Source organism: Pseudomonas rhodesiae (assembly GCF_007858255.1).
In the GTDB taxonomy this organism is placed as follows: Bacteria; Pseudomonadota; Gammaproteobacteria; order Pseudomonadales; family Pseudomonadaceae; genus Aquipseudomonas; species Aquipseudomonas rhodesiae.
In genome coordinates, this window is the sequence record NZ_VFEU01000009.1 from 57672 (window position 1) to 172076 (window position 114405).

The 114405-nt window shown below is 61.0% G+C and carries 112 protein-coding genes and 1 pseudogene (2 of these 113 running past the window's edge); 60 read left to right on the plus strand and 53 right to left on the minus strand.

Translation table 11 applies throughout. The features are described 5' to 3' along the window. The 5 genes from FIV35_RS15310 to FIV35_RS15330 all read right to left on the minus strand — a co-directional run. Positions 1–640 carry the 5' portion of an EAL domain-containing response regulator gene (locus FIV35_RS15310; protein WP_034138111.1) on the minus strand. Its footprint begins 608 nt before the window's first position, so 640 of the gene's 1248 nt are visible here — the first part of the coding sequence; it begins with the start codon at positions 638–640; the stop codon falls past the left edge of the window. 9 nt (positions 641–649) lie between these two features. Further along, on the minus strand, positions 650–1033 hold the full coding sequence (locus FIV35_RS15315) for a response regulator (RefSeq protein ID WP_034113684.1): 384 nt from the start codon (positions 1031–1033) through the stop codon (positions 650–652). Then, a complete protein-coding gene (locus FIV35_RS15320; RefSeq protein ID WP_034138110.1) occupies positions 1018–2367 on the minus strand; it encodes a sensor histidine kinase in 1350 nt (449 codons plus the stop codon). Before FIV35_RS15320 ends, FIV35_RS15315 begins: the two co-directional genes overlap by 16 nt. A gap of 236 nt (positions 2368–2603) precedes the next feature. Next, a complete protein-coding gene (locus tag FIV35_RS15325) occupies positions 2604–3167 on the minus strand; it encodes a GNAT family N-acetyltransferase (RefSeq protein WP_034138109.1) in 564 nt (187 codons plus the stop codon). Between the two features lie 31 nt (positions 3168–3198). Further along, the gene (locus FIV35_RS15330) at positions 3199–4122 is read right to left on the minus strand and encodes a universal stress protein (protein WP_034113688.1); all 924 of its coding nucleotides are present in this window, start codon (positions 4120–4122) and stop codon (positions 3199–3201) included. 248 nt (positions 4123–4370) lie between these two features. Here FIV35_RS15330 and FIV35_RS15335 point away from each other — a divergent pair, with 248 nt between their 5' ends. Further along, complete coding sequence (locus FIV35_RS15335) at positions 4371–5609, plus strand: MgtC/SapB family protein (RefSeq protein ID WP_034138108.1); 1239 nt, start codon at positions 4371–4373, stop codon at positions 5607–5609. A gap of 6 nt (positions 5610–5615) precedes the next feature. On the opposite strand, the gene FIV35_RS15340 is transcribed toward FIV35_RS15335, so the two are convergent. Genes FIV35_RS15340 through FIV35_RS15370 form a run of 7 tightly spaced genes read right to left on the minus strand, consistent with a single transcriptional unit; the run spans position 5616 to position 11903 of the window. Beyond that, positions 5616–6980 carry a sensor histidine kinase gene (locus FIV35_RS15340; protein ID WP_034138107.1) on the minus strand — a complete coding sequence of 455 codons (1365 nt, stop codon included), beginning with the start codon at positions 6978–6980 and terminating at the stop codon, positions 5616–5618. Beyond that, positions 6977–7639: a response regulator gene (locus FIV35_RS15345; protein ID WP_034138106.1), complete on the minus strand. Its 663-nt coding sequence runs from the start codon at positions 7637–7639 to the stop codon at positions 6977–6979. The genes FIV35_RS15340 and FIV35_RS15345 overlap by 4 nt, the downstream gene beginning before the upstream one ends. A gap of 11 nt (positions 7640–7650) precedes the next feature. Continuing rightward, positions 7651–8295, minus strand: a complete 645-nt coding sequence (locus FIV35_RS15350) for a tetratricopeptide repeat protein (RefSeq protein WP_034138105.1) — start codon at positions 8293–8295, stop codon at positions 7651–7653. Positions 8296–8299: 4 nt separating this feature from the next. Continuing rightward, complete coding sequence (locus tag FIV35_RS15355) at positions 8300–9100, minus strand: SDR family oxidoreductase (protein WP_034138104.1); 801 nt, start codon at positions 9098–9100, stop codon at positions 8300–8302. Then, the gene (locus FIV35_RS15360) at positions 9087–9761 is read right to left on the minus strand and encodes an iron-containing redox enzyme family protein (protein ID WP_034138103.1); all 675 of its coding nucleotides are present in this window, start codon (positions 9759–9761) and stop codon (positions 9087–9089) included. Before FIV35_RS15360 ends, FIV35_RS15355 begins: the two co-directional genes overlap by 14 nt. Further along, complete coding sequence (locus tag FIV35_RS15365) at positions 9758–11236, minus strand: AMP-binding protein (protein WP_034138102.1); 1479 nt, start codon at positions 11234–11236, stop codon at positions 9758–9760. The genes FIV35_RS15360 and FIV35_RS15365 overlap by 4 nt, the downstream gene beginning before the upstream one ends. Next, positions 11226–11903, minus strand: coding sequence for a thermostable hemolysin (locus FIV35_RS15370; RefSeq protein WP_034138101.1), 678 nt, complete (start codon positions 11901–11903; stop codon positions 11226–11228). The genes FIV35_RS15365 and FIV35_RS15370 overlap by 11 nt, the downstream gene beginning before the upstream one ends. A gap of 180 nt (positions 11904–12083) precedes the next feature. On the opposite strand from FIV35_RS15370, the gene FIV35_RS15375 reads away from it, so the two are divergent. The 6 genes from FIV35_RS15375 to xylB all read left to right on the plus strand — a co-directional run bounded on the left by FIV35_RS15375 (position 12084) and on the right by xylB (position 18764). Further along, on the plus strand, positions 12084–12635 hold the full coding sequence (locus tag FIV35_RS15375) for a cytochrome b (protein ID WP_034138100.1): 552 nt from the start codon (positions 12084–12086) through the stop codon (positions 12633–12635). 156 nt (positions 12636–12791) lie between these two features. Beyond that, positions 12792–14324 carry a sugar ABC transporter ATP-binding protein gene (locus FIV35_RS15380; protein ID WP_034138099.1) on the plus strand — a complete coding sequence of 511 codons (1533 nt, stop codon included), beginning with the start codon at positions 12792–12794 and terminating at the stop codon, positions 14322–14324. A 13-nt stretch (positions 14325–14337) separates the two neighbouring features. Further along, on the plus strand, positions 14338–15306 hold the full coding sequence (locus FIV35_RS15385) for an ABC transporter permease subunit (RefSeq protein WP_094065826.1): 969 nt from the start codon (positions 14338–14340) through the stop codon (positions 15304–15306). Positions 15307–15340: 34 nt separating this feature from the next. Beyond that, positions 15341–16273 carry an ABC transporter substrate-binding protein gene (locus FIV35_RS15390; protein WP_034138098.1) on the plus strand — a complete coding sequence of 311 codons (933 nt, stop codon included), beginning with the start codon at positions 15341–15343 and terminating at the stop codon, positions 16271–16273. A gap of 6 nt (positions 16274–16279) precedes the next feature. Beyond that, positions 16280–17287 carry a LacI family DNA-binding transcriptional regulator gene (locus FIV35_RS15395; RefSeq protein ID WP_269458211.1) on the plus strand — a complete coding sequence of 336 codons (1008 nt, stop codon included), beginning with the start codon at positions 16280–16282 and terminating at the stop codon, positions 17285–17287. Positions 17288–17303: 16 nt separating this feature from the next. Next, positions 17304–18764 (plus strand): xylulokinase, encoded by a 1461-nt coding sequence (xylB, locus tag FIV35_RS15400; RefSeq protein ID WP_034138096.1) that lies wholly within the window; start codon positions 17304–17306, stop codon positions 18762–18764. 4 nt (positions 18765–18768) lie between these two features. Here the strand turns inward: xylB and trxA are convergent, their stop codons facing one another. The 4 genes from trxA to FIV35_RS15420 all read right to left on the minus strand — a co-directional run bounded on the left by trxA (position 18769) and on the right by FIV35_RS15420 (position 22056). Then, positions 18769–19092, minus strand: coding sequence for a thioredoxin (gene trxA / locus FIV35_RS15405; RefSeq protein ID WP_034138095.1), 324 nt, complete (start codon positions 19090–19092; stop codon positions 18769–18771). Further along, positions 19089–19349, minus strand: coding sequence for a thioredoxin family protein (locus FIV35_RS15410; protein WP_047882203.1), 261 nt, complete (start codon positions 19347–19349; stop codon positions 19089–19091). Before FIV35_RS15410 ends, trxA begins: the two co-directional genes overlap by 4 nt. A gap of 276 nt (positions 19350–19625) precedes the next feature. Continuing rightward, a complete protein-coding gene (locus tag FIV35_RS15415) occupies positions 19626–21605 on the minus strand; it encodes a peptidase U32 family protein (protein ID WP_034138094.1) in 1980 nt (659 codons plus the stop codon). Positions 21606–21675: 70 nt separating this feature from the next. After that, on the minus strand, positions 21676–22056 hold the full coding sequence (locus FIV35_RS15420; protein WP_034138093.1) for a RidA family protein: 381 nt from the start codon (positions 22054–22056) through the stop codon (positions 21676–21678). 189 nt (positions 22057–22245) lie between these two features. Here FIV35_RS15420 and FIV35_RS15425 point away from each other — a divergent pair, with 189 nt between their 5' ends. Continuing rightward, on the plus strand, positions 22246–23601 hold the full coding sequence (locus FIV35_RS15425) for a methyl-accepting chemotaxis protein (protein WP_034138092.1): 1356 nt from the start codon (positions 22246–22248) through the stop codon (positions 23599–23601). A gap of 56 nt (positions 23602–23657) precedes the next feature. On the opposite strand, the gene FIV35_RS15430 is transcribed toward FIV35_RS15425, so the two are convergent. Beyond that, positions 23658–24527 carry an isocitrate lyase/PEP mutase family protein gene (locus tag FIV35_RS15430; RefSeq protein ID WP_034138091.1) on the minus strand — a complete coding sequence of 290 codons (870 nt, stop codon included), beginning with the start codon at positions 24525–24527 and terminating at the stop codon, positions 23658–23660. A 253-nt stretch (positions 24528–24780) separates the two neighbouring features. Further along, positions 24781–25530 (minus strand): SDR family NAD(P)-dependent oxidoreductase, encoded by a 750-nt coding sequence (locus FIV35_RS15435; protein ID WP_034138090.1) that lies wholly within the window; start codon positions 25528–25530, stop codon positions 24781–24783. A gap of 98 nt (positions 25531–25628) precedes the next feature. Between FIV35_RS15435 and FIV35_RS15440 the strand changes: the two genes are divergently transcribed. Further along, positions 25629–25988, plus strand: a complete 360-nt coding sequence (locus FIV35_RS15440; RefSeq protein WP_034138089.1) for a winged helix-turn-helix transcriptional regulator — start codon at positions 25629–25631, stop codon at positions 25986–25988. Between the two features lie 68 nt (positions 25989–26056). Here the strand turns inward: FIV35_RS15440 and FIV35_RS30320 are convergent, their stop codons facing one another. Together FIV35_RS30320 and FIV35_RS30325 are read right to left on the minus strand one after the other, a co-directional pair. Next, positions 26057–26920, minus strand: coding sequence for a methyl-accepting chemotaxis protein (locus FIV35_RS30320; protein WP_371919190.1), 864 nt, complete (start codon positions 26918–26920; stop codon positions 26057–26059). Further along, positions 26915–27670 (minus strand): annotated as a pseudogene (locus FIV35_RS30325) (HAMP domain-containing protein); the annotation flags it as partial. The pseudogene FIV35_RS30325 and the gene FIV35_RS30320, both read right to left, overlap by 6 nt. Before the next feature lie 158 nt (positions 27671–27828). Here FIV35_RS30325 and FIV35_RS15450 point away from each other — a divergent pair. Both FIV35_RS15450 and FIV35_RS15455 read left to right on the plus strand, forming a co-directional pair. Beyond that, positions 27829–29037, plus strand: coding sequence for a multidrug effflux MFS transporter (locus tag FIV35_RS15450; protein ID WP_034138087.1), 1209 nt, complete (start codon positions 27829–27831; stop codon positions 29035–29037). A gap of 100 nt (positions 29038–29137) precedes the next feature. After that, a complete protein-coding gene (locus FIV35_RS15455; protein WP_034138086.1) occupies positions 29138–29995 on the plus strand; it encodes an SDR family oxidoreductase in 858 nt (285 codons plus the stop codon). Between the two features lie 5 nt (positions 29996–30000). Here the strand turns inward: FIV35_RS15455 and FIV35_RS15460 are convergent, their stop codons facing one another. Both FIV35_RS15460 and FIV35_RS15465 read right to left on the minus strand, forming a co-directional pair. Next, complete coding sequence (locus tag FIV35_RS15460) at positions 30001–30915, minus strand: site-specific integrase (RefSeq protein ID WP_034138085.1); 915 nt, start codon at positions 30913–30915, stop codon at positions 30001–30003. A 108-nt stretch (positions 30916–31023) separates the two neighbouring features. Next, positions 31024–31836: a M949_RS01915 family surface polysaccharide biosynthesis protein gene (locus FIV35_RS15465; RefSeq protein WP_034138084.1), complete on the minus strand. Its 813-nt coding sequence runs from the start codon at positions 31834–31836 to the stop codon at positions 31024–31026. A gap of 403 nt (positions 31837–32239) precedes the next feature. Between FIV35_RS15465 and arnC the strand changes: the two genes are divergently transcribed. The 12 genes from arnC to FIV35_RS15525 all read left to right on the plus strand — a co-directional run bounded on the left by arnC (position 32240) and on the right by FIV35_RS15525 (position 45266). Next, complete coding sequence (arnC, locus tag FIV35_RS15470) at positions 32240–33271, plus strand: undecaprenyl-phosphate 4-deoxy-4-formamido-L-arabinose transferase (RefSeq protein WP_083377871.1); 1032 nt, start codon at positions 32240–32242, stop codon at positions 33269–33271. Then, positions 33268–35259 carry a bifunctional UDP-4-amino-4-deoxy-L-arabinose formyltransferase/UDP-glucuronic acid oxidase ArnA gene (gene arnA, locus FIV35_RS15475; RefSeq protein ID WP_034097907.1) on the plus strand — a complete coding sequence of 664 codons (1992 nt, stop codon included), beginning with the start codon at positions 33268–33270 and terminating at the stop codon, positions 35257–35259. The genes arnC and arnA overlap by 4 nt, the downstream gene beginning before the upstream one ends. Continuing rightward, positions 35259–36143 carry a 4-deoxy-4-formamido-L-arabinose-phosphoundecaprenol deformylase gene (gene arnD / locus FIV35_RS15480; RefSeq protein ID WP_034097909.1) on the plus strand — a complete coding sequence of 295 codons (885 nt, stop codon included), beginning with the start codon at positions 35259–35261 and terminating at the stop codon, positions 36141–36143. The genes arnA and arnD overlap by 1 nt, the downstream gene beginning before the upstream one ends. Beyond that, the gene (arnT, locus tag FIV35_RS15485; protein ID WP_034138082.1) at positions 36140–37795 is read left to right on the plus strand and encodes a lipid IV(A) 4-amino-4-deoxy-L-arabinosyltransferase; all 1656 of its coding nucleotides are present in this window, start codon (positions 36140–36142) and stop codon (positions 37793–37795) included. The genes arnD and arnT overlap by 4 nt, the downstream gene beginning before the upstream one ends. Next, positions 37792–38139 carry a 4-amino-4-deoxy-L-arabinose-phosphoundecaprenol flippase subunit ArnE gene (gene arnE / locus FIV35_RS15490; protein WP_034138081.1) on the plus strand — a complete coding sequence of 116 codons (348 nt, stop codon included), beginning with the start codon at positions 37792–37794 and terminating at the stop codon, positions 38137–38139. The genes arnT and arnE overlap by 4 nt, the downstream gene beginning before the upstream one ends. Beyond that, positions 38136–38537, plus strand: a complete 402-nt coding sequence (arnF, locus tag FIV35_RS15495; protein WP_034097914.1) for a 4-amino-4-deoxy-L-arabinose-phosphoundecaprenol flippase subunit ArnF — start codon at positions 38136–38138, stop codon at positions 38535–38537. The genes arnE and arnF overlap by 4 nt, the downstream gene beginning before the upstream one ends. Then, positions 38534–39928, plus strand: a complete 1395-nt coding sequence (locus tag FIV35_RS15500) for a UDP-glucose dehydrogenase family protein (protein WP_034097916.1) — start codon at positions 38534–38536, stop codon at positions 39926–39928. The genes arnF and FIV35_RS15500 overlap by 4 nt, the downstream gene beginning before the upstream one ends. A 3-nt stretch (positions 39929–39931) precedes the next feature. Further along, positions 39932–41554, plus strand: coding sequence for an ArnT family glycosyltransferase (locus FIV35_RS15505; protein WP_034138080.1), 1623 nt, complete (start codon positions 39932–39934; stop codon positions 41552–41554). Between the two features lie 203 nt (positions 41555–41757). Further along, positions 41758–41991, plus strand: coding sequence for a type VI secretion system contractile sheath small subunit (locus tag FIV35_RS15510; RefSeq protein ID WP_034138079.1), 234 nt, complete (start codon positions 41758–41760; stop codon positions 41989–41991). 172 nt (positions 41992–42163) lie between these two features. Further along, positions 42164–42874: an HPP family protein gene (locus tag FIV35_RS15515; protein WP_034138078.1), complete on the plus strand. Its 711-nt coding sequence runs from the start codon at positions 42164–42166 to the stop codon at positions 42872–42874. Between the two features lie 133 nt (positions 42875–43007). After that, positions 43008–44111: an enoyl-CoA hydratase/isomerase family protein gene (locus FIV35_RS15520; RefSeq protein WP_034138077.1), complete on the plus strand. Its 1104-nt coding sequence runs from the start codon at positions 43008–43010 to the stop codon at positions 44109–44111. 3 nt (positions 44112–44114) lie between these two features. After that, positions 44115–45266: an acyl-CoA dehydrogenase family protein gene (locus FIV35_RS15525; protein WP_034138076.1), complete on the plus strand. Its 1152-nt coding sequence runs from the start codon at positions 44115–44117 to the stop codon at positions 45264–45266. A gap of 102 nt (positions 45267–45368) precedes the next feature. Here FIV35_RS15525 and FIV35_RS15530 read toward each other — a convergent pair whose 3' ends face one another. From FIV35_RS15530 to FIV35_RS15550, 5 genes are read right to left on the minus strand one after another with little or no spacing between them, the layout of a single operon-like run. Next, positions 45369–46142, minus strand: a complete 774-nt coding sequence (locus tag FIV35_RS15530; RefSeq protein ID WP_034097928.1) for an enoyl-CoA hydratase — start codon at positions 46140–46142, stop codon at positions 45369–45371. Positions 46143–46153: 11 nt separating this feature from the next. Beyond that, complete coding sequence (locus FIV35_RS15535) at positions 46154–47281, minus strand: acyl-CoA dehydrogenase (RefSeq protein WP_034138075.1); 1128 nt, start codon at positions 47279–47281, stop codon at positions 46154–46156. Positions 47282–47293: 12 nt separating this feature from the next. Beyond that, positions 47294–48478, minus strand: coding sequence for an acetyl-CoA C-acyltransferase (locus FIV35_RS15540; protein ID WP_034138074.1), 1185 nt, complete (start codon positions 48476–48478; stop codon positions 47294–47296). A 12-nt stretch (positions 48479–48490) separates the two neighbouring features. Then, the gene (locus FIV35_RS15545) at positions 48491–49258 is read right to left on the minus strand and encodes an SDR family NAD(P)-dependent oxidoreductase (RefSeq protein ID WP_034097934.1); all 768 of its coding nucleotides are present in this window, start codon (positions 49256–49258) and stop codon (positions 48491–48493) included. A gap of 21 nt (positions 49259–49279) precedes the next feature. Further along, positions 49280–50929: an AMP-binding protein gene (locus FIV35_RS15550; RefSeq protein WP_034138073.1), complete on the minus strand. Its 1650-nt coding sequence runs from the start codon at positions 50927–50929 to the stop codon at positions 49280–49282. Between the two features lie 270 nt (positions 50930–51199). On the opposite strand from FIV35_RS15550, the gene FIV35_RS15555 reads away from it, so the two are divergent. From FIV35_RS15555 to FIV35_RS15570, 4 genes are all read left to right on the plus strand, one after another. Next, the gene (locus tag FIV35_RS15555) at positions 51200–52093 is read left to right on the plus strand and encodes a bestrophin family protein (protein ID WP_034138072.1); all 894 of its coding nucleotides are present in this window, start codon (positions 51200–51202) and stop codon (positions 52091–52093) included. Between the two features lie 76 nt (positions 52094–52169). Next, a complete protein-coding gene (locus tag FIV35_RS15560; protein WP_034138071.1) occupies positions 52170–53228 on the plus strand; it encodes a HEAT repeat domain-containing protein in 1059 nt (352 codons plus the stop codon). Positions 53229–53372: 144 nt separating this feature from the next. Next, positions 53373–54875 carry an ATPase domain-containing protein gene (locus tag FIV35_RS15565; RefSeq protein WP_034097943.1) on the plus strand — a complete coding sequence of 501 codons (1503 nt, stop codon included), beginning with the start codon at positions 53373–53375 and terminating at the stop codon, positions 54873–54875. Then, positions 54872–56551 carry a response regulator gene (locus FIV35_RS15570; protein WP_034138070.1) on the plus strand — a complete coding sequence of 560 codons (1680 nt, stop codon included), beginning with the start codon at positions 54872–54874 and terminating at the stop codon, positions 56549–56551. The genes FIV35_RS15565 and FIV35_RS15570 overlap by 4 nt, the downstream gene beginning before the upstream one ends. Positions 56552–56832: 281 nt before the next feature. On the opposite strand, the gene FIV35_RS15575 is transcribed toward FIV35_RS15570, so the two are convergent. From FIV35_RS15575 to FIV35_RS15595, 5 genes are all read right to left on the minus strand, one after another. Beyond that, positions 56833–57210 (minus strand): response regulator, encoded by a 378-nt coding sequence (locus tag FIV35_RS15575; RefSeq protein WP_034097949.1) that lies wholly within the window; start codon positions 57208–57210, stop codon positions 56833–56835. Positions 57211–57289: 79 nt separating this feature from the next. Next, positions 57290–58483: a hybrid sensor histidine kinase/response regulator gene (locus tag FIV35_RS15580; protein WP_034138069.1), complete on the minus strand. Its 1194-nt coding sequence runs from the start codon at positions 58481–58483 to the stop codon at positions 57290–57292. Then, entirely contained in the window at positions 58477–59076 is a 600-nt protein-coding gene (locus tag FIV35_RS15585) for a chemotaxis protein CheB (RefSeq protein ID WP_034113756.1), read from the minus strand. The genes FIV35_RS15580 and FIV35_RS15585 overlap by 7 nt, the downstream gene beginning before the upstream one ends. Continuing rightward, entirely contained in the window at positions 59073–59903 is an 831-nt protein-coding gene (locus FIV35_RS15590; protein WP_371263992.1) for a CheR family methyltransferase, read from the minus strand. The genes FIV35_RS15585 and FIV35_RS15590 overlap by 4 nt, the downstream gene beginning before the upstream one ends. Further along, positions 59904–63401 (minus strand): response regulator, encoded by a 3498-nt coding sequence (locus FIV35_RS15595; RefSeq protein WP_034138068.1) that lies wholly within the window; start codon positions 63399–63401, stop codon positions 59904–59906. Positions 63402–63683: 282 nt separating this feature from the next. On the opposite strand from FIV35_RS15595, the gene FIV35_RS15600 reads away from it, so the two are divergent. The 5 genes from FIV35_RS15600 to FIV35_RS15620 all read left to right on the plus strand — a co-directional run bounded on the left by FIV35_RS15600 (position 63684) and on the right by FIV35_RS15620 (position 72222). Beyond that, a complete protein-coding gene (locus tag FIV35_RS15600; protein WP_146375009.1) occupies positions 63684–67286 on the plus strand; it encodes a hypothetical protein in 3603 nt (1200 codons plus the stop codon). 200 nt (positions 67287–67486) lie between these two features. Next, positions 67487–67846 (plus strand): response regulator, encoded by a 360-nt coding sequence (locus FIV35_RS15605; protein ID WP_034097955.1) that lies wholly within the window; start codon positions 67487–67489, stop codon positions 67844–67846. Positions 67847–68095: 249 nt separating this feature from the next. After that, on the plus strand, positions 68096–69496 hold the full coding sequence (locus FIV35_RS15610) for a DUF1254 domain-containing protein (RefSeq protein ID WP_034138067.1): 1401 nt from the start codon (positions 68096–68098) through the stop codon (positions 69494–69496). Positions 69497–69640: 144 nt separating this feature from the next. After that, on the plus strand, positions 69641–71209 hold the full coding sequence (locus tag FIV35_RS15615; protein ID WP_034138066.1) for a J domain-containing protein: 1569 nt from the start codon (positions 69641–69643) through the stop codon (positions 71207–71209). Beyond that, a complete protein-coding gene (locus tag FIV35_RS15620; RefSeq protein ID WP_034138065.1) occupies positions 71209–72222 on the plus strand; it encodes a DUF3829 domain-containing protein in 1014 nt (337 codons plus the stop codon). The genes FIV35_RS15615 and FIV35_RS15620 overlap by 1 nt, the downstream gene beginning before the upstream one ends. Here FIV35_RS15620 and FIV35_RS15625 read toward each other — a convergent pair. Next, complete coding sequence (locus FIV35_RS15625; protein WP_034138064.1) at positions 72219–72890, minus strand: DUF3313 domain-containing protein; 672 nt, start codon at positions 72888–72890, stop codon at positions 72219–72221. The two genes, FIV35_RS15620 and FIV35_RS15625, sit on opposite strands and share 4 nt — an antisense overlap. A 190-nt stretch (positions 72891–73080) precedes the next feature. Here FIV35_RS15625 and FIV35_RS15630 point away from each other — a divergent pair, with 190 nt between their 5' ends. Further along, positions 73081–73773, plus strand: coding sequence for an aspartate/glutamate racemase family protein (locus FIV35_RS15630; protein ID WP_034138063.1), 693 nt, complete (start codon positions 73081–73083; stop codon positions 73771–73773). Here FIV35_RS15630 and FIV35_RS15635 read toward each other — a convergent pair. From FIV35_RS15635 to FIV35_RS15650, 4 genes are all read right to left on the minus strand, one after another. Beyond that, the gene (locus tag FIV35_RS15635; protein ID WP_034138062.1) at positions 73770–74282 is read right to left on the minus strand and encodes a GNAT family N-acetyltransferase; all 513 of its coding nucleotides are present in this window, start codon (positions 74280–74282) and stop codon (positions 73770–73772) included. The two genes, FIV35_RS15630 and FIV35_RS15635, sit on opposite strands and share 4 nt — an antisense overlap. Positions 74283–74342: 60 nt before the next feature. Beyond that, the gene (locus FIV35_RS15640) at positions 74343–75410 is read right to left on the minus strand and encodes a DUF1176 domain-containing protein (protein ID WP_034138061.1); all 1068 of its coding nucleotides are present in this window, start codon (positions 75408–75410) and stop codon (positions 74343–74345) included. 55 nt (positions 75411–75465) lie between these two features. Continuing rightward, positions 75466–76605, minus strand: a complete 1140-nt coding sequence (locus FIV35_RS15645; protein ID WP_034138060.1) for a glycerate kinase — start codon at positions 76603–76605, stop codon at positions 75466–75468. A 91-nt stretch (positions 76606–76696) separates the two neighbouring features. Beyond that, complete coding sequence (locus FIV35_RS15650) at positions 76697–77803, minus strand: sugar diacid recognition domain-containing protein (protein WP_034138059.1); 1107 nt, start codon at positions 77801–77803, stop codon at positions 76697–76699. 160 nt (positions 77804–77963) lie between these two features. Here FIV35_RS15650 and FIV35_RS15655 point away from each other — a divergent pair, with 160 nt between their 5' ends. Then, complete coding sequence (locus FIV35_RS15655) at positions 77964–79274, plus strand: MFS transporter (RefSeq protein ID WP_034138058.1); 1311 nt, start codon at positions 77964–77966, stop codon at positions 79272–79274. Positions 79275–79428: 154 nt separating this feature from the next. After that, positions 79429–80277 carry a hypothetical protein gene (locus tag FIV35_RS15660; RefSeq protein ID WP_034138057.1) on the plus strand — a complete coding sequence of 283 codons (849 nt, stop codon included), beginning with the start codon at positions 79429–79431 and terminating at the stop codon, positions 80275–80277. A gap of 52 nt (positions 80278–80329) precedes the next feature. On the opposite strand, the gene FIV35_RS15665 is transcribed toward FIV35_RS15660, so the two are convergent. Next, the gene (locus tag FIV35_RS15665) at positions 80330–81247 is read right to left on the minus strand and encodes a LysR family transcriptional regulator (RefSeq protein ID WP_034138056.1); all 918 of its coding nucleotides are present in this window, start codon (positions 81245–81247) and stop codon (positions 80330–80332) included. Between the two features lie 100 nt (positions 81248–81347). Between FIV35_RS15665 and FIV35_RS15670 the strand changes: the two genes are divergently transcribed. The 3 genes from FIV35_RS15670 to rarD all read left to right on the plus strand — a co-directional run bounded on the left by FIV35_RS15670 (position 81348) and on the right by rarD (position 84166). Next, the gene (locus FIV35_RS15670) at positions 81348–82052 is read left to right on the plus strand and encodes an SDR family oxidoreductase (protein ID WP_034138055.1); all 705 of its coding nucleotides are present in this window, start codon (positions 81348–81350) and stop codon (positions 82050–82052) included. Between the two features lie 101 nt (positions 82053–82153). Beyond that, positions 82154–83161 carry an aldo/keto reductase gene (locus FIV35_RS15675; RefSeq protein ID WP_034138054.1) on the plus strand — a complete coding sequence of 336 codons (1008 nt, stop codon included), beginning with the start codon at positions 82154–82156 and terminating at the stop codon, positions 83159–83161. Between the two features lie 123 nt (positions 83162–83284). After that, positions 83285–84166, plus strand: a complete 882-nt coding sequence (rarD, locus tag FIV35_RS15680) for an EamA family transporter RarD (protein ID WP_034138053.1) — start codon at positions 83285–83287, stop codon at positions 84164–84166. 63 nt (positions 84167–84229) lie between these two features. On the opposite strand, the gene hppD is transcribed toward rarD, so the two are convergent. After that, a complete protein-coding gene (gene hppD, locus FIV35_RS15685; RefSeq protein ID WP_034097982.1) occupies positions 84230–85306 on the minus strand; it encodes a 4-hydroxyphenylpyruvate dioxygenase in 1077 nt (358 codons plus the stop codon). A 460-nt stretch (positions 85307–85766) separates the two neighbouring features. Here hppD and FIV35_RS15690 point away from each other — a divergent pair, with 460 nt between their 5' ends. Together FIV35_RS15690 and FIV35_RS15695 are read left to right on the plus strand one after the other, a co-directional pair. Further along, on the plus strand, positions 85767–87308 hold the full coding sequence (locus FIV35_RS15690) for an EAL domain-containing protein (RefSeq protein WP_034138051.1): 1542 nt from the start codon (positions 85767–85769) through the stop codon (positions 87306–87308). 196 nt (positions 87309–87504) lie between these two features. After that, positions 87505–87867 (plus strand): histone-like nucleoid-structuring protein, MvaT/MvaU family, encoded by a 363-nt coding sequence (locus FIV35_RS15695; RefSeq protein ID WP_034097985.1) that lies wholly within the window; start codon positions 87505–87507, stop codon positions 87865–87867. Between the two features lie 112 nt (positions 87868–87979). Here the strand turns inward: FIV35_RS15695 and FIV35_RS15700 are convergent, their stop codons facing one another. Continuing rightward, a complete protein-coding gene (locus FIV35_RS15700; protein WP_034138050.1) occupies positions 87980–88516 on the minus strand; it encodes a DUF4946 domain-containing protein in 537 nt (178 codons plus the stop codon). Between the two features lie 196 nt (positions 88517–88712). Here FIV35_RS15700 and gloA point away from each other — a divergent pair, with 196 nt between their 5' ends. After that, the gene (gloA, locus tag FIV35_RS15705) at positions 88713–89234 is read left to right on the plus strand and encodes a lactoylglutathione lyase (RefSeq protein WP_034097989.1); all 522 of its coding nucleotides are present in this window, start codon (positions 88713–88715) and stop codon (positions 89232–89234) included. A gap of 53 nt (positions 89235–89287) precedes the next feature. Here gloA and ahpF read toward each other — a convergent pair whose 3' ends face one another. The 3 genes from ahpF to FIV35_RS15720 all read right to left on the minus strand — a co-directional run bounded on the left by ahpF (position 89288) and on the right by FIV35_RS15720 (position 92615). Next, positions 89288–90853, minus strand: coding sequence for an alkyl hydroperoxide reductase subunit F (ahpF, locus tag FIV35_RS15710; protein ID WP_034097991.1), 1566 nt, complete (start codon positions 90851–90853; stop codon positions 89288–89290). Positions 90854–90985: 132 nt separating this feature from the next. Further along, positions 90986–91549, minus strand: a complete 564-nt coding sequence (gene ahpC / locus FIV35_RS15715; protein ID WP_003191303.1) for an alkyl hydroperoxide reductase subunit C — start codon at positions 91547–91549, stop codon at positions 90986–90988. Positions 91550–91682: 133 nt separating this feature from the next. Beyond that, complete coding sequence (locus tag FIV35_RS15720) at positions 91683–92615, minus strand: site-specific integrase (protein ID WP_034138049.1); 933 nt, start codon at positions 92613–92615, stop codon at positions 91683–91685. A gap of 170 nt (positions 92616–92785) precedes the next feature. Here FIV35_RS15720 and FIV35_RS15725 point away from each other — a divergent pair, with 170 nt between their 5' ends. Next, entirely contained in the window at positions 92786–93793 is a 1008-nt protein-coding gene (locus tag FIV35_RS15725) for a DNA-binding protein (RefSeq protein WP_034138048.1), read from the plus strand. Here the strand turns inward: FIV35_RS15725 and gorA are convergent, their stop codons facing one another. Further along, positions 93794–95152: a glutathione-disulfide reductase gene (gene gorA, locus FIV35_RS15730; protein ID WP_034138047.1), complete on the minus strand. Its 1359-nt coding sequence runs from the start codon at positions 95150–95152 to the stop codon at positions 93794–93796. Between the two features lie 105 nt (positions 95153–95257). Continuing rightward, positions 95258–96097 (minus strand): UTP--glucose-1-phosphate uridylyltransferase GalU, encoded by an 840-nt coding sequence (gene galU, locus FIV35_RS15735; RefSeq protein ID WP_003173830.1) that lies wholly within the window; start codon positions 96095–96097, stop codon positions 95258–95260. Positions 96098–96405: 308 nt separating this feature from the next. Between galU and FIV35_RS15740 the strand changes: the two genes are divergently transcribed. Both FIV35_RS15740 and FIV35_RS15745 read left to right on the plus strand, forming a co-directional pair. Next, complete coding sequence (locus tag FIV35_RS15740) at positions 96406–96591, plus strand: hypothetical protein (RefSeq protein ID WP_016969599.1); 186 nt, start codon at positions 96406–96408, stop codon at positions 96589–96591. Between the two features lie 143 nt (positions 96592–96734). Continuing rightward, positions 96735–97016 carry a hypothetical protein gene (locus tag FIV35_RS15745; protein ID WP_034098001.1) on the plus strand — a complete coding sequence of 94 codons (282 nt, stop codon included), beginning with the start codon at positions 96735–96737 and terminating at the stop codon, positions 97014–97016. 10 nt (positions 97017–97026) lie between these two features. On the opposite strand, the gene FIV35_RS15750 is transcribed toward FIV35_RS15745, so the two are convergent. The 4 genes from FIV35_RS15750 to FIV35_RS15765 all read right to left on the minus strand — a co-directional run bounded on the left by FIV35_RS15750 (position 97027) and on the right by FIV35_RS15765 (position 99424). Further along, positions 97027–97257: a hypothetical protein gene (locus FIV35_RS15750; RefSeq protein WP_034098003.1), complete on the minus strand. Its 231-nt coding sequence runs from the start codon at positions 97255–97257 to the stop codon at positions 97027–97029. A 75-nt stretch (positions 97258–97332) separates the two neighbouring features. Continuing rightward, positions 97333–98256 carry a c-type cytochrome gene (locus tag FIV35_RS15755; RefSeq protein ID WP_034138046.1) on the minus strand — a complete coding sequence of 308 codons (924 nt, stop codon included), beginning with the start codon at positions 98254–98256 and terminating at the stop codon, positions 97333–97335. Continuing rightward, entirely contained in the window at positions 98253–98900 is a 648-nt protein-coding gene (locus tag FIV35_RS15760; protein ID WP_034138045.1) for a c-type cytochrome, read from the minus strand. The genes FIV35_RS15755 and FIV35_RS15760 overlap by 4 nt, the downstream gene beginning before the upstream one ends. Before the next feature lie 173 nt (positions 98901–99073). Next, complete coding sequence (locus tag FIV35_RS15765; RefSeq protein WP_034098008.1) at positions 99074–99424, minus strand: hypothetical protein; 351 nt, start codon at positions 99422–99424, stop codon at positions 99074–99076. Between the two features lie 213 nt (positions 99425–99637). Between FIV35_RS15765 and FIV35_RS15770 the strand changes: the two genes are divergently transcribed. From FIV35_RS15770 to FIV35_RS15815, 11 genes are all read left to right on the plus strand, one after another. Then, on the plus strand, positions 99638–99940 hold the full coding sequence (locus FIV35_RS15770; RefSeq protein WP_003191319.1) for a DUF1883 domain-containing protein: 303 nt from the start codon (positions 99638–99640) through the stop codon (positions 99938–99940). A 24-nt stretch (positions 99941–99964) separates the two neighbouring features. Next, the gene (locus tag FIV35_RS29610) at positions 99965–100132 is read left to right on the plus strand and encodes a hypothetical protein (RefSeq protein WP_170245406.1); all 168 of its coding nucleotides are present in this window, start codon (positions 99965–99967) and stop codon (positions 100130–100132) included. Positions 100133–100136: 4 nt separating this feature from the next. Continuing rightward, on the plus strand, positions 100137–100802 hold the full coding sequence (gene alkB / locus FIV35_RS15775) for a DNA oxidative demethylase AlkB (protein ID WP_034138044.1): 666 nt from the start codon (positions 100137–100139) through the stop codon (positions 100800–100802). Positions 100803–100877: 75 nt separating this feature from the next. Then, the gene (gene ada, locus FIV35_RS15780) at positions 100878–101930 is read left to right on the plus strand and encodes a bifunctional DNA-binding transcriptional regulator/O6-methylguanine-DNA methyltransferase Ada (RefSeq protein ID WP_034138043.1); all 1053 of its coding nucleotides are present in this window, start codon (positions 100878–100880) and stop codon (positions 101928–101930) included. 109 nt (positions 101931–102039) lie between these two features. Beyond that, the gene (locus FIV35_RS15785; RefSeq protein ID WP_034138042.1) at positions 102040–103098 is read left to right on the plus strand and encodes an NAD(P)H-dependent flavin oxidoreductase; all 1059 of its coding nucleotides are present in this window, start codon (positions 102040–102042) and stop codon (positions 103096–103098) included. A gap of 98 nt (positions 103099–103196) precedes the next feature. After that, positions 103197–103949 (plus strand): molybdate ABC transporter substrate-binding protein, encoded by a 753-nt coding sequence (gene modA / locus FIV35_RS15790; RefSeq protein WP_034138041.1) that lies wholly within the window; start codon positions 103197–103199, stop codon positions 103947–103949. Then, positions 103950–104630: a molybdate ABC transporter permease subunit gene (gene modB, locus FIV35_RS15795; protein ID WP_034138040.1), complete on the plus strand. Its 681-nt coding sequence runs from the start codon at positions 103950–103952 to the stop codon at positions 104628–104630. It abuts the gene before it with no gap. Between the two features lie 5 nt (positions 104631–104635). Next, positions 104636–105715, plus strand: coding sequence for a molybdenum ABC transporter ATP-binding protein (modC, locus tag FIV35_RS15800; RefSeq protein WP_034138039.1), 1080 nt, complete (start codon positions 104636–104638; stop codon positions 105713–105715). A gap of 79 nt (positions 105716–105794) precedes the next feature. Then, positions 105795–106844 (plus strand): DNA topoisomerase IB, encoded by a 1050-nt coding sequence (locus FIV35_RS15805; RefSeq protein ID WP_034138038.1) that lies wholly within the window; start codon positions 105795–105797, stop codon positions 106842–106844. A gap of 123 nt (positions 106845–106967) precedes the next feature. Next, positions 106968–108590 carry an ATP-binding cassette domain-containing protein gene (locus FIV35_RS15810; protein ID WP_034138147.1) on the plus strand — a complete coding sequence of 541 codons (1623 nt, stop codon included), beginning with the start codon at positions 106968–106970 and terminating at the stop codon, positions 108588–108590. A 69-nt stretch (positions 108591–108659) separates the two neighbouring features. After that, entirely contained in the window at positions 108660–109364 is a 705-nt protein-coding gene (locus FIV35_RS15815) for a YoaK family protein (protein ID WP_034138037.1), read from the plus strand. Positions 109365–109509: 145 nt separating this feature from the next. Here FIV35_RS15815 and FIV35_RS15820 read toward each other — a convergent pair whose 3' ends face one another. Then, positions 109510–109863 carry a hypothetical protein gene (locus FIV35_RS15820; protein ID WP_034113797.1) on the minus strand — a complete coding sequence of 118 codons (354 nt, stop codon included), beginning with the start codon at positions 109861–109863 and terminating at the stop codon, positions 109510–109512. Positions 109864–110042: 179 nt separating this feature from the next. Here FIV35_RS15820 and FIV35_RS15825 point away from each other — a divergent pair, with 179 nt between their 5' ends. After that, positions 110043–110258 carry a hypothetical protein gene (locus FIV35_RS15825; RefSeq protein WP_034098026.1) on the plus strand — a complete coding sequence of 72 codons (216 nt, stop codon included), beginning with the start codon at positions 110043–110045 and terminating at the stop codon, positions 110256–110258. Between the two features lie 154 nt (positions 110259–110412). On the opposite strand, the gene FIV35_RS15830 is transcribed toward FIV35_RS15825, so the two are convergent. From FIV35_RS15830 to FIV35_RS15840, 3 genes are all read right to left on the minus strand, one after another. Further along, positions 110413–110724 carry an AzlD domain-containing protein gene (locus FIV35_RS15830; RefSeq protein WP_034138036.1) on the minus strand — a complete coding sequence of 104 codons (312 nt, stop codon included), beginning with the start codon at positions 110722–110724 and terminating at the stop codon, positions 110413–110415. Then, a complete protein-coding gene (locus tag FIV35_RS15835; protein ID WP_034138035.1) occupies positions 110721–111416 on the minus strand; it encodes an AzlC family ABC transporter permease in 696 nt (231 codons plus the stop codon). The genes FIV35_RS15830 and FIV35_RS15835 overlap by 4 nt, the downstream gene beginning before the upstream one ends. 71 nt (positions 111417–111487) lie before the next feature. Next, entirely contained in the window at positions 111488–111703 is a 216-nt protein-coding gene (locus tag FIV35_RS15840; RefSeq protein ID WP_003191339.1) for a hypothetical protein, read from the minus strand. A 174-nt stretch (positions 111704–111877) separates the two neighbouring features. On the opposite strand from FIV35_RS15840, the gene FIV35_RS15845 reads away from it, so the two are divergent. The 4 genes in view from FIV35_RS15845 to arsH are tightly spaced (at most 19 nt apart) and all read left to right on the plus strand, a layout consistent with a single transcriptional unit that may run on beyond the window. Next, positions 111878–112234, plus strand: coding sequence for a metalloregulator ArsR/SmtB family transcription factor (locus FIV35_RS15845; protein ID WP_034098032.1), 357 nt, complete (start codon positions 111878–111880; stop codon positions 112232–112234). 19 nt (positions 112235–112253) lie between these two features. Further along, positions 112254–113537 carry an arsenic transporter gene (locus tag FIV35_RS15850; protein WP_034138034.1) on the plus strand — a complete coding sequence of 428 codons (1284 nt, stop codon included), beginning with the start codon at positions 112254–112256 and terminating at the stop codon, positions 113535–113537. A 12-nt stretch (positions 113538–113549) separates the two neighbouring features. Further along, a complete protein-coding gene (locus FIV35_RS15855) occupies positions 113550–114020 on the plus strand; it encodes an arsenate reductase ArsC (RefSeq protein WP_034138033.1) in 471 nt (156 codons plus the stop codon). A gap of 12 nt (positions 114021–114032) precedes the next feature. Then, a protein-coding gene (gene arsH, locus FIV35_RS15860) for an arsenical resistance protein ArsH (protein WP_034138032.1) crosses the window boundary here: on the plus strand, positions 114033–114405 show its 5' portion. Its footprint extends 314 nt past the window's final position; the window shows 373 of its 687 coding nt (coding positions 1–373); its start codon is at positions 114033–114035; the stop codon falls past the right edge of the window.

A 114405-nucleotide genomic window follows, 5' to 3' on the forward strand; every position in this document is an offset into this window, starting at 1 on the left:
CGAACACCGCCGGGGACACCGGCCCATAGTCGGGCCGGTCCCAACGCAGCAGGGCCTCAAGGGCACAGACTTCACCGCTGGCCACGTGCACTTTGGGTTGGTAATGCAAGGCGAACGCCTGGCGCTGCACCGCTTGGCGCAAGGCGGTTTCCAGGTCCTGGCGCACCGGGTCGTAGACGTTCGAGCGTGCGGTTTGATCGTGGTGCCGTTGCAGGCGTTGTTCGAGCATCGCGCTGTGCTGTTTCAACTGGTCGCCATGGGCTTTGAGCCGCAGCAGGTTGCGCACCCGCAGCCACAGCTCGACACGATCCACCGGTTTGCTGATGAACTCCTCTGCGCCGGTCTCCAGACCGCTGAGGCGCGCACTCGATTCACTCAAGGCCGAGAGCATGATGATCGGTATGGTCGCGGTGGCTGGGTTGCCCTTGAGCTGGTTAGCCACTTCGTAACCGTCCATGCCGGGCATCATGATGTCCAGCAGGATCAGGTCCGGCGGCTGCTCGGCCACCCTAAGCAGGGCTTCCTCGCCGGTGCCCGCGCTCAGGGTCTGGTAGCCCTCGTGCTGCAGCAGGGTTTCCAGCAACTTGCGAACCTGGGGTTCGTCGTCAACGATCAACAGCGTGGCGGGTGAGCTGGCCATGGAGAGGACTCATACGAGTGGTGTGGGGGGCGGGTGGAGCAGCGTTTCAATGACCTGGTACAGCGCCTTATAGCGCAGAGGCTTGATCACATAGGCGTCGCACCCGGCCAGGCGGGTTTTTTCGCGGTCTTCCTTCATGGCCATGGCGGTGAGCGCGATGACCGGGATATGCGCGGTCAGGGCGTCCTGCTTGAGCACGCGGGTGGCGGCCAGGCCGTCCATGCCCGGTAACTGAATGTCCATCAGGATCAGCGCCGGCTGTTGCGCGCGGGCCAGGGTCAGGCCGGACTCGGCGTCGGCGGCCCATACCACGCTGTGGCCGGCACTGACCAACAGCAAACGGGCCAGGCGCATATTGGCTTCGTTGTCTTCGATGATCAGGATATGGGCCATGGTGCCTCCGTCGTCCGATGCAGCGGCAACCACACCACGAAGCGCGTACCCAAGCCTTCGCGACTGGCCACCGCGACACTGCCGCCATGCAGCTCAGTCAGTTGCTTGACCATGGCCAGGCCCAGCCCGGTGCCTTCGAATTTGCGCGCCAGGCTACTGTCGATCTGGCTGAAGGCCTTGAACAATTTGCCCATGTCCTCTTCCGCGATGCCGATACCGGTGTCGCTGACGCTCAGCTCCAGGAAGGTGCGGTGCGCGCCGGTCTGCAAGGTATCAGCGTGGCTGGGCCAGTCGCCGGGAATCAGACCGACCTGTTCGCGAGGGGCTTCACGAACCGCCAGGGTCACGCAACTGCCGTGCTCGCTGAACTTCACCGCGTTGGCCAGCAGGTTGTAGACGATCTGTTTGGTCTTGCGCAGATCCAGCACCAGTGTGCCGAGGTCCACTGGGCTATCGAGCTTGAGCTGGATGCGTTGCAACGCGGCCTTCTCGCGCACGATCAACAAGCTGTTGGCCAATACATCGGCCAGCGCCACGGGCTCCAGCTCCAGGTCCATCATCCCGGCTTCGACCTTGGACAGATCGAGGATGTCGTTGATCAGTGACAACAGGTGCTGGCCGCTGGTGAAAATGTCGCCGATGTATTCGCGCTGGGTGTCGGTCATGTCGCCGACCAGCCCATCCTTGAGCGCCTCGGAAAAGCCGATCACCGCGTTTAATGGGGTGCGCAGTTCGTGGGACATGGTCGCCAGGAACTCGGATTTCATGTGGCTGGCGTGCTCCAGCTCCAGGTTTTTGTCTGCCAGGGCGCGTTCGAAGTCTTTGCGTTCGGCCTCAACCTGCTTGCGCGCAGTGTTGTCGGTGCCGATAAGCAGGTAGCCGATGAGCGTGTCGCTGCGGTTGCGCAGTGCGGTTACCGAGACCATCGCAGACAAGCGGCTACCGTCCTGGCGGATATAAGTCAGCTCGTAAATGTCCTCAATGCCGCGCGAGGCTTTAAACACCAAGGCTTCGAAGCCCGGCGTGATCGGCGTGTCGAGTTCCAGGCTGAGGGCGGCGGCGCGGGTGATCAGTTCGGCGGGATCGGAAATGTCGGCGGGGGTGACGCGGTTGACCACATCGGCGGCGGCGTAGCCCAGCATGCGTTCGGCGCCGACGTTGAAGATCTGGATCACACCTTTTTCGTCAGTGGCGATGCTGGAGAAGTGCGCGCTATTGAAAATGGCGTCTTGCAGCGCGCCGGTCTTGATCAGGCTTTTCTGGCGTTTGAATTCGTCGATCTTGGCCGCGCGTGACTGCAGGTCGGGCGGGCTGTGGGTGGTTTTTTTATCCATCGCAAGGGCGGATCCATGACGTTCAGGCCCGACACCGTTCATGACCGTGTCGCAGAGCATGCTCACAGAAAATCGCGCACAGGCGATGAGGAGGAGATGAGGTCTTAGGACAATAGCAGCCTATTGCCATAGACCTGCAAATAAAACAGTGGGCGTTTGCCTACGCTAAAGCGCAGTGGCCGCGCTTGCTCGACCTGCAACGCAGCAAACGCCCCATGACGGCCATGTGGATGGGTTTAAAGCTGCACGCTGCTGATCACCTGAGTACCGTCATCCGGATCGGTGACACTCTCGAAACCTAGATCATGGGTCAATTGACGCATATGCGCATTGGTGGCCGCGTCCACCGTATACATGCGCGTGTAGCCATTTTTTTTCGCCGCAGCCATCAAGTGCTGCATCAGCACGCGCGCCAGGCCCAGGTGCTGCCAGGCATCGGCCACCACCACCGCGCATTCGCACGCCTGGTCCTTGGCGGCGGCGTAGCGCGCCACGCCGATTTCCACCAGTTGGCCGTTATCGTGCACCAAGGCGATATACGCCAGGCGTTCCTGGTTATCGACGTCCATCAATTGATCGAGCAATGTCTTGCCCGGCTCGCAGACCTCGCCCAGAAAACGCTGATGCCTGGACTCGCGGGACAAGCCCTTGATGAAGTTGTATTCGCGCTCGCGGTCTTCGGCGGTCAATGGACGCACCAGCACGTGGCGGCCATCGTCGAGCCGGTCGATCCAGTGTTCGTGGGGCACCGCCGCATAAACAGGCGCGGCTTGCCGGTTGAGTGCTTCAGTATTAGACATGACGGAACCTCCATGGGGTGAAATGGCCGGGTTATTCCAGCATCTCGGGTGACACCACCCACACACTGCAGGGCATGCGGTACAGCAGCGTTTCAGTGGTACTGCCCAGCAGCCGCGACAGACCGTGATGACCGACCCGGCCCATGACGATCACGTCAATGTTGTAGGCGTCGGCGAAGCTGGACAACACCTTCGCCGGGTTGCCCAGAATCATGTGGCGCTGTTCCGGCGGGATGCCGTTGCGCGCCGCCAGGTCGTTGAAGGCTTCGCCCTGGGCGGCGAACAGCTGCTTGGCCGCCTGCGACGAGAAGAACGCCGCGCCACTGCCGAACTCGTATTCCTGGGCGGCCAGGTCGGACAAGTCATGGGCGTAAACCATCTGCACATCGGCCTCGCAGGCCGTCGCCAATTTGCTCGCCTCATGCAGGATGCGGTCGTTGAGGCCCTGGTAGCGGCCGTCACGGTGGAACGGATCGACCGCCGCCACGATCCTGCGTGGCAGAGCGTGATGCACGCCGTGCACAAAGTGCAGCGGTACGGGGCATTCGCGCAGCAGGTGCACATCCATCGGCGTGAACATCAAGCGCGAGAGTCGCGACTCATGGGCCAGTGCCTTGATCACCAGGGCCATGGGTTCTTCCTTGAGGCGAATCAACAGCTCCTTGAGCGGATCATCGACCCAGGCCACCTCGGTAGTCACCGTCAGCCCCAGTTTGCGCAACGGCCGCGCCTGGTCTTCAAGCCATTGGTGATGGCGCTCCACATAGCCCAGGCGCATCTGCTCCAGGGCCTGTTCGTTGACCAATCCGGCGGTGGCCAGACCTTCCAGGTAGTCGAACGCCAGAATATGCAAGGCGGCGCCTTCGGCCTTGGCCAACGCGGCGGCGCGCTCGAAAGCGGGGCTGTGTTCCATCAACGGTGAAACCAGCAGCAAGAAACGGGCTTGAGCAGACATGTGCGATCTCCCTTGGATTACCAGTGGCATCTAGGGTCGATCATGGCCCCGACCGTTGGGCGGCGTTTGATCTGCATCAAGTCGCCGCCACGCCGGGCGGAGCGAGCGACGTGCGGTCAACGAGGGGATCGTTGATGATAATCAACGCGGCGTGCGGCATCCTGGCGCAGACTGCGAAGAGCGATGCCGGTCCGGGCGTCCATCGAAGCCGAGAGGTTGTTTATGTCCATCACGCCAGGGGTGCTGTTATGAGCCAGACCTTGGGCCTGGCCGGCGCCGCTGCGGCGTTGGGTATTGGCATGCTGGTGGGGCTTGAGCGCGAACGCCACAAGGGCGAAGGCGAGCATCGCGATTTTGCCGGGTTGCGCACCTATTCGATCACCGCATTGCTCGGTTATGTGACCCAGCAGGTCGGCGGCGCCTTGCTGTTGGGCCTGATCGCGCTGTGCCTGGCGCTGCTGGTCAGTACCGCGTACTGGAAAAGCCAGGCCAAAGACCCGGGCATCACCAGCGAAGTGGCGTTGTTCACCGTGCTGGTACTGGGCGCCCTGTGCGGCGCGGCGCCCGAGTTGGCCACGGCGATTGGGGTGGTGATGGCCGGCTTGCTGGTCTATCGACAGAAACTGCACGAGTTCGCCCGCAGCCAACTGAGCGACGCCGAAATGCGCGACGGCCTGTTGCTGCTGGTGGTCGCGCTGGTGGTCTTGCCGCTGGTGCCGGACCGCTTTATCGGCCCTTATGCAGCGATCAACCCGCGCACCATCTGCACCTTGACCGTACTGCTGATGGCGGTCGGCGCCCTGGGGCATGTGGCGGTGCGGGCGTTGGGCCCGCGTTATGGCTACGCGGTCGGTGCCATTGCGTCCGGGTTCGCCTCCAGCACCGTGACCATCGCCGCCATGGGCCATATCGCCGCCAAGGAACCGCAGCAGTTGCGCACGCTGGCGGCTGCGGCGGTTTTCTCCAACCTGGCCACGGTGGCGCAGGTGGCCTTGATTCTGGGCACGGTAGAGCCGGCGTTGCTGGCGCAAATGGCCTGGCCGTTGCTGGCCGGTTTTGTCGCCATCGCGGCTTACGGCATTTGCCTGATGCTGCGCACCCCCACGTCGGCCGCCAGCGAGGCTATCAAGGTGGGCGGTGCATTCGATCTCAAACTGGCGTTAATCATGGTGCTGATGATGACCGGCATTACGTTTGTCTCATCGGCGATGCTGTATTACTTCGGCGAATGGGGCGTGATGGTCACCGCCACCCTCAGCGGCTTCGCTGACGCGCATGCGTCTACAGCTTCGATTGCCGCCCTGACCGCCAGCGGCCAATTGGCCGTGCAGGCGGCGCCGATCCCGGTGTTGCTGGCGGTCAGTTGCAATTCCCTGAGCAAGTGCCTGGTGGCCTGGGTCAGCGACGGTCGCCGCTTTGCCGGCTATGTGATTGGCGGCCAAGCATTGCTGACCGCCGCGACATGGCTGGGCCTACTGATCGGTTGAAACGGCTCAAAGAGGGATGTGCAACGTGGCCCGCAGCCCGCCGCCGGCACGGTTGTCCAGACGGATCTGACCGCCCAGGCGCTGGGCGATGGTGTGGACGATGGTCAAGCCCAGGCCTGCACCGTGGGCATTGCCACGGCTGTAGAAGCGCTCGAACAAGCGCTCGCGGTCCTGTTCGTCGATCCCGGGGCCCTGATCGTCCACCGTCAGCTCGAATGCCGTGTCAGTCTTGTGCAACCCCACGGTAATTACACCCTGTTCCGGAGAGAAATTCGCCGCGTTGGTCACCAGGTTGGTCAGGGCGATCGCGATGGCCGCGCCGTCGGTGGTCACGGTGCAAGGCGTGTCGTCCGCGTCGAACACCAGTTCCAGGCCCTTGCTCAACAGCCAGGGCGTGAGTTGGATCAGGCTGTCGCGCACGGCGGCGGTAAGGTCCAGGGGCTGTAAGGGCGGTTGCCCGGCACTCGGCTCCAGGCGCGCCATGGTCAGCAACTGGTTGACCAGGCGGCTGGTACGGTCCACGCCAGTGATCAGGAAGGCCAGGGATTCGCGACGTTCAGCCTCGGTGCCGGCCTCCAGCAGGTTTTGCGCATGCACCCGCAGCACCGCCAGCGGGGTTCGCATTTCGTGGGCCGCATCGGCGATAAAGCGTCGTTCGCGACCCAGCAGGTCCTGGAGCTGCGCGAGCATACGGTTCAGGGCGGCCTGCATGGGTTCCAGTTCGGTGGGTAAGGGCGTCAGTTGCATCGGCTCCAGGGAGCCGGAGTGCCGGGCGCGTAACGTTGCGGCCATATCAGCCAGCGGCTTGAGCCCCCAACCGATGGCCAGCCAGACCATCATCGCCAGGATCAGGCTGCCCAGCACGTTCGGCCACAAGGTGTGGCGCACGATACGACCGACCAGGTCGGCGCGCACATCGTCGCGTTCGCCGACCCAGATGCGCAGGCCGCTGTTCTTGTCCTTGAGCAAAAAACCGCGCCATTGCCGGCCATTGAGGTCGTCCACATTGCTGTAGCCGGGCTGTTCGGGCGGAGTGGCGAACGTGGGAGCGCTGGAGGTGAACACCAGGCGTTCGCCCTGGGGGCTCCAGACCTGGAAAGCCACCTTGCTTTCGTATGGATGCCCGTTGACTTTAGGGTTGGCCTCGGCCAGCGCCTTGTTGAAGGCGCGGTACAGGTCGGCTTGCTGCTCGTTCGCCAGCGGCAGGCTCATCAGGCCTTGTAGCAACCGGGCGTTTTGCGCCAGTTGCGCATCGTAGACTTCGGCAATTTCGTGGTTGCTGTCATGCAGGTTCAATGCGCTGATCAGCAAAAAACCGCCGAGCAGCAGGCCGATAATCAAGGTCAGGGTGCGGCGGCGAATCGAGGTCACACGCGATCCTCCACCAGATAACCCACGCCGCGCACAGTGCGGATCAATTCGCTGGAGAACTTTTTGCGCAAGTGGTGGATATGCACCTCCAGGGTGTTGCTTTCGGCTTCTTCGTTCCAGCCATACAGCAACTGGATCAACTGATCGCGGGTCATGACCCGCCCCGGGGGCGAAAGCAGTTCATGCAGCAGTTGGTATTCCTTGGGGGTCAGCGACACCGGTTGATGGTGATAACTGACTTGCTGGGTGCTGGGGTCCAGGCAAATGCCCGCATGTTCGATCAGCACCCGCGCCCGGCCGGCGCTGCGCCGCAGCAGGGCGCGCAAGCGGGCCTTGAGTTCGGCCAGGTCGAAGGGCTTGATCAGGTAATCGTCGGCACCGGCGTCGAGCCCGGCGATGCGGTCTTCGGTGGCATCCCGCGCGGTCAGGATCAGCACCGGTACGGTGGCACCGCCGTCGCGCAGGCGGCGCAGCACCTCCAACCCGCCCATGCGCGGCAGGCCGAGGTCGAGCACCACCACGTCGAAGGTTTCGCTGAGCAGGGCATGCAGGGCGCTGCTGCCGTCCTTCAACCAGTCGACGGTGTAACCCTCGCGCGCCAAAGCCTGGTGAATCCCTCCGCCCAGGGCTTCGTCATCCTCGATCAGTAATAGACGCACGCGCGCTCCTGTCAGTTGAATTGCTTGGCGATCTCGGCCAACAGGCGCTCGATCTCTTTGCGCCGCCCGGCGTCGGCGCTTTCCCGACCTGGGCGGGGAGCCGCCAGTAGGGCCTTTTGCAGGGCATCGCGGGCTTGGTCATAACGTTTTTGCCGGTACAGGTGATCGCCCCAGAAGTACAGACTATCAATGCCTGTCGGGTTGACTTGCAAGGCCTGTTTAAGCAACTGCTCGGCCTTGTCGGCGTCACCGAAACCAATCGGCCAGCCCGGAACGCGATCGTACAGCGCCGCCAGGCTGGTATAGGCCGAGCCTTGCAGGGCGGTGGGGTCGAGGGCGAGCGCGCGTTCCAGGTCGGCCTTGGCGGTCTTGGCCTTGCTCAACGCGCCGAGTCCGCCCTGGGCACCGGCCCAACTGCTGGTGACGATACCCGACCAGATCCAGGCTTCGGCGGCCTGCGGACGGGCCTGGGTGATGGCATTCGCCTGGCCGGCCAGTTGCTCGAAGGCCTGGGTGCGTTGTGCCTCAGGCAGGCCGTATTGGATCTCGGCCCAGCGTTGTTGGATCGTGGTCAGCCGTTGCTGGTCGGCGGCGTCCAACGCCCAGGTGAGGGGGCTCAGGGCACTGAGCACAAGGGCGGCAATCAGTGTTCTCATGGGGTTAGTCCTTGTTAACAGGGGTATCGCTCAAGCGGCGCACCAGGGGCAGTTGTTTACGCAGGCCACGGTCGACCAGCTTCGGCAGCAGGCTGTTGAGGCGCACGAAGAAACGCTCCGGCCAGCCCAGGTACAGGTCGCGACGGTCGTCCACAATCGCCTTGATCACCGCCGACGCCACGGTGTGCGGGTCGTCGATGTTGGACTTGAGCGCCTCGTTCAGGGCCTCGGCCGCCGCGCTGTTCATTGAGGTGCGGGTGGCGCGCGGCGCTACGTACAGCACGCCGACGTGGGTGTCGGCCAGTTCGCGGCGCAAGGCTTCGGAAAACCCGCGCAAGGCAAACTTGGTCGCGCAGTAGGTGGCATAACCGGGGTAGCCGATGGAGCCATAGGTGGAACCGACATTGACCACCCTGGCGCCCGCCGCTTGTTTGAGCATCGGCAACAGCAGCCGAGTCAGACAGATCGGCGCGCCGATATTCAACGCGAGCATCTGGTTGATCTCGGCGTCGTCCAGTTGCTCAAGCATGGCGAAGTGGTTGATCCCGGCGGTATTGATCAGCAGGTTGATACCGCCGATGGCTTCGGCCGCCGCCAGTACCTTGCGCCGGTCGGCCAGGAATGTCAGGTCGGCGCTGACCCAGCACAACTGCTGCGGGTATTGCGCAAGCAGCACATCCAGCGGCGCACGGTGGCGCGCCACCGCCAGTACCTGCGCACCACTGGCGCACAGCATGGCCGCTATCGCCAGGCCGATGCCGCCGCTGGCGCCGGTCAGCACCACGCGGGCCTCAGACAGGCGCATGGGCGGTCTCCCCGAGGCGTGGCAGGTTGCGGAACATATCGGTATAGAGCGCGTAGACCACCTTGGACGCACGGATCACCGCGGCTTGATCCTCAGGGTCGTCGAGACGGTTCATCAGGCCGCGATAGGTCTGCATATGGCCGATATCCAACGCCCCGTGGGAGTTCAAATAGCTGAACGCCTCGGCCGGCAGTTGCAGGCGCTCGCGGATGCTGCCGGCGGCATGGGTGGCCAGGGCGATACTGGTGCCTTCCAGTACGTTGACCATGCCGAACAGGCCGACCGGGTTATCGCGGGCGATCAGGTCGTAGAGGTAGCTGACCATCAGCTCAATGGGCAAGCCAGGGCGTCCGTCGCGCACGGCTAGCCTATCACCGCCGCAGGCCTCGATATCATCCAGTACCCAATGTTCATGGCCGTATTCGTCTTCGATGTACTCGCACACCGCCTTGCGCAGCCATTCCAGGCGTGACGGCAAGCGTGCGCCGCAGGCCATCATCAACGGCACCGTGTGGCGGACGTGGTAATAGGCCTGGGCCAGAAAGGCGCGGTAGCTGTCGAGGCTGACCTTGCCTTCCAGGGCATCGCGAATGATCGGCAGGCTGAACAATGCCTGGCGTTCGTGCTGGGTGGCGTCTTGCAGGGTGTCGAAGAAATTCACGATGGCGTGTCCTCATTCAAAGGTTGAGTAAAGTGGGCGTGGTAACGGGCGACGATGGCGTCGCGCCGAGGCCGGCCATTGGCGGTGAGCAGGCCGTTGGCGGCGGTGAAGGGGGCGTCCAGGCGCGTCCATTGGTGGACCTGGGCATAGTCCGGCAGGCCGGCATTGGCCTCGGCCACGGCGGCGGCCAGTTGGGCGTCGCTGCAGTCGGCGCGATGGGGCCAGAGCAGGGCGTGGTTGTGGGGCAGGGCTTCGCCGTAGACGAATGCCTGGGCAATGTCGCCGCCTTGGGTCAGTTCGGCCTCGACCCAATCCGGGTTGACGTTGCGCCCGTAACTGGTGACGAACTGGTGTTTCTTGCGCCCCTTGAGGTACAGAAAACCATCTTCGTCGAAGGCCCCCAGATCACCGCTGGGCCACCAGGTGTCGGGCTGTTCGGTCTGGCCGAGGTAACCGAGCAGGGTCGAGCCTTTGATCAGCACTTCACCATCCTCGGCCAGGCGGATATCCACATGGGGCAAGGGCCTTCCGACGCTGCCCGGGCGCTGCGCCTGCGGCACGTTGAGGCTGACCACCGAGGCGCACTCCGACAGCCCGTAGCCTTCGAAAACCGGCATGCCCAACTGCTGGGCGCGCTGCAACAAGGCCTTGGACACACGGGCGCCGCCCACGGCGGCAAACCGCAAGCCCCGGGGGCTGAAAGCCTTTTGCTCGGCGGCGATGACCAGCATCAGCAGCAGTTGCGGCACCAGGATCAGGCTGTGGGGTTGGCGCGCGGCCAGGCAACCGAGCAATTGCGCCGCATCCACCGCACTGGCGCCCTGGATACCCAGGCTTTTTTGGCTCGGCACACTCAAGGTGGCGCCGGCATACAGCGCGGCGTAGCAGCCCAGGTTCTCCAGCAGAATCGCCAGGGGCAGCAGCGCCAGGTGATGGCGCGGGTCATTGACGTGACTGGCCTGGTACAGATCGCGGGCTACCCGCAGCAGGCTCTCGCCACTCAGGCATACGCCTTTGGGCGCGCCGGTGGTGCCGGAGGTGAAGGTGACTTTGGCGGTGCCCAGGGGCATTGAGGGTCGCCCGTCGAAGTGCCGGCACCAGAAATCGCCGACCTTGTGGTAGCCCAGACCCTCCAGCTCCTGGCTCAGATAGGGTTCGGCGATGACCCGCTCGGCGTGGCTTTGCTCCAGGCAGTGGGCACGCTGAGCCGCGCTGAAGAACGGTGGCAACGTCAGGCAGGTCAGGCCCTCGAACAGCACCGCCAGGTCCCAGAGCATGGCATCGACGCCATTGTCCAAGGCCAGCGCCACCACCTGTACGCCCTCATCGCGCAGACGTTCGCGCCGATAGGCCACCTCGGCGAACAACGTGGCGTAGTCCATTTTCAGTGAGTCGCCCCACAGAGCGATGGCACCGTCGTTACGTTCGGTATGGCCACGCAGCACGGCGTGGAATCGCAGGGTTTCAGGCGACATGGCAAGTGTCCTCAAGGGTGGTAGGCAGGCCCAAGCGCGAAAACAGGCCCATGTTGCGTAAATGCGTGAAGCCGGCGCGGATATTGCCCACATGCACCCACGGCTGGCTTTCGTAATAACGGCCCCAGTTAAGGCGCTCATCGCCCAAGCGTTGCGGGTCGGCGGCACACAGGGTCACGGGCTTGAGCCCAAGGCGATGGAAGCTGTTGACCAGCCCCGCATTGCCGGTAAAGGCCACCCACTCCAGCCCCCCCATGGCCAATAACCAAGTGATGGCAATGATGCTCAGGCGTGCACTGCCGTTATCACTGGCGGCCAGGTTGCCGACCTCGGCGATGGCGCGCCGCTCCACTGGCTGGCCGGCAGCGGCGCAGACCAAGGCCTCGATCGGATGATCCAGGTAGTGCTCCAAAAACAGCGCTTCGCTGCGGGCCAGGCGTACCCCGGCGACGGCGCACAACTCGCCGTCGGCCTGGCTGACGCCAAACAATTGCGGCATGAAGTGGCGGATGTCCGCGCCATGGGCCAGGCGAAAGCGCTGCTGGATGAACGCTTCGAAGGCCGGGCGCCGAGGGTCTTCGGGCAGGGCGCGGCTCAGGTGCAGCGGGGCGCTGTCGGCGTGGCCGAACAGCAGGGGCAACGGGATGTTCCAGTCGAAATCGGGCATTTGGCGGTTCGCCTCCCACGTCAAGTTGGGAGGAGTATCAGCAGCCTTTCTTAACGAAGTCTGAAGGTGGGCGTAAACATCGTCGTTCGGTCTTCAGACTGGCTTAAGACTGCCAGGGCAGGGTGGCGCGGACTTTCCAGGCCGGCCTCGGCCATCACTTCCTCAAAAGGCGACTTTTCCATGAACCAATATTGGGTAACGCAGCGCTACGCCCGGTTATCGATGACCCTGCACTGGCTGATGCTGGCGCTGTTTGTCGGTGTCTATGCCTGCATCGAAATCAAAGGCCTGCTGCCTCGCGGCAGTGTGGCGAGGAGCTTCATGGCGGGCACTCACGGGCTGCTGGGGATAGGTATTTTCCTGTTGGTGTGGGTGCGCTTGCTCGGGCGTCTGGCTCCTCGTCCGGCCATCGTGCCGCGGCCTCCCATCTGGCAAACGGCGTTGGCGCACCTGATGCACCTGGCCCTGTATGGCTTGATGATCGTGACGCCGCTGCTGGCCTGGCTGATGCTTAGCGCCGGGGGCAAAACCCTGCCGTACTTCGAGTGGCCCTTGCCCGCCCTGGTGGCGATGGATCCGGACCAAGCCAAGGTGTTCAAGCACTGGCATGAGTGGCTGGGCAATGCCGGTTATTGGCTGATCGGCCTGCATGCGGCCGCCGGGCTGTTCCATCACTACTGGGTGCGCGACAACACCCTGATACGCATGCTGCCTAAACCGCGTAATCGCTGAAGTTGCGACAAATCAGCTTGATGAAACGTTTCTTCTAGCGACAAATGGCGCACGCAAGCGCTTGCGTAAGTAAATGTATCTGATTAGAGTCGGTGCCAATCGGCTCTGATCCAAAGGGGGCCGAACGACAAAAATAATAAAACCAGGAGCTCAGACATGAGCCTTGAACCCTTGCTGGAAATGCAGGGCATCAGCAAAACTTTCAACGGTTTGCGCGTGCTCAAAAATGTCGGCCTGAAGGTTTACCCCGGCGAAATCCACGCCTTGATGGGGGAGAACGGCGCCGGCAAATCCACTTTGATGAAAATCCTCTCCGGCGCTTATCAGGCCGATCCCGGCGGTGAAATCCGCATCGGCGGCGAGCCCATCGCCACGTTCAATCCCGCCACCGCCAAAGCCCTCGGCATCGCCGTGATCTACCAGGAACTGAGCCTGTGCCCGAACCTGAGCGTGGCCGAGAACATTTACCTGGGCCGCGAACTACGGCGCGGTTGGACCATCGACCGCGCCGGCATGCAGGACGGCTGCGTCGAGGTGCTGCAACGCCTGGGCGCCGAATTCACCCCGGCCACGCGGGTCAGCAGCCTGTCGATTGCCGAGCGCCAACTGGTGGAGATCGCCCGCGCTTTGCATGCCCACGCCAAGATCCTGGTGATGGACGAGCCCACTACGCCGCTGTCGTCCCGCGAAACGGATCGCCTGTTCGCGCTGATCAAACAGCTGCGCAGCCAAGGCCTGGCAATCATCTATATCAGCCACCGCATGGCCGAGATCTACGAGCTGTCGGACCGTGTATCGGTGCTGCGCGACGGCCAGTACATCGGCGAACTGACCCGCGAGGCGCTGTCGGCCGAGGTGCTGGTGAAAATGATGGTGGGCCGCGACTTGTCAGGGTTCTATAAAAAGGACCACGCGGCGTACGACCCCGGCGCCGTGGTGATGCGCGTCCGCGACATGGCCGACGGCAAACGCGTGCGCCAGTGCAGTTTCGACCTGCATGCCGGTGAGGTGCTGGGCATTGCCGGGCTGGTGGGGGCAGGGCGCACCGAGCTGGCGCGCCTGATCTTCGCCGCCGACCCGCGCACCAGCGGCACCCTGGAAGTGGTGGGCAAGACCGTCACCCCACTGCGCACCCCGGCGGACGCGATCCGTGCCGGCGTGGTGTACCTCACCGAAGACCGTAAGGCCCAGGGCCTGTTCCTCGACATGAGCGTGGCCGACAACATCAACGTCTGCGCCTGTGTGCCGGATGCCCGCGCCGGTGGTGTGCTTGACCAGGCGCACGCCGCGCAACGCTCAAATGACGCGATCAAGTCGCTGTCGATCCGCGTGGCGTCGGGCAAGGTCAACGTCGGCGCGTTATCCGGTGGCAACCAGCAGAAAGTCCTGCTGGCGCGCTTGCTGGAGGTCAAGCCCCATGTGCTGATCCTCGACGAACCCACCCGTGGCGTGGACATCGGCTCCAAATCCGAGATCTACCGCATCATCAATCAGCTGGCGCTGGCCGGGGTGGGCATTGTGGTGATTTCCAGCGAGCTGCCGGAAATCATCGGCACCTGCGACCGCGTGCTGATCATGCGCGAAGGCCAATTGGTGGCCGAAGTCGGCGGGGCTTCCGGCCACGCTATTTCCCAGGAACGTATTATCGACCTCGCCACCGGTGGCGATCAGGTGGCTGCCCATGGCTGACTCAAACAACACAATGACCCTCACACCCATAGGCAAAGCCGAACGCGCCCGCGAGTTGATGCGCACGGTCGGCATGTTGCCGGTGTTGGTGTTGCTGCTGGTGGGCTTTGCCCTGGCCAGTGAAAACTTCCTGACCTTGCAGAACCTGTCGATCATCACCCAGCAAGCCTCGGTGAACGTGGTGTTGGCGGCGGGCATGACCTTTGTGATCCTCACTGCCGGCATCGACCTGTCGGTGGGCGCGATCCTGGCGGCGTCGGCGGTGGTGGCGTTGCAGGCGTCGATGTCGCCGCAATTCGGTATGTTCGGGATCGCCGCCGGCATCGGCTTCGGGCTGTTACTCGGGCTGGTCAACGGCGGGCTGATCGCCTTTATGCGCCTGCCGCCGTTTATCGTCACCCTCGGCGCGCTCACCGCCATGCGTGGGCTGGCGCGGCTGTTGGCCGACGACAAGACGGTGTTCAACCCGGATCTGCCGTTTGCATTTATCGGTAACGACTCGATCCTTGGCGTGCCATGGCTGGTGGTGATTGCCGTGGCGGTGGTGGCGCTGTCGTGGTTTATCCTGCGGCGCACGGTGATGGGGGTGCAGATCTATTCGGTGGGCGGCAACCCAGAAGCGGCGCGGCTGTCGGGGATCAAGGTGTGGAAGGTGCTGTTGTTCGTCTACGCCATGTCCGGTGCGTTGGCCGGGCTGGGCGCGGTGATGAGCGCTTCACGCCTGTTTGCCGCCAACGGCCTGCAACTGGGGCAATCCTACGAGCTGGATGCGATTGCCGCGGTGATCCTCGGCGGCACCAGCTTTACCGGCGGCGTCGGCACCATCGGTGGCACGCTGATCGGCGCGCTGATCATTGCCGTGCTCACCAATGGCCTGGTGCTGCTGGGGGTGTCGGATATCTGGCAATACATCATCAAAGGCATCGTGATCATTGGCGCAGTGGCGCTGGACCGTTATCGCCAGTCCGGCGCGCGCACCTGATTTATCTCCTACAACAATCACAAGTGAGAAGCGCATGAACTTTAAACGTATCGTTCCCGTCATCGCCCTGGCTGCCCTGATGTCCCAGGCAGTACAGGCCCGTGAACTCAAAGCGCTGGGCATCAGCATGGGCTCGCTGGGCAACCCGTATTTCGTAACCCTGGCCGACGGTGCCACGGCGCGGGCCAAGGCGTTGAACCCCAACGTCAAGGTGACCTCGGTGTCCGCCGACTATGACCTGAGCAAACAGTTTTCCCAGATCGACAACTTCATCTCGTCCAAGGTCGACTTGATTCTGCTCAATGCCGTGGACCCATCGGCCATGGCCTCGGCGATCAAGAAAGCCCGCGACGCCGGCATCGTCGTAGTCGCCGTGGATGTGGACGCCAAGGGCGTGAACGCCACCGTACAGACCGACAACGTCGAAGCCGGCAAGCTGGCCTGTCAGTACCTAGTGGACAAGCTCTCGGGCAAAGGCAATGTGATTATTCAGAACGGCCCGCAGGTCACAGCCGTGACCGACCGCGTCAAGGGCTGCAAAGCCGCATTGGCCGGCGCGCCGGACATCAAGGTGCTGTCCGACGATCAGGACGGAAAAGGTTCGCGCGAAGGCGGGCTGAACGTGATGCAGGGCTATCTCACCCGTTTCCCGAAAATCGACGGCCTGTTCGCGATCAACGACCCCCAAGCCATCGGTAGCGATCTGGCAGCCAAGCAGCTCAAGCGCAGCGGTATCATCATCACCTCGGTGGATGGCGCGCCGGACATCGAAAATGCACTGAAGAGCGATACGCAGATCCAGGCCTCCGCCAGCCAGGACCCGTGGGCCATGGCCCAGACCGCCGTGGACGTAGGCAATGACATTCTCAACGACAAAGCCCCGGCCGACGCGGTGACGTTGCTCACGCCGAAACTGATCACCCGCGACAATGTCGGCAGCTACAGCGGCTGGTCGAGCAAACACTGAGTCCGTCTGAGGAACCGCGCCATGGTCACCATGGACGATGTGGCAAGCCGCGCCGGGGTGTCGACTTCAACCGTGTCCCATGTGGTGAACGGCACCCGTAAAGTCAGCGCGGCGACGGTGCTGGCGGTGCAGCGTGCGATCCAGGATCTGGGTTACATCCCCAACACCCTGGCGCGCTCGCTGGCCCGTTCCAGCACCAGCACCATTGGCGTGGCGATTTCGGCGCTGTCCAATCACTACTTCAGCGAGACCGTGCACGCGATTGAAACCGAGTGCGCCAAGCACGGCTACATGATGCTGTTTGTCGACACCCATGATGACCCGCAGCAAGAGTTGCGGGTAGTGACGGCGCTGCATCATCGGCGTGTCGACGGTATTGTGCTGGCTCCGTCGAATGGGTCTCTGGCCCTGGAGTACCTGCGTGCCAACCAGATTCCGGCGGTGCTGGTGGATCGGATGATGAGCGCGCAATTTGATCAGGTCGGGGTGGAAAACGCGCGGTCCACGCAAACCTTGATCGAACACCTGATAAGCCACGGACATAGCCGTATCGGCTTTATCGCCGGACGTGTGGGGTTCAGTACCACGGATGAGCGGGTGGCCGGCTACACAGCGGCGTTGCAGGGGGCGGGGTTGGCCGTTGATCCGCAGCTGTTGGTCAACGGCGGTTCCAGTACCGAGCCGGCTCGTCAGGCCACGGTGCAACTGTTGGGCCTGGAGTCGCCACCGACAGCGATTATGGCCGGTAATAACTTGATGACCCTGGGCGCGATGCACGCTCTGCGTGATGCGCACCTGGAGGTCCCGGCGCAGATGGCGTTGGTGGGGTTTGATGATTTTGATTGGGCAGACTTTTTCGTGCCGCGACTGACCCTGATCGCCCAGCCTGTGCAGGCGTTGGGCGCCCAGGCGGTCAATCTACTGCTGCAACGCATGGCATCGCCCACTGCGCCCACCCAGTGTGTGCGCCTGGCACCAACCCTGCGAATACGCAATTCCTGTGGCTGCCACTGATTGGAATCACATACGTATGAACAGTCCGGTTTCCTTGGGCATCGATCTCGGCACCTCTGAACTCAAAGCCATCCTGATGGACCTCGACGGCAACGTCCTGGCCCATGCCGGCGTGCGCCTGAGCGTTTCACGACGCCACAGCGGCTGGTCAGAACAGGCGCCGCAGGATTGGTGGCAAGCCTGTGTGCAGGCGCTGGGCCAGCTGCGCAGCCATCCGGCGTATACCGATGTGGCCTGTATCGGCCTGTCCGGGCAGATGCACGGCGCGGTGCTGTTGGGTGCGGACGACCGGGTGCTGTATCCGGCCATCCTGTGGGATGACTCCCGCGCCGTGGCCGAGGCAGAACGCCTGGGCGCGGATTTCGCCGATGTCACCGGCAGCCTGCCGATGGCCGGGCTTACCGCGCCGAAGTTGCTGTGGCTGCAGGAGCATGAACCAGAGGTGTTCAAGGCCATCGACTGCGTGTTGTCGCCCAAGGATTACCTGCGGTTGTGTCTGACTGGCGAGCGCATCAGCGAAATGTCCGACGCCGCCGGTACGCTGTGGCTGGATGTGGCCCGGCGCGAGTGGTTCATGCCGATGCTGCGCGCCACCGGCCTGGCGCCGTGGCAGATGCCTCGACTGGTTGAAGGCGGCGCGCCAAGCGCACAGTTGACCGCGACGCAGCTGGGGCTGTCGCCCGCGGTGGTGATTGCCGGCGGTGGCGGCGATAACCCGGTGGCGGCGGTGGGCATCGGTGCGGTCCATGCCGGGGACGGTTTCATCACCTTGGGCACCAGCGCGGCGATTGTGGCGATCACCGACCACGCCGCCGGCAACCCGGCCAGCGCGGTACATAGCTTCTGCCATGCGCTGCCGGATCGCTGGTACACCATGGGCGCCATGCTCGCCGGTGCCAGTTGCTTACGTTGGGTCACGCGGTTGACCGGGATGGCGGATGAGCAAACCTTGCTAGCGCAGGTCCAGGCGCAATTACCGATCGAACAGGTGGTGCCGCTGCACACGCCGTTGTTCCTGCCGTACCTGGCCGGCGAACGCACGCCACACAACGACCCCTTGTTGCGCGGCGGCTTTATGGGGCTAGGCCATGACTGCACACCGGCGATGCTCGGCTATGCGGTGATGGAGGGCGTCGGCTTCGGCCTGCTGGATGCGCTGCACGCGGTGCAATCGGCCGGCGCACAGGTCGGCGCCTGCGCTTTGGTAGGCGGCGGCGCGCGCAGCGCGTATTGGGCGCAGTTGCTGGCCAACATCCTGCAACGGGAGATCTACACGTTGCACGGCAGTGAACTGAGCGCCTGCATCGGCGCGGCGAAACTCGGGTTCATGGCAGTGGGCGAGGGCGCAGACTTGCTGGCGGCAGGTATGCCGATCAAGGCGCGCTACTTGCCGGATGCGACACAGCGGGCGGTGCTGGATGAGCGTTATCGGCGGTTTCAGGGACTGTTGGAGGCGGCGAAAGGGTTGCGGGCCTGAGCAATCAGAGCTTGCCGTCCAGAAAGCTGATCAGTCGCGACTTCGTGATAGCGCCGATTTGCGTCCCTTCTACATGACCGCCACTGAACAGCATCAGCGTAGGAATGCTACGTATGCCATATGTTTCCGCCGTGGCCGGATTCTCGTCGACATTGAGTGTGGCAACCTGCAACCGATCTGCGTATTCCTCAGCGATCTGTTCGATAGACACCGCAAGCATTTTGCACGGGCCGCACCATTCGGCCCAGAAGTCGACCAGTACAGGTTTGGTGCTGTGGATAACGTCGTCCTCGAACGAATCGTCAGTGATGGCTTTGATCTGACTCATAAATGCCTCCTGTGGTCTTTGAACAGCATCAGCGTGGGCACCTCGTGCACCCCGTACCGGGCCGGTGTGACGCAATGGTCGTCGACATTCAGCGTCACAATGGTCAAGCGGCCCAGGTAATCCTCAGCCATTTGCTCGAGGTAGGGCAGATGGCCACAGCTATTGTTCCAGTAATACACCAACACCGGGCCTAGGGCCTGCAACACCTGCCGATCAAAATTGGCATCGCTGACTTCTTTGATAAGTGAGCGCGTCATGGGCAACCCTCCAGCCACAGCATTGACGCTAACGCAACGAGGCGCTGAAGGCACCTGTGAAAAATGACAGGGTGTTAGATCGATTGGCGATAGCCCAAGGCGGTGCCTGTATGAGCGGGGTTGCGCCGCACTGGGCCGCGAGGCGGCCCGCGATCAAACTGCGGCGCAATGTCAGAGCGAATGGGGACAGCCGGTTCCAGGGCTGCTTGTGCAGCCCGGCGCGGAGCAAGCCCGCTCACCACAAAAAGTATTAGCCGTTGACGAAGTGCAACAGCGTCAGTGCGTGCCCTGATAGATAAGTTTGTCCGGGTTGAAGTGTTCGACCACGCTGCCCGGTTGCGGCAAGCCCAGGATGTGGCCCTTGATCTTGCCCACCACATGCATTTCACACGGCTTGCAGTCGAATTTCAGGGTCAGCACTTCGTCGCCGTGGATCAATTGCATCGGCGCCACCTTGGTCTTCACGCCCGTGACGCCCTTGGCCTGTTTAGGGCACAGGTTGAACGAGAAGCGCAGGCAGTGCTTGGTGATCATCACCGGCACTTCGCCGGTTTCTTCATGGGCTTCGAAGGCCGCGTCGATCAACTTCACCCCGTGACGGTGGTAGAAGTCGCGGGCTTTCTGGTTGTAGACGTTGGCCAGAAACGACAGGTGCGCTTCCGGGTACACCGGCGGCGGTGTGGTTTCGGCCTTGCGCCCACCACGGGGGTGCGCCGCGATACGGGCGGCGGTCAGCGCTTCGATGACTTCGCGGCGCAGGGCCTTGAGCTGCGAGTTGGAGATGAAGAACGCCTGTGGCGCATCCAGCTCGATGGCAGTGGCATGGTATTCGGTGGTGCCCAGTTGGCCGAGCAAGTCGCGCAAGGTATCCAGCGCCTGTTCCGGTTTGTTGGCCACGCCGAACGGGCCGGGCAGGGTGACGCTGGCGCTGATGCCTTCCTCGCTGGTCGCGGTGACGTGCAACTGCTCTTCACGCAAACGCGCGACCCACGCAAGGCCGATACGGCGCTCGGCCGAGGTCTTGAGCAGCGCCTGCTGCCAGTTATGGTCGAGGTTGCGGTTCAGCGGATGGTTGGGGCGCAGTTGGTGCAGGCCAGCGGGCATTTCATTCGGCTCAACGCGATAGCGGTAGCGCTTCTGGCCGTCCTCCTCGAACTCGCCCTTGGGCTCGGCGATGTTGGCACGGAACCCCACCACTTCACGCTTGACCAGCACGTTCAGGCCATCGCCATTGGACAGCGGCTCATGGGTGACCACTTGCAGGTCGCGCTTGCCGGCTTTTTCCACTACACCCACCGGCAGGCCGGTGAAGGTCGGGGTGTCGAAAGCGCCGATGTCGATCTTGCGCTCGCTGACAAAGTAGTCGGTGCTGCCGCGGTGGAAGGTTTTTTCCGGGTCGGGCAGGAAGAAATGCGCGGTGCGACCGCTGGAGGCGCGAGCCAGGTCCGGGCGGTCTTCGAGGATGTCGTCCAGGCGCTGACGGTAGTAGGCGGTGATGTTCTTCACATAGCCCATGTCCTTGTAACGGCCTTCGATCTTGAACGACCGCACACCGGCCTCGACCAGCGCGCGCAGGTTGGCGCTCTGGTTGTTGTCTTTCATCGACAGCAGGTGTTTTTCAAAGGCCACGACGCGACCCTGATCGTCTTTCAAGGTGTATGGCAGGCGGCACGCCTGGGAGCAATCGCCGCGGTTGGCGCTGCGGCCGTTTTGCGCGTGGGAGATATTGCACTGCCCGGAAAACGCCACGCACAGTGCGCCATGAATGAAGAACTCGATGGCGGCATCGGTCTCGTCGGCGATGGTGCGGATTTCCTGCAGGTTCAGCTCACGGGCCAATACCAGCTGGGAGAACCCGGCCTGATCGAGAAACTTGGCGCGGGCCAGGGTGCGGATATCGGTCTGGGTACTGGCATGCAGCTCGATGGGCGGGATATCCAGCTCCATCACCCCCAGGTCCTGCACGATCAGCGCGTCGACACCGGCGTCGTAGAGCTGATGGATCAGCTTGCGCGCCGGCTCCAGCTCGTTGTCATGCAGGATGGTATTGATGGTGGTGAACACCCGGGCGTGGTAGCGGCGGGCGAACTCGACCAGTTGAGCGATATCGCTCACTTCGTTGCACGCGTTGTGGCGCGCGCCGAAGCTGGGGCCGCCGATATAAATGGCGTCGGCGCCGTGCAGGATGGCCTCGCGGGCGATGGCCACATCGCGGGCAGGGCTGAGCAATTCCAGGTGATGCTTGGGCAAGGACATAGTTTTTTTAGTCAGGCTTGTCACGGTTGAGGCGCGCATTGTAGCCGTGAAATGCCTGACCGGCATCACTTCAGGCCTTGGCCGCCATCGCGGTGACTTCCACGCGCATGCCTTGAACCGCCAGCGCCGCCACGCCAACCGCCGCGCGCACGGGCCAGGGCTTGGCGAAAAAGCGTTTGTAGACCTCGTTGAAGGCCGCGCGATCGGCCATATCCGTCAGATAAATGGTCAGGTGCATCACCCGATCCATGGAACTGCCGGCTTTTTCCAGGGCGACTTTCAGCGCTTGCAGCGTGCATTCGCTTTGCAGGGTGATATCCCCCAGTTCCAGGCTGCCGTCGGCGCGAGTCGGGATCTGGGTCGACACCAGGATACCGTTGAAGCCGACAACGTCGGAAGAAATGGACTCGGCATCCGGGTCCGGAGTGTAAGACAGATCGTGGTTGGCCATGGGCACCTCTGGTGGGCAAAAACACAAAGGCGCCATGGTCCTCGAAATCATTGGCCAGGGCAAACCGAGGGCTATGGCAATACGCTTTTTTGACGCCAGAAAATAAAAATTAAAGCCGCGTAAAGTCGCTAAATTCGGGGCCGATAGCTACTTTAAGAAGCAGGTTCTCCGTACGGCAGAGGGTTCGTCATGTTCAATAACGCGTTAAAAACAGAACTGGCGGCCAGGAAGGCCGAAGTCAACGAATACAAAGGGCTGAATGCTGCGTTGGAGCGCTCCATGGCGGTGGTCGAATTCGACCTGAATGGTAAGGTGCTGCGGGCTAACGATAACTTCATGAAAACCATGGGTTATAGCGCCGATCAACTGGCCAACAAATCCCATCGCGACTTCTGCTTGCCCGCACTGACCAACAGCCCAGCCTACAGCGAGTTCTGGGCGGATCTGCGTGCCGGCAAATTTGTCTCGGGCACCTTCAAACGGGTGGGTGCCAGCGGTAAAACCGTCTGGTTGGAAGCCAGCTACAACCCGGTGCTGGATGAGCGTGGTCAAGTGCTGAAAGTGGTCAAGTATGCCCTGGACGTCACCAGCAAGGTCGAGCAGGAAGCCGCAACCCGCAGCAAACTCGCGGCGCTGGACCGTGCCATGGCAGTGATCGAGTTCGATCTGAGTGGCCATGTACTGGACGCCAATCCCAATTTCCTCAATGTCATGGGTTACTCCCTGGCCGAGCTCAAGGGCAAGCACCACCGCATGTTTTGCGAGCCGAGCCTGGTCAACAGTGGCGAATACGCCGACTTCTGGCGCCGCTTGAACAACGGCGAATTCTTCACCGGGCAATTCAAGCGCATCGGCAAACATGGCCGCACGGTGTGGCTGGAAGCCAGTTACAACCCGGTGTATGACCTGGACGGCACGCTGCTGAAAATCGTCAAGTTCGCCAGCGATATCACCGAGCGCGTGGAAAAATTCGAGGAAGACTCGCGCGGCGCCTCGCGTGCCTACCATATCTCTTCGGAAACCGAGCGGTTTGCCGAACACGGCACTCAGGTTATCCACGACACCGCCACGGAAATGCGCCGGATTGCCGAAAACATCGGCGCCTCTGCGCGATTGGTGGGGCAGTTGGGTGACCGTTCGGAGCAGATCACCGCCATCGTCAATACCATCCGCGGCATTGCCGACCAGACCAACCTATTGGCCCTCAACGCGGCCATCGAAGCGGCCCGCGCCGGTGACCAGGGGCGCGGCTTTGCGGTGGTGGCCGACGAGGTTCGCCAGTTGGCCGGTCGCACCAGCCGTTCCACGGCGGAAATCGCCGAGATGATCGGCATGATCCTGTCGGAAACCCGCGACGCGGTGAGCAGCATGAATGCCACCCAGGAAGGCGCGCAGCGTGGCGTCAACCTGGCGGATCAGGCGGGTTCGGTGATTCTGCAGATACGCACCAGCACCAGCGATGCCGTGAAGGCGGTGAGCATGTTTGCGTCGAAGCTGGATGAATCGGAAGTGATTCCAAAAACTGCGGTGGGCTGGGTTGGCTGACCGGGGGGCAGACCCGCGTGGGAGGAGGGGGCAGCCCCCTCGATCCACGGGGGTAGTTACTCTTTTACGTCCATGAATTCTTTGGCCCAGGCTACGTAGCTCTCGGGCAACGTATAGGTGTGGGTCAACTCGGTGGCACTGAGGTTCGAAGTGCTGTGGGTCAGTTGGCGTTGGGCGCGCAGGCTGTCGTAGGTCGCCTTGATCGCCGCGAAGTACGCGCCATGGCCGGCCACAATGACCCGCACACCCAGGCTGGCCAGGCGTTGCGCGTCGTTGAGTTTGGGATTGCCGTAGGTCACCAGCATCAACGGCACCGTGAGGTTTTGCGCAATTTTCTCCAAGTGCTCGAAGTCGCTGACGCCAACCATGCAGATGCCATCGGCACCGGCTTTCTGATAGGCCAGGGTGCGTTCGATCACCGCTTCGGTGGGTAATACGCCGGCGTTGGTGCGGGCAATGATCGACAGCTCTGGGTCAACCCGCGCTTCCAACGCCGCACGAACTTTACCGATACCTTCGTCTATGGAAATTAAATCCGTGGACTTGCGCCCGAATTGCGCCGGCAGCAGCGTGTCTTCGATGGTGAGCGCGGCGACGCCGGCACGCTCCAGTTCTTCAACGGTGCGCATCACATTCAGCGCATTGCCGTAACCGTGATCGGCATCGGCAATAAAGGGCAACTGCGCTACACGACCGATGCGGGTGGCTTGCTCAACGAACTCACTCAGCGTGATCAACGCAAAATCGGGGGCCGCCAGAACCTGCAACGAAGCCACGGAGCCGCCCAGGATACCGACCTCGAAACCCAGGTCGGCGGCAATCCTTGCCGACATCGGATCAAACACGGAAGCGGTTTCAACGCACGCAGGCGTTGCCAACAATTCACGAAAATTAACGCGCAAGGCTGAGTGGGACTTTTTTGGCATGATCTTTCCTGGTTGGGGCCATTGACGACATACGATCAATGCCTATTGGTAGACGTGTGAGACTACCACGTAGGAAAACGCGGGATTATGACGTTTGAGAATGGGGTATGCGGGAAGCACATAGGGCGGGGTTGATGATTTACATCCAAGACCCTGACACATAATTTAACATAATATACATTATGCGTAACACGACGTTACATAATCAGAGGCGATGCCCGTCACATTTCAACGGGCAAAACCCCTTGCTGTGTCAAACCTGAGCAAACCCGCCATCCACGAACATCTCGCTGCCGGTCATAAAACTGCTTTCGTCCGACGCCAGGAACAATGCTGCCGCTGCCACCTCTTCGGCTTGACCAATTCGGCCCAGAGGAATCTGCCCAGTCATGTCGTCAATGATTGCGTCTTTCTGACCGGTGCCGCTCAATGCCAGGTCCAACCCCGGTGTCGAGATCGGTCCAGGAGAAATAACGTTGACGCGAATGCCTGTGCCTTTAAGGTCCAGCGCCCAGCTTCTGGCGAAATTGCGCAGTGCCGCCTTGGTTGCGCTGTAAACGCTGAATGCTGGTGTGCCCATGGTGCCAGTCGTAGAACCGGTGAGCATGATCGAGCTGCCGGCGCTCATCAGTGGCAGCGCGTTTTGCACGGTGAACAGTGTGCCTTTGACGTTGATGCCAAATGTGCGGTCGAACGATGCTTCGGTAATTGAACCGATAGGCTCGAAATCACCTAGGCCCGCGTTGGCGAATAGCACATCAATCCGACCCTTAGTCGCCTTGATCTGCGCGAAGATGCGTTCCAGATCATCCAGTTTGGCAATATCACCCTGGATGGCGATGGCGTGCGGGCCGATCAGGTCGAGCGCCTTGTCGAGTTCTTCTTGCCTGCGGCCGACGATAACGACCTGCGCGCCTTCCTGCGCAAAGCGAATCGCGCTGGCCAAGCCTATGCCGCTGTTGCCACCGGTGATGACTGCAATCTTGCCGTTGAGCCTGCTCATGTTGCACTCCAAGGTATGTGGAGGCACAACTGTAGATCCGGACTATTCTTTTGAATAGTATGCACCTTTTGGTAAGTACCCTATGGAGTGCCCGAATCATGGCTAATACGTCATTCAACTGCGGCCTTGAAGCTGCGCTCGCCGTGATCGGCGGCAAATGGAAACCGCTGGTTCTCTACAACCTGGCGAAGAATGTCCATCGCTACGGCGAATTGCGCCGCGCCATCGGTGGCGTGACCGATAAAGTGTTGATTCAGCAACTCAAGGAATTGGAGCGCGACGAGATCATCGTGCGAATCGATTTTCAGGAGATCCCGCCGAAGGTCGAGTATTCCCTGACACCGTTCGGCGAATCTCTGGCCACTGCGCTGGGCACCTTATGTGCCTGGGGCACCGAACATATGCAGACGGTGGAACGTATCAGCCAGCGCCGTGCGGCCGCCCTCGCCCAGTCTTGAGCCCCCTCTTCTGACATCCAACTCAACTAAATGACTATTTAGTTGAGTTAAATCAATAAGTTACGAAATCAAAGCTGAAACCGATCCACCGACTGCGACAGCTTGCCAGCCAGGTTCGACAGCTCGTCCGTGGTCGACGCTGTTTGGCCTATCACACGACTGTTGTTCTCCGACATCCCGGCAATCATCTCCACCTGATGGGAGATTTCATTGCTGGCCAGGCTCTGTTCACTGATGGTGCGCGAAATGTCGTGCACCAGTTCGGTGGTATTGAGGGTTGCCTGCAGAATCTCGCGAATGGCGCGTTCCACATCGGCGGTAACCGCCATGCCTTTGTCCACTTGAGCGACGCCCTCCTCCATGCTGGTCACCGCTTCCCGGGTACTTTGCTGGATGCGCCCAACCATGCTGGCAATTTCCTGAGTCGAGGCACTGGTACGCCCCGCGAGGCTGCGCACTTCATCGGCCACCACCGCAAAACCGCGGCCCTGCTCCCCGGCCCGCGCCGCTTCGATGGCTGCGTTGAGGGCCAGCAGGTTGGTCTGGTCAGCGATGCCTTTGATCACTTGGATGATGCTGTAGATTGCCTCGGACTCCTTGTCCAGGGTGCGGATCACCTGGGCCGATTGCTGGGAGGAACGGGCGATACCGTCCATGTCGCTGACCACCTGATGTATGACTCGCCCACCGTCCTTGGCCAGGGCTTCGGCCTGGTTAGCCATTTCCAGCGCGTGCCCGGCGTGGCGGGTGATTTCTTCGATACTGGCAGTCATTTCACTGGCGGCCGCGGCCATGGTGCTGGCGGCTGAGCTTTGTTGCTGGCTGCTGTTGGCGACTTCATGACAGCCATGACTCAGTTGTTCGGTAACGCCGGTGATGCCGTGTGCGTTGCTGCGCACCACGTCGATCATGCCGCGCAAATCACGCTGCATGGTCGCCAGGCTGCGGATCAATGAGCCTGCTTCGTCCTTGCGATGCGGTTCGACAATGGTTTCGCTCAAATTCCCCTGGGCAATGCGGGCGGCAATCCTGCTGGCGGTTTGCAGTGGGCCCATAATGCTGAGTATGACCCAACGACCTTGCGCCAGAAGCAGCAGCAAGCTAGCAACCAGTACAGCGCCGAGGGTGAAGTTGGCGTTGCTTATTGTGTGCTGGGTGCCTGTGCCCGTTTGGTGCGTATGACTTTCGATAAGCTCGCTCAGGGACGCCATTTGATCCTCCAACTGACTGAAGGCGTTATTGAAGGTGTCCAACTCACCGCGTGCAGCCTCGGGATCGCCCAGCGCGAGTGCTACGATGCGCTCTGCGGCGCCGATATAGGTATCCAAGCTTGGCTTGATGGCTTGCAGCTTGTCTTTAAGTGCGGCTTCCACGGGCAACTGGAGATTGTCCGCCAGCACCTTGCGAAAGTTCTCAGCATGCTCTTTCAACGAGCTGTTGACCTCATCCTTGCTGCTGGCGCTCTTACCCAGCCCCACCAGCAGGGCAGACAACACATCGGCACGCAGAGCGTCGTGCATCATGTCGGCTTCCATATGGTTGCGCAGCACCGTCATGCTGACCTCGTTTTCGCGCACCGCGTCGCTCATCCGAGCGTTCCCCAGATAACTGACCAAGCTCATCAGCATGGCGGTCAACAATCCAGTCGCAATCAGCAGCATCAAGCGTAATTTGATCGTCATGCGGGTATCCCTGTGCCTGGAACGCCGGTTGAAAAGCCAACCGCCTGAGCGTCGTTAGTACCGTTATCGGCATCTTGTCCCTGTTATTGAAGCCTAAGTTTGCGGATCTGCGCGGATCCCTTAAGCTGAGCGGCCTTTGCTTGGCCCGGAATTGCTCCATGTCTCGACGTATTGCCCATCTCGCCCTGCTGCTGGGGTTGATCACCGCCATCGGCCCCTTCGCCATCGACAGTTACCTCCCTGCCTTGCCCACCCTGGGCGCGAGCCTGCACGCATCACCGGCGGCGGTGCAGATGAGCCTGACGGTGTTCTTTATCGTGATCGGCGTGTGCCAGCTGTTTTACGGGCCGATCAGCGATGTATTCGGGCGCAAGCCGCCGATTTATGCCGGGTTGGTGATTTTCGCGGTGGGCAGCATCGGTTGCGCATTGGCGCCGACCATTGAAGTGCTGATTGCCTTTCGCGCAATGCAGGCGTTCGGGGCCTGCGCCGGCATGGTGGTGCCCCGCGCCATTGTGCGCGACCTGTACACCGGCCATGAAGCCGCGCGGCTGATGTCCCTGCTGATGCTGGTGATGAGTGTCTCGCCGATTCTCGCGCCGTTGGCCGGCAGCCTGGTAATTTCCCTGTGGAGCTGGCGCGAAGTGTTTGCCGTGCTGGCGGTGGTGGCTGTGCTGTGCCTGGTGATGACTGTCGTGCAACTGCCCGAGACTCATCCGGCGGAGCGCCGTCTGGGCAAAACCCTGGGCAGCGCCTTCAGCAGCTACGGCGGTTTGCTGCGTGACCCTGTATTCATGGGGTTGTCGTTGGTGTGCGGCTTCGGGCTGGCCACGTTTTTCGTGTTTATCGGCAGCGCGCCGTTCGTGTACATCGAGCACTTCGGCCTGACGCCGACCCAATTCAGCCTGGCATTCGCCCTCAACGCCGCGTCGTTTTTCGCCATGAGCCAACTGACTGCGCGCCTCAGCGCGCGTTTCGGCCTGGCGCCGCTGATTCGCGGTTCGGTAATCGGTGTGGCGGTGGTGATGAGCCTGTTGGCAATCACCACGCTGTGGTCCGGCAACCTGGCCTTGATGATGTCGCTGCTGTTTATCGGCTTTGGTTTTCTCGGCCTGCTGCTGCCGGCGGCCGGCGTGCTGTCCATGGAGGACCACGGCGCCGTAGCGGGCTCTGCCTCGGCATTGCTCGGCGCGATTCAAATGATCACCGGCGCGGTGTGCATGAGCCTGGTCGGTGTGTTCGCCGACCACACGCCAGCGCCGATGCTGGTGGGGATTGCACTGTGCGCCGTCGCGGCACTCCTCACGGTGCTGTGGACCTTACGCCGCTTGCCAGCGCATTTGGCGAGCGCCCCGCCCTCCTCCTGACAGGCACCATTCGTCGGCCTTGGCCGGCATCCATTACAACTATCGGCGGGCCGAAAAACACTAACTCCATAGCTGTTTCACACACCTATGGAGACCGACAATGACTGATTACCCACGCCCGCCGTTCGCCCCACAAGCCCAAAGCGTTCCGGGTACCCAGAAGAAAATGGATCCGTACCCGGACTGTGGCGAACAGAGCTACAAGGGCTCCGGCCGCCTGGCCAACAAAATTGCCCTGATCACCGGCGCCGACAGCGGCATCGGCCGCGCAGTCGCCATCGCGTTTGCCCGTGAAGGCGCCGACGTGGCCATCGCCTATCTGGATGAGCACGAAGACGCTCAGGAGACCGCGCGTTGGGTCGAAGAAGCCGGCCGTCAGTGCCTGCTGTTGCCCGGCGATATCGCGCAAAAAGCCACCTGCCAGGCGCTGGTGGACAAGACCGTCGAACAGTTCGGCCGTATCGATGTGCTGGTCAATAACGCCGCGTTTCAGATGAGCCATGAAACCCTCGAAGAAATCGAGGATGAAGAATGGGTCAAGACCTTCGATATCAACATCACCGCCATGTTTCGCATCTGCAAGGCGGCTTTGCCGCACATGAAGGCCGGCAGCTCGATTATCAACACCACATCGGTCAATTCCGACATGCCCAAGCCGACATTATTGCCCTACGCCGCCACCAAGGGCGCCATCGCCAACTTCACCGGGGGCCTGGCGCAGATGCTCGGCAGCAAGGGGATTCGTGTCAACAGCGTCGCCCCAGGCCCGATCTGGACGCCGCTGATCGTGGCCACCATGACCGACGAGGATGTGCAGAACTTCGGCAGCGAAACCCCGCTGGGCCGCCCCGGGCAGCCGGTGGAAGTGGCGCCGATCTATGTATTGCTGGCCTCGGACGAAGCCAGCTACATCTCCGGTTCGCGTTACGCCGTCACCGGCGGCAAGCCGATCCTCTGACCGTTCTACAAATCGAACCGATCCACTGCCCGCCGCCGCTCATTGTCGTCGCGAACGTCATAGCTGGCGGTGGTCTGGATATTGGTGTGGTGCGCCAGTTTCTGCGCAATCGACAGGTCATGCTCCTCGATCACCCGCGTGATGAACGAGCGGCGGAAGTCATGGGGCATGATCTTCACGCCGACCTGTTCGCCGCGTTGGCGGGCGATGTAGTAAATCGCGTGTTTGGTGATGCGTTCACGGGTGATATGACTGCCACGGCGGATGCGGTTAAACAGAAAGCTGTCATCCTCCTCGCCCTCCTTGAGCTGTTCACGACGAAATGCCAGCCACGCCTGCAGTTTGGCAAAGGCCCAATCCGGCGCGTATTTGACCAGTTCCTTATTGCCCTTGCCGATGACCCGCAGGCTGCGTTCGGCGAAGTCGACCTGCGCGAGGTCGAGGTTGACCGACTCCGACTTGCGCATGCCTGAGCCATAGAGAATGCCGATCACCGCGGCATCACGCAGGCCCTGGGGACGTGGGTCGGCGGCGCAGGCTTCCATCATTTCGCGGATCAACGTTCGGCGCAGATTGCGCCCCTGACCCAGGCGCGTGCCGGCGGATGCCTTGACCGTGCGCATCTTGAGCAGGTGTTCCTGACTGATCAGGCTCATGCGCCAGGCTTCATTCATCACCCCGCGTACGGCATTAACGTACAGCGATGAGGTGTTGGGCGCGTAACCGTCTTCGCGCAGCGCCGCCACTAGGGCGATGACATGTTCAGGCTGCAGCAGGTGCCAGTCGATCTCTTCAAGATTGATGTCTTCGAAGCCCAGGCGGTCGGCGGCGTCTTGCAGCACATAGCGCATGGTCAATTGGCTGGAAGGTGCCAGGCGGGTGAGGTAAAGGGTCAGGGGGTTGCGCAGAAACTCAGTCAATGTAATTCAGCCTTTGGATTAAATATCCCGATCAACTCATTGTTTCATCGAGGTATTTAGTGAATTGGCGAAGGCCGAGTCTAGCGCATGACCGGCCCTGGCACAAAATCACGGGGCGGTTTCTTCGTCCTCGGTGGGTTCCTGGGGCTGGGTCTGGGCCTGGCTCCACTCGGCGTCCTGTTTCTGCATCAGGGCAAACCAGTGCTGACGCATGAACGGCAAGTACGCCTGCGGTGCCTTGGCGAAATCCTTCTCGTCGCGGTAGCAGCCCGGCAAAGGCAGCTCGGTGCCCTGCTCCTTATACTGACTGACCAGCGCCTGTTGGCCAGCCACGCTACAGTCCTTGGGCAACGGCATGCCGCGCAGCGCGCCAGCCTCTTCATCCCACCACGCCGCGCCGTAGCGGTCGACGCCGCGCAGGCGGTACTTCTCGGATTTGCCCACATGCATGATCAGCTTGAATTCATTGGGGCTGACGTCGCTGGTGCAGGTCAGCGAATAGCCGACGACGGTCTGGGTGATGCCATCCCCGTTCAGGTCAGTGACTTTGGTGGCGGTTCGGTCGAAACGCAGGGCCGCATCGAATTGGCAGTGCTGCACATCGTCGTAGAGCATCCACATACGCTTGGGGCGTTTGCCGTCAATCAGGTACTGGGCGGCGTAGACAAAGGCAGACTGGGTGCCGTCGTCGTCCCGTTCGTTGAGCTGCTCGGCGAGTACCAGCAGGTTTTTGCCCTGGCGGTCGTCCCAGGTGTAGGCCGCGATCTGCTTGCCGCGTACTTCCACGCCTTCGGGCACCTGATCGATGCTGGTCAGCGCTACCCCGTCGTCGGCCCGCACCGTGGAAATACAGGCCACGCCCAACAACAACCCCATCAATACCGGCCGCAACTGGCCGCGTAAAAGCTGCACGCTATTCATCCGTCTGCCCTGGCAATAGATGACTTACTTTACCGGCACTTGAGCGCCAATGCAGAGAAGATTCTTCATGTGGCGCTGAACTGCCCATTGTGCCGTTGAGGGTGGAACCAAGGCCTTTGAAAATCGCTCCTATTCAACCGCCTAATAGAACCCGGACGCCCCTGGGTGGCTTAGCTGAACCCTGGCTGTCTACCTGTCAAATAAACGAGTTTTTCATCCGGCTTTCATATTCGTTCCACATTTTTACGCTTAATCTTAAACCCAGTACTTCATAGCAATCCGCGCTTTACCAGCTAACCTGTTGATTATGTTTCATCTTTAGCTGTGCATTAGTGCGCAATCGCCTTTGTTTTGCTGCTGCTTTAACGCTCCAAGCTGCGCTAACCCCCGAGGTCATGAATCTTTGAAACCCTACCCTATTCATTGCGTGTCGATCGTTATCCCGGTCTACAACGAACAAGACAGCCTGCCTGAGTTGTTGCGTCGTACCACGGCAGCCTGCAACCAGTTGGCCTACGAATACGAAATCATCCTGGTGGATGACGGTAGCCGCGACAATTCCGCTCAATTGCTCGAAGACGCCGCCGCAGAAGATGGCAGCAACGTGGTTGCGGTGATCCTCAACCGTAACTACGGGCAGCATGCGGCGATCATGGCCGGTTTCGAGCAGTGCCGGGGCGAGGTAGTGATCACCCTGGACGCCGATCTGCAGAACCCGCCGGAAGAAATCCCGCGCCTGGTTGAACAAGCCGCCCTTGGCTACGACGTAGTCGCCACCGTGCGCAATAACCGTCAGGACTCCGCCTTCCGCCGCTGGCCATCGCGGCTGATCAACCTCGCGGTACAGCGCTCCACCGGCGTGGCCATGACCGACTACGGCTGCATGCTGCGCGCCTACCGCCGCACCATCGTCGACGCCATGCTCGCCTGCCGCGAGCGCAGTACCTTCATTCCGATCCTGGCCAACGGTTTTGCCCGCCACACCACTGAGATTCTGGTGCACCACGCCGAGCGTGAACACGGCGAATCCAAATACAGCGCCATGCGCCTGATCAGCCTGATGTTCGATCTGCTGACCTGCATGACCACCACCCCATTGCGCCTGCTGTCCATCGTCGGTTTCAGCCTGGCGGCGCTGGGCATGCTGTTTGCCTTTGCGTTGATCATCCTGCGCTTGGCCTTCGGCGCGCAGTGGGCCGGCGACGGCATGTTCGTGCTGTTCGCGGTGCTGTTCGTGTTCACCGGGGGCCAGTTCATCGGCATGGGCCTGTTGGGTGAATACCTGGGCCGCATGTACAGCGATGTGCGCGCCCGCCCGCGTTTCTTCATTGAAAAAGTGCTGCGCAACCAACCGGCGGCACCGGTGCCTGTGGTCGTCGTCGACGGCCTGGCGTCTTCCCATACTTCTACTTCTCCCGATCAGGTTCAGTCATGAGTTCAAAAGCCGTTGTATTTGCGTACCACGATATTGGATGTGCAGGCATCGAAGCGCTGCTCAATGCCGGTTACGACATCGCTGCCGTGTTCACCCATGCCGATGATCCCAAGGAAAACAATTTCTACGGCTCCGTGGCCCAGTTGTGCGCGCGCAACGGCATCCCCGTGCATGCGCCGGAAGACGCTAACCACCCGCTGTGGGTCGAGCGCATCGCCAAACTCAAGCCCGACTACCTCTTCTCGTTCTACTACCGCAACCTGCTGAGCGAAGCCCTGCTGGGCACTGCCAGCAAAGGCGCGTTCAACCTGCACGGTTCGTTGCTGCCTAAATACCGCGGCCGCGCGCCGGCCAACTGGGTGCTGGTCAACGGCGAAACCGAAACCGGCGTGACCCTGCACCGCATGGTCAAACGTGCTGATGCCGGCGCGATCCTGGCTCAGCAAAAAGTCACCATCGAGCGCAGCGACACCGGCCTGACCCTGCACGCCAAACTGCGTGACGCGGCCACCAGTCTTCTGCGTGACGCCCTGCCGCAACTGGCTGCGGGCAAGCTCACGGAGACCGCTCAGGACGACAGCCAGGCCACCTATTTCGGGCGCCGCACGGCCGCCGACGGCAAACTGGAGTGGAAAAAACCGGCTGAAGAACTGTTCAACCTGGTGCGCGCGGTCACCCAACCCTACCCTGGCGCCTTCTGCGCCGTGGGTGAGCACAAGCTCATCGTGTGGCAGGCCGAAGTGGTCAAGGGCAACGACGGCCTTGCGCCGGGCCGGGTGATCAGCGTCAATCCGCTGCGCATCGCCTGCGGTGAAGACTCCCTGGTGATCACGTTCGGTCAGCGTAACGACAACGGTCTATACCAGGCCGGCCCGTCCCTGGCCGACGAACTGGGCCTGGTGGACGGCTCCGTGCTGCGCGGCGCCGAATCCGGCCGTAAGCCACGCCGCACCCGCGTGCTGATCCTGGGGGTGAACGGCTTTATTGGTAACCACCTGTCCGAACGCCTGCTGCGTGACGACCGTTACGAAGTCTACGGCCTGGACATCGGCTCCGACGCCATCGAGCGCCTGCGCAGCCACCCCAACTTCCATTATGTGGAAGGCGATATCAGCATCCACACCGAGTGGATCGAGTACCACATCAAGAAGTGCGACGTGGTCCTGCCGCTGGTGGCCATCGCCACGCCAATCGAATACACCCGCAACCCGCTGCGCGTGTTCGAGCTGGACTTCGAAGAAAACCTCAAGCTGGTGCGCTACTGCGTCAAGTACAACAAGCGCGTGATCTTCCCGTCGACCTCGGAAGTCTATGGCATGTGCCAGGACCAGTACTTCGACGAAGACACCTCCAACCTGGTGGTCGGCCCGGTCAACAAGCAACGCTGGATCTACTCGGTATCCAAGCAGCTGCTGGACCGCGTGATCTGGGCCTACGGCGACAAGGGCCTGAAGTTCACCCTGTTCCGCCCCTTCAACTGGATGGGCCCACGTCTGGACCGCTTGGATTCGGCGCGTATCGGCAGCTCCCGGGCAATCACTCAGTTGATCCTGAACCTGGTGGAAGGCACGCCGATCCGCCTGTTCGACGGCGGCGAGCAAAAACGCTGCTTCACCGACATCGCCGACGGCATCGAAGCCCTGGCGCGCATCATCGATAACGATAATGACGCGTGCAACGGCCAGATCATCAATATCGGCAACCCGGAAAACGAAGCCAGCATCCGCCAGTTGGGTGAAGAGCTGCTGCGCCAGTTCGAGGCCCACCCGCTGCGTGGCAACTTCCCGCCATTCGCCGGTTTCCGCGATGTCGAAAGCAAGGCGTTCTACGGCAATGGTTACCAGGACGTGGCGCACCGCAAACCGAGCATCGAAAACGCCAAGCGCCTGTTGAACTGGGCACCGACCGTGGAGATGAGCGAAACCATCGGCAATACCCTGGACTTCTTCCTGCGTGAAGCCATGCTCGAACAGGCGGACAAGCGCTGATGCAGGCAGGTCTTCGCATCGACGTTGACACCTACCGTGGCACCCGCGAAGGCGTGCCACGGTTGCTCGAATCCCTGGATGAAGCCGGGGTAAAAGCGACGTTCTTCTTCAGCGTCGGCCCGGACAACATGGGGCGCCACCTGTGGCGCCTGATCCGCCCGCAGTTCCTGTGGAAGATGCTGCGTTCCAACGCCGCCGGCCTGTATGGCTGGGACATTCTGCTGGCCGGCACCGCCTGGCCAGGCAAGCCCATTGGCCGCGACCTGGGGCATTTGATGCGCCAAGCCAAGGCCGCCGGGCATGAAGTCGGCCTGCACGCCTGGGACCACCATGGCTGGCAAGCCAACACCGGGCGCTGGAGCGAAGCACAGTTGGTCGAGCAGATTCGGCGCGGCGTGGACACCTTGAACGACATCCTTGGCGAGCCCATCGATTGTTCCGCGGCCGCCGGCTGGCGTGCCGATGAACGCGTGGTGCAAGCCAAGCAGGGGTTCAACTTTCGCTACAACAGCGATTGCCGGGGTACCAGCCTGTTTCGACCGACACTGGCCGATGGCAGCGCGGGCACGCCACAAATTCCGGTGGACCTGCCGACCTTCGACGAAGTGGTCGGGCCGGTGGTGGCCGCCAACGACTTCAATCGCTACATCCTTGATCGCTTCGCAGCGTCGAAGCTCAACGTCTACACGATCCATGCAGAAGTAGAAGGGATTCTGATGGCTAACGATTTTCGCCAGCTGCTTGCCCAGGCAAAGCAGCGAGGCATCGACTTCACACCTCTGGGCGACTTGTTGCCCACCGATCTGACCCGCCTGCCCCAGCAACAGCTGGTACGTGGCGCGTTGAGCGGCCGCGAGGGGTGGCTGGGAGTGCAGCAGGCATGATGCGCCGGTGGGCATTGCCCTTGCTCCTGTTGGCATTCGCGCTGTGTTACCTGGCGCCGCTGGCCACCCATGGCCTGTGGATTCCCGACGAGACCCGCTACGCGCAGATCAGCCAGGAAATGCTGCTGACCGGTAAATGGGCCGCGCCGCACTTTATGGGCATCCGCTACTTCGAAAAACCGGCCGCCGGCTATTGGATGATCGCGCTCGGCCAGGCGATGTTCGGGCAGAACCTGTTTGGCGTGCGTTTCGCATCCGCCTTGAGCACCGGCCTGAGCATCCTGCTGGTGTATCTGGTAGCGCGCCGCCTGTGGAATGACCCGCGCAAAAGCCTGGTCAGCACCTTGCTGTATATGAGTTTTGTCAGTGTGGCGGCCCTGGGCGGCTACGCCAATCTCGACCCGCAGTTCACTTTTTGGGTCAACCTGACAGGAGTAGCTTTGTGGTTTTGCTTCGACAGCCGTACCCGCAACGGGCGCCTGGGCGCGTGGGCACTCTTGGGCTTTGCCTGCGGCATGGGTTTTATGACCAAGGGTTTTCTCGCCTGGTTGCTGCCGGTATTGATTGCCCTGCCCTACGCGCTGTGGCAGAAACGCTTACGCGAGCTGCTCGGTTACGGCCTGGTGGCGGTGCTGGTGGCGGTGGCCGTCAGCTTGCCGTGGGCGCTGGCCGTACACCTGCAAGAACCGGACTTCTGGCACTTCTTCTTCTGGCACGAGCATATCCAGCGCTTCGCCGGCGAAGATGCCCAGCACGCCGAGCCGTTCTGGTACTACCTGCCCTTGCTGGTCGGCTTCAGCCTACCGTGGGTGGCGCTGTTGCCCGCCACCGTCAAACAGGCCTGGCTGGAGAAACGCACGGCCTCTATCGGTTTCCTGTTGCTGTGGCTGCTGATGCCCTTGGCGTTTTTCAGCCTGGCCAAAGGCAAGTTGCCCTCCTACATCATGCCGTGCCTGTTGCCGCTGGCGCTGCTGATGGGCCATGCGCTGGCCGATAAACTGGCCCAGGGCCGTGGCCGTGCGCTGCGCATCAACGGCTGGCTGAATCTGGTATTGGGCATCGTGGCGTTGCTGGCATTAAGTTGGTTCCAGTTGAAAAAGCCGGTGTATGAACACGGTACCGAAACCCTGAGCCTGGTACTGGTCTTCGTACTGTTAATTGGCTGGATCTTCGCCAACCTGCTGCAAGCGGCACGGCCGCTGCATCTTTGGGCGGCGCCGGCCATCGGCAGCTGGTTGCTGGTGGCCCTGGCCCCGGCGGCCTTGCCCCACTCGGTGGTTTATAACAAAACCCCGGATCAGTTCATCATCGATCACCTACCGGAACTGAAACAGACCGGCGCCCTGCTGAGCAATGACCTGGGCGCCGCGTCGGCTTTGGCCTGGCGGGTCAAGCGTGCGGACGTGACCCTCTATAACACCGTCGGCGAAGTCAAATACGGCTTGGCCTTTGCTGATGCAGCCCATCACAAGGTCGACATGGCCCAGGTCCAGCAATGGATGAACGACGCGCGCAAACGCGGCGCGGTCGGCGTGGTGATGCGGGTCAAGGGTGACGACGAAGTCGCCGAAGTAAACCTGCTGCCCCAGGACGGCAAGCGCTATGAGCAAGGCAATCTGGTGATTCTGATCTTCCCGCAGGTATCGTCATGATCACCCTGTTGCTGCTATTGGCCGCTTGCTTGCTGACCTGCATGGGCCAGGTCTCGCAGAAATTCGCCGTGGAAGGCTGGCGTGACCAGTCGCACGGTTGGGCACTGAAGCTGCGTTCGCCGTGGTTGTGGTCCGCACTGCTGTGCCTGGGCTTCGGGCTGTTGGTGTGGCTGCTGGTGTTGCAACGCCTTGAGGTGGGCATCGCTTACCCGATGCTCAGCCTGAATTTTGTGTTGGTCACCCTGGTGGCGCGCTTTGTGTTCAAGGAGCCCATTGATACTCGGCACTGGCTGGGCGTCGCGCTGGTGATCGCCGGTGTAGCGCTGCTGGGGCGTCAGATATGAGCCGGGCGCGCGGGTTTGCCCTGGCCTTGGGCAGCGTCGGCCTGGTCAGCGTGGCCCAGTTGGGCATGCGTTGGAGCATGACGCGTTTACCGCTGCCCCATGAATGGCTCAATGCGCAGATCGATCTCGCAGCCCTCGGGGTGGTGTTTCTGGCGATCTGTGCCTATGCCCTGTCGATGCTTTGCTGGTTGGTGGCCCTCAAGCACCTGCCACTGGGGCGGGCCTATTCGCTGCTGAGCATCAGCTACGCGCTGGTGTATCTGCTGGCGGCCGGCCTGCCGGTGTTCAACGAACATTTTTCGCTTTCGAAAACCCTCGGGGTGGCATTTGTCATCCTGGGTGTGCTGGTTATCAACTCTCGTCGCACTTGCTCTACAAGTCCCAGGAATGCCCCATGAAAATCAGCGTATTTGGTAGTGGTTACGTCGGCCTGGTGCAGGCCACTGTGTTGGCCGAAGTCGGTCATGATGTGATCTGCATGGACGTCGATCAAAACAAGGTCAAGCAGCTGCAGCAAGGCCATGTGAGCATCTTCGAGCCGGGGCTGGCCGCAATGGTCAAGGAGAACCTCGAAAGCGGTCGGCTGCACTTTACCTACGACGAGAAACTCGCCGTCGAACATGGTGAAGTGCTGTTTATCGCGGTGGGCACGCCGTCGGATGAAGACGGATCGGCCGACCTGAAGTACGTGCTGTCGGTGGGTGACGCGGTGGCACGCCATCGAATCGAGCCGGTGATCCTGGTGGAAAAATCCACCGTGCCCGTAGGCACTGGCGACACCCTGCGCGCGCATATCGAGAAAGCCTTGCACCTGGCCGGGCGCAGCCTGGAATTCGATATCGTCTCCAACCCTGAATTCCTCAAGGAAGGCTCGGCGGTGACCGACTGCCGCCGCCCGGACCGGATCATCATCGGCTGCGAGCGTGAAGAAGTGCGCGAGGTGATGCGCGAGCTGTACGCGCCCTTCAACCGCAACCACGACCGCATCATATTTATGGACCTGCGCAGCGCCGAGCTGACCAAATACGCCGCCAACTGCATGCTGGCCACCAAGATCAGCTTTATCAACCAGATCGCCGAGCTGGCCGAGCACCTGGGCGCCGACATCGAAGCCGTGCGCCTGGGCATCGGCGCCGACTCGCGCATCGGCTACCACTTCATTTACCCCGGCTGTGGCTATGGTGGCTCGTGCTTCCCCAAGGACATGCGCGCGCTGATCCACAGTGCCAAGCAAGCCAACTGCTCCAGCGATCTGCTGGAAGCCGTCGAGGCGATCAATCAGCGTCAGAAGAGCAAGCTGTACGAGCGCATCAATGCGTTCTTCAAAGGCGAACTGCGCGGCAAGACTTTCGCCTTGTGGGGCCTGGCGTTCAAGCCCAACACCGATGACATGCGCGACGCCCCCAGCCGCGTGCTGATGGAGGCCTTGTGGGCCGCCGGCGCCCAGGTGCGCGCCTTCGACCCGGAAGCGATGCAGGAAACCCAGCGCATCTACGCCGACGAAAGCCGCCTGATGCTGATGGGTACGCCGGAATCAACCCTTGTAGGCGCCGATGCGCTGATTGTCTGCACCGAATGGCAGCAATTCAAGGCGCCGGACTTCGACCTGATCCACCAGCGCTTGAAAACCCCGGTGATCTTCGATGGCCGTAACCTCTACGACGGCGAGCGTCTGGCGCGCAAAGGCTTCCAGTACTTCCCGATTGGGCGCGGCGACTCCTGCCAACTGCCGATTCCCCAGCAGCAATGGCTGCCAGCGCTTGAGCTGGCGAAGGTCGCGGAAGCCTGAGACGTGAACAAAGCCCAGCCACTGCTGCTCACACCCACGCTTCGTCGGCAGTCCCTCGGTTTGGGCCTGCTGGCATTGCTGCTGTTCATTGCCGGAAACTGGAACCAGGCAATCATCGGCTTCGATTCGCGGTTTGTGGTGTTTGCCCAGGAAATGCTGCGCCACGGGCCGAGTTTTTTCCCGACCACCTACGGCCAGCCCTATGCCGATTATCTGGCCACTTCGACGCTGCTCACCTGGCTGCTGTCGCTGCCGCTGGGGCATGTGACCAGTTTTACCGCGTGGCTGCCCACGGCGATTGCCTCGGCCTTGATCGTGACACTGGTGTATCGCCTGGCCGCGCCCTACTCCCAGCGCTGGGGCCTGCTGAGCATTGCGCTGTTGCTGTTGAGCAGCACCTTTATCAGTGAAACCCGCGCGGTGTCCCTGGATCAGATGCTCGCCGCCGTCACATTGGCAGTGTTTTACCTGGGTTATGCCCACGATCATTTCGGCGCGGGCAAGCGCCTGCATTGGCTGTACCTGTTATTGATCGTGGGGTTTGCCGTGCGCGGGCCAATCGGCCTGGTGGTGCCTACCGGTGTGCTGTGCAGCTACTACCTGATCAACCGCCAGTGGCGTCAGCTGTTCAGTTTCGGGCTGCTGGCCCTGGCGTTGCTGGGGGCCTGCGTGGGGCTGCTGTTGCTGCTGGCCAAGCTCAGTGGTGGCGAGAACTTCATGCACGACGTGATCCGCATGCAGTTCCTGGGGCGCATGGATGGCAGCGAAGGCTCCAGTGGCGCGCTGTATTACTTCACCAGTTCCCTGGGCAATTACGCCCTGGCCTACCCGCTGGCGCTGCTGGTGTTGCTGGGCATCGGCGTGGCCCGGCCACAGACGCCTGAGCCGGCCCTGAAGCTGGTCGGCTATTGTGCCGCCGCCGCATTGCTGGTGATGCTGGGGCTGTCGATTCCCCAAGCAAAGAAGGCGCGCTACCTGCTGCCGATGTTGCCCATGGCGGCCATCATCGCCGCCTACCCTTTCAGCGCGATTCAAGGCCGCGTGTTCGCCTGGTTGCGGGGCTTGATGCTGGCGATATGGACCGCGTTGCCCGCACTGCTGATCGTCGGGTTGGTGGTGATGCGCCCACGTTACCCTGAGCAACTGAACCATTTGGCGCCGATACTCGCGTTGCTGGGAGCGTTGCAGGCGCTGGCGCTATTGAGCCTGTTCAAGGCGCGCCTGCGCCCTGTCGGCCCGGCAATGGCCGCCGTACTCGCGGTGTGGGCCACCTATATCCTGGTGGTCGAGCCGTTGGAACGCCGTGTATATGACACCCGCACCTTCACCCTGCAGGTCCATGCACAGGTCATGCAAGCGCGCGCGCCGGTGGTGCTGCACGGCCTGGGCAAAGACGCCAAGGCGATCAAGTACATGGTCAACCTCGATTGCGATCAGGTGCCGCTGTTTACCCAATTGCCTTCGGAACTGGCACCGCTGCAAGGGCCTGCCTGGCTGGTGATGAGCCAGGCGGATTATGAAGGGTTGCAGGAGCCGCGCTTGCGTTCCATCACCCCGACCCTCACCGGTGAATTCGACCGCAACCCTTATGTGCTGCTGTATCTGGCTAAATCGCCGCCGAAATAAACCTTGGCGGCGGGGCTCCCGGAGTAAAAACTCCTACGCAGCTATACGTAACGGCTGGTGTCATTTCACTTTCATGCCCTTGAAACCCAACGGTAAACTCGATCGCCAGTGGCGGTACTCATTTACCGCCACAGGCCAAGGATAACGACAAGGACGCTGTGGGCCGCAGCCACCACCGTGGTACTTCATGAGAGGAGAATGCCGTGCCAGACGATGTTCGTGACAATGTGCATGTGGGCTACCTGCCCGTGCCGCCCTTGGATCGCCTGATGGAGCTGCGTGATGCGCTGGTCGCGCTCAAAGGTCCACTGGGCAGCGAGCCAGCCTTGCAGGAGAACCTGCGCAGACGTTTATTCAACGAGGAGGCCGATGACCGCGTGCTGGGCAAAATCAACACGCCATTACCCAGTGTGATCTGTTCCATTCCCTTCGGTTGACGCCCTTCAATCCACTTTTTTTGTACTCAACCCTCATTAATATGCATTGGCGCCGAATCTTGCTGCACGGCACACTGCGCCGGTTCCTCCCCCAATCGCAGGAACGTTCAAGGACTTTTCCGGGCAACCAGACGAGTCTTTTTTTTGCCCGCCGTTTTTATGGAACCGTTCAATGCTCGCTCGCTGGTTACCTGCCGCTATCAATACCCGTCCTTCCGAATGGAGCCGCGCTGCCATCGGCATGGCGCTGGGCACGCTGTTCAGTGTCTGGCTGTGCGGCCAAGTCTTCGGCATGGAGGTTGCGCTGCACTTGCTCGGGCCGTTGGGCGCCTCGGCGGTGTTGCTGTTCGCGGTGTCGTCCGGTGCGTTGGCGCAACCCTGGTCGATCGTCGGCAGCTATCTGTGCGCTGGCATCGTGGCGCTGCTGGTGGCGCGGGTGCTGGGGCGCACCTTGGGCGGCGCATGCCTGGCGGCGGGAATGACCGTGGTGCTGATGTGCTGGCTGCGCTGCCTGCATCCGCCGGCCGGTGGCCTGGCCATGACCCTGGTGCTGGCGGACCCGGCGTCTGCTGCCCTCGGCTGGTACGAGCTGGGCGCCGTATTGATGGGCGCTGGCGCCCTGCTCGCTTGCGCACTGGCTTACAACAACGCCACCCGCACCCGGTACCCCAAAGGCGCCGTCGAATCGCCCGCCGTCATGTTGAATAATCCCCAAGCCGCTCGGGACCCCGCCGTCACCGCTGCCGACCTGAAACTGGCATTGGCCGAGATGGAACAGTTCTACGACGTGGCGCCCACGGAGCTGGAGCAGTTGATCCACGCCGCCGAAACCCATGCGCGCCGCCGCAGCATCGGCGAAGTCCTGGCCAGCCGCGTGCGCTGACCACACTGCTGCATAAATGCAAAAACGACCTGCATGATTCAAGGTTGTACGGGGCAAATTTGCACTGGTACGATCGCGAGATGGTCCGTTCGCGGACCTCTTGATAAAGAACAATAAAAGCAGGGAGTTAGAGATGACTGCTCAGGTTTCATCCGAAGCAAACCGTGCCGAGACGCCTCAGGACGAGGTGCTGGCCGAGGTCCGTAATCATATCGGCCACCTTACCCTCAACCGCCCCGCCGGCCTGAACGCCCTGACTCTTAATATGGTGCGTTGCCTGACCGCGCAGTTGCAGGCCTGGGCCGATGATCCGGCGATCCATGCCGTGGTTTTGCGCGGCGCTGGCGACAAAGCCTTCTGTGCCGGCGGCGATATCCGCTCCCTCTACGACAGCTTCAACAGCGGCGACACCCTGCACCAGGATTTTTTCGTCGAAGAATATGCACTCGATCTGGCCATCCACCATTACCGCAAGCCGGTACTGGCGCTGATGGACGGCTTTGTCCTGGGCGGCGGCATGGGCTTGGTGCAAGGCGCAGACTTGCGCGTGGTCACCGAACGCAGCCGGCTGGCCATGCCGGAAGTGGCCATCGGTTATTTCCCGGACGTGGGTGGTAGCTATTTCCTGCCGCGTATCCCCGGGGAGCTGGGGATTTACCTTGGCGTCACCGGGGTGCAGATCCGCGCGGCCGATGCGCTGTACTGCAGGTTGGCGGATTGGTACCTGGACAGCGCCAAACTGGCCGAACTGGACCAGAAACTCGACCGCCTGCAATGGCATGACACGCCTCTCAAAGACCTGCAAGGTCTGCTGGCCAAGCTGGCGGTACAACACCTGCCGGATGCACCGCTGGCGGCCTTGCGCCCGGCCATCGACCATTTCTTCGCGCTGCCCGATGTTCCAAGCATTGTCGAACAGTTGCAGGAGGTCACCGTCGCCAACAGCCATGAGTGGGCGCTGAACACGGTGCACCTGATGCAGACCCGCTCGCCCCTGGCCATGGCGGTGACCTTGAAGATGCTGCGTCGTGGGCGGCGCTTGCCGCTGGAACAGTGCTTTGACCTGGAGCTGCACCTGGATCGCCAGTGGTTCGAGCGTGGCGACCTGATCGAAGGCGTGCGCGCCCTGATCATCGATAAGGACAAATCCCCACGCTGGAACCCTCCGACGCTGCAGGCGCTCGACGCTGCGCACGTCGAGAGCTTCTTCCACGACTTCGAGCAGGTTGCAAAATAACTTATGCAAGACATTGAATACACTGAAGAACAAGTGATGATCCGCGATATGGCGCGCGACTTTGCCCGTGGCGAAATCGCTCCCCATGCCCAGGCGTGGGAAAAGGCCGGCTGGATCGACGATGGCCTGGTGGCGAAGATGGGCGAACTGGGCCTGCTCGGTATGGTGGTGCCCGAAGAATGGGGCGGCACCTATGTCGATTACGTGGCCTACGCCCTGGCGGTGGAAGAGATTTCCGCCGGCGACGGTGCCACGGGCGCGCTGATGAGTATCCACAACTCAGTGGGTTGCGGGCCGATCCTCAACTACGGCAGCGAACAGCAGAAGCAAACCTGGCTGGCGGACCTTGCCAGCGGCCAAGCGATTGGCTGCTTCTGCCTGACCGAACCCCAGGCCGGCTCGGAGGCGCACAACCTGCGCACCCGTGCCGAGTTGCGTGATGGGCAATGGGTGATCAATGGCGCCAAGCAATTTGTCAGCAACGGCAAGCGCGCCAAATTGGCCATCGTGTTTGCGGTAACCGACCCGACGCTGGGCAAAAAAGGCATCTCCGCATTCCTGGTGCCCACCGACACCCCTGGCTTCGTGGTGGACCGCACCGAACACAAAATGGGCATTCGCGCCTCGGACACCTGCGCTGTGACCCTCAACCAGTGCAGCGTGCCTGAAGCCAACCTGCTGGGCGAACGCGGCAAAGGTCTGGCCATCGCCCTGTCAAATCTGGAAGGTGGCCGGATCGGCATCGCCGCCCAGGCCCTGGGCATCGCCCGCGCAGCGTTCGAAGCGGCACTGACTTACGCCCGCGACCGCGTGCAATTCGACAAGGCAATCATCGAGCACCAAAGCGTGGCCAACCTGCTGGCGGACATGCAGACCCGCCTCAATGCCGCGCGTTTGTTGATCCTGCACGCTGCGCGCCTGCGTAGCGCCGGCAAGCCCTGCCTGTCGGAAGCGTCTCAGGCCAAGCTGTTCGCCTCGGAAATGGCCGAAAAGGTCTGTTCCCAGGCCATGCAGATTCACGGCGGGTACGGTTACCTGGAGGATTACCCGGTGGAGCGCTACTACCGGGATGCGCGGATCACGCAGATTTATGAAGGGACCAGTGAAATTCAACGGATGGTCATCGCCCGCGAACTGAAAAATTACCCGCTCTAAATGCCGCATGTGGGAGGGGCTTGCCCCCGATGACAGTGGCTCAGCCTCGATAACTGCTGATTGATCCACCGCTATCGGGGGCAAGAGCCCCCTCCCACATGTTTACTGGTCCTTGAATTCCGGCGCGCGTTTGGCCACAAAAGCCGCCATGCCTTCCTTCTGATCCTGGGTCGCAAAAGCCGCGTGGAATACCCGACGCTCAAAGCGCACGCCCTCGGACAGGCTGACTTCGAATGCACGGTTCACGCTTTCCTTGACCATCATGCTGATGGGCACCGATTTGCCGGCAATCAGCGTGGCGACCTTCAAGGCCTCATCCAGCAGTTCGTCGGCCGGCACGATACGGGCAACGATGCCGCAGCGCTCGGCTTCCACCGCGTCGATAAAGCGCCCGGTCAAGCACATTTCCATGGCCTTGGCCTTACCCACCGCGCGGGTCAGGCGCTGAGTGCCGCCCATGCCTGGCAGTACGCCCAGGTTGATTTCCGGCTGACCGAACTTGGCCCCGTCACCGGCCAGGATAAAGTCGCACATCAGCGCCAGCTCGCAACCGCCACCCAGAGCAAAACCATTAACGGCGGCAATGATCGGCTTGCGCCGATTGGCCACACGGTCGCTGTCGCTGAACAGGTCGTCCATATAGATCTGCGGGTAGGTCAGCTCGGCCATTTCCTTGATATCCGCGCCGGCGGCGAAGGCTTTTTTCGAACCGGTCAGCACGATGCAGCCGATTTCCGGGTTGGCTTCCAGGCCGTCCAGGGCCTGATTCAACTCGCTCACCAATTGTGCGTTCAGCGCGTTCAGCGCTTGGGGACGGTTCAAGGTGATCAGGCCGACTCGGCCCTGAACCTCAAGCAAAATAGTCTCGTAACTCATGTATCGGCTCCTTAGAGATTGCGTGAGATGACCATGCGTTGAATATCGCTGGTGCCTTCGTAGATCTGGCAAACCCGCACATCGCGGTAGATGCGCTCCAGGGGAAAGTCGTTCAGGTAACCGTAACCGCCGAGGGTTTGCAAGGCGGCCGAGCAGACTTTTTCGGCCATTTCCGAGGCAAACAATTTCGCCATCGAGGCTTCGACCAGCGCCGGCTTGCCGCTGTCCCGCAGCGCGGCGGCGTAATGCACCATCTGCCGCGCGACGGCGATCTGGGTGGACATGTCCGCCAGGCGAAACGCCACGGCCTGGTGCTCGATCAGCGCTTTGCCGAAACTTTGGCGTTCGCGGGCATAGTCGCGGGCGGCTTCGAACGCGGCGCGGGCCATGCCGACCGATTGCGCGGCGATACCCACGCGGCCGCCCTCAAGGTTGGCCAGGGCGATCTTGTAGCCTTCGCCCTCCTCCCCCAGCCGGTTGGCCAACGGCACCTTCACGTCTTCGAACAGAATCTGGCAGGTGTCGGAGGCATGCTGGCCGAGCTTATCCTCGACCCGCGCCACGCTGTAACCCGGTGAGTCCGTCGGCACGATAAACGCGCTGATGCCACGCTTGCCCGCAGCGGGGTCGGTGACCGCAAACACAATCACCACCCCGGCGTTCTGCCCGGAGGTGATGAACTGTTTGCAGCCGTTGAGCACGTAATGATCGCCCTCCAGCCGCGCGCGGGTTTTCAGGCTGCTGGCATCCGAGCCGGCCTGGGGCTCGGTCAAGGCGAACGCGCCAAGCATGGCGCCGCTGGCCAGGGGCGTGAGGAATTGAGCCTTTTGCTGATCATTGCCGAACTTGAGGATCGGCACGCAGCCCACGGAGTTGTGCACGCTCATGATGGTGGAACAGGCGCCGTCGCCAGCGGCGATTTCCTCCAGGGCCATGGCGTAGGCCAGGTAACCGGTGTCGCAACCGCCCCACTGTTCCGGCACCAGCATGCCGAAAAAGCCCAGTTCGGCCATCTCGCCGATGGCTTCTTTGGGAAAGCGGTGCTCGCGGTCCCACTCGGCGGCGAAGGGTTTGAGGCGTTCCTGGGCAAATTGCCGGGCCGCGTCGCTGATTTGCAGCTGTTCTTCATTGGGCAGCATGGGGAGCAGTCCTTAATACAGGCATTCGACGGCCATGGCCGTGGCTTCGCCACCGCCGATACAGATAGCGGCCACGCCGCGTTTGAGGCCTTGGTGGCGCAGGGCCGCGAGCAGCGTTACCAGGATGCGGGCGCCGGACGCGCCGATGGGGTGGCCCAGGGCACAGGCACCGCCATGTACGTTGACCTTGGCATGGGGGATCTGCAGCTTGCTCATGGTTACCAGGGTCACCACGGCAAAGGCTTCGTTGATCTCGAACAGATCGACCTCGTCCAGATTCCAGCCGGTCTTGCTCATCAGCTTGCGAATCGCCCCCACTGGCGCTACCGGGAACAGCCCAGGCTCGTCGGCAAAGGCTGCGTGCCCGTGGATCACCGCCAACGGCTTGAGGCCACGCTTGAGGGCTTCGGACTCGCGCATCAGCAGCAATGCCGCCGCGCCGTCAGAGATGGAGCTGGAGTTGGCCGCCGTCACCGTGCCGCCTTCGCGGAACGCCGGTTTCAACTGAGCGATCTTGTCCAGTTTGGCCTTGGGCGGTTGCTCGTCATGCAGGATGGTTTTCTGCTCCTTACCCACGGTGACCTGCAACGGCACAATTTCCGCGGCGAAGTGCCCGTGGCTGATGGCCTCCTGAGCACGCGTCAGGGAGGCGATGGCGAACGCGTCCTGGGCTTCGCGGGTAAAGCCGTTATGCAGGGCGCACTCTTCGGCAAAGGTGCCCATCAGGCGGCCCTTGTCGTAGGCATCTTCCAGACCGTCGAGGAACATATGGTCGAGCACACGCCCATGGCCCATGCGGTAACCGCTACGGGCGCGGTCTAACAGGTACGGCGCGTTGGACATGCTTTCCATGCCGCCGGCGATCGCCACGTCGACGCTGCCAGCCACCAGCGCGTCATGGGCCTGGATGGTGGCTTGCATGCCCGAGCCGCACATCTTGTTGAGGGTGGTGCAGCGGGTGCCTTTGTCCAGCCCGGCGCCCAGCGCAGCCTGGCGGGCCGGGGCCTGGCCGAGACCGGCGGGCAGCACGCAGCCGAACATCACTTCATCCACCGCATCAGCAGCGATGCCGGCGCGTTCGACCACGGCGCGAATCGCCGCAGACCCCAGCTGGGGCGCAGTCAAGCCCTTAAGATCGCCCTGGAATCCGCCCATGGGTGTACGTGCAGCGCTGACAATCACAATCGGATCGTTCATCGGTGGTCCTCCTTACTTGGCCGCCATGCGCAAGGCGCCGTCGAGACGGATCACCTCACCGTTGAGCATGCTGTTTTCAATAATGTGCCGTACCAGCGCGGCGTATTCGGCGGGTTTGCCCAGACGCGGCGGAAATGGCACGCCGGCGGCCAGGGACTCGCGCACCTCGGGGGTCATGCCCGCCATCATGGGGGTTTCGAAGATGCCGGGAGCGATGGTCATCACGCGGATGCCGAACCGCGCCAGTTCACGGGCGGCAGGCAGTGTGAGGCTGGCAATCGCGCCTTTGGACGCGGCGTACGCGGCCTGGCCGATCTGCCCGTCGAACGCGGCCACCGAAGCCGTGTTGATGATCACGCCGCGCTCGCCCTCGGCGTTGGCCTCGGTTTCGGCGATGGCCGCCGCCGCCAAACGCAACAGGTTGAAGCTGCCGATCAGATTGACGTTGATGACCTGGGCGAAACTGGCCAGCCCATGAGGGCCGTTCTTGCCGAGGATCTTCTCGCCACGCACCACACCGGCGCAGTTGACCAACCCGTGCAGCCCGCCAAATGCCGCGACAGTGGCCTGTACCGCCGCTTCGGCCGCCGCCTCCTGGCTGATATCGGCCACGGCACTGCGGGCGTTGTCGCCCAGTTGCTGGGCTTTGGCCGCCACAGCGTCGGCGTTCAAATCCACCAGCATCACCTTGGCACCGGCGGCGACCAGCATCTCAGCGGTGGCCGCACCGAGGCCAGAAGCACCGCCGCTGACCAGGAATACCTTGTTTTCAATCTGCATCATTGTGTCCTTAGAAAGGGATCAAGCCACCGCTGCTTGAGCTTTGGCGATTTCCTGATTACGCAAGATAAAACGCTGCAACTTGCCGCTTGGAGTCTTGGGCAAGTCGCTGACAAATTCGATTTCCCGAGGGTAGGCATGGGCCGCCAGACGCTGACGCACATGCAGGCGCAGTTCTTCGGCCAGTTCGGGCGTGGCGCGGTATTGCTCGTTGATCACCACAAACGCCTTGACCAGCTCGGTGCGCTCCGGGTCAGGCTTGCCGACCACCGCCGCTTCGATCACCGCCGGGTGTTCGACCAGGGCGCTTTCCACGTCGAAGGGGCCCACGCGATAGCCGGAAGTGGTGATCACATCGTCACTGCGCCCGACAAAACTGATGCTGCCGTCGGGGTTCAATTCCACGGTGTCGCCGCTGAGGTAGTACTTGCCGACGAAAGCCTTGGTTTTCACCCCTTCATAGCCGGCAAACCAGCACATCGGCGACTGCTCGCGGTCGATGGCCAGGATGCCGGGCTGGCCGGCGGGCAATTCCTGGTAGGCCTCATCCAGCACCACGATACGGTGCCCCGGCGAAGCGAAGCCGGCCGCGCCGACATGCACCGGATGGTCCAGGCCATGGTGATTGCACAGCACCATGCCCAATTCGGTCTGGCCATAATGGTCGTGAATGGTCACCCCCAGGTTGTCGGCGAACCAGCGGATCACTTCGGGGTTCAGCGGCTCGCCGGCGCTGCTGACAATGCGCAATTTGCCCTTGATCGACTGGGCGAACTGACTGCCGCCGGCAATCAGCAAACGGTAAGCGGTGGGTGAACCGGTCAGGTTGGTGATCCCGTACTTGTTGATCACCCGGCAGGTACTCTCCAGGGTGAACGGGCCGTCGTAGAAGGTAATCGGGTGGCCCATGGACAGCGGCCCGGTGACGCCGAAATAGATGCCATAGGCCCAGCCCGGGTCGGCGACGTTCCAGAACGCGTCTTCGGGGCGCAGGTCCACGGCGTCTCGGGTGTAGCTCTGGAACGCAACGATGGCCTTGAGCGGCACCGACAGCGCTTTGGAGGGGCCGGTGGTGCCCGAGGTGAACATCAGCAGGAACGGTTCCTCGCCACCCAGCAGCACCGGTTCGCACAGGTTGGAATGCTTGGGCAGTTCGGCCCAGAAACTGAAGTCGCCGCGCACGATGCCTTCGCCCTTGGGACCGGCGACCGTCACCACCGTGGGGCAATCCTGCACCTCGACAAGCTTGGGCCGATTCACGGCGTCAGTGACCACCAACGCCGCGCCCGAGCTGTTCAAGCGGTGTTCGATGGCTTTGGGCCCGAACGCCGTGAACAACGGTTGATACACCGCGCCGATGCGCCAGGTGGCCAGCACCACCACCAGCAATTCTGCCGTGCGCGGCAGCAGGCCGGCGACTTTGTCGCCACGCCCCACGCCCTGGGCCAGCAGGAAATTGGCGAAGCGGGCCGCCTGGTCCTGCAACTCGGTAAAGGTCACGGTGGCGCTGCGCCCGTCCTTGCCTTCCCAGAACAGCGCAATGCGCCCCGGCAGCGCATAGCGGTCGCAACATTCAACGCTGGCATTGAGGCCCAGCAAGCTGCCGGCCAAGGTGGCGTCGACGGTGTGTTGGTAATCGAATTCGGTAGTGGCGGCCAAGTAATCGCGCATCGCTTCAAATCCTTGCGTATTGTTATTTTCAGGACGTTTTTCAGGACAAGAACCTGCGAAATAGTCGCTCCAGAGCGTTGCGGCAGCAATGGTCAAAGCCTTCAACTTGGCTGACTGGTTTGGCCAAGCCTTTATTGATCATAGACCCCGCCGATCATCCGGTCGGCCCTGGCGATTGGACGCCGCGCCCGGCAGCTTCTAACCTGATGGCCTGCGCCACCGAAGAAGTTCCCGCCTGATGGCCTGCGCCACCGAAGAAGTTCCCGCCTGATGATCGTGCGTCCCAAGCCCAACCTGCTGGGCATCCTGTTTTCTCTCAAAGGCTCGATTGCCAAGCGTATTGCCTTGCGCAGCCTGCTGGTGACGCTGCTGGCGTCGGTGATCGTCTTGGTGGAAACGCTGCACCCGGCCTATTTCTCCAAGGTCAACGCCACGCCCTTCACCTTGCTTGGGCTGTCGCTGTCGATCTTTATGAGCTTTCGCAACAACGCCTGTTATGACCGCTGGTGGGAAGGCCGCAAGCAATTGGGGCAGTTGATCATTGAAGTGCGCTCGCTGATCCGACAGACCCAGGCGCTGACCGATACGTCCGAGCGCGCGAGCCTGTTGCGCGCCGTGTGTGGCTTCTCCCACGGCTTGATCGCGCGTCTGCGCCAGGAAGACGAAGCCCTTGCGATCCAGCCTTGGGCGAGAGTGCAGGCCGACCATCCGAACCTGCCCGACCAGGTCCTGCAGCAATTGGGCGCGCGCTTCAGTGAGCTGGCCGGACAAGGTGCAATCAGCGAATGGCGCTACACTCAATGGGAGAACCGCCTGGTCAGTCTGAGCCAGGTGCAGGCCGCGTGCGAACGTATCAAGCACACCCCGCTGCCCTTCCCTTACACCTTGCTGCTGCACCGCACCATCTACCTGTTCTGCATCCTGCTGCCGTTCGCCATGGCCGAGCCCTTGGGCTGGCTGACCCCGGTGTTCACCGCCATCGTCAGCTATACGTTCTTCGGCCTGGATGAAATCGGCGACGACCTGGAAGACCCCTTCGGCTTCGACGAAAACGACCTGCCCTGCAACGCCATCCTGCGCACCCTGGAGCGTGAGGTGCTGGCCGCTCTGGGGGCGACGCAACTGCCGCCGGCGTTGGAGCCGGTGGAGTACGTACTCACCTGATGCGGGTTTGACACCTGCCGTGGTCTGGTCGAAGCTTGCGCCTCTCAACGAACTGCTTACGCTTTCGGACACCTGCATGCCAAAGTCACGCCGCTACGCCCTCGTTGGCCTGTGCGCCCTGCTGTTTATTGTACTCATCACCTGGTATTTCACTCGCAGCACGCCGGTGGCGGTGCCGCCCGCGATTGCCCATGGTTACTCCAAGGCATTGAAGCAGGCGCACAATGGCGAACCGGGCGCGGCGCGCGTGCTGTATCAGCAATTGGCGCGGCCGGACCTGTCGCCCGAACGCCGCGCAGCCCTGCACGCGGAATTGCCCAACTACCCCAGCCCTCAAGCCTTGAAGCTGGCGGATAAAGACTTGGCCGACCCGTCGCCCCGGGTGCGCGAGGCGGCGATCCACAGCGTCGTCGGCCTGGTGCCTACCGGCCAGCGCACGCTGTTGCTCGGCCCGGTGCTCGACGACCCCGAACAACCCGTGCGTTTTGCCGCGGCCAATGCCCTGCTGGGCTTGTCGCCGGATACCCTGGGCCTGTACTTCGGCCCGTTGCAACAGGTGCTGGACGAGTACGTCAAACACCTCAAGGCCCAACCCGAAACTGCCGAAGGCTGGATTCAATTGGCGCGCCTGTACATTCACAGTGCCCTGCTACCCGAGGCGCAGGCCGCCCTGGAACAGGCCACGCGCTTGCAACCGGATAACTTGCCGGCGGTGGTGGCGCAAATCGAGCTGCTGGACAAACAAGGTAAAACCGACGAATCGCGGCAATTGCTGGCCCGGCAATTGGCGGCGCATCCCGAGTCGGCTTACCTGCAACATGCCCTGGGCCTGTGGCTACTGCACCACGGTGAGCGGACGTACGCGTTGCTTGGTCTGTCCAAAGCAGTGGAGTTGGAACCGGACAATCAGGATTACCGCTACGACCTGGCCACCACCCTGCACGCCCAGAAGGAATTGGAAGCCGCCCAGCGTCAGTTGGAAGAAATCGTCCAGCGCCACCCGGCCAACCGCAAGGCGCGGGTGCTGTTGATCAACTACTGGAAAGAAAGCGGCCAATTGCAGAATGTGCAGGTGCTGCTCGCCCAGCTCGAACAACAGAACCCCGACGATCCCGCGCTGCAACAAGGGCTGTAGGCGTCTACAACAAATTGGAAAAAAGCCGACGCCGCGCACAAACCCGGCGAAAACGTTGAACCCCCGCAATAGCCAACGGTCAAGTGCATATGGCGCGCCCGAACGGGCGTGCACCTCTCCTCGCTTGTGACCTGAGGGCACTTCTTGTCTACATCTAAAGCGCTGTTAACCGAAAAAGCGGCCACTGGCATCGAAGGTCTTGATGACATTCTTTCCGGTGGTTTGTCCCGCAGCCATTTGTTCCTGCTCGAAGGTGAGCCGGGGACCGGCAAAACTACCGTAGCCCTGCATTTCCTGCAGGCCGGCGCGAAAAACGGTGAAACATCGTTGTACATCACCCTGTCCGAAACCGAGCGCGAACTGCGCCAGGGTGCCAAGTCCCACGGCTGGGACCTGGATGACAATATCCACATCTTCGAACTGACCCCGCCCGAAAGCCTGCTGAACGCTGAACACCAACAGAGCCTGCTGTATTCCTCCGACCTGGAACTGGGCGAAGCCACCCGGCAGATTTTCGAAGTGGTCGAACGCGTAAAGCCGACCCGTGTGGTGGTCGACAGCCTGTCCGAGATTCGTCTGCTCGCGCAAAGCTCATTGCGCTATCGCCGACAGATCCTCGCCATCAAGCATTACTTCGTGCGCTACGACGCCACCGTTTTGCTGCTGGACGACCTGACCACCGAATCCCTCGACAAAACCGTGCACAGCGTGGCTCATGGCGTGATTCGTCTGGAAGAACTGACGCCCAACTACGGCGCTGAACGCCGACGCGTTCGGGTGGTGAAGTACCGTGGGCAGAAATACCGCGGCGGCTTCCACGATTTCACCATCATGGGCGACGGCATCCATGTGTTCCCGCGCCTGGTGGCGGCCGAGCATCGTGGCGGCTACATCCGCCAGACCCTGAGCAGCGGCATTCGCGAACTGGATGCGCTGATGGGCGGCGGCGTCGAGACCGGCTCCAGCAGCCTGATCCTCGGCCCGGCCGGTACCGGTAAGTCGCTGATCTCGATGATCTTCGCCGCCGCCGCCGTGGCCCGTGGGGAAAAAGCCGCGTTGTTCATTTTCGATGAAGAACTGGGCCTGCTGTTCGAACGTATGAAAAACATGGGCATCGACCTCGCCGCCCTGCAAGCCACCGGCAACCTGCTGATCGAGCAGGTAGACGCGGCGGAACTGTCCCCCGGCGAGTTCTCCCACCGCGTGCGCCGCTGCGTGGACGAACGCGGGATCAAAACCGTGGTGATCGACAGCATTAACGGCTATCAGGCCGCAATGCCAGAAGAGAACGCGCTGATCCTGCATATGCACGAACTGCTGCTGTACCTCAACCGGCGTGGTGCGGCGACCTTCATGACGGTGGCCCAGCACGGCCTCGTGGGTGACATGCAGGCGCCGGTGGACATCACTTACCTGGCCGACACTGTGATTCTGCTGCGTTATTTCGAAGCGCTGGGCAAGGTCCGTCGCGCCATTTCCATCATCAAGAAGCGCACAGGCACCCATGAATCGACGATTCGCGAATACCGCATCAGCAACCAGGGCATGACCGTGGGCCAACCGCTGGATAATTTCCAAGGCGTGCTACGCGGCATCCCCACCTACATGGGCGCCGGATCGCCGTTATTGAAGGAAGAGGGAGAGTGACAGACCTGTCTCCCGTCTCCGAGCGTGCCATTGTGCTGGCGCCCATGGGCCGCGACGGCACCTTGGCGCTGATGATGCTCAATGAGGCCGGCTACAGCGGCATCATTGCCAGCAACCTCAAGGCCCTGTGCGAAGCCCTGGAACAGGGCGCAGGTCTGTTGATCATCGCTGCCGAGGCTTTGCGCGGCGTCGACCTGGAGCCGTTGCTGGAGCGTCTGCACCAGCAGCCCGCCTGGTCGGACCTGCCCATCGTGCTGCTGACCCACCACGGCGGCGGCGAGCAGAACGGCTCATCCCACCTCAGCGGCTTGTTGGGCAACGTGACCTTCCTTGAGCGACCGTTTCACCCGGTGACTTTGATCAGCCTGGTCAGCGCCGCCCTGCGCGGGCGTCGCCGCCAATATGAAGCGCGGGACCGCTTGATCGACCTCAGCGAAAGCGAGCTGCGCTTGCAACGCACCCTGGAAACCCTTGAACAACAGGTCGAAGAGCGTACCGCCCAACTGCGCAACAACGAAGAAGCGCTGCGCCAATCCCAGAAAATGGAAGCGGTCGGTCAATTGACCGGCGGCATCGCCCATGACTTCAACAACATGCTCACCGGCATCATCGGTAGCCTGGAGCTGCTGCGAAGGCGTGTGGCCCGTGGCAAGCTGGACGATCTGGACAGCCTGATCGACCTGGGCGTCACCTCCGCCAACCGCGCCGCCGGCCTCACCCACCGTTTGCTGGCGTTTTCTCGCCGTCAGTCCCTCGACTCCAAACCGGTACAAATCAACCAGTTGGTCACGTCCATGGGTGAGCTGCTGCAACGCAGCATCAATGAAAGTATCGGTCTGGACATGCGTCTGAGCGAGCAATTGTGGACCGCCGAGGCCGACCCCAATCAGTTGGAAAGCGCCCTGCTCAACCTGGTGATCAATGCACGGGATGCCATGCCCAACGGCGGCAGGCTTATCGTGGAAACCACCAACCGCCATCTCGACAGCGTGTTCACTGCCGCTTATGGCTCCCTCACACCGGGCGACTACGTAGAGCTGAGCGTCAGCGACACCGGTTGCGGCATTCCCGAAAGCGTTATGGGTCGCGTGTTCGACCCGTTTTTCACCACCAAGCCGATTGGCCAGGGCACCGGGCTGGGTCTGTCGATGATCTATGGCTTTGCCCGTCAGTCCCGTGGCCATGTGATCATCCATAGCGAAGTCGGCAAAGGCACCACAGTCAGCCTGTTCCTGCCACGTTTTGTCGGCGAAGTGATCGCCCAGCAAACGCTGAATCCTACCCTACTGCCCTACGCCACTGACGGCGAAACCGTGCTGATCGTCGAGGACGATGCGGCGGTGCGCTTGCTGGTCAGCGCAGTGCTCAAGGAGCTGGGCTACGCGTACGTCGAGGCCGGCGACGGCAACACTGCCGTGCCGATTATCCAATCCGATCAGCGTATCGACCTTCTGATCAGCGATGTCGGGCTGCCAGGCATGAACGGTCGCCAATTGGCGGAAATCGGCCGGCAGCTCAGGCCGGACCTCAAAGTGCTGTTCATCACCGGTTATGCCGAGCATGCCGCAGTGCGCGGTGGGTTCCTGGACCCGGGGATGCAGTTGATCACCAAGCCGTTCACCTTCGACTTGTTGACGGCCAAAGTACGGGAAATGATTTGCACACCCTCAGACTGAAGGTATTAGCGCTCTGGTAAGGCTGGGAAAAGCTATCGTTTCGGCAGAAAGCAGGACCGCTCAGTGGGTACGAAGAGCATGGGGGGAGCTAATCCCTTCCTCTGCCGGTGACTCGATCGCTTTACAGTCAACGGAAAACGCAAAAGTTCTCGGGCCCCGGTCATAGCTGGGCAGACCTCACGGTGCCGATCATGCAAGCCACAGAGGTGCTTAGCCCAGTTAAATTCACTCATGGGAATTCAGGCTCAGCAAGAGCCTGAACTACGCCCAAGCGACTGTGCTCAGGCCAACAAACGCTGGATATGCTCTTGCAGCGTATCCAGATCAAACGGCTTGGCCAAGATCGGCGCATTGCGCGTGATCGGGCTGTCGCAGTCGAGAATTTCCTGCGGGTAACCGCTGATGAAAATGACCTTGAGTTCCGGGCGCAACTTGATTGCAGGCTCGGCGATCTGCACGCCAGAGATGCCACCCGGCAGTCGATAGTCAGTCACCATCAGGTCCAGATGGGGTTTGGTGGCGAGGATTTCGAAAGCCTGTTCGCCGTTGATCGCCTTCAATACCCGGTAACCCAGGCCCGCCAGGTATTCACCCAACACAAACATAATGGACTCGTCGTCTTCGACGATCAGTACGACATCTTGTGCATCTTCACTCATGGGAAGCCTTTGTCCGGTCAATTGCTGCAACTACGACCATGGGGTCACGTAGAAGGTTGCGTCGAGGTGACGATTGAGTTCACGCCGCCGGTTCAAGGGGCAAGCACACGCGAAACAGAGCGCCCTCGCCTATCCGACTCTCGACTTCAATGGTGCCGCCGTGGGCCGCGACGATCTGCTCGGAAATAAACAGCCCCAAGCCCAATCCGGCTGCAACCTGACTGGCCGATACACGCTCGAACTGTTGGAAAATGCGTTTCTGGTTTTCCTCGCTGATGCCGATACCACGGTCGCGCACTTCGACCCGCGCCTCACCGTGTTCGCTGTACACCCGCACGTCCACCGGGCTCTTGGCGCCGTAGCGCAGTGCGTTGGTCAGCAGGTTGGTCACCACCTGCTCGATCCGGAACTCGTCCCAATGCCCCACTACCGGGCCTTCGGCCGATAACTGCATGGACGACTCAGCGGCGGCGACTTGCGGAGCGAAGTTCTCCACCAAGTTGCTAACCAGTTGCGCCAGGTCGAAGCGCGCCGGGCGAATCGACAGTTTGCCGGTACGGATGCGCGACACATCGAGCATGTCTTCGATCAGACGGATCAGGCTGCGGATCTGGCGCTCATCGCGATCGACCATGGCGTGCATTTTTTCCAAGGTGAACGCTGCGGCGTTGTCTCGCGCCAGGTGCATCTTGCGCAGCTGGGTTTCCAGAATCAGGCCGTTGAGGGGGGTGCGCACTTCATGGGCGACGATCGACATAAAGTCATCGCGCATGCGCACCGCCTGCTCCAGCTCGGCCTGAGTGGCCTGCAAGCGGTTGAGCAGCAGTTCCTGTTCGCGGCGGCTGCGCTCCAGCTCTTCGACCTGCAATTTCATCGCCTTGCTCTGGCGATACAGGTCGACAAACACATTGACCTTGCTCTTGACCGCATGGATATCCAGCGGCTTGTGCAAGAAATCCACCGCGCCACTTTCATAGCCCTTGAACGCGTAGTTGAGTTCCCGGCCAGCGGCGCTGACAAATACGATGGGGATGTTCTTGGTCTTCTCGGTGCCGCGCATCAGCTCGGCCAACTCAAAACCATTCATGCCGGGCATCTGCACATCGAGAATCGCCATGGCGAACTCATGCTCCAGCAACAGGGACAACGCTTCATCGGCGCTCAATGCCTTGAAAACCTGGCGGTCCTCACGCTTGATCAGCGCTTCGAGGGCCAGCAGGTTTTCCGGCAGATCGTCGACGATCAGCAGTTTGGCCTGGACAGTACTTAACATGGGGAAGATTCCAGCAAAACCAGCAATGAGCCTATCCGGCTCAGAGTCAGAATATGGTCAGGTGTCTGCAACGCCAGGGCTGCACGGGGCATAACGTCCACGCGTGCTTCCGCTGGGTCCTGTACAACAGTGGTGCCGTGTTGCTGTTTTACGTAGGCCAGTCCCCGTGCGCCGTCCTGGTTGGCGCCGGTCAGCAGGATCGCCAGCAGCCCGGGGCCGTAAGCATCCGCCGCCGAGGTGAACAGAAAATCAATGGACGGACGCGAGTGATGTACACGCTCTTCCTGGCTCAGGGACAGGCTGCGATCCTGCTCCACCGACAAGTGATAGCCGGGGCCGGCGAAGTACAGGGTGCCGGGCTCGATGGATTGCTTGTCCTGAGCTTCGCGCACCGGGATGCGCAGGCGCCGGGCGAATACTTCGGCCAATTGGCTGCGGCGCTCATCCGGCAAGTGCAGCACCGCGATGATGGGCAAGCCGAAGCCGTTAGGTAGTTCGCTGAAAATACCCAACAACGCTTCGACGCCGCCGGCGGACGCGCCGACGACGATGGCTTCAATCCCGCGAATCGGGCTGGCTGCAGCGTCGTTCATGATTTGCGGTAGATCCGTTCCTGCTTGACCAAGGGTTCGAAGTGTTTGTTATAGCCGGAGAAATCCAGGGTTTCCTTGCTGCCCAGCACCAGGAAACCGCGATGGCACAGCGACTCATGAAACAATCCGAACGCCCTGTCTTGCAACTTTTTATTAAAATAAATCAATACGTTACGACAAGAAATTAATTGAGTTTCTGAGAAGACACTGTCGGTGGCCAGGCTGTGGTCGGCGAACGTCACGTTTTCCCGCAGTGTCTTGTCGAAGATCGCGTAATCGTATGCCGCCGTGTAGTAGTCGGCAAACGAACGTTGCCCGCCGGCCTGCTGATAGTTGGTGGTGTAGGCCCGCACGTTCTCCAGGGAAAAAATGCCCTGTTTGGCTTTGTCCAAGGACGCTGGGTTGATATCGGTGGCGTAAATGATCGTACGCTCCAGCAAGCCCTCTTCGCGCAGCAGGATGGCCATGGAGTAGACCTCCTCCCCCGTGCTGCAACCGGCGATCCAGATCTTGATCGACGGGTAGGTCTTGAGCAGCGGCACCACTTCCTGGCGGATCGCCAGAAAGTGCGACGGGTCGCGGAACATCTCGCTTACCGGGATCGTCAGGAACTGTAATAACTGCATGAACGCCGCCGGGTCATGCAGCACCCGCTCCTGCAGCGCGGAAATGGTGGCGCAGTCGAACTGGCGCATGGCATGGGCCACGCGACGTTTGACCGACGCCCCGGAATAGTCGCGAAAGTCATAGCTGTACTTGAGGTAAATCGCCTCGATCAGCAGGCGCAGCTCAATATCGCTGCTTTTTTCCAAAAAACTTCGCTCCACTTAAATGCGTTCCATCTTCGGCAGCCATACGCGAATCAACGAGAACAGACGATCCAGGTCGATCGGTTTGGCCAGGTAATCATTGGAGCCGGCCGCGAGGCAGCGCTCCTGGTCGTCTTTCATGGCCTTGGCAGTCACAGCGATGATCGGCAGCTTTTTCCAGCGCGGGTCCTGGCGGATCAGCGCCGTGGCCTCGTAGCCGTCCATCTCCGGCATCATCACGTCCATCAGCACCAAGTCGATGTCCTCAACCTCATTGAGGCGGTCGATGGCTTCACGGCCGTTACGCCCGATCACCACGACCGCGCCTTTGTGCTCCAGGGCGCTGGTCAGGGCAAAGATATTGCGTACATCGTCGTCTACCAGCAGGATTTTGCGCCCTTCGAACACCTTGTCGCGGCTGCGAGCGGTCTTGAGCATCTTCTGGCGTTCATGGGACAGCTGGGATTCGACTTTGTGCAGAAAGAGTGTGACTTCGTCCAGCAGCCGCTCCGGCGAGCGGGCGCCCTTGATGATGATCGAGCGCGAGTATTTGCGCAGTTCGGCTTCTTCATCGCGGGTCAGGTTGCGCCCGGTGTAGACGATGACCGGCGGGAACGAGCAGATGTCCTCGGTGGCCATGCGTTTGAGCAGCTCGTTGCCGAGCATGTCCGGGAGCTTGAGGTCGATGATCATGCAGTCATAGACGTTGCTGCGCAGCAGTTCGAGGGCTTCCTGGGCAAAGCCTACGGCGGTGATCTCGATGTCATCGTCGCCGATCAGGCGGGCAATGCTGTCGCGTTGCAGGTCATCGTCCTCCACCAGCAGCACGCGTTTGACCTTTTGCGTCAGCTTGGCTTCCAGGCGCGCGAACACGTCCTTGAGTTCTTCACGGGTGGTGGGCTTGACTGCGTAGCCGATGGCGCCCATGTGCATGGCGGCCTCGACCCGGTCTTCCACGGAAATCACATGCACCGGGATGTGCCGGGTGCTGGCGTGTTCCTTCAGGCGTTGCAGCACGGTCAATCCGGAATGGTCCGGCAGGCGCATGTCGAGCAGGATCGCGTCGGGGATGTACTGCTCGGCCAGGTTGTAGCCTTCGTCGGCGCCGTGGGCGACCAAACATTGGTAGCCCAGTTCATGGGCCAGGTCGAACAGGATGCGGGCAAAGTTCGGCTCGTCTTCCACCACCAGGATGCAGCGCGTGGTGAACGGGGCCTTGTCGCGGTCGTCGGCAAAGCGCGGGATCTGCTCGGCATCGGCCACCGGCAAGGGCGAGACCTTGACCGGGACCGGCGCAGGTGCTGCAACCACCGGGCGCGGGGGTTCGATTGGCTGGGGCTGTTCCTCGTGCTCGACGTACTGTTCCGGCAATGTCAGGGTAAACACACTGCCCTTGCCCGGTTCGCTGGTGACGTGGATCGAACCACCGAGCAAGGTGGCCAGGTCGCGGGAAATCGACAGGCCCAGGCCCGTGCCGCCGTAACGGCGGTTGGTGGTGCCGTCGGCCTGGCGGAAGGCTTCGAAGATGCTCTCTTGCTGGTCCGGGGCGATGCCGATCCCGGAATCGCGCACCGTGAACACAATCCCGCCTTCGGCGGCGCCGGACACCGACAGGCTCACCTGGCCCTGCTCGGTAAACTTGATCGCGTTGGATAGCAGATTCTTGAGGATCTGCTCCAGGCGCTGGCGGTCGGTGAACAGCATGGCCGGCGCCCCCTCTTGCACCTCCACCTGGAAACCCAGCTTGCGATCGGACGCCAGCGGTTCGAACATCCCCCGCAGACCGTCCACCAGACGCGCCACGCTGGAATTTTCCGGGCGTACTTCGAGCTTGCCGGCTTCGACCTTGGAAATATCCAGGATGTCGTTGATCAGGTTGAGCAGATCGTTGCCCGCCGAGTAGATCGACTCGGCAAACTTGACCTGCTCGGCACTGAGGTTTTCCTGGGGGTTTTCCGCCAGCAATTTGGCCAGGATCAGTGAGCTATTGAGCGGCGTACGCAGCTCGTGGGACATGTTGGCGAGGAATTCGGATTTGTATTTGCTTGAACGCTGCAGCTCTTCGGCGCGGTCTTCCAGCTCCAGCTGGGCCTGGTTCAGCTCGATATTCTTGCGATCCATGGCGTCGCGCTGCTCAGCCAGGGTCTGGGTCTGCTCGGCCAACTGCTCGTTGGTCTGCTCCAGCTCTGCTTGTTGGGTCTCCAGATGAACCTGGGATTCCTTAAGGATGCGCGACTGTTCTTCGAGCTCCTCGTTGGCGGTCTTGAGTTCTTCCTGCTGCACTTGCAGCTCTTCGTTGAGCTGCTGAGTTTCGGCCAGCACTTCCTGCAAGCGTTGGCGATAGCGCGCGGCCTCGATGGACGTGCCGATATTGCCGGCGATCAGCTCCATCAATTCCGTATCGCGCTCCTGCAGCGGGCGCAGGAAACCCAGTTCGATTACGCCGTTGACGCGATCATCATCGCTGGTGGGCATTACCAGCACGCTGCGGGTAGCGCCTTCGCCCAGGCCCGAGCTGACTTTGAAGTAGTCCACCGGCACATCGTCCAGGCGGATCAGGCGGTCCAACTGCGCGGCCTGGCCGACAATACCTTCGTCGCTGTAGATCGCTTGTTCCTGCTGCTCCTGCTCGCGGGAGAAACCATAGGTGGCGATGCGCTTGAGGCCGCCGTGCTCTTCGCGCACATACAGTGCACCGACCACCGAGCCCATGTATTGGGCAAAAAACTGCAGGATATTGCGTCCCAGCATGTTCAGGGTCAGTTGACCCAGCACCTGCTCGGCCAGCTCGGTCTGGCCATTACGCAGCCACGCTTGCTGTTCGAGACGCCGAGCAATCTTCTGCTGTGACGCGAGGTTTGCGCTGTAACTCTCTGAAAGAGCTACTAGATTTTTACGCCCGACATAGGCAAGAAAACCGCTCAAACCCAGTACGAATACCAGATACAGGCCGACGCTGATCACTGTGGTACGGGTCACGTCGGCATTGCGGGTGATCCGGAACTGCTGCTCCATCGCCACCGCTTCGTCGTACTCCTTGCGGATCTCATCGGTCAGGCGCTTGCCACGCCCGGCCTTGACGGCGCTGCGGTAGTCCCCGCTCTGGCGCTGCATATCAATCATTGTCTGGGCGTACTTGTTCCACTCCAGTTGCAGCGCCTCCAGACGCTTGAGGCGGTCGACCTGCTGCGGGTTATCGGCAACCAGTTCCTGCAGGTTACGCAGGTCGGACATGATCCGCGGTTTGGCCACCTCGTACGGATCGAGGAAGTGCTCATCGCCGGTGATCAGAAAGCCGCGCATGCCGGTTTCCTGGTCGACTGTCAGCTTTGACGTCTCATTGAGGTTATTGATGACCCGATCGGTGTGCTCCACCCACTGGATCACCGACAGCAAGTAGGTGATCAGGCACACGAAAAACACCGCGCTGAGCACGCCCACACCCAGGGGCAATGCCACGTTTCGGCTCAGGAGGGTACGAAAGCTCTTTTCATCGACGGACGAAGCGGGAGTCATGGGCATGCCTTGGCCAAATACGGAAAAACGGGGAGTTTGCCCCAAACGTGGCAGTGAGGGCTATGTTTCTGACGCAACGAGCGGAACAAAACCTGGCGGTTAGCCAGCTTTAGCACCCTCGCCGCGCGTTGTTTGCCCTTATTTGTCTACATATAGGCTGACAACTTGGGCATACGGCTCTGCGGAACGCTCCTGTCTGCAACGGACACCTAATGACAAGCCTCGGGTACAGGGATGTTCGTCAACAAGGCACTTCCAACCATGACCAACAGGTAGCCCGCGATGAATGCAGTCAACACCCCACGTTTGCCCACTCCCTCTGCCCTGGTAAATCCACCATTGGCATCGGTTTCCCGATTACCGTCAGGCGCGAGCACGCCTCAAGCTCTTGCAAAGCCTGAACAGTCCTCCTCTTCCGGCACGCAGAGCCTGCAACAGGCCCTGGCCGGCCAGCGTAACTGGGGCGAATTGGCGCAGGCGCTCTTCAGCCTGGCCAAGGAGCTGCCGGCAGACGCCGATGAACAGGCCGTGGCTGACGCGTTAAAAGCGCGGTCGATGCCGCGCCACCTGGCCTCTGGCACCGCCACTACCGTGAACCTTGACGCGTTTATCAGCGAACAACGCCTGGCGCAGCCTACCCGCCGCCACTACGTTGTGTACTTGGCCGAGGCAGTGGCCCAGCGGGCACTGCAGTCGCCCCTGGGCAATTTCGGCGGTGGGCTGTCCTGGCCGATCCCCTTGAGCGTTGCCGACCAGAGCAAAATCGGCACGCTGGTGGACAAAAATACCGCAGGTCTGCCCGGTCTGCCGCTGGAGGATGCGCGCAAAGGTGCCCTCGGTTATCTGCTCGAACAGACCCCATTGTCCGATGCCGAGCTGCGAGACCCGCCCAACGCCCTGGCAAAACTGGTGGCATCCCCTCGCGCCCAGGCGCTTGGCCAGGCGATCCAGACCGAATTGGGTGGCGCTGACACCCCTGGCAGCGTCAATGACTACGTGCTCGCGGCCATCAACATGGGCCTGGACCTGGACTCGATGTTCGTCCCCCATCGCAACCATGTGGCCGGATTCGATCTGGCCAGTGAGCAGCACTGGGGCAAGGCGCCGTCCGATATCGTCAACCGGCTCAGCTTGCACTTGGTCAAGGAAGGTCGCGCCACCCACGCAACAGCGAGGTTCGCCGCGCACTTGCTACTGGCGCGGGTGGCGCCGCAACTGCTCGTCAAAGAGATACCGGCCGCGCTCACCTATGGCAGCCAGGCCTGGGCCAGTTTCTGCATCGCCGCAGCGGCGGTGGAGGCGCAAGCTCCGGGGACGGTAGCCAATATGACGTTTGCGCAAGTCATGCAGGCAGCAAAAGGGTCCGGCGCGGTGGCCCCCGAAGGTGCGCAGAGAGGGGCTTTAGTGGATTGGGCGGTGGTCAACGGTATGTTGCCCAAGCGTGAGAACGACAGTTACACCGCTGATGAGCTGGACAGCGCCAGAAGCGCCTATAACACCCAGCAATCCGAACGACTCAACGCCTCGGCCCAACTGAGTAGCGAGCTGCCCAGCCGCAAACAGATCGCGTTGCAAAAGCTGCGCGAGACCTTTGGCGATAACGTACCGTTCGAAGAAAAACTGCTGAGCATAGACGATACCAGCACGCCCTATGAGGGGCCGCTCTATGACCCGAATCGACGACCGGCCGGGCGGTACTCGCTGCTCGACATCGCCATGATGGAGCTGCGCGATTACACCTGGAAAACCACCGACCCGCGCATTCCTATCGCAGCGGTTAACGCGCCGCTTGCGCTGGGCGTGAACAAGGCGTTCAACGAGCAATTCAAACAGACCATCGATTCACACAAGCAGGGCTTGGGGACGCTGGTCAAACAGCTCGTTTCCCAGTTACCGCCCGCCGACCGCCAGAATCTGGAGCACGGCAAACTGGAGTTCTTCCAGAAGAAAACCTATGAACTGGGACTGGATTTTACCTCCCGCACCCTGCACCACACGGATCAAAAGCTGTTGATCAAGGCCACCGGCGCGGACGGTGTGACGGTGTATGAAGTGGATAGTAAGCGCGGCACGATCAATAAGGTGCCCGAGAGCGAACTGACCCGACGCCGGGAGCGCAACGCCAATCAAGAAGAAAAAATTGAGGCGTTCGTGCCCAAGAGCGTCGCAGCCGGCGATTTTGCGCTCAAGCCCGCGAATGGCACGCTGGCACCGGCCACCTTTACCTCGTCGCGCACTCAGTCGATTGCCGATGCGTTTGTGGAACACCTCGATATCGACAATGCACAGGTGGTCAAGCAAGCCAAGGGGGTCACCCCTCTGGACAAGCAAAACGAGGTGGAATGGAAACTGGCGGATTTCTTCTTGAACCTGGTGCCGCTCAGGTCCGCTATCGTCAACTTTCAGAATGGCAACTATGCCGATGGCGCCACGGACCTGGCACTGGATATGTTCAGTTTCGTGACCGTTGGAGTGGGAACGGCGGGCAAAGTGGCCAAGGCCGTCAAGAGTTCGGCGTCGACGACGGTCAAAGCCCTCAACACGGCGAAGGTGATCGGTGCCGCCGCCATCGGCGCCTTCAACCCCGTAAGCGGGGCCGGCGACCTACTGGTCGGGGCTGCACGGGTTACGCAGGCGGTAGGGCGAACGATTGCCAAAGGCACACGCGCCGTGGCTAACACAGGGGTTTCCCTGGTCACCCAAGGGGTCAATGCCCTGCGCGGCGCAACGGGCGCGTATGACTTGGTCCGGGCCAACAAAGGCTATGCCACGCTATCGGCGGGTACGTTCACCCTCGCGGACCGAACCGTGGAGACCACCGCAGTGCTGCACAACAACCACTGGCATGCCTACGACGTTGCCCGGCAACAGCCGTACGGCCCCGCCTTGGCAGACTTCAAACCTGCGGTGCCGCCAACCCGAGATATGCCGCTCCACGGCTTTTTCGACCGCATTTACAACCTGCTCCAGCCTGAAAACGCTCAAGGCACTGTCACCCGCCTGACCAAGGAGGAGCATAAGAACTTTACCGCCAAATATAACCACGGCATGCGTAAGGAAAACCGTGCAGCCTTTGACCAGGGGTTCGACTACGGCAATCCGAGTGATATCCCCGGCTATTCACCCAACCTGAACATTCCCGATCTGCAGCGCCTGTCGCAGTACTGTTTCTCTCCCGAAGACATGGGCACATTGGCCAAAGCCATCAAACAAAAAGCTATCGCGGAATCTTTCCACCGCCTGGCGTACTTTGAAAAAGATATCGCCGCAGCAGGCGGGCATTTGCATCGGATGCCCCAGGACTTCTACCTCAGCCTGGTCAATATGGGCTCCGAGGGCGAATGTGCGGGGATTTCCAATGCCATGGCCCTTGCCATCGGCACCGGTAAAGAACACACGCTGCTGAGCAATTTCTACACCGCCGCCGCTAACCCGAACGTGCCAAGCAATGCCGCTTTTATCAGCAATATAGAGACCCTACAAAAGGTCACCGGCACGGAAACCCTTTATCACATGGGCCAGACGCCTCGGCGTGTGCCCTATACCACCATTATCTCGGAGTTGGCCAATGCCACCGAATCAACCACGCTTAGGGTCGCATCGGAACACCACGCGCTGCTCGCGGGTGTAAAGGTCGACGGTGCGAGCAAGCAATGGTTCTATTTCGATCCCAACTATGGGTACGTCACGTTTGATTCGCCCGATTCGATGAGGAATGGTCTGGAGCGCACGTTGAACAGGGGTATATCGCCCTATCGACTTGACGCCTATAAGCGCGATTCCGCTGTTCCCGAGTATCAGATAAGTCAATTCTCCCCCACAGACCTGACCCCAGACCGTACGGGTAATGTCGACGTATCGAGCCTCTCCACTGCGGTCCTATAAGCCGTGCCTTCCGACCCCGACGTTGCTGCACCCAGCGCGCCGGGGCCGACTTGCTGCCGCGCATCATCCGGGCAAGACATTCGCGCAGACTCCCGTCACAATACGCGCGCCAGGGGAACTTGCTGCGATCGACACGACTCACTAGAGGATGGTCTTTGCATTCACACGACCTGCACCTCCAATTTTCGGGAAACCTCACTATGTCCGCAGCCTCCTCCACCATCCTAGTAGTCGAAGACGACAACATCGTGCGCATGTTGATCGTCGATGTCCTCGAAGAGTTGGAGTTCACGGTCATTGAGGCGGCTGACGCAGCGGAGGCGCTGGGCATGGTCAATGATGAAAGCCAGCTGATTCAGCTGATGATGACCGATGTGGGCCTGCCGGACATGGACGGCAAAGAACTGGCAGCCAAAGTACGCGCGCTGCGGCCCGGCTTGCCGATCCTGTTTGCCAGCGGCTACGCCGAAAACATCGACGCGCCGGCGGACATGCATGTGATTGGCAAACCGTTTTCCATCGATCAACTGCGTGACAAGGTCAAGTCCATCATCGGCTGACTGCCTCCGTTTTCTCGCCTGCGCCGTACCTTCAACGCCTGCCATTAGCGCTTATCGCGCAGGGCGATAGGCGCGTAGACGCTATCCCATCGATCAATCGGTCGTACAGGACAAAAGACTTCCAGCGAAACTGGGTGCAAACTCTGCCGGCCAGCGATTACCTGCCGTACGCCCCCCGCGCACGAGGCCTACTTCGATAAAAGCTGGAAACTCAATGACACCACCCAGTTCCCTAAGAGACGCAACAACATGATCAGAAAACCGACGCGCCTGCTGTTAGCGAGCCTCTCGATCCTCCTGAGCAGCGGCGCCTGGGCCGATTTCACCGCCACCCCGAGCGAAGCGCGGGCCATCGCCAAGGAAGCCTACCTGTATGGTTTTCCGGTGGTGGAAATGTACAAAACGCTCTACACCCAAGCCGTCGACAAGGGCGGCGCCAACTTCAAGGCGCCATTCAACCGCATCGGCAATACCGCCCAGGTGTTAACGCCCAAGGACACCGCATTCGTCAGCCCAAACGCCGACACGCCCTATTCATTCGTGTGGATGGATCTGCGCCGCGAACCGCTGGTGCTGACCCTGCCCAAGATCGAAGACAACCGTTACTACTCGGTGCAGTTGATCGACCTCTACACCCAGAACTTCGCCTACCTGGGCACGCGCAGCACGGGTAACAACGGCGGCCACTACATGATCGCCGGGCCGGACTGGAAAGGTCAGCAGCCGGTGGACATCGATCGCGTGGTCTATAGCGAGAGCAATATCGCTTACGCGCTGTATCGCACGCAGTTGTTCGACGAAAAAGACCTAGGCAAGGTCAAGCAGATTCAGAGCGGCTATAAAGTCCAGCCCCTGAGCAGCTACGTCAAGCAAGCCGCGCCAGCCAACGTGCCAAAGGTCCAGTGGCCAAAACCCACCGCCACTATGAGCGACAGCCCGCAACTGTTCCGCTACCTGAATTTCATGCTGGCGTTCGCCGCCCCCCAGGACAGCGAGAAAGACCTGCTGGCGCGCTTTGCCAAGATTGGCGTCGCCCCGGGTGCGCCCTTCAAGTTCAACCAGCTCAGCGCCGAACAACGCAAGGCCCTGGAAGACGGGATTGCCGACGGCAAGGCCGAGTTTGCCGCGTTCAAAAAAGACAAGATCGACACCCACCAGGTGTCTAACGGCGACCTGTACGGCAGTCGTGATCACCTCAACAACAACTACTTGTACCGCTACGCTGGTGCCAACATGGGCATCTTCGGCACCTCCAGCGACGAAACCGCCTACCTGAGTTATTTCGTCGACAGCGAAGGCAAACCGGCGAACGGGGCACGTCATAGCTACACACTGCATTTCAACAAGGACCAACTGCCGCCGGCGGACGCGTTCTGGTCGCTGACCATGTACAGCGCCAAGACCCAGCAACTGGTGCCCAACCACAAGAAGCGCTACTTGATCAATTCGCGCATGTTGCCCAGTCTCAAGCGCGATGCCGATGGCGGCCTGACCCTGGCCTTGCAACATCACGAACCGCCCAAAGCCGAACAGAGCAATTGGTTGCCCGCTCCTCCCGGTCCTTTCTACGCCGTACTGCGGATTTACCTGCCCAAGCCTGAGGTAGGTAGTGGTCAATGGAAACTGCCGCCGTTGACCCCGCTCAAGTAACACCGCGAGCTCGGCACCGGCGAGTCCGGACCGAGCGCGTCACTTTCCGATATCAGGCCGACAGCGCCAACCTGCACTGCCGCTGGTTTATTGGCTGCTAAAACGGGTAAGGTGCGCGCGATTCCTCACGGAGCTGCACCGCACATGACTTGCTGGGATGTCCTTGATCTGCCCCCGGATGCCGATAGCCGCACCATCAAGCGCACCTACGCGGCACTGCTCAAGAAAACTCGGCCGGATGATGATCCCGAGGGTTTCCAGCGCCTGCGCGAAGCGTATGAAGCGGCCCTGAACGGGCAAGAGTCGGTCATGGACGACGCGTCTGCCGCCGTTGCGGTCGAAATGGCTGCACCAGAACCGGTGGACGGCACCCTGCCCCAGCGCTATCAGCAGGCCTTGGCCCAAGGTAACGGCCTGGCATTCGAAGTGGCGCTGCTCCAACGCTGTATCAGCGACGACGCCGTGAGCGATGAGGAGCTTCGCTGGGCGTTTGACACCTTCCACTGGCTCAGTGCCTGGCAGCGCCTGGAGCTGCCAGCGCAATGGCTGGATGCCCTTGCCTCTCAATGCAGGCAGGCGTTGCGCAACCAATTGGCGCTGGCACTTGAACAACGTAATGAAACGGACTTCCTCGATGCGTACGCCCGGCGTGACGAGCACGCCTGGTTGCGCCAGCCGGCGCACGCTCAATGGTTCAACCAGACACTTGCCACGTTGCTATGCGACGGCTACTTCTGGTTGCCTGCGTTGTTCGAGGCCGTCCGCGCCGGGCAGGGCTGGCCGCACGGTGGCGAAAACCCCTGCCCCGAGGATGAATGGCAGCACCTGTTGCGGCGTGAGCAAGGGCCGGCGTTCATTGCCCACCAGCGTGCGCTGGCTGTCGCGCCGCCGCACACTGCGCAACAGCGCGCTGCTCGTTTGCTGTTGGCGCCGATGACACTGGGGCAGCGACGTGCATTCGCCCAGCGCTTGAGCGAGGCCGACTGGGAGGCGTGCCGAGCGCTGGCCGCGCGCATTAAAGCCGATCATCCCGACGTTGCGCTGTCCCTGCCAGGCGGTACGGCTTATTTCTGGCAGGAGTGGGAAGCGGCTGTCGACACTTGGCCGCTGGCGCTGGCGACAGTGCTGGGCTGTGTGACAGGTGCACTGTTCCAGGCGCCGTGGTTTTCAGGAGTCCTGGTCAGCACACTGGGGCACGCGTTGGTATGGTCGATGGCCTATGTCGTGGGCGGCGCCCTGGCCTGGCAAGTGTGGCGTCCACTGGTACATCGGGTTCGCGTCGTGGATGAAAGCCTCGCCGTCAGACTACCGACACGACTCTGCCCTACCCGCCTGCCGTTATTGCCGCTGCGCGATCTGTTGCCGGGGGCGATCATGAGCGTGGCCATCAGTGTTCAATTCGGCGCGGTTGCGGGCCTGATGATGGTGGCGACCCTGGTCGTGATCGGTGCGGGTAAGCGTCAAGCCCGCACGGGCTACAAAGAATGGTCCACCCGCCATCCGCGCAAGACCATCGGTGTATGGGGCCTTGTCACTTTGCTCCTGACAATGATGTTTGCAGCGCTCAAAAGCTTTGACAGTCATTATCAGGTGGGCCGCAATCAAGGCCTGCAACAGTGGACAGAGCGCGTGTGCAGCCGCATGCCGAGAACAGCACAACCCTGCCAGGCCCCCGCGACCCAGGCACAGTGGTACGGTCAGGAGGCTGAGTGATGAAGCCAATCATGTTGTACCCCGTCGGGGTGGTATTGATCCTGTGCCTGTTCAGCCTGGCCGGCGCCAGCAAACAACTGCAGATTGTGCAGTGGTGGCTCAACCAATTGGACAGCCCCCAGACTGCAACGGCCGGCGCGCTTGCACCGATCATCGATTGCGTTAACCGCGTGGACCGCGATACTCGGTTGGCCTACTACTTGCTGACTCAGGTCGACGCCTCAGTCCGGACGGCTGAGCGCTCCGGCGCCGCGAACTTGCCTCGGGAAGAATTTGGCGACAACGCAGAGCCGCAAGCCCGCCTGATCCAAAAGCAGGTATGCACCCCTGCTATTACCCTCCAGCTGGAGCGCCAAGCCCCCGGCAGCCCATTGATCACTGCCACGCAGCAGTACTTGCAGACCCTTCGCAGAATCAGCGACGTCGGTACGCTGCTCAGCCCCAATCAAACCCCCGGCGCGAAAACGCCGCAGCAGCAATTATTTGGCAACGTCATGCTTGACCAGTTGAAAGCAGAACTAAGCCGTAACGGTGGCGGCTACCTGTCGGCATCCGCGGCTCTGCGTGACGATCTGACGCGTGAGGAGCTGCGTTTGCGCCCCCTACAGCTGGATTTACTGGAAGCACGTCTGGGCCGAGACCTGCATTGGCACCTGCTCAATTACATGATTGCGTCGCGCCAGGCGATCGATCGGATCGACCAAGGGGTACGCGCTGCCGACCTGACACCCCAAGCCCTTGCTGCGTTGACCGCTTCGGTTCAGCGTGCCCAAGAAAGTGCTGCAGCCTTTGTCGATCAGATGCCGGATAAAGAACTCACTGAAGAAACGCTGCACCTTTGGTACACCCTCAGAACCCCCGCCGATACCTACCTTGCTGCCCTGCAAGGCATGCTTCAAGACTGGCTCAACCACGCCACCCCGCAACAGCTGAGTGACGACTATGACCTCGTCACCCGCCGCTACGACGTCCTGCTCAGCTATTACAACCGGCCGGCACGCAATGCGTTTTAGTGCTTTTTGAATTTCACATAGGACTGATGCAGATCTGAAGCCCAGCCGTCGATCACGTTTTTCACGTCATCGGCTTTCATCACCTGAGCGTCGTTCTCCAAGGGCTTGCCGGTGCCTTTGCGCACCACTTGGGCCAGGACTTTGCCGCTGGCGCCGTCGAGGAACTGCGCCTCGGTGCCGAGGGTGGTTTCTTGATCGCGAATGCCGGTGCCGGTACTGACCGCCGCCGCCACCAGTGCTACCGGGATGAACTCATAAGGTTTAAGCCCTTCGGTCTTGCTGCTGACGGCGGTGATGGCCGCGCGCACCACGATTACGCCTGGGCCTGGGGCATTGGCCAAAGGCAAGGATTTAGCCAGCTCACGCTTGAGCGCCTGGTTGTAGTAGGTGTTAATGCCGTTGAGGGTGCTGTCAGGAATTTTCGCGGTGGCCTGGGGTTTGGGATAGAACTGGGTCGGTTCGATGTACACCGCGTTATAGCGACTCAGGTCCAGTTGGGGATCGACCCAGCGCATCACTTCGACGCCTGACGGTGACTTGGCTTGCTTGAGTTGGCTGTAGTTGGAAAGAAAGCCCGAATATTCATCCGGTTGCGTGACCTGGCTGGCGCAGCCTGCAATCCCAAGCGAAGCCACGCACAACGTACTGATCATTAGCCTTAGTTTCATCATTGAACTCCCTGGCAGTCATCATCGAAGGGCGGAGCTGTAGGTATAGCCAATCCTGGCGAAATGGTGCGCCCACTCGACGGATCAAACCGGGATGACAAAAACTGCACCGGTCATTTGGCGAACAACTGCGTATGACTAATCAACCGTCGGTAAGTAAGGTGGAGCTCCCACCTATCAGGAGCATCACATGCGCACCATCGGCCTTATCGGCGGCATGAGCTGGGAGTCCAGCGCCGAGTACTACCGCATCATCAACCAGCGCGTGCGTGATCAGCTCGGCTCGCTGCGCTCGGCGCAGGTGTTGATGTACAGCGTGGATTTCGGCCCGGTGGCGCAGGCGCAGCACGATGGGCGCTGGGACGACGCGGCGCAGGTCCTCGAAGACGCGGCGCGGCGCCTGCAGGCCGGCGGCGCGGACTGCGTGGTGCTGTGTACCAACACCATGCACTTGGTGGCGCCGCGTGTCGAAGCGGCGATCTCGATTCCCTTTCTACATATCGCCGACGCCGCCGGCCAGGCGGCCGTGGCGGCCGGCACGCTCAACGTCGGCCTGCTCGGCACGGCGTTCACCATGGAGCAGGATTTCCTCAAGGCGCGCCTGGCCGAGCATGGCTTGAATGTGCTGGTGCCGGAGGCCGAAGAGCGCCAGAGCGTGCACCGCATCATCTATGAAGAGTTGTGTGTGGGGATCATCAGCGACACCTCGCGCGACGCTTATCTGCGCATCATTGCGTCGTTGGCTGCCCGTGGTGCCCAGGCGATCATCCTCGGATGCACGGAAATCGGCCTGTTGATCAAGCCCGAACACACCAACCTGCCGCTGCTGGACACCACCGCGTTGCATGCGCAGGCCGCGGTGGCGTTTGCCTTGCAGGATTAAGTCGAAGGACGCAAACGCGCCATGCTGACGGTGTCGACGTAGACGCCGTCACGCAGGGCGTAGTCGCGCAGCACCCCTTCCACCTCGAAACCGAACGAGCGGTACAGACGTTGCGCGGCCTGGTTATCGGCAAATACCGTCAACTCGACGCGGTGTAGGTTCATCCAGTTGTCGGCCACATCGAGGGCTGCCTTCAACAGCCGCGAGCCGACGCCCTTGCCCTGCCAGGCAGTTGCCACGCCCATGCCAAAGGTGCCGACATGGGCCTGGCGCACGCGCAGATACTGTTGCAGCCCCAACTGGCCAATCACCTCGCCGCCATGCAATGCCACCAGTTGCAGGCGGCGTTCGTCGTCCGTCACCAAACGCTTGCGCCACACTTCAATCGACTGGAACGGCATCTGCAGTACCTGCCGGCATACCGCCGGCTCGTTGTAGAGCGCCGCGACGCCGTCAAGGTGGGCCTCGGTAAAGCGCTGGATGACGATATGGGGTTCAGGCGCGTGCATGGGTTTCATCCTTTGAAAGACATGTGGTCGGCCAGTGTAGAGGCGCCGACCGTCCGCTGCCTAGGGCGCTGGAGCGGTTGTCCACAACGAAGGCCAGTCGCCGTAGGCCACCCCGGTGCAGCGCGACATCATGTGAAACTCGCTGAGCTGGAAAGCCTTGCCGTCAAACAACCACACCGCCCCGGCCCCGCAATCGCCGAGCCCGCGTTGCTTGTAGAAGTAACTCAGGGTGCCGGTGGCTGGGTCGTAGCCCACCGAACCTTGCAGCGCGGCGCCGTCCAGAGGCAGCGGCTCCAGTTGCAACGCGGTCTGGGCATAAGGTGCCTGGCGCGCGCGACGCACCACCTCGTATTCGCAGTTGTAGGCCGCGCAGTCGTAGCTCAACACGGTCATGGCCTGCGAGGCGGTCAACGCACCGGCACTGGCTTCGGGTGGCGGCGAGTCTTCTTGCGCCGTTTCACCTTTGAGGGCCTCGGCCACCAAAGCTTGCTGCTCCTCGGCGGTCAACGCCGGCGCACCGGGGAATGGGCGCAGCAGCGGCATCGGCAAACGCGCCGGCACGGCACTCGCCGCACCTTTGCCGGGGCGTGCCAGTGCGGTGACGTTATCCACCCGGCCTTGCACCGCATCCATCAACAGCAGCGATGCACTCAACCCACTCAGGGAAACGTGGGCACCGGCATCGCCGGGCAGCTGCAAGCGCTGACCATCGCGCAAGCGTTGCAACCATCGGCGCGCGGCGGCGTCGTCAAGTACGCCAAAGGATTGCACATGGGGATCGCCGCCCTGGTCGTCCAACTCCACCTGCAATGCCTGAGTCAAGTCATTGCCCAGGGGCTGGCCGTCCAGTTGCAGGGTCGACAGGTCCGACGTCTCCCCCCGATGGTCGAAGCGCAGGCGCAAGTAGCCCTGAGGGCCGGCCTTGTGCCAGATATGCAAGGTCAGCGAGCTGTAATCTTCTTCATTGGCACCGCTCGGTGCGCTGAGGGCATGGCAGTTGCGCAAGTTGTCGCAACCGACCACCCACTCCTTGATGTCCCGCAGCAGCGGCACGCGCTCACTAGCGGGTTGTGCAAAGGCTTGGGCAGAGGAACCGGCCAGCAGGGCCAGGAGTACGGGGCGCAACATGGGGGACTCTCCGTGTCTGAAAAGGCGCGGATTGTCCCATGTTCGGCCTGTGGCGTCAGCGCCCGGCGGCCACGCGCCACCCCCGCGCAATATCCGCCGCCCGCTCGCGCAACAAGCGCGGTGCCTCGCTGCACGCCTGCTCGAGGCTGATGGGCCCGCTGGGCAAGGCGAAGGCGGCGTCGACGCCGTGTGAGTACATCTGCTCGTAGCCTTCACCGAGGGTGCCGGCGATGACGATCACCGGTACGCCGTGTTGCCGGGCGATGCGGGCCACGCCGAATGGGGTTTTACCGCGCAGGGTCTGGGCGTCGAAGCGGCCTTCGCCGGTGATGACCAGATCAGCACCGCGCACGGCGGCATCCAGGCCCACCAAGTCGGCAACCACCTCCACCCCCGCGCGGAACTGGGCGCCGAGAAACGCCTTGGCAGCGAAGCCCAGGCCGCCAGCGGCGCCGCTACCGGGTTCGTCGCGCACATCGGTGGGCAGCACCCTGGCGCAGTGGTCGGCAAAATGGCCCAAGGCGGCGTCGAGCTGTTGCACCTGCTGCGGGCTCGCACCTTTTTGCGGGCCGAAAATCGCCGAGGCGCCGTGGGGGCCGCAGAGGGGGTTATTGACGTCGGCGGCAATCTCGAAACGCACCTCGCCCACGCGGGGGTCGAGGCTGTCCAGGCTGATGCGCGCCAACTGCGCCAAGGCCAAGCCGCCAGGTGGAAGGGGCTGGTCATCGGCATCGAACAATTGCACACCCAAGGCCTGCATTGCCCCCGCGCCACCGTCGTTGGTGGCGCTGCCGCCGATGGCCAGGATGATGCGCCGAGCCCCCGTCTCCAGCGCCGCGCGGATCAGTTCACCGGTACCAAAGGTGGTGGTCCGGCAGGCGTCGCGCTGGTCCGGCGGCAGCAGTTGCAAACCGCTGGCTTCGGCCATTTCGATGATCGCGGTGTGGCTGTCGGCCAACCAGCCCCAGCGCGCCTGCACCGGGGCACCGAGCGGGCCGTGTACGGTCTGGCGGCGCAACTCGCCGTGGCAGGCGGCGAGCACCGCGTCCACCGTGCCTTCGCCACCATCGGCCATCGGGCATTGGATCATCTGCGCGTCCGGCCAAACCTGGGCCAACCCCTCGACAATCGCCTGGGCAACGCCTGCGGCGCTCAGGCTGTCCTTGAACGAGTCGGGGGCGATGATGATCTTCATGGGCGTTCTCCGTTTTTTATAACGCCCATGCTGCCAGTTGGCTGCGGCAATAACGCCGGTCCGATGCACAAGTGCGGCGCAGGTTTGTTGTTCATTCCGACAAATCCTGGGGCAGCAACTGCACGCCCAGGTACAAGGCGAGCATGCCATCGAGGGTCAGCGGGTCGACACCGCTGAGTTCGGCGATGCGCTCCATGCGATAACGCAGGCTGTTGCGATGGATGCCCAAAGCGTCGGCACACGCCTGGCTTTGCCCGTCGTGCTCGCACCAACTGCGCAAAGTTGCCAGTAATTGGCCGTTGCCGTCCTTGGCCAGTACTTTGCGCAGCGGGTTGAGCAATTCATCGAGGGCGTCGTCGTTGCGATGACGCCACAGCATTACCGGCAGGCGATAGCGATTGAGGGTCAGCACTTGCGTATGGGGCAGGATGTCCCGGCCATAGGCCAACAGGTCGCCGACTCGCCGATAGCAACGGCGCAGCCCGGCCAGCCCGTCGGCCTGGCCACCCACCGCCACACGCTGGATCTGCCAGCCGTGGCCGGCGAGTTTTTCCAGCAGCTTGGGATTGTCCACCGGGAGCCCGGCCGGTCGGCACCACAACAATGAAAACTGCGCCGAGCTGACGCACCAGCTGTCGGGATAACGCGCAGCCAGCCAGGCGCCCAGGTCCTGCGCGGAGGCCCCCGCGCCCAGCTCGAACAGGTATGGCGTACGCGACAGATGTGGCTTGAGCCCCAGTTGCTGGGCTTCGTCGACCAGGCGCGGCGAGTCGCCGGATTCGGCGAGTAACAACGCCAGCAGGTCATCGCACCGCTGGCGGCGCCATTGTTGTTCGGCTTGCTGATGACGATGGCTGACCAGCATCTCGGCGGTCATGCGCACCAGTTCGGCGTAGGTACGCAGCAACTGTGGTTCACCGGTGATGCCAAGCACACCGATCAGGCGTTGATCGTGCATCAGCGGCAGGTTGATGCCGGGCTGCACGCCTTTTAGGTGCTTTGCGGTCTGGCCGTCGATTTCGACCACGCGACCATTAGCCAAGACCAATTGCGCGCCCTCATGGCGAGTGTTGATGCGCTCGGGCTCGCCGCTGCCCAGGATCAAGCCCTGGCTGTCCATGACGTTGACGTTATAGGGCAGGATGGCCATGGTGCGATCGACAATCTCCTGCGCCAGGTCATGATCCAGCTCGAACATGGGGTTAACTTCCTGCAAGGCGTGGTTGGTCATCGGCACAGCGCAAAGGCACGTTCACTGTGCGCGAGCACAAAGACAGCCCCCTGCTACCTGGCCGAGACTCTTGGGGCGATCAACGTTACCCTCGCATCGCGAAAAATCATAATAAAGAGAGAACGCCATGTCACAGAGCGCCGCTGTCACCCAGGCCAACGATGACGATAAAAACGCTGTCTACAAGCGCGTGACCCTGCGCTTGATCCCCTTCATTTTTATCTGCTACCTGTTCAACTACCTCGACCGCGTCAACGTCGGCTTCGCCAAGCTGCAGATGCTCGACGCCCTCAAGTTCAGCGAAACCGTGTACGGCCTCGGAGCCGGGATATTCTTTATCGGTTACGTACTGTGCGGCGTACCGAGCAACCTGGCGCTGAGCAAATTCGGCCCACGGCGCTGGATCGCCCTGATGATGATCGTGTGGGGTACGCTGTCCACCTGCCTGCTGTTCGTCAGCACGCCGACGCATTTCTACACCTTGCGCCTGTTTACCGGTGCGGCCGAAGCCGGCTTCTTCCCCGGCGTGGTGCTGTACCTCTCGCAGTGGTTCCCGACCTTCCGTCGCGGGCGGATCATGGCGTTGTTTATGTCGGCGATCCCCGTGTCGGGCCTATTGGGCAGCCCGTTTTCCGGCTGGATTCTCAACCACTTCGCCGCCGGCCAGGGTGGTCTGGCCGGTTGGCAGTGGATGTTCCTGCTCCAAGGCATCCCTACCGTGGTGCTGGGCGCCCTCGCCTACTTCCTGCTCAGCGACAGTTTCGCCCACGCCAAATGGCTCACGCCTCAGGAACGCGCGGTGCTGGAAGCCGACCAGGCCACGGACCTGGCGAACAAGCCCAAGACCACCAGCGACTCCCTCGCCGAAGTGTTCAAGAACCCGGCGATCTGGGCATTTGGTCTGATCTACTTCTGCATCCAGAGCGGCGTGTACGCCATCAACTTCTGGCTGCCGTCGATCATCAAGAACCTCGGGTTCAGCGATAACCTGGTGATCGGTTGGCTCAGTGCAATCCCGTATTTGCTGGCGGCGGTGTTTATGCTACTGGTGGGCCGCTCCGCCGACCTGCGCAAAGAGCGGCGCTGGCACTTGGTCGTGCCCATGCTGATGGGCGCGGTGGGCCTGGTGATCGCGGTGAATTTCGCCACGACGCCGGCCATTGCGATCCTCGGCCTGACCATCGCCACCATGGGCGCGCTTACCGGCCTGCCGATGTTCTGGCCGGTGCCGACGGCGATGCTCAGCGCGGGTGCCGCCGCCGGTGGGCTGGCGTTGATCAACTCCATGGGCCAGATGGCAGGCTTCCTCAGCCCATATATCGTCGGCTTTGTAAAAGATGCCACCGGCTCCACGGATATGGCCCTGTACCTGCTGGCGGCAGTGATTGTGGCGGGCAGTGTATTGGCACTGCGCATGACTCGCTCATTGCGCACATAAGCCATCACTCAGGATGCACCGGGGCTGGTGCATCCTGAGCCCGCATAACCGTTATAAGCTTTTTGCTTTTTAAACCTGTCAACCTTGACAGTACCCGCTGCTTTTATTTGTTCTCATACTCCAGGCGCCACCCCACTTGGATGAGGACTGCGTCATGGAGATTCTTCAACTGCCCAGAAATTCGCATCTGGCCGATGGCACGGCCAGCGCGAACATGTCCGGCGTGATCACGCGGGCATTCAAAGCGGACACGGTCAGGCTGGAAAAGACCCATGTCCAATGGGTTATTACCGCACGCCAGAGTGCAGTGGGTTCTCAACCCAGTGTCGAGCTCACCTGCTTGCTGCCCTTGAGCCTTCGCGACAATGGCAAGCCCCATACCTACAGCTTCGACGGCACACGCAAAGTGACTACGGCCTCCGCGGCAATATTTACCGCCAACACCAACTTTGTAGCCGTATCAGGTGAAATTACCGTCACCTTGAGGAAAAACCGTATCGTCGCAACGTTCAGTTTTACCGCCCAGCCCTATAACCAACCGGAAGCTCAGTTGATGGTGTCCCGAGGCACCTGTGACGTACATAACGGCAACGGGAAATTCGAGGTTGAGCTCAGTGGCGGGATACTGCCAATGCCCTCATTCAAGGCTGAAAACCTGGCCGTCAATACGTTTGAGCACTTGGGTGTCGAGCCGTACTACAACATCCTAGGGTGGTCCCGTGTTTTCCCCGACACCGAGTATTTCTTCGCCGTGCAAATTGATACCAAAGTCAGAGAGGGCACATACAAAATCGTCCTGGACGATCCACGGATCGGGATTTTGACAAACCTGATTGGCTTTCAGCATCTGTATGCAACCAGCGGTCAACTCACCATCAAAAAAATGCCACATGCCGGACACGCGATCGCGGACTTCAAGGTTGAATTCAATCATCCCCCCATGCCGGTTTGTTCAGCCAAAGGCCAACTGAATATTCAGGACTACGGCCAAGCCCCAGGCTGAGCGGTTCACCGATAGACGAGGATGTTTCCATAAGGATGTGGCCTGTACGTCCTTATTGATCATTTCGTACGTCGTTCAACAGCGCATGACAGCGTTGCTGCAAAAATGCCTGGAACACTTTGACTCTTTCCGACACCTGCGCGCGATGGGGACACATCAGGTTCAGCGGCGCTGGCTCACCTTGCCAGCCCTCGAACAACGGCACCAAACGGCCGGCCCTTATGTCCCGTACTACATCCAGTCCAGCTTTATAGGTTACCCCATGCCCCGCCAGCGCCCACCGCCGCGCCACTTCACCGTCGTCGCACAAATAATCGCTGTGCACGGGCACTTCCTGCACCACATCTCCTTTGCGAAAGCTCCATGTGTTGTTGGGGCGGCCATGGCGCATGTAAATCAGCGCGCTGTGCTGCGCCAGATCGGCAGGCTCACGAGGGGTCCCGTGTCGGGCCAAGTACGCAGGGCTGGCGCAGGCCACGCGGTGGTGGTTCGCTAGGATCGGTAAAGCCACCAGGCTGGAATCATTCGGCACGCCAAAGCGCAGGGCAATATCCACGGTCTCGCGGAACAGGTCGGCGTTCTTATCGTTAAGCAGTAACTGCAGGCGGATATGGGGGTGCTGTTGCTTGAAGTCATCCAACCATCCCAGCAAAACCGTGCGCCCAAAATCCGAGGGAGCGGCCAGTTGCAGTACACCGTTCAAGCCTTCGCCGTGCCGCTTCAGCCCTTGTTCCCCTTCAGACAAAGCGGCGAGCGCCAGGCGCACGCTGTCCAGGTAACAGCGACCCTCTTCAGTCAGGCGCATGCTGCGCGTAGAGCGAGCCAGCAGGCGAACGCCAAGACGTGTTTCCAGGCGCTTGAGCGCAATGCTCGCGGCGGCGGGTGTCAAGCCAAGGGTGCGTGCGGCGGCGGAAAGGCTCCCGGTATCCGCCGTACGCGCAAAGACTTCAAGGTCGAGAATCGAGCTCACTGATAAAAATCCTTTAATGATCCTGTCGATTTACCGCTATTTTTTCGACATTGCCAAGCTGAGAGGATGAATATCCCTTTCTTAATGCGAGGCAGTACCCATGACATCTCCCCTCAATGGCAAAACCGTGGTGGTGATTGGCGGCAGCAGTGGCATCGGCGCGGCGGTCGCCGAGCAGGCCAGGTCACGAGGCGCGCAGGTGGTGCTGGCTGGACGGCGCCTGTCTTCGGAGCTCCACAACGGCCTGCGCAGCGAACCTGTGGACGTGACGGATAATGCGTCATTGCAACGCCTGTTCGAGAGCGTGGGCCGCTTTGATCATTTGGTTTACACCGCCGGCCCTGCCGTACAGGCGAAAAATCTTCAGGACACCGACCTGCAACTGGCCCAGGACAATTTCAACGTCAAACTCTGGGGCGCGTTGCGGGCTATCCAACTGGCACTGCCATTCCTCGATGAGCATGGGAGTATCGTCCTTACGTCCGGGCAGTTGGGGCGCAAGTTAGTGCCTGGGCAATTCATCAAAATCGGCATTAACGCTGCGACCGAAGCGCTGGGTAAACAATTAGCCAAGGAGCTGGCACCGCGTCGGGTCAACGTCGTCAGCCCCGGCGTGATCGACACACCGGCGTATGCGGGGTTGTCGGAAGATCAACGCGAGGCCATGTATGCCAAGGTCGGCCAGGCCTTGCCGGTCGGACGTGTGGGGCAAGCTTACGAAGTGGCAGCCGGGTATGTACTGGCTATGGAAAATGCCTTCATGACCGGCAGCGTGATCGACATCGACGGCGGCGGTTTGCTGTAAGGCAATGGCATAAACCGCATTCATGTCCATAGCCGGCTTGTTCGAGGATGCCGCGATCTGGTATTGCATAGGCTCTATCCCGCGACATTGAGGTGTTCTCTATGCTTTATCGTTCTCTGGGCCACTCCGGTTTGAAGGTCAGCGCCCTCACCCTGGGCACCATGATGTTTGGCGAACAGACCAACACCGAGGACTCGTTGCGCATCATCGACAAGGCCTGGGACCAGGGCATCAACTTTATCGACACCGCGGATGTGTACACCGGCGGGCGCTCTGAAGAGTTGGTGGGTGAAGCCATCGCCCGGCAGCGCCAGGACTGGGTGGTGGCGTCCAAGGTCGGTTTCGGCCCGCCGGATGGGTTGCCCAACCGCAGTGGCCTGAGCCGCAAACGGATTTTCAATGCCCTCGACGCCAGCCTGACCCGCCTCGACACCGATTACCTGGACATCTACTACCTGCATCGTGAAGACCACCACACACCGCTGGAAGTAACGGTGTCGGCCATCGGCGACCTGATCCGTCAGGGCAAGATCCGTTACTGGGGCCTGTCCAACTACCGTGGCTGGCGCATTGCCGAGGTCATTCGCGTGGCAGAGCGCCTGGGGGTGGACAGACCGGTGATCAGCCAGCCGCTGTATAACATCGTCAACCGTCAGGCCGAGGTCGAGCAGATTACCGCTGCCGCCGCCTATGGCCTCGGTGTGGTGCCCTACAGCCCGCTGGCGCGCGGTGTGCTCAGCGGCAAGTACGCGCCAGACGTTACCCCTGAGGCCGGCAGCCGTGCCGCGCGCCAGGACAAGCGCATCCTGGAAACCGAATGGCGCGTGGAGTCGCTGCGTATCGCCCAGCAGATCCAGCAGTACACCCAAGGGCGCGGCGTGGGCATGGTGGAATTCGCCATCGCTTGGGTGCTCAACAACGCCGCGGTGAGTTCAGCTATCGTTGGGCCGCGCACGGAGGCGCAATGGGACGCCTACACCGGCGCGCTGCAGGTGAAGATTACGGCGGAAGACGAGGCGTTCATCGATTCGCTGGTGACGCCGGGGCATTCGTCCACACCGGGATTCAACGATGTGGGCCATTTCGTGTCGGGGCGAACGCCGCTGTAAGCGCTCGGGAAGTGCAGCGCGGCAAACTTTTGTGCGATTTGCCCCAAAACAGAGCACCCGTAGCACGCCGAAAGCACCATAATCTGCTCTTCTTTTGATTGAATCGGTTTTGGCGAGGACAGCGTGTCTAAAGGTGTGGCGTTATCGGTGTTGGCCTCGGTGTTGTTTGCCGTGATGTATTACTTCACGTCATTGCTCACTCCATTGAGCGGTCTGGAGATTTTCGGCTGGCGCATGTTGTTGACCGTGCCGTGCATGACAGTGTTCATGGTGGTGAGCGGCGAATGGCGGCAAGTCCGAGAACTGTTGCGCAGGCCGGCGGCCGAGCCGCGCTTGATCGCTGGCGTGGTGGTGTCGTCGGCCCTGCTGGGTGTGCAATTGTGGCTATTCATGTGGGCGCCTCTCAATGGCCGCAGCCTGGATGTGTCGGTGGGTTATTTCCTGCTGCCGCTGACCATGGTGCTGACCGGGCGCCTGGTATGGGGCGAACAATTGTCCTATCTGCAAAAGATCGCGGTGTTTTTTGCAGCGCTCGGCGTGCTGAACGAGCTGTACCAGGCCGGTGGTTTCTCCTGGGCGACGTTGGTGGTGATCATCGGTTACCCACTGTACTTCATCGCGCGCAAATACCTTAAGACCGACCATTTGGGCGGCCTGTGGCTGGACATGGCACTGATGCTGCCCGTGGCCTGGTGGTTTGTGCAGAGCGGCGAACAGGGCTTTGCAGTGATGGATGCGCAACCGAAACTCTATGCGCTGATTCCGATCCTCGGCCTGATCAGCGCCTCGGCACTGGTGAGCTACATCATCGCCAGTCGCTTGCTGGCTTTCAGTCTGTTCGGCCTGCTCAGCTATGTGGAACCGGTGTTGTTGCTGGTGGTGGCACTGCTGCTGGGCGAAGGTATCAAGGCGGGGCAATGGCTGACCTACATTCCGATCTGGATCGCGGTCATGGTGCTGGTGTTTGAAGGGTTCAAGCATTTGGTACGCCAGCGCCAGGCGTAACACGCAGGCGTTAAAAAGCCCGACCAGGGTCAACTCTGGTCGGGCTTTTTTCTACGCGTGGGTTCAGTCGGTGGTCAACACACCGCGCCGAACCTGATCACGCTCGATGGATTCGAACAAGGCTTTGAAGTTGCCTTCGCCGAAGCCGTCGTCGCCCTTGCGTTGAATAAACTCGAAGAACACCGGGCCCATCAGGGTTTCCGAGAAGATCTGCAACAGCAGACGCTTGTCGCCCTCGATCGAAGAACCGTCCAACAGGATGCCACGGGCCTGCAACTGGTCCACCGGCTCGCCGTGGTTCGGCAAGCGACCTTCGAGCATTTCGTAGTAGGTGTCCGGTGGCGCGGTCATAAAGCGCATACCGATTTTCTTCAACGCATCCCACGTCTTGACCAGGTCATCAGTGAGGAACGCCACATGCTGGATGCCCTCGCCGTTGAACTGCATGAGGAACTCTTCGATCTGCCCGGCGCCCTTGGACGATTCTTCGTTCAGCGGGATGCGGATCATACCGTCCGGAGCGCTCATGGCCTTGGAGGTCAGGCCGGTGTATTCGCCTTTGATGTCGAAATAACGCGCCTCACGGAAGTTGAACAGCTTCTCGTAGAAGTTGGCCCAGTACACCATGCGCCCGCGGTAGACGTTGTGGGTCAGGTGGTCGATAACCTTGAGACCGGCGCCTTGCGGGTTGCGGTCCACGCCGTCGAGAAAGACGAAATCGATGTCGTAGATCGAACTGCCTTCACCGAAACGATCGATCAGGTACAGCGGCGCGCCGCCGATGCCTTTGATCGCCGGCAGGTTAAGCTCCATCGGGCCGGTTTCGATATGGATCGGCTGCGCGCCCAGTTCCAGTGCGCGGTTGTAGGCTTTTTGGGAGTCCTTGACGCGGAACGCCATGCCGCACACCGACGGGCCGTGCTCTGCGGCAAAGTAGGAGGCGATACTGTTGGGCTCGTTGTTGAGGATCAGATTGATCTCGCCCTGGCGATACAAGTGCACATTCTTGGAGCGGTGGGTGGCGACTTTGCTGAACCCCATGATCTCGAAGATCGGCTCCAGGGTGCCGGGCGTCGGCGATGCGAATTCGATGAACTCAAAGCCCATCAGGCCCATTGGGTTTGCGTGTTGGTCGGTCATGTTCGGTGCCTCATCCTGCTCTTTGAAATAAAGAGTCTGATTAAAGAAAAATCAATTGCCAGCAAGGATGAGGTGCAGGGGTGGCGCGCAGGACAGGCCTCGCACGCTGCGGGCGAGGAAGTCACCAAAGATGAGGGGGGAGCCGAGTCGCTTCATGGTTACATCAGTCTCTGACGGCTTTAGGCTTGCGTGAGCGCAAGTCATATTCTTGTATGCGTAAACCGATTCTACACAGCGTAACCTGGTTTGTCCGTACTCTTATCAAATCCCCATTACCCTGGCGCGTGCAAGGAGTTTGTTGCACAGGCGGAACTCCAACAGAATCACCACGCCGCCCAGCTCTGGTCTCCTGCGCACAAAACCCGGATCACGCGAGCATATTCGAACCGAGCCATCTATCATCGGAGCATCCCTGACCGCTACGCCGGTCACGCTCTCTGCGCAATAGGTTTCAGACCCCATGCCCCTCAGTGTCCAAGGCCCTTCAAAGCCGATCACCCGCTATGCCATCAGCCTGTTGTGCACGCTGCTGCCGATACTGCTGGGCGTGCTTATTCTGCATTGGCAGGCCGAACGCACCCTGGAGCAGAGTACCGCGCAGACCGCCCAGGAAGCCGTGCGCCAGTTCGACCTGATGCTCGACAACACCGCCCTCGCCGCCCAGGCGCTCCTGCCATTGGCCGGACAACCGTGCGACAGCGCTACCCAACTGGCGTTGCGCGAGCAGGTGACACGCCGGCCGTTCGTGCGGGCGACCACCCTGTCCTGGCAAAAGAACATCTATTGCACTTCGCTGTTCGGCGGCGATTACGCCTCGCCCGTCAACCCGGACGATTACGTGGACGGGCGCCTGTGGTTGATGAATGGCAACCCGGTCACACCGGATACGGCGCTGCTGGTCTACCGCCTGGTTGACGGCGACAAGGCCGCGTTCGCCTCCATAGACGGGTACCACCTGACCAACGCGCTGCGCCTGATCAGCCGGTATGCGCAATTGATCCTGCAGGTCGGGCCGCACTGGCTCGACGATCAAGGCCGGGTCCACGAGACACTGCCACCGGTATTTGCGGTGGCTCATCACCACCTGGCGTCGGAACGCTATCGCTACAGCGTCGAAGCAGGCATGCCGGCCGGCGAAGTGTGGCGATATATGCAGGCTCGCTATCCTGCGCTATTGAGCCTGGTGGTGTTTTTTGGCGTGCTGGCAGGGCTGCTCGCCCATTGGCTGCAAAAGCGCTCGTCGGCGCCGACCCATGAGCTGCAACGGGCACTGGGCGCCAATGAGTTCATTGCTTTTTTCCAACCCGTGGTGCGCGGCGACACCCGTGACTGGGCCGGCTGTGAAGTGCTGATGCGCTGGCAGCACCCCAAGGAGGGCTTGGTTCGGCCGGACCTATTCATTCCGCTGGCCGAGGATAGCGGCCTGATTGTGCCCATGACCCGCGCCCTGCTCCGTCAGGCCGCCGCTCAATTGGCGCCCCATGCCTCACGCTTTGCGCCGGGTTTTCATATCGGTGTGAACATCACCGCGCGCCACTGTCAGGACTTGCAACTGGTGGACGACTGTCGCGAATTCCTCGCCGCGTTTGCACCTGGCCAGGTGATTCTGGTGCTGGAGCTCACCGAACGCGAATTGATCGAACCCACGGACGTCACGCGACGTCTGTTCGATGCCTTGCATGCGCTTGGGGTGATGATCGCCATCGATGACTTCGGCACCGGCCACTCCAGCCTGGGTTATTTGCGCAATTTCAATGTGGACTACTTGAAGATCGATCAGAGTTTTGTCGCCATGATCGGCGTGGATGCACTCTCCAGCCATATTCTGGACAGCATCATAGAGTTATCTGGCAAGCTCGATTTGGGCATTGTCGCCGAGGGGGTAGAAACGGCGCAGCAGTGTGAATACCTGGCCGCTCGCGGGGTGGACTATCTTCAAGGCTACCTGTTCGGCAGACCTTTACCCTGTGATGAATTCATTAAGTCCCTGGCCAGCCATTGAATAGCCATGCACTAGCGATGCGCAAATAATGTTAATGGGACAAAAGACATGATTTACTCGTGACGAATTAACTACTACAATTTTTCTTGCCTGTGCAGAACTCGCAGGAGGCTTCTTCTTAGAGTCGCCTTAAAGCGCTTGGCTTGCAGCTTTTTTACAGTTGATATCAGCCAACTACACTATTGGAGTACCTATTTTGTCCAAACTCGCCGAATTTCGCGCAGCAGAAAGAGCCCTTCAAGAGCAGCTGGCCCAGCTGGAGTCCTTGAAGAACGACGCCAGCTTGAAGAAAGAAATCGAATTCGAAGAAAAACTCCAAGGGCTGATGAAGACCTATGGCAAGAGCCTGCGCGATATCATCGCGATCCTGGATCCTAGCCTGAGCAAGGCCAGCGCGGTCGCCTCCGCGCCTAAGCAGCGCCGCGCACGCGTGGTCAAGGTTTACCAGAACCCGCATACCGGCGAACTGATCGAAACCAAAGGTGGCAACCACCGTGGCCTCAAAGCCTGGAAAGAAGAGCACGGCGCGGAAACCGTTGAATCCTGGCTGCGCAAGTGATCCACACGCACTAATAAAAAGCCCCGCACATGCGGGGCTTTTGTTATTCAACGGTTCGCAAGTGAACTTAAATAAAAGTTCATTTCGTTCAAAATCGATCGTCGCGATTGCTCTAAAGTTTCAGGCTGTCACGCACCGAACTGACTTCATTCTTGCTGGCGTCATAGGCTTGTGCCTGACCGGCGTATGAAAATACATACGCCTTATCAGTGTCGACCGCACCCACCAATGTTTGTGATAGCACATGCCGCCCGTTCTCGGTGATCACGCAAGTAGTTTCCAGTGCGTCGAGGCGGCTCAATGTCGAAGGGTGCATCTTGGTGCACACGCTTTGATAGCCGCCTTGGGCAAAGTCTTTTTGAATAGACTTACGCATTTCCAGCAGAACGCCTTGAAGATTAACTTTATGCCCCGCCTCAATCGGCGTAGCGGTCAGTTCCATGACCATCAAAGTCTGCCCATTCTCGTCATTCTTGATCGCTCGCTGTCGGGACACGGCCTGAGCGCTGACGGAAGCATCGCCCTCGGGCGCCAGCTCTTCGATTTGCCAGCCGCTGGGCCAATGAACTTCCGGCTCGCCAGCCAACACCCACTGACTGGTCAACAGCACACATACAGTACTCAACAGCGGTTTACGACACTCAATCATTGCGAAAACACCCCAGGGACCAGCGGCAAAGTGTGAGGCCCGCCACCTGCCAGTCGCAAGGCCTACGCGGGCTTTTTCATTTGGCGCGGCGGACGGGCCTTGCGTATCATGGCCCGGCTGCATAAATGCTTGCCGCAAGCCAAGGGAGCACTCCACGCTGGAGTCGCGTTTGCCCCATTTTTTTTCTGGAGGGCCCATGAGCCTGCACGAACTGAACACCTTCCCGGGCGTCACCGCCCAGCCTGATACCGCCACCACGAACTTCGTGTTCAACCACACCATGCTGCGGGTCAAGGACATCACCCGCTCGCTGGATTTCTACACCCGCGTCCTGGGGTTCTCCCTGGTTGAAAAGCGCGACTTCCCGGAAGCTGAATTCAGCCTGTACTTCCTGGCGCTGGTGGATAAATCCCAGATCCCGGCCGACGCGGCCGAGCGTACTCAGTGGATGAAGTCGATTCCCGGCATCCTGGAACTGACCCACAACCACGGCACCGAAAACGATGCGGACTTTGCCTACCATAACGGCAACACTGATCCGCGTGGTTTTGGCCATATCTGCATCTCGGTACCGGATATCGTTGCCGCCTGCGAGCGTTTCGAAGCCCTGGGCTGTGACTTCCAGAAACGTCTGACCGATGGCCGCATGAAAAGCCTGGCATTTATCAAAGACCCGGACGGTTACTGGGTCGAGATTATTCAACCCGCACCGATGTAAACGAAAAAAAACCCCATGATCGCTCATGGGGTTTTGCATTTCCGGGCCTGTATTTATGCTGGCGCGGAGGTGCGGATCAGGTGGTCGAATGCGCTCAAGGAAGCCTTGGCGCCCTCGCCCACGGCGATCACGATCTGCTTATACGGCACAGTAGTGACGTCGCCGGCGGCAAACACGCCAGGCAGTGAGGTCTCGCCACGGGCATCGACGATGATCTCGCCACGCGGCGTCAGCTCCACCGTGCCTTTGAGCCAATCGGTGTTGGGCAGCAGGCCGATCTGTACGAAGATACCTTCCAGGTCGAGGGTCTTGAACTCGCCGCTGTCGCGATCTTTGTACGCCAGGCCGGTGACTTTCTGCCCATCGCCTTTCACTTCGCTGGTCAACGCACTGGTGATCACGTCCACATTCGGCAGGCTGTACAGCTTGCGCTGCAGGACTGCATCGGCGCGCAACTTGCTGTCGAATTCCAGCAGCGTAACGTGGCTGACAATACCCGCCAGATCGATGGCCGCTTCGACGCCGGAGTTGCCGCCGCCGATCACTGCCACACGCTTGCCCTTGAACAGCGGGCCGTCGCAGTGCGGGCAGAAACACACGCCCTTGGCCTTGTATTCCTGCTCGCCCGGCACACCCATTTCGCGCCAGCGTGCACCGGTGGCCAGAATCACGGTCTTGGACTTGAGGGTCGCGCCGCTTTCGAAGCGGATCTCGTGCAGTTCGCCGGCATTTTTTGCCGGGATCAGGCTGCTGGCGCGCTGCAGGTTCATGATGTCCACGTCGTACTGACGCACATGGGCTTCCAAAGCACTGGCCAGTTTCGGCCCTTCGGTTTCCTGTACCGAGATAAAGTTTTCGATGGACATGGTGTCCAACACCTGACCACCGAAACGCTCGGCGGCAACACCGGTGCGAATGCCTTTACGCGCAGCATAGATAGCCGCCGAGGAGCCCGCTGGGCCACCGCCGACCACCAGCACATCAAAGGCGTCTTTAGCGCTGATTTTCTCAGCGGCTTTTTCGGCGCCGCTGGTGTCGAGCTTGGCGAGGATTTCTTCCAGCCCCATACGGCCCTGGCCAAAGTTGACCCCGTTGAGGTAAACGCTGGGCACCGCCATGATCTGACGCTCATCGACTTCAGCCTGAAACAGCGCACCGTCGATAGCAACGTGGCGGATATTCGGGTTGAGCACTGCCATCAGGTTCAGCGCCTGGACCACATCCGGGCAGTTCTGGCAGGACAGCGAGAAGTACGTCTCGAAGCTGAACTCGCCTTTGAGGGCGCGGATCTGTTCAATAACTTCGACACTGGCCTTCGACGGGTGGCCACCGACTTGCAGCAGGGCCAGCACCAACGAAGTGAATTCATGGCCCATGGGGATACCGGCAAAACGCAGGCTGATCTCGGCACCCGGGCGGTTGATGGAGAACGACGGCTTACGCCCATCGTCACCATCGGTTTTCAGCGTAATCAGCGTAGTAAGGCTGGTTACGTCTTGTAAAAGAGCCAGCATTTCCTGGGATTTCGCACCGTCGTCGAGGGAGGCGACGATCTCGATCGGCTGTGTGACCCGTTCCAGGTATGACTTCAACTGAGCTTTAAGATTGGCGTCCAACATACGGGCGATTTCCTGTTCATTCGGTTTATTACAGTCGAAAAAAAACGCCCGAGCGAATCTCGCCCGGGCGTTTTGAGGGCGGTTGCAGCTTACTTCACAGGTGCGGAAACCCGCCCTAGAGACTTCACAGACTTAGATCTTGCCGACCAGGTCCAGGGACGGGGCCAGGGTGGCCTCGCCTTCTTTCCACTTGGCTGGGCACACTTCACCCGGGTGAGCGGCAACGTACTGAGCGGCCTTGATTTTGCGCAGCAGCTCGGAAGCGTCACGGCCAACACCGCCGTCGTTGAGTTCAACGATTTTGATCTGGCCTTCCGGGTTGATCACGAAAGTGCCACGGTCTGCCAGGCCAGCTTCTTCGATCAGCACGTCGAAGTTGCGGGAGATGGTCAGGGTCGGGTCGCCGATCATGGTGTACTGGATTTTGCCGATGGCTGGCGAAGTGTTGTGCCAGGCTGCGTGGGCAAAGTGGGTGTCGGTGGACACGCTGTAGATCTCGACGCCCAGTTTCTGGAATTCGGCGTAGTTGTCGGCCAGGTCTTCCAGCTCGGTTGGGCAAACGAAGGTGAAGTCGGCTGGGTAGAAGAACACCACAGACCATTTGCCTTTCAGGTCAGCGTCGGTCACATCTACGAAGCTGCCGTTTTTGAACGCAGTGGCTTTAAACGGTTTTACTTGGCTGTTGATGATAGGCATCGTTGACTCTCCGTCAGGGGTTAAGAAGTTGATGAGGTGAATCCTACCCAGTCTCTCGATAGATGGCTCATTGGCAAACCTGATGCTGATGATTGGTTTTCCCTATCAGGTCACCCTATTAATAGAAGAAAACTCAAATCAATGGCTGGTTAGCCAGCGTCATACCAAGAAAGGGCGTCGCTTCAACATAGCGCATGGCGGATTTCATGTCGTTCCAGCCGACATAACTCATCAATGACTTCATATCCCAGCCATTGCGATGGGCCCACGTAGCGAACCCCCGCCGCAGCGAATGGCTGGTGTAGTGCTCGGCCGCGATGCCGGCGCGCTCAAGTGCCTGGCGCAGCAGCGGGATGACGCTGTTGGGATGCAAGCCCTTCTCCCCTACATTGCCCCAGCGGTCGATACCACGAAACACCGGCCCGCGCACCAATGCCGCCGTACTTAGCCAATCGCCATAGGCCTGCACTGGGCACAGGCGCAGCAGAGCCGGGGTGTGGTAGGTCTTGCCCAGGTTGTCGCGATCACTTTTGCTGCGCGGCACATACAAGCTGATTCCGGCCCCCGGTGTGACCTGCACATGCTCCACTTGCAAGCGGCATAGCTCGTCACTGCGAAAGCCACGCCAGAAGCCCAGCAGGATCAACGCCCTGTCGCGCGTGGCCCGCAGCAGCCGGGCCGTGTCCTGGGACTCGTTCGCTTGCTGCGCCTCCTGCTCAAGAAAAGCTACCACCTGCTCCAACTGTTGGAGTTGCAGCGGCTCGGCTTGCTTTTCCCGCGCGGGGTGCACCGCACGGATGCCCTTGAGCACCTTACGCACCACCGGCGCCTTGGTGGGATCAGGAAAGCCTTGGCTGGTATGCCACTGCGCCAACGCCGAGAGCCGCAACTTCAAGGTATTGACCGCCAGCACACCCGCGTGCGCGACCAAGTAGCGCGCCACGCTGTCGCTGGTGGCCGGCAGAAACCCGCCCCAGCTCACTTCGAAATGTTCAATGGCCGCGCGGTAGCTACGGCGCGTGTTATCGCGAGTGGCGGCGTTGAGGTATCGATCCAGATCGCTCATGGAGGGCCTATTCGTACTGGAAACGGGGACAGTTGCGCTGAAGACACGCATGACGCGGGATAATACGCCAATATCCCATCTGTTAACTTCATAATTTGAACGTGAAATAATCCATGTTAGAGTACGTAACTACATACTACGTACCACAGTACTAAATCGACGGAGACCTCATGGCGCGCGGCGGCATCAATAAAGCAGTGGTTCAAACGGCACGCTTGGCGATCATTGCCAGAGGCGAACACCCCAGCATCGATGCAGTACGCATCGAGATGGGCAATACCGGCTCCAAGACCACCATTCATCGCTACTTGAAGGAGTTGGATGAGAGCGAATCACGCGTCACCATCACCGAGGCGCCCATCGACGAAGAACTGAGCGAGCTGGTCGCGCGGCTGGCCCAGCGTCTCAAAGACAAGGCTCAGGAGCCGATCGACCTGGCCTTGGCGCAATTCGAACAAGAGAAAACTGCCCTGCACGCCCAGCTGCAAACCCTGCAGGACGCCCGTCAGCAGCTTCAGCAGCAATTCGATATTCAAGCCGCTGCCCTGGCGGAAGAAAGCGCAGCCTTGCAAACCGCCAGCACCAGCCTGCAAACCGAGCAGACCCGCAATGCCGGACTCAGCCAGGCGTGCAGCGATTACGAGTTGCGCCTTAACGATAAAGATGAGCAGATCCGCTCGCTGGAAGACAAACACACCCACGCGCGGGATGCCCTGGAGCACTACCGCAGCGCCATCAAGGAACAGCGCGAGCAGGAACAGCGGCGTCACGAAGGCCAGTTGCAACAAGTTCAGGCAGAGCTACGCCAGGCCCAGCAAAGCGCCATGGTGCGTCAGGATGAGATCACTCAATTGCATCGGGATAATGAGCGGCTGCTGATCGAACACCGGGTCACAGCGAAAGAGCTGGCGGCACTGCAGGAAAAACTCCAGAAAGATCAGACCGAGCACCGCCAGCTCAGCGAACAGCTCAACCGTATCGACGGCGAGCGCACCTTGCTTCAAGAGCGTCTGCGCGTGGCGCTGGTGGACAGTCAGTCGCGACAGGCAGCACTGACTGAATACCAGCAAGCCAACAAAACCCTGGAACTGGACCTGCTCAAGGCCCAGGCCAGTATCGAAGCCTTGCGTCTGGCCGCCGTCGTTGCAACGGCGCCAGAAGCCAAGCCCTCCGACTGATCAGTCGGCCACTGGCGTGCGCATGGTGACGAATTCTTCCGCCGCCGTAGGATGCACGCCTATGGTTTCGTCGAAATGCCGCTTGGTCGCGCCCGCCTTGAGCGCGATCGCCAGGCCCTGGACGATTTCGCCCGCGTCCGGACCGACCATGTGGCAGCCCAACACCTTGTCGGTGTCGGCATCCACCACGAGCTTCATCAGGGTCTTTTCCTGGCAGTCGGTCAGGGTCAGTTTCATCGGGCGGAAGCGACTTTCGAAAATCTGAACGTTATGGCCGTTTTTCTTCGCCTCCTCCTCTGTCAAACCTACAGTACCGATATTCGGCAGGCTGAACACCGCCGTCGGAATCATCGCGTAATCCACTGGGTGATACTGCTCGGGCTTGAATAGGCGACGCGCTACGGCCATGCCTTCAGCCAGGGCAACCGGAGTGAGCTGCACGCGACCGATCACATCGCCGATGGCCAGGATTGAAGGTTCGGTCGTTTCGTACTGATCATTGACCTGCACGAAGCCACGCTCGTCGAGAGCGACCCCGGTGTTTTCCAGGCCCAGGTTGTCCAGCATCGGACGCCGGCCAGTCGCATAAAACACGCAGTCCGCCTCCAGCACACGGCCATCCTTGAGGGTGGCCTTCAGGCTGCCATCGGCTTGTTTGTCGATGCGTTCGATATCGGCGTTGAACTGCAGATCCAAGCCGCGTTTAGTCAACTCCTCCTGCAGATGCTTGCGCACCGAGCCGTCAAAGCCGCGCAAGAACAAATCACCGCGATACAGCAAGCTAGTCTGAGCGCCCAGGCCATGGAAAATCCCGGCAAACTCAACGGCGATATAACCGCCGCCCACCACCAGCACGCGCTTGGGCAACTCCTTGAGGAAAAACGCCTCATTGGAGCCAATGGCATGTTCGCGCCCTGGAATCTCCGGAATCTGCGGCCAGCCGCCCGTGGCGATCAGGATGTGCTTGGCGGTAAAACGCTCACCATTGATTTCCACCTGATGCGGGTCCACCAATCGCGCGTGCCCTTCGTGCAGGGTCACGCCGCTGTTGACCAGCAGGTTGCGGTAGATACCATTGAGGCGATTGATCTCGCGATCCTTATTGGCGATCAACGTCGCCCAATCGAAATTCGCCTCGCCCAAGGACCAGCCAAAGCCGCTGGCCTGTTCGAAGTCTTCGGCAAAATGCGCGCCGTACACCAAGAGCTTTTTCGGCACGCAGCCCACGTTCACACAGGTGCCGCCTAGATATCGGCTTTCCGCTACGGCAACCTTGGCGCCAAACCCTGCGGCAAAACGCGCCGCGCGAACACCGCCGGAACCGGCGCCAATTACATACAGATCAAAATCGTAGGCCATTTCACTCTCCTCGGCAGGACACCAGCATACCGACTTACATGGGGCTGAAAAACGAAAAAGCCACCCGAAGGTGGCTTTCTCTTAAAACCGGCGAACAGGCGTGAATCAGTACGCCTTGCCAGTCTTGTAGAAGTGCTCGTAGCAGAAGTTGGTGGCTTCGATGTAGCCTTCCGCGCCGCCGCAGTCGAAACGCTGGCCCTTGAACTTGTAGGCAATCACGCAGCCGTCTTTGGCTTGCTTCAACAGAGCGTCGGTGATTTGGATCTCACCGCCCTTGCCTGGCTCGGTTTCTTCGATCAACTTGAAGATGTCCGGGGTCAGGATGTAGCGACCGATGATCGCCAGGTTCGATGGAGCATCTTCCGGTGCAGGTTTCTCGACCATGTCGCGTACGCGGATCAGGCCATCACCAATGTCATCACCGGCGATCACGCCGTACTTGTTGGTTTCGGTCGGGTTCACTTCCATCACAGCAACGATGGTGCAGCGGTATTTCTGGTACAGCTTGACCATCTGGGTCAGTACGCCGTCGCCTTCCAGGTTTACGCACAGGTCGTCCGCCAGTACCACGGCGAACGGTTCGTCACCGATCAGCGGGCGACCAGTCAGAATCGCGTGGCCGAGGCCTTTCATTTGCGTCTGGCGGGTGTAGGAGAACGAGCACTCGTCCAGCAGCTTACGGATGCCGACCAGGTATTTTTCCTTGTCGGTGCCCTTGATCTGATTTTCCAGCTCGTAGCTGATGTCGAAGTGGTCTTCCAGGGCGCGCTTACCGCGACCGGTCACAATGGAGATTTCATTCAGACCGGCATCCAGAGCTTCTTCCACACCGTACTGAATCAGTGGCTTGTTCACCACCGGCAGCATCTCTTTGGGCATGGCCTTGGTCGCTGGCAAGAAGCGAGTGCCGTAACCGGCTGCTGGGAACAAGCATTTCTTGATCATATGGGTCCTTACAAAGGGCTATGCGTACGGAATTCGGCGCAGTCTAATCAGGCCGCAGCCACCTTACAATGGGTCCTGCTGGCGTTGCGATGTCATCATAGAGAAAAAATCTCAGCGTAAGTTCCACTTATCTTACAAACAGCACTGCCGTTACTTCGGCAAAAATACCCACTGCTTATTGTTTCAATCTGCTGAAGCCTTTTTATCACGCTGGCGCGCTGGAACATTGACCTGGATTAACTTGCCCTGAACCCTGACATTTGGCGCTATCATTGCGGCCTTGAACCAGACCACGAGATTGTTAATAGATGTCAGAACCCAAAGGTGTGAACGGCTACCTGATTACCCAGCGCGCGGACGGCTGGCATTTGATCAACTTCCACGGCGACAGCGTCGCTGGCACCTTCGCCACCGAACGTGAGGCGATCGCAGTGGCCGAAGTGTTCGTGGATGAGGCCGGCCACGCTTCGAGCAAGCGCCCGAAAGGCAAGTAAGCGTCAGCCTTCACCTATGAAGCCCCTGAGAATGGGGCTTTTTTGTGTTTGTCTGTACGCAGATGGCAGTTCGCTATAATCTTCGGCAAACGCCCCACGACAGTGTCAGCGCTCCCCTCCTACACCCTTAATGACGAACACTTATGAACAAGATTCTGGCACTTACTGCGGCACTGGCACTCGCCGGCTGCACCACCACCTCGGACGTCTACCTGAAAAACGGCGAACAAGGCCTGACCATTGATTGTTCCGGCGAAGCCAATTCCTGGGCCAGCTGTTACGAAAAGGCCGACGCTTCATGTGCAGGCACCGGCTACCGTATTGTCGGCACCGAAGGCACGCCGTCGCTCAAGGAAAGCGAGAAAACCCTGGGCCAGGACGTTGGCAACTACAAAAGCCGCAGCGTCGTCGTGGTGTGCAAATAAGCGTCGGCGCTTACAGCTGAATGTCGGCGAACTTGATGCCCAGGCCGCGAATGGTCTCGATCAGATCGTCCAGGCGCTGGAACGACTCCACTTCATCTTGATCGTCCACCAGGAAAAAACTGCGTCCACCGCTTTTTTTGAAGAAAACGATCCACTCGCCGAGGTCGGCAGGATTCTGGATGACATGGGTGGCCGAGATCTGACCCTCGGCATGGCGGGCTCTGACATCTTCACGTTTCATAACTGGCTTCCAGAAAAGACAAATACCGCGCGAACCCGGGCTCGCACGGCATTTTTGCATTGAATGGTCGACAGTCTAACGGATGCCCTGCCCGATCAGCACGCCCTCTACGGTTTGGCCATACAAATTGACGCCGTCGTTGGCGTGGAACTTCAGTCGGGTCTTCTCCACCGAGCCGTCCACCAGGCGCGGATCCTGCGGCCGTTCGTGGCTGTTGACGTAGGCCGCCACATCCCAGGCCTGCTGGTCGCTCAAACTGCCGCCTTTACCCAATGGCATATTGTGTTTGATAAACGACGCGGCCGTATTGATGCGGTGCATGCCCGCGCCCCAGTTGTAGGAATCCTTACCCCATAGCGGTGGCATCGCGTAGTCGTCGCCTACCTTTTGCCCTTGGCCTTGCGGCCCATGACACACCGCACACTGCTCTCCATAGACCTGTGCGCCCCGAGCCAAGCTGTAACCTTCTGCCGGTTGCGCTACCTCTGGGTACCCGCGCCCCGGCAGCTCGACGCCCAGCGGCGCTTTACTGGCCAGCCAATAGGAATATACCGATAAAGCGGTGATTTCCGGGCTGTCGGCGGCCGGCGGGGTGCCGCCGTTCATGCTGAATTGGAAACAGCCCTGCAACCGCTCGGCGTAGGTGTTGACCTTGTCGTTCTTCTTTCTATACGCCGGATACATAGGATACGCCGCCCACAACGGCGCCGAGTTGGCCAGGCGGCCCTGATTGAGATGGCAATTGCTGCAGTTGAGGCCGTTGCCGACAAACTTGGGGGCCAGACGTTTGGTGTCGACGAACAACGCATATCCCTGCCTGACCAACTTGCCATAGGCATTGTCGGGCAAATCTTTTTCCGCCGGTGGCTGGAACACGCTGGCTGACGATTTGACCGAATGGGGTACTAACTGGGATTGGTCTTCCATGGCGATGGTTGCGGCATGGCTTGGCAGGACCATCAACAGCCCGACAGCGGGAGTGATCAGATGCGCCTTCATGGCTTAGCCTCCACGTTCAATGACGCGAAGTACTGAGCCACACCCTGGACTTCCTCGGCGGTCAGTGACTTGGCGATGTGCCCCATCAGATCATTGGCATCGTTGCGGCGAGTGCCGTTCTGCCAGGCGCTCAACTGCGCAGCCAGATAAGCCGCAGGCTGGCCGGCCAGTGGCGGGAACGCGTCACCGATGCCGCTGCCGGCCGGACCGTGACAACTGACGCACGCAGGAATCTGCCGCTCCCACGCGCCTTGCCAGGCAAGTTGCTGCGCGGCTGTGGTCGGCATTTCGCTGCGGTGCAGCGCAGCCGGTGCTGGCGCTGGCATCGCGGCGATGGCTTGGCTCAGTGCGTCCACCTCCGCTTGTGTCAGGGCAATTGCCAGCGGGCGCATCACCGGGCTGCTGCGGCTACCGCTTTTGAAATCTTCCAGCTGCTTGCGTACATAGGGCGCCGGCAGCCCCGCCAACCGCGGGAAACCAGCCGCCGCCATGCCTGAACCATCCGCACCATGGCAAGCCACACAGGGCATGGCGCCGGGCTGCGCACCGCCTTCCATAAAAATTTTCTTACCATCCAGCGCCTGGGCGTTATCCACCAGCAAAAGCAGCGCGCTACTCATCAGCACTCGTTGCAGAGCTTTCATCACGACTCCGTTTTTATTGTTATGAGTTGATGCATTTACGGCATAAACCTTAGAAAGCGTAGGGCAATGACCCTGCTTCCACAACATTACCGCCGAGAATAAAAAAGCCTGACACTGCAGCGGCAGGGCCAGGCTTTTATCGGATTCGAAGTCTGATGATGAGGCTCAAAGGATCAGCCGGAGATGCAGTCCTCACCGGCTTTTTTCACATCGCCCGGACGAATCGGCACATTCGACATGCTCTCGTAGAGCTTGATGCTGCTGCCGCTGGAGCGTTCCTCAATTTCAAAAATCGCCGATGGGTCGGCCGAGAACTTCTGCGGCACGATCACCCTGACACCTTCCTTGTGCGGCTCGATCTGCGGTGGCCGACGGGTAGTGGAGAGTTTCTGCACAACACATGCGGCGTATTCCTGCGGCTTCTTACCGGAAATCACTGCCAACGTTGGCGGGGTCTGCTTGATGTCTGCAACCGAAGCACATCCACCCAACGCCAAGGCCAGAACCAACACACTCCACTTCATATAAAAACCTCCGATAAAGACCCTACGACAGCGGGGATGGTAAATTTCTCCCGGACACGTAGGATTTATCCCTGATCACACGGTAAATAACTGTTTTAATTTGTCGACGCCGTTGAAGACGGGCCGATAATAAACGCGCTGGGGCTGATAAACTCCATCTTAACCTACGTATCATTCTGATTTTTCAGAAAAAGCCCTTCTGGAGACACTCCCATGAAATTTATCCACCAGCGCGAGCACCTCAACGAGGGAGATATTGTCGTCATCGAATGCTCGCAAACCTGCAATATCCGTCTGATGAGCGACGCGAACTTTCGCAGCTTCAAAAACGGCGGCCGCCACACTTACCATGGCGGTGCGTTCGACAAATTCCCTGCGAAGATCACCGCGCCGAGCACCGGTTTCTGGAACATCACCCTGGATGTGGTCACCCGCCGCGCCATCAGCGTGACCCGCAAACCTGCGCTGTCCCACAAGATTCGTATCGTGCGTCGTACCAGCTCCAAGCTGAGCTGATCCGCCCTTCCACAGGAAATAACCGTGACTGCCACCACCAAATACGTGATCAAGTACAAGCTCAACGGCGAGCGCCGCTTCGAGTTTGCCCACCTGCACAGCAACGACTTGGAAGAAGCCAAGCAAGCCTTGGCGAAAATTCACGAAGCCAGTGATGAAATTACCGACATCACTGTGAGCAAGGCGCTCTAAGCCCATGCCCGGCCCCACTGCGGACCTGTTCGCCGACCACGCCTTGCAGCAACCCGCAGGGCGTGAGCAGATCGGCGAACAGTCCTACGTGCTAAGGGGCTATGCCTTGCCTTGGATTGATCGTCTTCTGCCAGAACTGCGCCGCGTGTTGGCGCAAGCACCGTTTCGCCAAATGGTTACCCCCGGTGGCTTTACCATGTCGGCAGCCTTGAGCAGTTGTGGTGACCTGGGCTGGACCACCGACACCACCGGCTATCGCTACACCCCCTTCGACCCGCGCACCCAACAGCCTTGGCCCGCCTTGCCCGAAGCCTTGCGGGCATTGGCTGTAGAGGCGGCGGCCGAGGCCGGTTTCGCCGCCTTCGCCCCCGACGCCTGCCTGATCAACCGCTATGTGGCCGGGGCCAAGATGTCGCTGCACCAGGACAAAAACGAGCGCGATTACGCAGCGCCCGTGGTGTCAATATCCCTGGGCCTGCCGGCGATCTTCCTGTTCGGTAGCCATGCCCGTGCAGACAAACCGCAGAAAGTCTCGCTGTTCCATGGCGATGTGGTGGTCTGGGGCGGTGTGGACCGCCTGCGCTTTCATGGGGTGATGCCGATCAAAGACGGGGTGCATCCGGTGATGGGCCCGCAACGCATCAACCTGACGCTACGCACCGCCGGTTGATTTGACCGCAAGCTTCGGAGTGTCAGGCGGTCTCGGCGCGGTTAATCTGCCCGGGAGCCGTCAAGAGTGCCAAGCATGACTATCGAACAAGATCCCCGCTGGGCTGCCATTGTGGCCCGTGACAGCAACGCCGATGGGTCGTTTGTGTATGGCGTTAAGACCACCGGTGTCTATTGCCGCCCCAGCAGCGCCTCGCGGCTGCCGCGCCCGGAGAATATTGAGTTTTTCGACACCCCGGCGCAGGCCGAAGCCGCCGGCTATCGCCCCAGCAAACGCGCGAGCGGCGACCAGACACAACTGGCCGCCCACCATGCCCAATTGGTGGCCGATGCGTGCCGGCATATCGAGCAGGCCGCCACTGCGCCGAGCCTCAATACCCTCGCTGACCGAGCGGGTCTGAGCCCGTTCCATTTCCATCGCGTTTTCAGGGCCGTGACGGGCCTGACGCCCAAGGGCTACGCCAATGCCCATCGTTCCCGCAAAGTGCGCGACGGGCTCAAGGGCCAGCATTCCGTGACGGCTGCGCTGTACGACGCCGGTTTTAATTCCAACAGTCGTTTTTATGAAGCGGCCGATCAGGTGCTTGGCATGAAACCCAGCGACTACAAGGCCGGCGGCGCTCACAACGCTATTTGGTTCGCCGTCGGGCAGTGCTCGCTGGGGGCGATTTTGGTGGCGCAGAGCAGTCGAGGCGTCTGTGCGATCCTGCTGGGTGACGACCCCGAACAACTGCTGCGCGACCTGCAAGACCAATTCCCCAAGGCCGAACTGGTGGGCGCCGATGGCCCATTCGAAAGGTTGGTGGCCCAGGTCGTCGGCTTTGTGGAGGCGCCCGCGCTGGGCCTGGATTTGCCGTTGGACCTGCGTGGCACCGCGTTTCAGGAGCGTGTGTGGCAAGCCTTGCGGGATATCCCAGTGGGCAGCACCGCCAGTTATGCGCAGATCGCCCAGCGCATCGGCGCCCCCAAGTCGTTTCGTGCCGTGGCCCAGGCGTGCGGCGCTAACAGCCTTGCGGTGGCAATCCCTTGCCATCGGGTGGTGCGCAGCGACGGCGAGCTGTCCGGCTACCGCTGGGGCGTTGCGCGCAAGCAGGCATTGCTTGAGCGCGAACGTAACGGCAAAAGCTGATAGCCCTGCACGAAACGTCCCCAGCGTCCAGTGAATAAAACAGACTGGCCGCGTGACATACGCCCTGCTAAAAACAGCGAAACCACTGACCTTCGCTGGAGACCCATCCATGAGCACCTGGCCTGACACACGGATTCTCGACTTGCTCGGCATCGAGGTACCCATCATCCAGGCGCCCATGGCCGTCGGCACCACGCCCGCCATGGTGATTGCCGCCAACCAGGCAGGCGCGTTGGGCTCGTTGCCCGCGGCCGCGCTGAGTATCGAGCAGCTGCGTGAAAGCCTCAGCGTCATCCGTGCAGCCAGCAACCGGCCGATTAACGTGAACTTCTTCTGCCATCAGCCGCCAGCGCCGGACGACGCTCGCGACCAACGCTGGAAAGCCCTGCTGCAACCGTTCTACCGCGAACTGGGCGCCGATTTCGAGGCGCCGACGCCGGTGTCCAACCGTGCGCCGTTCAACGACGAGGCGTGTCAGGTGGTAGAAGCGTTCCGTCCCGAGGTCGTCAGTTTCCACTTCGGGCTGCCGGAAAAAGCCTTGTTGGATCGGGTCAAAGCCACGGGGGCCAAGGTGCTGTCGTCGGCCACCACGGTGGAAGAAGCCCTCTGGCTAGAGGCCCACGGGTGCGATGCGATCATCGCCATGGGCATCGAGGCTGGAGGTCACCGGGGCATGTTCCTTAGCGATGACCTCAACACTCAGATCGGCCTGATGGCGCTGGTGCCGCAGATCGTCGACGCCGTCAGCGTGCCGGTGATCGCCGCGGGCGGTATCGGCGACGCGCGGGGCATCGTCGCGGCGTTCGCCCTGGGCGCCTCGGCGGTGCAGGTCGGCACGGCGTATCTGTTTACCCCCGAAGCCAATGTGAGCGCGGCCCATCACTATGCGTTGCGCCACGCCCAGGCCAGTGAAACCGCCTTGACCAACCTGTTCACCGGCCGCCCAGCGCGAGGCATCGTCAATCGAGTCATGCGCGAATTGGGCGCGATGAATCCAGCCGCGCCAGCATTTCCCCGCGCCGGCGGCGCCTTGATGCCGCTCAAAGCCAAGGATGAAGGCGGCTTCAGCAACCTGTGGTCAGGCCAGGCCTTGCGTCTGGGCCGTGACATCGGCACCTATGAACTGACGCGTCAATTGGCCGAGCAGGCGCTGGCCAAGCTCACGTAATCCGTTGCGGCAACGTTGCACTGTACCGGCAGTGGCCAACCGCTATATAGTCCCGTACATAGCGATTACCCACGCCGTGCATTCCAAGGAGCTGCTTCATGCTGATTCATGCCTCACGCCTGGCCGTACTGGCTACCGCCCTCGTGTTCGGCTCGGCCCACGCCGATGAAGTCCAAGTGGCGGTGGCGGCCAATTTCACCGCACCGATCCAGGCGCTGGCCGCCAGCTTCGAACAGGACACCGGCCATAAACTGGTCGCGTCCTACGGTGCCACCGGCCAGTTCTACACCCAGATCAAGAACGGCGCGCCCTTTGAAGTGTTCCTCAGCGCCGACGACAGCACCCCACAGAAACTCGAAAACGAAGGCGATACAGTCAAAGGCTCGCGCTTCACCTACGCCGTGGGCACCTTGGCGCTGTGGTCGCCTCAAGCTGGCTATGTCGATGCCAACGGTGAGGTGTTAAAACGCAATCAGTTCAAGCACTTGTCCATCGCCAACCCCAAAGCCGCGCCCTATGGCCTGGCCGCCACCCAGGTATTGGCCAAACAGGGCCTGAGCGACCAGGTCAAGGACAAGCTCGTCGAAGGCCAGAACATCACCCAGGCCTATCAGTTCGTTTCCACTGGCAACGCCGAGCTGGGCTTTGTGGCCTTGTCGCAGATATATAAAGACGGCAAAGTCACCCGCGGTTCGGCGTGGATCGTCCCCGCGGCCTTGCATGACCCGATCAAACAGGACGCGGTGATCCTCAACAAAGGCAAAGACAGCGCCGCTGCCAAAGCGCTGGTCGAATACCTCAAAGGGCCGAAAGCCGCTGCTGTTATCAAATCCTACGGTTACGAGCTGTAAATGCCCCTATCGAGTGCCGACTTTTCCGCGATCTGGTTGACCATCAAACTGGCATCACTGACCACCGTGATCCTGCTGGTCATCGGCACTCCGATTGCCCTGTGGCTGTCACGTACGCGCTCCTGGTGGCGCGGGCCGGTGGGGGCGATCGTCGCCCTGCCCCTGGTGCTGCCACCGACGGTGATCGGCTTTTACCTGCTACTGAGCATGGGGCCCAACGGTTACTTCGGCCAGTTCACCCAGTGGCTGGGGCTGGGCACCCTGACATTCAGCTTCGCCGGGCTGGTGATCGGCTCGGTGATCTATTCCCTGCCGTTTGTGGTGCAGCCGTTGCAAAACGCTTTTTCGGCCATCGGCACGCGGCCTTTGGAAGTCGCTGCAACACTGCGCGCCGGGCCGTGGGACACGTTCTTCAGCGTCATCCTGCCCCTGGCGCGGCCAGGGTTTGTCACCGCTTCCATTCTGGGTTTTGCCCACACCGTGGGTGAATTCGGTGTGGTGCTGATGATCGGCGGCAATATTCCGGACAAGACGCGCGTGGTGTCGGTGCAGATCTATGACCATGTCGAAGCCATGGAATACGCCCAGGCCCATTGGCTGGCCGGCGCCATGGTGGTGTTCGCCTTCTTTGTGTTGCTGGCGCTCTACTCCAGCCGTAAAACCAACATGGGCTGGAACTGATATCGATGATGGAAATACGCCTGCAACTGTCGTACTCCGGCTTTGCCCTCGATGTGGACCTGCACTTGCCCGGGCGCGGCGTCACTGCGCTTTACGGGCATTCCGGCTCGGGCAAGACCACTTGCCTGCGCTGCATCGCCGGGTTGGAGCGGGCCGGCGACGGCTTTGTGCGGATCAACGATGAGGTCTGGCAAGACAGCCGCAGCGGCCTATTCGTACCACCGCACCAGCGTCCTTTGGGGTATGTGTTCCAGGAAGCGAGCCTGTTTGCGCATTTGTCGGTGCGCGCCAACCTGGCCTTCGGCCTCAAGCGCACACCGCGCGCGCAGCGGCGGGTGGACATGGCTCAGGCCACCGAACTGCTGGGCATCGGCCACTTGCTCGAACGTCACCCGCAGCACCTGTCCGGCGGCGAGCGCCAGCGCATCGGCATCGCCCGCGCTCTGCTTACCAGCCCGCGCTTACTGCTGATGGATGAGCCCCTGGCCGCCCTCGACAGCCAGCGCAAAAGCGAAATCCTGCCGTACCTGGAACGCCTGCACGACGAGTTAGACATTCCGGTGCTGTACGTCAGCCATGCCCAGGATGAGGTGGCGCGCCTGGCCGATCACATCGTGCTGCTCAGCGACGGCAAAGCCTTGGCCAGCGGTCCCATCGGCGTCACGCTGGCACGCCTGGACCTGCCATTGGCGCGTGGCGATGAAGCGGGTGTGGTGATCGACGGCGTGGTCACTGCCTACGATGCGCACTACCAATTACTCACGTTGCAGTTGCCGGGCAGCGCCTCGACCATGCGCGTGGCCCACGCACCGCTGGGCGTCGGCCAGGCCCTGCGGGTCAAGGTGCAGGCTCGTGACGTGAGCCTCAGCCTGCAGGCCGAAGAACACAGCAGCATCCTCAACCGTTTGCCAGTGACCGTTACCGAGGAAATCGCCGCGGACAATAGCGCCCATGTACTGGTGCGCCTGGACGCCGGTGGCACACCGTTACTGGCGCGCATCACACGGTTTTCCCGCGATCAGTTGCAATTGCATCCCGGTCAGGCTCTGTGGGCGCAGATCAAGGCCGTGGCGGTGCTGGCCTAGCAAACCTTTTGGCACGACCGCACACAGCTGCGGTCCATCAGACATACCGGCCTGATTTTGTTGCCAAGGAACCTGACCCATGCCCGACTCCGCGCTGCCCGCCGACCTGCCTCGCGACTTGCATTACGTTGATGACACCCAGCCGGGCATTCGCCGCAAGAAAGTGCGCGGCAAATTCCAGTACTTCGACCCCAAGGGCGAACGCATCACCGATGCCGAAGAGATCCATCGTCTCAACGCCCTGGCAGTGCCACCGGCCTACACCGACGTGTGGATCTGCGCCGACCCGCGCGGCCACCTGCAAGCCACCGGCCGCGACGCCCGTGGGCGCAAGCAATACCGCTACCACACGCGCTGGCGCGAAGTGCGCGACACCGACAAGTACGCGCGCTTGCAAGCCTTCGGCAATGCCCTGCCAAAACTGCGCAAGCAGCTGGAAGCACAACTGGCCGAGTCCGGTTTCACCCGCGAGAAAGTCCTGGCTACGGTGGTGATGTTGCTGGACGCCACCCTGATCCGCGTCGGCAATACCCAATACGCCCGCGACAACAAATCCTATGGCTTGACCACCCTGCACAACCGTCATGTGGACGTCAAAGGCAGCGAAATCCAATTCCAGTTTCGCGGCAAGAGCGGCGTCGAGCACCAGCTCAGCGTGAAGGACCGGCGCCTGGCAAATGTGGTGAAACGCTGCATGGAATTGCCGGGACAGAACCTGTTCCAGTACTTGGACGAGAACGGCGAGCGCCACACGGTCAGCTCTCATGATGTGAATGCCTATCTGCACAGCCTCACCGGCGAAGACTTCACCGCCAAGGACTACCGCACCTGGGCCGGCACCGCCATGGCGTTGGCGGTGCTGCGCGAGTTGGAGTGGCAGCCCGAATCCGATGCCAAGCGCCATGTGGTATCGATGGTCAAGGATGTCGCCAAACAGCTGGGCAATACTCCGGCGGTGTGCCGCAAGTGTTACATCCACCCGGCGGTGCTGGAGCATTTCAGCCTTGGCGAGTTGTCGAAATTGCCCAAGCCTCGAGTGCGCAAAGGCTTGAAAGCCGAGGAAGTTGCACTGGCGATGTTCCTGGAACGACTGGCGGCCGACTTGCCGCAAAAGGCCAAGGCAGGTTAGGCTCTGCCGCCCTCCTGTTCTCTAGGACGACCGCCGACGTGAACCACTAAGCCTTCCAAAATGTATCCGCAACCAGCGCAACGCGCGCTAGTTGGCCTGTCCGACATTTTTTTGGAGGTGCTGATGACTCACGTCAAACGGCTGCCCGCAATGATTTCCCTGCAACACGTTACCTTCCAGTTCGCCAATGGCGAAACCTTGCTGGCTGACTTGAACCTGTCCATCGATCACACCTCCACCGGTATTGTGGGACGCAATGGCCGTGGCAAAAGCGTGCTCGCGCAATTGATCGCCGGGGTGCTTGTGCCGTCATCCGGCTCGATCTCCCGCTCGGCCAGCGCGGTCTATGTGCCGCAACGGGTGGTGGTCAATCCGGGAATGAGCGTTGCCGATCTTAGCGGCACTGCCAACGTGCTGGCAGCGCTGGAACGCATGGCTGCGGGCGCGGCGCACATCGACGATTTTGACCTGATCGACAATCGCTGGGATCTGGCCGAACGTCTGCGCGGGGCCCTGGATGAAGCCGGTCTGGCGTCACTGGCGGCGGATTCATCAGCCGAACAACTCAGTGGCGGCCAACTGGCGCGGGTAGTGCTGATTGGCGCCCTGTTGGCGTCGCCACAGGTGCTGGTGCTCGACGAGCCCACCAACCACCTCGACAGCGATGGCCGCGCCTGGCTGATGCGAGCGCTGGGCCAGTGGCGCGGCGGCTTGGTGGTGGTCAGTCACGATCGGCCCTTGCTCGATAGCCTGGGGCGCATCGTCGAAGTGTCGCCCCTCGGTCTTCTCGTCTATGGCGGTAATTACGAGACTTATCGCCGGCAACGCGACGCCGAGCAACAGGCCGCCGTCGCGGCATTGGAACAGGCGCGCCTGGAGCGCAGTCGCGAACGCCGTCGCCTACGAAAGGACCACGATACACTGCAACGCAATGCCGCCCGTGCTCACCAGCACGCACAAACTGCGAATGTGGACCGGTTTACCCAGGCGCGCTGGAAGCGCACCGCCAGCGAAGTGGTCAGCAGCGTGCGCAGTGAGCAATACGCGCGTAAACAACAACTGGATACTCAAGTCCGCCAAGCCCATGAGCGCGTGGAGGAACAGTCGCCGACATTGATCGCCTTGCCGGCGTCGACGGTGCCTAAGGGGCGGCTGGTGCTGAGGTTGGTGGATGCATGCCTACCATGGTTGCATACACCCGCACTGACGCTCAGTTTGACGGGCCCCGTGCGAGTAATCGTGCAGGGCCCTAACGGTTGCGGCAAATCCACCTTGCTCAAAGTGCTGGCGGGCGATTCCCACCCGGTCAGAGGTGAGTGTTGTGTGCCGGTGCCCACCGCCTACATCGATCAGCAACTGGCCTTTCTGGAGGACCGACGCTCGGTTATCGAACACCTCAATCTGCTCGAAACGCCGCTGGCCGAAGGCGAGCTGCGTACTCGCCTGGCTTTGCTGCAACTGAACGCCGTGCGTGTGACTCAGCCGGTCGCGCAGCTCAGCGGTGGCGAGCGTTTAAAGGCCGCGATGGCGATTGCCCTGTGGCGTGAAATCCCGGCGCAATTATTGTTGCTGGACGAACCGACCAACCACTTGGACCTGGAGTCGGTGCTTGCCTTCGAACACGCGTTGCAAGGGTTTGCGGGCGCATTGGTGGTGGTATCCCATGACGAGGCGTTTGTCCGGGCCATCGGCCCGACCCATCGGTTGCAGTGGACATCCACAGGATGGTGCCTGGAAGCTGTCTGAGATCATTGCGCGTAAGGTCAAAGCGTCCTACCGTAGTGGCCGGATAATCTCACCGAGGAACCCGCGCCCATGCTGCCCCCGCCCCGCAAACCGTACGCCAACGCTGCACTGGCTCATCGACGCTTATGGCGAGGCCGCATCGGCATGATGCTGGTGGGCAGCTTATCGGTGCTGGCGGGTATGACGGATGCCATTGGCTTTATGGCCAGCGGCGACTTCGTTTCGTTCATGAGCGGTAACACCACTCGCCTGGCGGTGGCTATTGGCGCCGGCGACCACAGCCTGACCGTACGACTACTGTTGCTGGTCGCCACCTTTGTTCTGGGGAACGCGCTGGGGATCGTGGTCAGCCGATTCAGCCGGCGCCACGCCCTGCCGCTGCTGCTGTATATCGCTGCGCTGCTGTGCTGCGGCGCCTTTTGGCCATTCGAAGACATGTTGCCCGCGCTACTGGCTGCCATCGTGGCCATGGGCATGCTTAACGCGGCGGTCGAGGAAGTGAATGGTCTGCCGGTGGGCCTGACCTATGTGACCGGCGCACTTTCGCGTTTCGGTCGCGGGCTGGGCCGTTGGCTGCTGGGCGAACGTCGCAGCGGTTGGAGGGTGCAACTGATCCCATGGGGCGGCATGTTTGTCGGCGCCGTGATCGGTGCAGTGTTGCAGCAGCACATGGGCCTGCGCGCGCTGTGGGTCAGCGCTGCATTGGCGGCGGTGTTGGGGTTGGTGTCGTTGAAGATCCCGCGGCGTTGGCACTTGGGCTACATGCCACGCTGATAAAGGGAGGATGCTCGCCCGGCGCGACGGCCTCGACGTCCGTGTACTGGTAAAGAGCCATCACCCCGGGCGAGCGAGGTGAATCATAAGCCAATGCCCAACGCCTGTCCCGCCGGGCGTTTCCGAATATGACTAAGGCAAGGGACTACAGACAGGTCGCCAGCGCGGCCAAGCGACGCTTGGCGGGCATCGTGTCTTCGGCGGCGTAGTACTTGACGCTGGAACCTGCGCCTACGCTCTGAATGTCGACGAAGTAATCGCCGCCGGTGGTGTACACGGTGAAACCACCCGCCTCGCTCGGTTCCTTGAAGCCACCGGCATCCACGCCGAATACGCTTTCATCCTGCCAGCCGAACTGAATGCATTCGGCAACCACCAATGTGGCCTTGTCCGATGCCAGGGTTTTGTAGGGTGCGCCGGTGCGCGCCTCGTTCATCTTCGAACCCGCGCAACCGCTCAGTACCGCCAGTGCCAATGCGCCCAATACCACGTTCCGCATGCCATCGCTTCCTTGGAAAAAACGCGACTCTACCATTTACGGGCACCCGCCAAAGACTATTAGGTAGCTCTGGTGGTGCCTGATCGAGGTTGGAGTGGCATCGGCATAAACATGGCACTATGATGCCGCGGTCGGCTTCACTGAAGAGGTCGACCGGTTATTTTCTACAAGGAAGCGTCATGAAAGATTTCGTTATCAGCGTTAACAACACGGTTTTGTACATCGCCCTGGCCTTCGTCTGGTTGATCGGTCTGGTGTCGATGTTCAGCGCCAGCTTCCTGTCGGGCCTGGCGGTTCTGGTCGGGGGAACGTTGACGTGGTGCATCATTTCCGGCTTCTGGTTCGTCCAGTCGGCCACCTACGAAGAGCTGCGCAAGCTCAACGCAAAAAACTGATGCCCTGAAGCGGCCCCGATTGGGGCCGCTTTGCTTTGGCAGGATAAATTTATCTTCACTGTGATACGCGCCGTAGCCACCTACACTGGCCGGGCTCATTTTTATGAAGTCTTCCTTCTGCCCGCTCTCCCGCGGGCTTTTTTTCGCCTGGGTTTTAAAGCCACCAGCGCAGCAAATAGAACACCGCCATGCTCAGCAACACGGTGAGCAGCACATTGCGCGTCCAGACCATCAACCCCACCGCGCAGAGGCCGGCGAGCCAATACGGATTGGTCGGGCTCAGGTTGAGGTGATGATCGGCCAGGAAAATAATCGGCCCGCAGATCGCCGTCAGCATGCCCGGCACCGCAAACCCTAGAAACTCTCGCGCACCGCGATTAAGGCGCACCGGCAGACGCGGCTCGATAAACAGATAGCGGTTGAAGAACACCACCAGGCCCATGGCCACAATCATCAGGTAAATCATCGCTGCCCTACCCCCAGTCGCTTACAGGCAAACCCGGCGCTCATGCCCAGCAAACCCGACACCACCACGGCCGACTCCCACTGCAAAAAACTCAGCCAGACCGAGCACAGCAACGCCACCGCCACGCACACCACCGTCGGTACATCGCGCACCACCGGGGTTATCAACGCGATGAAGGTCGCGGCAATCGAAAATTCGAGCCCTAGCTGGTCCAGGCCCGGAATGCTCTTGCCCAGCACAATGCCGGCCAGGGTGAACAGGTTCCAGATGATATAGAAGGTCAGCCCCACGCCCAGGGCGTACCAGCGATTGAAGGTCTGGCGGTCATAGCGGCTGACCAACGCGAAGAACTCATCGGTCAGCAAGAACCCCAAGCTGATACGCCAGCGGGTACTTAAAGGAGAAAGCACTGGCCGCAGGTGCATGCCGTAGAGCAAATGCTGAGAGGTCAGCAGCAAGGTGGTCAGTACGATCGATATCAGGCTGGCGCCACTTTTGACCATACCGATGGCCACCAACTGCGCAGCGCCGGCGAACACGATGGTCGACAGCCCCTGGGCTTGCAACGGGGTGAATTGCGCATCGATGGCCATGGAGCCGGCGAGCAGCCCCCACGGCGCGCAGGCCAGGGATAACGGAATAACGGCGATCGCACCGCGCGCGAACGCATAACGGGGTAAGGCAGCAGGCATAAAAACGGCTCATCGACGGACAGTCGCCAAGCATGCCAGCGCGCCGACGCGCCTGTCTTGAACGATATTGCTCAGGCGAGCTTCACGGACACCTGTTCCACCGAATCCCGCGCTTCGCGCAACTCGTAGGCATCTTGGTTGAGCCGGTGAATGGTGTTGAGCAAGCGTTGACGCAACACCTCGTCGCCGAGTTTTTCCACGGCGCGCATCAGATCGAACGCCGCGGTTTCGTTATTTTCCGCGACGGAATCCAGGGTTTTGCGCAGGTTGCGAGTGGCTCGGGTCACGCGGGGTCTTCCTTCATCTGCAATGGGGAGGCACTCTAAGACATGAGTGTTTCATTTTAATTTCAAACACTTGTGGTTGATCTTCATGAACTTGATCCACATCAATCGAAACAAGATTTGACCGAAACATATGGAAATACGTATATTCGAATAAACGTATATGCGGATGGAACCATGTCAGACCTCCTGTCTCCTCCCGAACTGTTCAAATGCCTGGCCGACGCTACCCGTGCCCGCCTGACGTTGTTGATCCTGCGCGAAGGCGAACTTTGCGTGTGCGAACTGATCCATGCTCTGGGCGACAGTCAGCCGAAAATTTCCCGGCACCTTGCGCAATTGCGCAGCGGCGGGTTGCTGGTGGACCGTCGCCAAGGCCAGTGGATCTACTACCGTCTCAATCCGGCACTGCCCGACTGGGTGCATCAGGTGCTGACCACTACGTTGCAAGCCAACCAGCCATGGTTGCACGACGACGCGCAGCGTCTGGGTGCAATGGGCGACAGACCACAACGGGCCAGCAACTGCTGCTGAGCCATCGGAGCGTTAATTCATGCTTGTCGCAATCGCCATTTTTCTGTTCACCATCGTGCTGGTTATCTGGCAACCCAAAGGCCTCGGCGTCGGCTGGAGCGCCAGCCTCGGTGCGATCCTGGCCTTGGCGTGCGGTGTCATCAGCCTGGCGGATATCCCGGTGGTGTGGCACATCATCTGGAACGCCACCGGTACCTTTGTTGCGTTGATCATCATCAGCCTGCTGCTCGATGAGGCCGGCTTCTTCGCCTGGGCCGCCTTGCATGTGGCGCGTTGGGGCCGTGGGCGCGGCCGACGTCTGTTTGCGTATATGGTGCTGCTCGGCGCGCTGGTGTCGGCGCTGTTCGCCAACGACGGCGCGGCGCTGATCCTTACGCCCATCGTGATGTCGATGCTGTTGGCACTGCGCTTTTCGCCGGCGGCGACCCTGGCGTTCGTGATGGGCGCGGGCTTTATTGCCGACACCGCGAGCCTGCCGTTGGTGGTATCGAACCTGGTGAATATCGTTTCGGCCGACTACTTCAAGATCGGTTTCAACCAATACGCGGCGGTGATGGTGCCGGTCAACCTGGTCAGCGTCGCGGCTACGCTGGCGGTGCTGCTGTGGTTTTTCCGCCGGGATATTCCCCAGAGCTACGACCCGGCCGACCTGGATGAGCCCGTCAGCGCGATCCACGACCGCGCCACGTTCCGCGCCGGCTGGTGGGTGCTGGGCATTCTGCTGGTCGGCTGTTTTGCCCTGGAACCGTTGGGCATCCCCATCAGCGCGATTTCCGCCGTGTGCGCCGTGCTCCTGCTGGTAATCGCCGCCAAGGGCCACAAGATCTCCACACGCAAAGTGCTCAAAGAGGCACCGTGGCAGATCGTGATTTTTTCCCTGGGCATGTATCTGGTGGTCTATGGCCTGCGCAATGCCGGTCTCACTACTTACCTGGCCACCTGGCTCGATACCTTCGCCACCTATGGCGTGTGGGGTGCGGCCATGGGCACGGGGGTACTGACGGCACTGCTGTCATCGGCGATGAATAACCTGCCGACGGTGCTGATCGGCGCGCTGTCCATCGAGTCCAGCCATGCGGTGGGCGTGGTCAAGGACGCGATGGTCTACGCCAACGTGATCGGCAGCGATCTCGGCCCGAAAATCACCCCAATCGGCAGCCTGGCCACGTTGCTGTGGCTGCATATCCTGGCGCGCAAAGGCATCACCATCACCTGGGGTTACTACTTCAAAGTCGGCATTGTGCTGACCTTGCCAGTGCTGCTGATCACCCTCGCCGCCCTCGCCTTGCGCTTGAGTGTCTGAAGGAGCCGTTTCATGAAAGTTCTGTTTATGTGTACCGCCAACAGCTGTCGCAGCATCTTGTCCGAAGCCGTGTTCAACCACCTGGCGCCGGCAGGTTTCCAAGCGGTCAGTTCCGGCAGCTTTCCCAAAGGACAAGTGCTGCCCCGCAGCCTGAGCACGCTGCAAGCAGCCGGTATCAGCACCGAGGGTTTGTACAGCAAGGGCAACGACGCCTTCGAAGACAGCCCGCCGGACCTGGTGATCACCGTGTGCGACAAGGCCGCTGGCGAAGCCTGCCCGGTGTACTTCGGTCCGGCAATGAAAACCCATTGGGGGTTGGAGGACCCGTCCGACGTCGACGGTGATGACGCACACCTCAATGCCGCCTTCCAGGCCACCCTGGAAACCATCGAAAGCCGTTGCCGGGCGTTTTTTGCATTGCCGTTCGAGCGTTTGTGCCCGGCAGAACTGAAGGTTGAACTGGAGCGCATTGCGCAACTGTGACAGGAGCAAACAATGAGCACGCTGCCGAATCTCGACGCTGGCCTTTCCCCCCCTCTTCACACTGGGCCGTCCCCCGCGCCGCGTATCTTGCTGCTCTATGGCTCGACGCGGCCACGCTCGTTCAGCCGCTTGCTGGTGGAGGAAGCTGCACGCTTGCTGGAGCATTTCGGCGCTGAGACCCGGATATTCAACCCCAGCGGTTTGCCGCTGCCGGACGATGCTCCCAGCGACCACCCCAAGGTCCAGGAATTGCTGACGCTGATGCAGTGGTCCGAGGGCCAGGTATGGTGCTCGCCCGAGCGGCACGGTTCGATGAGCGCGGTATTCAAGGCGCAAATCGACTGGGTTCCCCTGGCGCTGGGCGCCGTGCGCCCTACCCAGGGCA

Coding starts and splice junctions, on each gene's coding strand:
- FIV35_RS15315 (WP_034113684.1), bottom strand. CDS start 1,033: ATGGCCCATATCCTGATCATCGAAGACAACGAAGCCAATATGCGCCTG.
- FIV35_RS15320 (WP_034138110.1), bottom strand. CDS start 2,367: ATGGATAAAAAAACCACCCACAGCCCGCCCGACCTGCAGTCACGCGCG.
- FIV35_RS15325 (WP_034138109.1), bottom strand. CDS start 3,167: ATGTCTAATACTGAAGCACTCAACCGGCAAGCCGCGCCTGTTTATGCG.
- FIV35_RS15330 (WP_034113688.1), bottom strand. CDS start 4,122: ATGTCTGCTCAAGCCCGTTTCTTGCTGCTGGTTTCACCGTTGATGGAA.
- FIV35_RS15335 (WP_034138108.1), top strand. CDS start 4,371: ATGAGCCAGACCTTGGGCCTGGCCGGCGCCGCTGCGGCGTTGGGTATT.
- FIV35_RS15350 (WP_034138105.1), bottom strand. CDS start 8,295: ATGAGAACACTGATTGCCGCCCTTGTGCTCAGTGCCCTGAGCCCCCTC.
- FIV35_RS15355 (WP_034138104.1), bottom strand. CDS start 9,100: ATGCGCCTGTCTGAGGCCCGCGTGGTGCTGACCGGCGCCAGCGGCGGC.
- FIV35_RS15365 (WP_034138102.1), bottom strand. CDS start 11,236: ATGTCGCCTGAAACCCTGCGATTCCACGCCGTGCTGCGTGGCCATACC.
- FIV35_RS15370 (WP_034138101.1), bottom strand. CDS start 11,903: ATGCCCGATTTCGACTGGAACATCCCGTTGCCCCTGCTGTTCGGCCAC.
- FIV35_RS15375 (WP_034138100.1), top strand. CDS start 12,084: ATGAACCAATATTGGGTAACGCAGCGCTACGCCCGGTTATCGATGACC.
- FIV35_RS15380 (WP_034138099.1), top strand. CDS start 12,792: ATGAGCCTTGAACCCTTGCTGGAAATGCAGGGCATCAGCAAAACTTTC.
- FIV35_RS15385 (WP_094065826.1), top strand. CDS start 14,338: ATGACCCTCACACCCATAGGCAAAGCCGAACGCGCCCGCGAGTTGATG.
- FIV35_RS15390 (WP_034138098.1), top strand. CDS start 15,341: ATGAACTTTAAACGTATCGTTCCCGTCATCGCCCTGGCTGCCCTGATG.
- xylB (WP_034138096.1), top strand. CDS start 17,304: ATGAACAGTCCGGTTTCCTTGGGCATCGATCTCGGCACCTCTGAACTC.
- trxA (WP_034138095.1), bottom strand. CDS start 19,092: ATGAGTCAGATCAAAGCCATCACTGACGATTCGTTCGAGGACGACGTT.
- FIV35_RS15410 (WP_047882203.1), bottom strand. CDS start 19,349: ATGACGCGCTCACTTATCAAAGAAGTCAGCGATGCCAATTTTGATCGG.
- FIV35_RS15415 (WP_034138094.1), bottom strand. CDS start 21,605: ATGTCCTTGCCCAAGCATCACCTGGAATTGCTCAGCCCTGCCCGCGAT.
- FIV35_RS15420 (WP_034138093.1), bottom strand. CDS start 22,056: ATGGCCAACCACGATCTGTCTTACACTCCGGACCCGGATGCCGAGTCC.
- FIV35_RS15425 (WP_034138092.1), top strand. CDS start 22,246: ATGTTCAATAACGCGTTAAAAACAGAACTGGCGGCCAGGAAGGCCGAA.
- FIV35_RS15430 (WP_034138091.1), bottom strand. CDS start 24,527: ATGCCAAAAAAGTCCCACTCAGCCTTGCGCGTTAATTTTCGTGAATTG.
- FIV35_RS15435 (WP_034138090.1), bottom strand. CDS start 25,530: ATGAGCAGGCTCAACGGCAAGATTGCAGTCATCACCGGTGGCAACAGC.
- FIV35_RS15440 (WP_034138089.1), top strand. CDS start 25,629: ATGGCTAATACGTCATTCAACTGCGGCCTTGAAGCTGCGCTCGCCGTG.
- FIV35_RS30320 (WP_371919190.1), bottom strand. CDS start 26,920: ATGCAGCGTGATTTGCGCGGCATGATCGACGTGGTGCGCAGCAACGCA.
- FIV35_RS15450 (WP_034138087.1), top strand. CDS start 27,829: ATGTCTCGACGTATTGCCCATCTCGCCCTGCTGCTGGGGTTGATCACC.
- FIV35_RS15455 (WP_034138086.1), top strand. CDS start 29,138: ATGACTGATTACCCACGCCCGCCGTTCGCCCCACAAGCCCAAAGCGTT.
- FIV35_RS15465 (WP_034138084.1), bottom strand. CDS start 31,836: ATGAATAGCGTGCAGCTTTTACGCGGCCAGTTGCGGCCGGTATTGATG.
- arnA (WP_034097907.1), top strand. CDS start 33,268: ATGAGTTCAAAAGCCGTTGTATTTGCGTACCACGATATTGGATGTGCA.
- arnD (WP_034097909.1), top strand. CDS start 35,259: ATGCAGGCAGGTCTTCGCATCGACGTTGACACCTACCGTGGCACCCGC.
- arnT (WP_034138082.1), top strand. CDS start 36,140: ATGATGCGCCGGTGGGCATTGCCCTTGCTCCTGTTGGCATTCGCGCTG.
- arnE (WP_034138081.1), top strand. CDS start 37,792: ATGATCACCCTGTTGCTGCTATTGGCCGCTTGCTTGCTGACCTGCATG.
- arnF (WP_034097914.1), top strand. CDS start 38,136: ATGAGCCGGGCGCGCGGGTTTGCCCTGGCCTTGGGCAGCGTCGGCCTG.
- FIV35_RS15500 (WP_034097916.1), top strand. CDS start 38,534: ATGAAAATCAGCGTATTTGGTAGTGGTTACGTCGGCCTGGTGCAGGCC.
- FIV35_RS15515 (WP_034138078.1), top strand. CDS start 42,164: ATGCTCGCTCGCTGGTTACCTGCCGCTATCAATACCCGTCCTTCCGAA.
- FIV35_RS15520 (WP_034138077.1), top strand. CDS start 43,008: ATGACTGCTCAGGTTTCATCCGAAGCAAACCGTGCCGAGACGCCTCAG.
- FIV35_RS15525 (WP_034138076.1), top strand. CDS start 44,115: ATGCAAGACATTGAATACACTGAAGAACAAGTGATGATCCGCGATATG.
- FIV35_RS15530 (WP_034097928.1), bottom strand. CDS start 46,142: ATGAGTTACGAGACTATTTTGCTTGAGGTTCAGGGCCGAGTCGGCCTG.
- FIV35_RS15535 (WP_034138075.1), bottom strand. CDS start 47,281: ATGCTGCCCAATGAAGAACAGCTGCAAATCAGCGACGCGGCCCGGCAA.
- FIV35_RS15540 (WP_034138074.1), bottom strand. CDS start 48,478: ATGAACGATCCGATTGTGATTGTCAGCGCTGCACGTACACCCATGGGC.
- FIV35_RS15545 (WP_034097934.1), bottom strand. CDS start 49,258: ATGCAGATTGAAAACAAGGTATTCCTGGTCAGCGGCGGTGCTTCTGGC.
- FIV35_RS15550 (WP_034138073.1), bottom strand. CDS start 50,929: ATGCGCGATTACTTGGCCGCCACTACCGAATTCGATTACCAACACACC.
- FIV35_RS15555 (WP_034138072.1), top strand. CDS start 51,200: ATGATCGTGCGTCCCAAGCCCAACCTGCTGGGCATCCTGTTTTCTCTC.
- FIV35_RS15560 (WP_034138071.1), top strand. CDS start 52,170: ATGCCAAAGTCACGCCGCTACGCCCTCGTTGGCCTGTGCGCCCTGCTG.
- FIV35_RS15575 (WP_034097949.1), bottom strand. CDS start 57,210: ATGAGTGAAGATGCACAAGATGTCGTACTGATCGTCGAAGACGACGAG.
- FIV35_RS15580 (WP_034138069.1), bottom strand. CDS start 58,483: ATGTTAAGTACTGTCCAGGCCAAACTGCTGATCGTCGACGATCTGCCG.
- FIV35_RS15585 (WP_034113756.1), bottom strand. CDS start 59,076: ATGAACGACGCTGCAGCCAGCCCGATTCGCGGGATTGAAGCCATCGTC.
- FIV35_RS15595 (WP_034138068.1), bottom strand. CDS start 63,401: ATGACTCCCGCTTCGTCCGTCGATGAAAAGAGCTTTCGTACCCTCCTG.
- FIV35_RS15600 (WP_146375009.1), top strand. CDS start 63,684: ATGAATGCAGTCAACACCCCACGTTTGCCCACTCCCTCTGCCCTGGTA.
- FIV35_RS15605 (WP_034097955.1), top strand. CDS start 67,487: ATGTCCGCAGCCTCCTCCACCATCCTAGTAGTCGAAGACGACAACATC.
- FIV35_RS15610 (WP_034138067.1), top strand. CDS start 68,096: ATGATCAGAAAACCGACGCGCCTGCTGTTAGCGAGCCTCTCGATCCTC.
- FIV35_RS15615 (WP_034138066.1), top strand. CDS start 69,641: ATGACTTGCTGGGATGTCCTTGATCTGCCCCCGGATGCCGATAGCCGC.
- FIV35_RS15620 (WP_034138065.1), top strand. CDS start 71,209: ATGAAGCCAATCATGTTGTACCCCGTCGGGGTGGTATTGATCCTGTGC.
- FIV35_RS15625 (WP_034138064.1), bottom strand. CDS start 72,890: ATGAAACTAAGGCTAATGATCAGTACGTTGTGCGTGGCTTCGCTTGGG.
- FIV35_RS15630 (WP_034138063.1), top strand. CDS start 73,081: ATGCGCACCATCGGCCTTATCGGCGGCATGAGCTGGGAGTCCAGCGCC.
- FIV35_RS15635 (WP_034138062.1), bottom strand. CDS start 74,282: ATGCACGCGCCTGAACCCCATATCGTCATCCAGCGCTTTACCGAGGCC.
- FIV35_RS15640 (WP_034138061.1), bottom strand. CDS start 75,410: ATGTTGCGCCCCGTACTCCTGGCCCTGCTGGCCGGTTCCTCTGCCCAA.
- FIV35_RS15645 (WP_034138060.1), bottom strand. CDS start 76,605: ATGAAGATCATCATCGCCCCCGACTCGTTCAAGGACAGCCTGAGCGCC.
- FIV35_RS15650 (WP_034138059.1), bottom strand. CDS start 77,803: ATGTTCGAGCTGGATCATGACCTGGCGCAGGAGATTGTCGATCGCACC.
- FIV35_RS15655 (WP_034138058.1), top strand. CDS start 77,964: ATGTCACAGAGCGCCGCTGTCACCCAGGCCAACGATGACGATAAAAAC.
- FIV35_RS15660 (WP_034138057.1), top strand. CDS start 79,429: ATGGAGATTCTTCAACTGCCCAGAAATTCGCATCTGGCCGATGGCACG.
- FIV35_RS15670 (WP_034138055.1), top strand. CDS start 81,348: ATGACATCTCCCCTCAATGGCAAAACCGTGGTGGTGATTGGCGGCAGC.
- FIV35_RS15675 (WP_034138054.1), top strand. CDS start 82,154: ATGCTTTATCGTTCTCTGGGCCACTCCGGTTTGAAGGTCAGCGCCCTC.
- hppD (WP_034097982.1), bottom strand. CDS start 85,306: ATGACCGACCAACACGCAAACCCAATGGGCCTGATGGGCTTTGAGTTC.
- FIV35_RS15690 (WP_034138051.1), top strand. CDS start 85,767: ATGCCCCTCAGTGTCCAAGGCCCTTCAAAGCCGATCACCCGCTATGCC.
- FIV35_RS15700 (WP_034138050.1), bottom strand. CDS start 88,516: ATGATTGAGTGTCGTAAACCGCTGTTGAGTACTGTATGTGTGCTGTTG.
- gloA (WP_034097989.1), top strand. CDS start 88,713: ATGAGCCTGCACGAACTGAACACCTTCCCGGGCGTCACCGCCCAGCCT.
- ahpF (WP_034097991.1), bottom strand. CDS start 90,853: ATGTTGGACGCCAATCTTAAAGCTCAGTTGAAGTCATACCTGGAACGG.
- ahpC (WP_003191303.1), bottom strand. CDS start 91,549: ATGCCTATCATCAACAGCCAAGTAAAACCGTTTAAAGCCACTGCGTTC.
- FIV35_RS15720 (WP_034138049.1), bottom strand. CDS start 92,615: ATGAGCGATCTGGATCGATACCTCAACGCCGCCACTCGCGATAACACG.
- FIV35_RS15725 (WP_034138048.1), top strand. CDS start 92,786: ATGGCGCGCGGCGGCATCAATAAAGCAGTGGTTCAAACGGCACGCTTG.
- gorA (WP_034138047.1), bottom strand. CDS start 95,152: ATGGCCTACGATTTTGATCTGTATGTAATTGGCGCCGGTTCCGGCGGT.
- galU (WP_003173830.1), bottom strand. CDS start 96,097: ATGATCAAGAAATGCTTGTTCCCAGCAGCCGGTTACGGCACTCGCTTC.
- FIV35_RS15740 (WP_016969599.1), top strand. CDS start 96,406: ATGTCAGAACCCAAAGGTGTGAACGGCTACCTGATTACCCAGCGCGCG.
- FIV35_RS15745 (WP_034098001.1), top strand. CDS start 96,735: ATGAACAAGATTCTGGCACTTACTGCGGCACTGGCACTCGCCGGCTGC.
- FIV35_RS15750 (WP_034098003.1), bottom strand. CDS start 97,257: ATGAAACGTGAAGATGTCAGAGCCCGCCATGCCGAGGGTCAGATCTCG.
- FIV35_RS15755 (WP_034138046.1), bottom strand. CDS start 98,256: ATGAAGGCGCATCTGATCACTCCCGCTGTCGGGCTGTTGATGGTCCTG.
- FIV35_RS15760 (WP_034138045.1), bottom strand. CDS start 98,900: ATGAAAGCTCTGCAACGAGTGCTGATGAGTAGCGCGCTGCTTTTGCTG.
- FIV35_RS15765 (WP_034098008.1), bottom strand. CDS start 99,424: ATGAAGTGGAGTGTGTTGGTTCTGGCCTTGGCGTTGGGTGGATGTGCT.
- FIV35_RS15770 (WP_003191319.1), top strand. CDS start 99,638: ATGAAATTTATCCACCAGCGCGAGCACCTCAACGAGGGAGATATTGTC.
- alkB (WP_034138044.1), top strand. CDS start 100,137: ATGCCCGGCCCCACTGCGGACCTGTTCGCCGACCACGCCTTGCAGCAA.
- ada (WP_034138043.1), top strand. CDS start 100,878: ATGACTATCGAACAAGATCCCCGCTGGGCTGCCATTGTGGCCCGTGAC.
- FIV35_RS15785 (WP_034138042.1), top strand. CDS start 102,040: ATGAGCACCTGGCCTGACACACGGATTCTCGACTTGCTCGGCATCGAG.
- modA (WP_034138041.1), top strand. CDS start 103,197: ATGCTGATTCATGCCTCACGCCTGGCCGTACTGGCTACCGCCCTCGTG.
- modB (WP_034138040.1), top strand. CDS start 103,950: ATGCCCCTATCGAGTGCCGACTTTTCCGCGATCTGGTTGACCATCAAA.
- modC (WP_034138039.1), top strand. CDS start 104,636: ATGATGGAAATACGCCTGCAACTGTCGTACTCCGGCTTTGCCCTCGAT.
- FIV35_RS15805 (WP_034138038.1), top strand. CDS start 105,795: ATGCCCGACTCCGCGCTGCCCGCCGACCTGCCTCGCGACTTGCATTAC.
- FIV35_RS15810 (WP_034138147.1), top strand. CDS start 106,968: ATGACTCACGTCAAACGGCTGCCCGCAATGATTTCCCTGCAACACGTT.
- FIV35_RS15815 (WP_034138037.1), top strand. CDS start 108,660: ATGCTGCCCCCGCCCCGCAAACCGTACGCCAACGCTGCACTGGCTCAT.
- FIV35_RS15820 (WP_034113797.1), bottom strand. CDS start 109,863: ATGCGGAACGTGGTATTGGGCGCATTGGCACTGGCGGTACTGAGCGGT.
- FIV35_RS15825 (WP_034098026.1), top strand. CDS start 110,043: ATGAAAGATTTCGTTATCAGCGTTAACAACACGGTTTTGTACATCGCC.
- FIV35_RS15830 (WP_034138036.1), bottom strand. CDS start 110,724: ATGATTTACCTGATGATTGTGGCCATGGGCCTGGTGGTGTTCTTCAAC.
- FIV35_RS15835 (WP_034138035.1), bottom strand. CDS start 111,416: ATGCCTGCTGCCTTACCCCGTTATGCGTTCGCGCGCGGTGCGATCGCC.
- FIV35_RS15845 (WP_034098032.1), top strand. CDS start 111,878: ATGTCAGACCTCCTGTCTCCTCCCGAACTGTTCAAATGCCTGGCCGAC.
- FIV35_RS15850 (WP_034138034.1), top strand. CDS start 112,254: ATGCTTGTCGCAATCGCCATTTTTCTGTTCACCATCGTGCTGGTTATC.
- FIV35_RS15855 (WP_034138033.1), top strand. CDS start 113,550: ATGAAAGTTCTGTTTATGTGTACCGCCAACAGCTGTCGCAGCATCTTG.